Annotated in this window: 108 protein-coding genes, 7 tRNA genes and 1 CRISPR repeat array (2 of these 116 running past the window's edge); of the genes, 53 read left to right on the top strand and 62 right to left on the bottom strand. The window is 34.4% G+C overall.

Annotated elements, in window-relative coordinates; all coding sequences use genetic code 11:
• The 14 genes in view from nuoN to CGEO_RS01030 are tightly spaced (at most 9 nt apart) and all read right to left on the bottom strand, a layout consistent with a single transcriptional unit that may run on beyond the window.
• Positions 1–933 carry the 5' portion of an NADH-quinone oxidoreductase subunit NuoN gene (nuoN, locus tag CGEO_RS01095; RefSeq protein ID WP_075493831.1) on the bottom strand. 555 nt of this gene lie to the left of the window's left edge, so 933 of the gene's 1,488 nt are visible here — the first part of the coding sequence; its start codon is at positions 931–933; the stop codon falls past the left edge of the window.
• A complete protein-coding gene (locus tag CGEO_RS01090) occupies positions 923–2,455 on the bottom strand; it encodes an NADH-quinone oxidoreductase subunit M (RefSeq protein WP_075493833.1) in 1,533 nt (510 codons plus the stop codon). Before CGEO_RS01090 ends, nuoN begins: the two co-directional genes overlap by 11 nt.
• A 9-nt stretch (positions 2,456–2,464) precedes the next feature.
• Complete coding sequence (gene nuoL, locus CGEO_RS01085; protein WP_106380124.1) at positions 2,465–4,297, bottom strand: NADH-quinone oxidoreductase subunit L; 1,833 nt, start codon at positions 4,295–4,297, stop codon at positions 2,465–2,467.
• Positions 4,294–4,602, bottom strand: a complete 309-nt coding sequence (nuoK, locus tag CGEO_RS01080; protein ID WP_075493834.1) for an NADH-quinone oxidoreductase subunit NuoK — start codon at positions 4,600–4,602, stop codon at positions 4,294–4,296. Before nuoK ends, nuoL begins: the two co-directional genes overlap by 4 nt.
• Complete coding sequence (locus tag CGEO_RS01075) at positions 4,599–5,132, bottom strand: NADH-quinone oxidoreductase subunit J (RefSeq protein WP_075493836.1); 534 nt, start codon at positions 5,130–5,132, stop codon at positions 4,599–4,601. The genes nuoK and CGEO_RS01075 overlap by 4 nt, the downstream gene beginning before the upstream one ends.
• Positions 5,129–5,743 carry an NADH-quinone oxidoreductase subunit NuoI gene (gene nuoI / locus CGEO_RS01070; RefSeq protein ID WP_082255627.1) on the bottom strand — a complete coding sequence of 205 codons (615 nt, stop codon included), beginning with the start codon at positions 5,741–5,743 and terminating at the stop codon, positions 5,129–5,131. The genes CGEO_RS01075 and nuoI overlap by 4 nt, the downstream gene beginning before the upstream one ends.
• A 3-nt stretch (positions 5,744–5,746) precedes the next feature.
• Complete coding sequence (gene nuoH / locus CGEO_RS01065) at positions 5,747–6,742, bottom strand: NADH-quinone oxidoreductase subunit NuoH (protein ID WP_075493840.1); 996 nt, start codon at positions 6,740–6,742, stop codon at positions 5,747–5,749.
• A complete protein-coding gene (locus CGEO_RS01060; protein WP_075539878.1) occupies positions 6,739–9,195 on the bottom strand; it encodes an NADH-quinone oxidoreductase subunit G in 2,457 nt (818 codons plus the stop codon). The genes nuoH and CGEO_RS01060 overlap by 4 nt, the downstream gene beginning before the upstream one ends.
• A gap of 1 nt (position 9,196) precedes the next feature.
• On the bottom strand, positions 9,197–9,889 hold the full coding sequence (locus CGEO_RS01055) for a hypothetical protein (protein WP_075493844.1): 693 nt from the start codon (positions 9,887–9,889) through the stop codon (positions 9,197–9,199).
• Positions 9,886–10,116 carry an NADH-ubiquinone oxidoreductase subunit E family protein gene (locus tag CGEO_RS01050; RefSeq protein ID WP_075493846.1) on the bottom strand — a complete coding sequence of 77 codons (231 nt, stop codon included), beginning with the start codon at positions 10,114–10,116 and terminating at the stop codon, positions 9,886–9,888. Before CGEO_RS01050 ends, CGEO_RS01055 begins: the two co-directional genes overlap by 4 nt.
• On the bottom strand, positions 10,113–11,339 hold the full coding sequence (nuoD, locus tag CGEO_RS01045; protein WP_075493848.1) for an NADH dehydrogenase (quinone) subunit D: 1,227 nt from the start codon (positions 11,337–11,339) through the stop codon (positions 10,113–10,115). Before nuoD ends, CGEO_RS01050 begins: the two co-directional genes overlap by 4 nt.
• A gap of 3 nt (positions 11,340–11,342) precedes the next feature.
• Entirely contained in the window at positions 11,343–12,128 is a 786-nt protein-coding gene (locus CGEO_RS01040; RefSeq protein WP_075531325.1) for an NADH-quinone oxidoreductase subunit C, read from the bottom strand.
• Complete coding sequence (locus tag CGEO_RS01035) at positions 12,128–12,637, bottom strand: NuoB/complex I 20 kDa subunit family protein (protein ID WP_075539879.1); 510 nt, start codon at positions 12,635–12,637, stop codon at positions 12,128–12,130. Before CGEO_RS01035 ends, CGEO_RS01040 begins: the two co-directional genes overlap by 1 nt.
• The gene (locus CGEO_RS01030; RefSeq protein ID WP_075493854.1) at positions 12,619–13,008 is read right to left on the bottom strand and encodes an NAD(P)H-quinone oxidoreductase subunit 3; all 390 of its coding nucleotides are present in this window, start codon (positions 13,006–13,008) and stop codon (positions 12,619–12,621) included. The genes CGEO_RS01035 and CGEO_RS01030 overlap by 19 nt, the downstream gene beginning before the upstream one ends.
• 166 nt (positions 13,009–13,174) lie before the next feature.
• Between CGEO_RS01030 and CGEO_RS01025 the strand changes: the two genes are divergently transcribed.
• Positions 13,175–13,789 carry a hypothetical protein gene (locus CGEO_RS01025; protein WP_075493856.1) on the top strand — a complete coding sequence of 205 codons (615 nt, stop codon included), beginning with the start codon at positions 13,175–13,177 and terminating at the stop codon, positions 13,787–13,789.
• Between the two features lie 717 nt (positions 13,790–14,506).
• Here the strand turns inward: CGEO_RS01025 and CGEO_RS01020 are convergent.
• Positions 14,507–15,415: an inositol monophosphatase family protein gene (locus tag CGEO_RS01020; RefSeq protein ID WP_075493858.1), complete on the bottom strand. Its 909-nt coding sequence runs from the start codon at positions 15,413–15,415 to the stop codon at positions 14,507–14,509.
• A 132-nt stretch (positions 15,416–15,547) separates the two neighbouring features.
• On the opposite strand from CGEO_RS01020, the gene CGEO_RS01015 reads away from it, so the two are divergent.
• Entirely contained in the window at positions 15,548–16,555 is a 1,008-nt protein-coding gene (locus CGEO_RS01015) for an AI-2E family transporter (protein WP_075493860.1), read from the top strand.
• Here the strand turns inward: CGEO_RS01015 and CGEO_RS01010 are convergent.
• Positions 16,552–18,114 carry an inorganic phosphate transporter gene (locus CGEO_RS01010; protein ID WP_075539880.1) on the bottom strand — a complete coding sequence of 521 codons (1,563 nt, stop codon included), beginning with the start codon at positions 18,112–18,114 and terminating at the stop codon, positions 16,552–16,554. The two genes, CGEO_RS01015 and CGEO_RS01010, sit on opposite strands and share 4 nt — an antisense overlap.
• A 124-nt stretch (positions 18,115–18,238) precedes the next feature.
• Here CGEO_RS01010 and CGEO_RS01005 point away from each other — a divergent pair, with 124 nt between their 5' ends.
• The gene (locus tag CGEO_RS01005) at positions 18,239–18,994 is read left to right on the top strand and encodes an exodeoxyribonuclease III (protein WP_075539881.1); all 756 of its coding nucleotides are present in this window, start codon (positions 18,239–18,241) and stop codon (positions 18,992–18,994) included.
• A 19-nt stretch (positions 18,995–19,013) separates the two neighbouring features.
• Positions 19,014–19,790, top strand: coding sequence for a carbon-nitrogen family hydrolase (locus CGEO_RS01000; protein WP_075539882.1), 777 nt, complete (start codon positions 19,014–19,016; stop codon positions 19,788–19,790).
• 498 nt (positions 19,791–20,288) lie between these two features.
• Here CGEO_RS01000 and CGEO_RS00995 read toward each other — a convergent pair whose 3' ends face one another.
• Positions 20,289–21,413, bottom strand: a complete 1,125-nt coding sequence (locus CGEO_RS00995) for an NAD(P)/FAD-dependent oxidoreductase (protein ID WP_075531322.1) — start codon at positions 21,411–21,413, stop codon at positions 20,289–20,291.
• A 158-nt stretch (positions 21,414–21,571) separates the two neighbouring features.
• On the opposite strand from CGEO_RS00995, the gene CGEO_RS00990 reads away from it, so the two are divergent.
• The 5 genes from CGEO_RS00990 to CGEO_RS00970 all read left to right on the top strand — a co-directional run bounded on the left by CGEO_RS00990 (position 21,572) and on the right by CGEO_RS00970 (position 22,042).
• Positions 21,572–21,648: transfer RNA gene (locus CGEO_RS00990), tRNA-Pro, on the top strand.
• 5 nt (positions 21,649–21,653) lie between these two features.
• Positions 21,654–21,730, top strand: a tRNA-His gene (locus tag CGEO_RS00985).
• A gap of 12 nt (positions 21,731–21,742) precedes the next feature.
• Positions 21,743–21,819: transfer RNA gene (locus CGEO_RS00980), tRNA-Arg, on the top strand.
• Between the two features lie 9 nt (positions 21,820–21,828).
• Positions 21,829–21,905: transfer RNA gene (locus tag CGEO_RS00975), tRNA-Arg, on the top strand.
• 52 nt (positions 21,906–21,957) lie between these two features.
• Positions 21,958–22,042 (top strand) — tRNA-Leu (locus tag CGEO_RS00970).
• A gap of 675 nt (positions 22,043–22,717) precedes the next feature.
• Here the strand turns inward: CGEO_RS00970 and CGEO_RS00965 are convergent.
• Positions 22,718–23,326, bottom strand: coding sequence for an outer membrane beta-barrel protein (locus tag CGEO_RS00965; protein WP_172658060.1), 609 nt, complete (start codon positions 23,324–23,326; stop codon positions 22,718–22,720).
• Positions 23,327–23,415: 89 nt separating this feature from the next.
• A complete protein-coding gene (locus tag CGEO_RS00960) occupies positions 23,416–24,126 on the bottom strand; it encodes a TerC family protein (protein WP_172658059.1) in 711 nt (236 codons plus the stop codon).
• A 233-nt stretch (positions 24,127–24,359) separates the two neighbouring features.
• Here CGEO_RS00960 and CGEO_RS00955 point away from each other — a divergent pair, with 233 nt between their 5' ends.
• The 6 genes from CGEO_RS00955 to CGEO_RS00930 all read left to right on the top strand — a co-directional run bounded on the left by CGEO_RS00955 (position 24,360) and on the right by CGEO_RS00930 (position 32,057).
• A complete protein-coding gene (locus tag CGEO_RS00955; RefSeq protein ID WP_075539885.1) occupies positions 24,360–26,450 on the top strand; it encodes a TonB-dependent receptor domain-containing protein in 2,091 nt (696 codons plus the stop codon).
• Between the two features lie 153 nt (positions 26,451–26,603).
• A complete protein-coding gene (gene exbB / locus CGEO_RS00950) occupies positions 26,604–27,044 on the top strand; it encodes a TonB-system energizer ExbB (RefSeq protein WP_075493876.1) in 441 nt (146 codons plus the stop codon).
• Positions 27,022–27,414 carry a TonB system transport protein ExbD gene (exbD, locus tag CGEO_RS00945; RefSeq protein ID WP_075531320.1) on the top strand — a complete coding sequence of 131 codons (393 nt, stop codon included), beginning with the start codon at positions 27,022–27,024 and terminating at the stop codon, positions 27,412–27,414. The genes exbB and exbD overlap by 23 nt, the downstream gene beginning before the upstream one ends.
• The gene (locus tag CGEO_RS00940) at positions 27,377–28,168 is read left to right on the top strand and encodes an energy transducer TonB (RefSeq protein ID WP_075539886.1); all 792 of its coding nucleotides are present in this window, start codon (positions 27,377–27,379) and stop codon (positions 28,166–28,168) included. Before exbD ends, CGEO_RS00940 begins: the two co-directional genes overlap by 38 nt.
• A 174-nt stretch (positions 28,169–28,342) precedes the next feature.
• Positions 28,343–29,077 carry a 4Fe-4S dicluster domain-containing protein gene (locus tag CGEO_RS00935; protein ID WP_075493882.1) on the top strand — a complete coding sequence of 245 codons (735 nt, stop codon included), beginning with the start codon at positions 28,343–28,345 and terminating at the stop codon, positions 29,075–29,077.
• A 10-nt stretch (positions 29,078–29,087) separates the two neighbouring features.
• Positions 29,088–32,057, top strand: a complete 2,970-nt coding sequence (locus CGEO_RS00930) for a molybdopterin-dependent oxidoreductase (RefSeq protein WP_075539887.1) — start codon at positions 29,088–29,090, stop codon at positions 32,055–32,057.
• Positions 32,058–32,510: 453 nt separating this feature from the next.
• Here CGEO_RS00930 and CGEO_RS00925 read toward each other — a convergent pair whose 3' ends face one another.
• The 9 genes from CGEO_RS00925 to tig form a co-directional block, all read right to left on the bottom strand.
• Positions 32,511–33,686 (bottom strand): hypothetical protein, encoded by a 1,176-nt coding sequence (locus CGEO_RS00925; RefSeq protein ID WP_172658058.1) that lies wholly within the window; start codon positions 33,684–33,686, stop codon positions 32,511–32,513.
• 95 nt (positions 33,687–33,781) lie between these two features.
• Entirely contained in the window at positions 33,782–34,480 is a 699-nt protein-coding gene (locus tag CGEO_RS00920; protein WP_172658057.1) for a hypothetical protein, read from the bottom strand.
• Positions 34,481–34,600: 120 nt separating this feature from the next.
• Entirely contained in the window at positions 34,601–35,293 is a 693-nt protein-coding gene (locus CGEO_RS00915) for a DNA alkylation repair protein (RefSeq protein ID WP_075539888.1), read from the bottom strand.
• A gap of 1 nt (position 35,294) precedes the next feature.
• The gene (purN, locus tag CGEO_RS00910) at positions 35,295–35,870 is read right to left on the bottom strand and encodes a phosphoribosylglycinamide formyltransferase (RefSeq protein WP_075539889.1); all 576 of its coding nucleotides are present in this window, start codon (positions 35,868–35,870) and stop codon (positions 35,295–35,297) included.
• Positions 35,861–37,258, bottom strand: coding sequence for an NAD(P)H-hydrate dehydratase (locus CGEO_RS00905; protein ID WP_075539890.1), 1,398 nt, complete (start codon positions 37,256–37,258; stop codon positions 35,861–35,863). The genes purN and CGEO_RS00905 overlap by 10 nt, the downstream gene beginning before the upstream one ends.
• 51 nt (positions 37,259–37,309) lie before the next feature.
• Complete coding sequence (locus tag CGEO_RS00900; protein ID WP_075539891.1) at positions 37,310–38,824, bottom strand: YifB family Mg chelatase-like AAA ATPase; 1,515 nt, start codon at positions 38,822–38,824, stop codon at positions 37,310–37,312.
• Complete coding sequence (gene def / locus CGEO_RS00895; protein ID WP_075539892.1) at positions 38,824–39,336, bottom strand: peptide deformylase; 513 nt, start codon at positions 39,334–39,336, stop codon at positions 38,824–38,826. Before def ends, CGEO_RS00900 begins: the two co-directional genes overlap by 1 nt.
• Positions 39,336–39,926, bottom strand: a complete 591-nt coding sequence (gene clpP / locus CGEO_RS00890; RefSeq protein WP_075493901.1) for an ATP-dependent Clp endopeptidase proteolytic subunit ClpP — start codon at positions 39,924–39,926, stop codon at positions 39,336–39,338. Before clpP ends, def begins: the two co-directional genes overlap by 1 nt.
• A complete protein-coding gene (gene tig / locus CGEO_RS00885) occupies positions 39,926–41,236 on the bottom strand; it encodes a trigger factor (RefSeq protein ID WP_075493903.1) in 1,311 nt (436 codons plus the stop codon). The genes clpP and tig overlap by 1 nt, the downstream gene beginning before the upstream one ends.
• A 140-nt stretch (positions 41,237–41,376) precedes the next feature.
• Here tig and folE point away from each other — a divergent pair, with 140 nt between their 5' ends.
• The 3 genes from folE to CGEO_RS00870 all read left to right on the top strand — a co-directional run bounded on the left by folE (position 41,377) and on the right by CGEO_RS00870 (position 44,268).
• Positions 41,377–41,964 carry a GTP cyclohydrolase I FolE gene (gene folE, locus CGEO_RS00880; RefSeq protein WP_075493905.1) on the top strand — a complete coding sequence of 196 codons (588 nt, stop codon included), beginning with the start codon at positions 41,377–41,379 and terminating at the stop codon, positions 41,962–41,964.
• Between the two features lie 103 nt (positions 41,965–42,067).
• On the top strand, positions 42,068–43,261 hold the full coding sequence (locus CGEO_RS00875) for a NifS family cysteine desulfurase (RefSeq protein WP_075539893.1): 1,194 nt from the start codon (positions 42,068–42,070) through the stop codon (positions 43,259–43,261).
• Positions 43,262–43,275: 14 nt separating this feature from the next.
• The gene (locus CGEO_RS00870; RefSeq protein WP_075493909.1) at positions 43,276–44,268 is read left to right on the top strand and encodes an iron-sulfur cluster assembly scaffold protein; all 993 of its coding nucleotides are present in this window, start codon (positions 43,276–43,278) and stop codon (positions 44,266–44,268) included.
• Between the two features lie 1,381 nt (positions 44,269–45,649).
• On the opposite strand, the gene CGEO_RS00865 is transcribed toward CGEO_RS00870, so the two are convergent.
• The 6 genes from CGEO_RS00865 to ccoG form a co-directional block, all read right to left on the bottom strand.
• On the bottom strand, positions 45,650–46,084 hold the full coding sequence (locus tag CGEO_RS00865) for a PepSY-like domain-containing protein (RefSeq protein ID WP_075539894.1): 435 nt from the start codon (positions 46,082–46,084) through the stop codon (positions 45,650–45,652).
• A gap of 179 nt (positions 46,085–46,263) precedes the next feature.
• Positions 46,264–47,715 carry an efflux transporter outer membrane subunit gene (locus tag CGEO_RS00860; protein WP_075531311.1) on the bottom strand — a complete coding sequence of 484 codons (1,452 nt, stop codon included), beginning with the start codon at positions 47,713–47,715 and terminating at the stop codon, positions 46,264–46,266.
• Complete coding sequence (locus CGEO_RS00855) at positions 47,702–50,878, bottom strand: efflux RND transporter permease subunit (RefSeq protein ID WP_075539895.1); 3,177 nt, start codon at positions 50,876–50,878, stop codon at positions 47,702–47,704. Before CGEO_RS00855 ends, CGEO_RS00860 begins: the two co-directional genes overlap by 14 nt.
• Positions 50,878–51,999: an efflux RND transporter periplasmic adaptor subunit gene (locus CGEO_RS00850; protein WP_075539896.1), complete on the bottom strand. Its 1,122-nt coding sequence runs from the start codon at positions 51,997–51,999 to the stop codon at positions 50,878–50,880. Before CGEO_RS00850 ends, CGEO_RS00855 begins: the two co-directional genes overlap by 1 nt.
• A gap of 115 nt (positions 52,000–52,114) precedes the next feature.
• Complete coding sequence (locus CGEO_RS00845) at positions 52,115–52,756, bottom strand: TetR/AcrR family transcriptional regulator (RefSeq protein ID WP_075493919.1); 642 nt, start codon at positions 52,754–52,756, stop codon at positions 52,115–52,117.
• Positions 52,757–52,769: 13 nt separating this feature from the next.
• Entirely contained in the window at positions 52,770–54,167 is a 1,398-nt protein-coding gene (gene ccoG / locus CGEO_RS00840; RefSeq protein ID WP_172658056.1) for a cytochrome c oxidase accessory protein CcoG, read from the bottom strand.
• A gap of 342 nt (positions 54,168–54,509) precedes the next feature.
• Between ccoG and rpsU the strand changes: the two genes are divergently transcribed.
• From rpsU to CGEO_RS00805, 7 genes are all read left to right on the top strand, one after another.
• A complete protein-coding gene (gene rpsU, locus CGEO_RS00835) occupies positions 54,510–54,722 on the top strand; it encodes a 30S ribosomal protein S21 (RefSeq protein WP_075493923.1) in 213 nt (70 codons plus the stop codon).
• 119 nt (positions 54,723–54,841) lie between these two features.
• A complete protein-coding gene (locus tag CGEO_RS00830) occupies positions 54,842–55,492 on the top strand; it encodes a hypothetical protein (RefSeq protein WP_075493925.1) in 651 nt (216 codons plus the stop codon).
• Entirely contained in the window at positions 55,479–56,081 is a 603-nt protein-coding gene (locus tag CGEO_RS00825) for a UPF0323 family lipoprotein (RefSeq protein ID WP_075531308.1), read from the top strand. Before CGEO_RS00830 ends, CGEO_RS00825 begins: the two co-directional genes overlap by 14 nt.
• Before the next feature lies 1 nt (position 56,082).
• Positions 56,083–57,258: a glutathionylspermidine synthase family protein gene (locus CGEO_RS00820; protein ID WP_075539897.1), complete on the top strand. Its 1,176-nt coding sequence runs from the start codon at positions 56,083–56,085 to the stop codon at positions 57,256–57,258.
• A 45-nt stretch (positions 57,259–57,303) separates the two neighbouring features.
• Positions 57,304–58,236 carry a D-2-hydroxyacid dehydrogenase gene (locus CGEO_RS00815; protein ID WP_075540051.1) on the top strand — a complete coding sequence of 311 codons (933 nt, stop codon included), beginning with the start codon at positions 57,304–57,306 and terminating at the stop codon, positions 58,234–58,236.
• Complete coding sequence (locus CGEO_RS00810; RefSeq protein WP_075493931.1) at positions 58,226–58,723, top strand: YajQ family cyclic di-GMP-binding protein; 498 nt, start codon at positions 58,226–58,228, stop codon at positions 58,721–58,723. Before CGEO_RS00815 ends, CGEO_RS00810 begins: the two co-directional genes overlap by 11 nt.
• 83 nt (positions 58,724–58,806) lie before the next feature.
• On the top strand, positions 58,807–60,153 hold the full coding sequence (locus tag CGEO_RS00805; RefSeq protein ID WP_075539898.1) for a coproporphyrinogen III oxidase family protein: 1,347 nt from the start codon (positions 58,807–58,809) through the stop codon (positions 60,151–60,153).
• A gap of 633 nt (positions 60,154–60,786) precedes the next feature.
• On the opposite strand, the gene CGEO_RS10320 is transcribed toward CGEO_RS00805, so the two are convergent.
• The 7 genes from CGEO_RS10320 to CGEO_RS00775 all read right to left on the bottom strand — a co-directional run bounded on the left by CGEO_RS10320 (position 60,787) and on the right by CGEO_RS00775 (position 65,346).
• Positions 60,787–60,912, bottom strand: coding sequence for a helix-turn-helix domain-containing transcriptional regulator (locus tag CGEO_RS10320; protein WP_277995658.1), 126 nt, complete (start codon positions 60,910–60,912; stop codon positions 60,787–60,789).
• 5 nt (positions 60,913–60,917) lie between these two features.
• Positions 60,918–61,064 carry a hypothetical protein gene (locus CGEO_RS10100; RefSeq protein WP_242647934.1) on the bottom strand — a complete coding sequence of 49 codons (147 nt, stop codon included), beginning with the start codon at positions 61,062–61,064 and terminating at the stop codon, positions 60,918–60,920.
• A 239-nt stretch (positions 61,065–61,303) separates the two neighbouring features.
• Positions 61,304–61,912 carry a nitroreductase family protein gene (locus CGEO_RS00795; protein WP_075539899.1) on the bottom strand — a complete coding sequence of 203 codons (609 nt, stop codon included), beginning with the start codon at positions 61,910–61,912 and terminating at the stop codon, positions 61,304–61,306.
• A gap of 174 nt (positions 61,913–62,086) precedes the next feature.
• Complete coding sequence (locus CGEO_RS00790; protein WP_165589831.1) at positions 62,087–62,233, bottom strand: hypothetical protein; 147 nt, start codon at positions 62,231–62,233, stop codon at positions 62,087–62,089.
• A 59-nt stretch (positions 62,234–62,292) separates the two neighbouring features.
• Entirely contained in the window at positions 62,293–64,017 is a 1,725-nt protein-coding gene (locus CGEO_RS00785) for an ATP-binding protein (RefSeq protein WP_075493936.1), read from the bottom strand.
• Positions 64,018–64,026: 9 nt separating this feature from the next.
• Positions 64,027–64,866, bottom strand: coding sequence for a deoxyribonuclease IV (nfo, locus tag CGEO_RS00780; RefSeq protein ID WP_075531304.1), 840 nt, complete (start codon positions 64,864–64,866; stop codon positions 64,027–64,029).
• Between the two features lie 9 nt (positions 64,867–64,875).
• The gene (locus tag CGEO_RS00775; RefSeq protein ID WP_075531303.1) at positions 64,876–65,346 is read right to left on the bottom strand and encodes a hypothetical protein; all 471 of its coding nucleotides are present in this window, start codon (positions 65,344–65,346) and stop codon (positions 64,876–64,878) included.
• A gap of 58 nt (positions 65,347–65,404) precedes the next feature.
• On the opposite strand from CGEO_RS00775, the gene CGEO_RS00770 reads away from it, so the two are divergent.
• The 5 genes from CGEO_RS00770 (at position 65,405) to CGEO_RS00750 (ending at position 69,538) form a co-directional block, all read left to right on the top strand.
• Positions 65,405–65,479 (top strand) — tRNA-Glu (locus CGEO_RS00770).
• Between the two features lie 295 nt (positions 65,480–65,774).
• A complete protein-coding gene (locus CGEO_RS00765; RefSeq protein ID WP_075493942.1) occupies positions 65,775–66,200 on the top strand; it encodes a FecR family protein in 426 nt (141 codons plus the stop codon).
• 10 nt (positions 66,201–66,210) lie between these two features.
• On the top strand, positions 66,211–66,789 hold the full coding sequence (locus CGEO_RS00760; protein ID WP_075493944.1) for an OmpA family protein: 579 nt from the start codon (positions 66,211–66,213) through the stop codon (positions 66,787–66,789).
• Entirely contained in the window at positions 66,790–68,706 is a 1,917-nt protein-coding gene (locus tag CGEO_RS00755) for a CHASE2 domain-containing protein (RefSeq protein WP_075539900.1), read from the top strand.
• Between the two features lie 550 nt (positions 68,707–69,256).
• Positions 69,257–69,538 carry an EexN family lipoprotein gene (locus CGEO_RS00750; protein WP_075539901.1) on the top strand — a complete coding sequence of 94 codons (282 nt, stop codon included), beginning with the start codon at positions 69,257–69,259 and terminating at the stop codon, positions 69,536–69,538.
• A gap of 545 nt (positions 69,539–70,083) precedes the next feature.
• Here CGEO_RS00750 and CGEO_RS00745 read toward each other — a convergent pair.
• Positions 70,084–70,812, bottom strand: a complete 729-nt coding sequence (locus tag CGEO_RS00745) for a class I SAM-dependent methyltransferase (RefSeq protein ID WP_075531300.1) — start codon at positions 70,810–70,812, stop codon at positions 70,084–70,086.
• Positions 70,799–71,149, bottom strand: coding sequence for a Fur family transcriptional regulator (locus CGEO_RS00740; protein ID WP_075493952.1), 351 nt, complete (start codon positions 71,147–71,149; stop codon positions 70,799–70,801). The genes CGEO_RS00745 and CGEO_RS00740 overlap by 14 nt, the downstream gene beginning before the upstream one ends.
• 160 nt (positions 71,150–71,309) lie before the next feature.
• Here CGEO_RS00740 and CGEO_RS00735 point away from each other — a divergent pair, with 160 nt between their 5' ends.
• From CGEO_RS00735 to CGEO_RS00725, 3 genes are read left to right on the top strand one after another with little or no spacing between them, the layout of a single operon-like run.
• Positions 71,310–72,257, top strand: a complete 948-nt coding sequence (locus CGEO_RS00735) for a metal ABC transporter solute-binding protein, Zn/Mn family (protein WP_075539902.1) — start codon at positions 71,310–71,312, stop codon at positions 72,255–72,257.
• A gap of 17 nt (positions 72,258–72,274) precedes the next feature.
• Positions 72,275–73,030 carry a metal ABC transporter ATP-binding protein gene (locus CGEO_RS00730; RefSeq protein ID WP_075539903.1) on the top strand — a complete coding sequence of 252 codons (756 nt, stop codon included), beginning with the start codon at positions 72,275–72,277 and terminating at the stop codon, positions 73,028–73,030.
• On the top strand, positions 73,018–73,824 hold the full coding sequence (locus tag CGEO_RS00725; RefSeq protein WP_075493958.1) for a metal ABC transporter permease: 807 nt from the start codon (positions 73,018–73,020) through the stop codon (positions 73,822–73,824). The genes CGEO_RS00730 and CGEO_RS00725 overlap by 13 nt, the downstream gene beginning before the upstream one ends.
• Here CGEO_RS00725 and CGEO_RS00720 read toward each other — a convergent pair.
• Complete coding sequence (locus CGEO_RS00720; RefSeq protein WP_075539904.1) at positions 73,811–74,722, bottom strand: DMT family transporter; 912 nt, start codon at positions 74,720–74,722, stop codon at positions 73,811–73,813. The two genes, CGEO_RS00725 and CGEO_RS00720, sit on opposite strands and share 14 nt — an antisense overlap.
• A gap of 77 nt (positions 74,723–74,799) precedes the next feature.
• Here CGEO_RS00720 and CGEO_RS00715 point away from each other — a divergent pair, with 77 nt between their 5' ends.
• Positions 74,800–75,351: a manganese efflux pump MntP gene (locus CGEO_RS00715; protein ID WP_075493962.1), complete on the top strand. Its 552-nt coding sequence runs from the start codon at positions 74,800–74,802 to the stop codon at positions 75,349–75,351.
• A gap of 357 nt (positions 75,352–75,708) precedes the next feature.
• Here CGEO_RS00715 and CGEO_RS00710 read toward each other — a convergent pair whose 3' ends face one another.
• From CGEO_RS00710 to rpsT, 4 genes are read right to left on the bottom strand one after another with little or no spacing between them, the layout of a single operon-like run.
• Positions 75,709–75,939 carry a replication/maintenance protein RepL gene (locus tag CGEO_RS00710; RefSeq protein ID WP_242647982.1) on the bottom strand — a complete coding sequence of 77 codons (231 nt, stop codon included), beginning with the start codon at positions 75,937–75,939 and terminating at the stop codon, positions 75,709–75,711.
• Between the two features lie 3 nt (positions 75,940–75,942).
• Entirely contained in the window at positions 75,943–76,770 is an 828-nt protein-coding gene (locus CGEO_RS00705; protein ID WP_075493966.1) for a universal stress protein, read from the bottom strand.
• 58 nt (positions 76,771–76,828) lie between these two features.
• On the bottom strand, positions 76,829–77,899 hold the full coding sequence (gene prfA / locus CGEO_RS00700) for a peptide chain release factor 1 (protein WP_075493968.1): 1,071 nt from the start codon (positions 77,897–77,899) through the stop codon (positions 76,829–76,831).
• Between the two features lie 24 nt (positions 77,900–77,923).
• A complete protein-coding gene (gene rpsT / locus CGEO_RS00695) occupies positions 77,924–78,196 on the bottom strand; it encodes a 30S ribosomal protein S20 (protein ID WP_075493970.1) in 273 nt (90 codons plus the stop codon).
• Positions 78,197–78,356: 160 nt separating this feature from the next.
• On the opposite strand from rpsT, the gene glmM reads away from it, so the two are divergent.
• The 10 genes from glmM (at position 78,357) to CGEO_RS10255 (ending at position 87,642) form a co-directional block, all read left to right on the top strand.
• Positions 78,357–79,697 (top strand): phosphoglucosamine mutase, encoded by a 1,341-nt coding sequence (glmM, locus tag CGEO_RS00690; protein WP_075493972.1) that lies wholly within the window; start codon positions 78,357–78,359, stop codon positions 79,695–79,697.
• Positions 79,690–80,145 carry a signal peptidase II gene (gene lspA, locus CGEO_RS00685; RefSeq protein ID WP_075539906.1) on the top strand — a complete coding sequence of 152 codons (456 nt, stop codon included), beginning with the start codon at positions 79,690–79,692 and terminating at the stop codon, positions 80,143–80,145. Before glmM ends, lspA begins: the two co-directional genes overlap by 8 nt.
• Positions 80,142–80,507 (top strand): NINE protein, encoded by a 366-nt coding sequence (locus CGEO_RS00680; RefSeq protein ID WP_075493974.1) that lies wholly within the window; start codon positions 80,142–80,144, stop codon positions 80,505–80,507. The genes lspA and CGEO_RS00680 overlap by 4 nt, the downstream gene beginning before the upstream one ends.
• Before the next feature lie 136 nt (positions 80,508–80,643).
• On the top strand, positions 80,644–81,840 hold the full coding sequence (nhaA, locus tag CGEO_RS00675) for a Na+/H+ antiporter NhaA (RefSeq protein WP_075539907.1): 1,197 nt from the start codon (positions 80,644–80,646) through the stop codon (positions 81,838–81,840).
• A gap of 70 nt (positions 81,841–81,910) precedes the next feature.
• Positions 81,911–81,986 (top strand) — tRNA-Val (locus tag CGEO_RS00670).
• Positions 81,987–82,241: 255 nt separating this feature from the next.
• Positions 82,242–83,477 (top strand): tyrosine-type recombinase/integrase, encoded by a 1,236-nt coding sequence (locus tag CGEO_RS00665; protein ID WP_075539908.1) that lies wholly within the window; start codon positions 82,242–82,244, stop codon positions 83,475–83,477.
• A 132-nt stretch (positions 83,478–83,609) separates the two neighbouring features.
• The gene (locus CGEO_RS00660; protein WP_075539909.1) at positions 83,610–84,959 is read left to right on the top strand and encodes a hypothetical protein; all 1,350 of its coding nucleotides are present in this window, start codon (positions 83,610–83,612) and stop codon (positions 84,957–84,959) included.
• Between the two features lie 125 nt (positions 84,960–85,084).
• On the top strand, positions 85,085–85,291 hold the full coding sequence (locus CGEO_RS00655) for a hypothetical protein (protein ID WP_075539910.1): 207 nt from the start codon (positions 85,085–85,087) through the stop codon (positions 85,289–85,291).
• A 137-nt stretch (positions 85,292–85,428) separates the two neighbouring features.
• Entirely contained in the window at positions 85,429–87,330 is a 1,902-nt protein-coding gene (locus CGEO_RS00650; protein WP_172658055.1) for a hypothetical protein, read from the top strand.
• A gap of 180 nt (positions 87,331–87,510) precedes the next feature.
• The gene (locus CGEO_RS10255) at positions 87,511–87,642 is read left to right on the top strand and encodes a hypothetical protein (RefSeq protein WP_277995642.1); all 132 of its coding nucleotides are present in this window, start codon (positions 87,511–87,513) and stop codon (positions 87,640–87,642) included.
• A gap of 936 nt (positions 87,643–88,578) precedes the next feature.
• Here the strand turns inward: CGEO_RS10255 and purM are convergent.
• Complete coding sequence (gene purM / locus CGEO_RS00645; RefSeq protein ID WP_075539913.1) at positions 88,579–89,568, bottom strand: phosphoribosylformylglycinamidine cyclo-ligase; 990 nt, start codon at positions 89,566–89,568, stop codon at positions 88,579–88,581.
• 74 nt (positions 89,569–89,642) lie between these two features.
• Between purM and coaE the strand changes: the two genes are divergently transcribed.
• Both coaE and dapF read left to right on the top strand, forming a co-directional pair.
• Complete coding sequence (gene coaE, locus CGEO_RS00640) at positions 89,643–90,254, top strand: dephospho-CoA kinase (RefSeq protein WP_075493979.1); 612 nt, start codon at positions 89,643–89,645, stop codon at positions 90,252–90,254.
• Positions 90,235–90,990, top strand: a complete 756-nt coding sequence (dapF, locus tag CGEO_RS00635) for a diaminopimelate epimerase (protein WP_075539914.1) — start codon at positions 90,235–90,237, stop codon at positions 90,988–90,990. Before coaE ends, dapF begins: the two co-directional genes overlap by 20 nt.
• A 703-nt stretch (positions 90,991–91,693) precedes the next feature.
• Here dapF and rplT read toward each other — a convergent pair.
• The 4 genes from rplT to thrS form a co-directional block, all read right to left on the bottom strand.
• The gene (gene rplT, locus CGEO_RS00630) at positions 91,694–92,047 is read right to left on the bottom strand and encodes a 50S ribosomal protein L20 (protein WP_075494228.1); all 354 of its coding nucleotides are present in this window, start codon (positions 92,045–92,047) and stop codon (positions 91,694–91,696) included.
• 105 nt (positions 92,048–92,152) lie between these two features.
• On the bottom strand, positions 92,153–92,344 hold the full coding sequence (rpmI, locus tag CGEO_RS00625) for a 50S ribosomal protein L35 (protein WP_075494229.1): 192 nt from the start codon (positions 92,342–92,344) through the stop codon (positions 92,153–92,155).
• Positions 92,345–92,439: 95 nt separating this feature from the next.
• Positions 92,440–92,961, bottom strand: a complete 522-nt coding sequence (gene infC, locus CGEO_RS00620) for a translation initiation factor IF-3 (protein ID WP_075539915.1) — start codon at positions 92,959–92,961, stop codon at positions 92,440–92,442.
• Complete coding sequence (thrS, locus tag CGEO_RS00615) at positions 92,958–94,784, bottom strand: threonine--tRNA ligase (RefSeq protein WP_075539916.1); 1,827 nt, start codon at positions 94,782–94,784, stop codon at positions 92,958–92,960. Before thrS ends, infC begins: the two co-directional genes overlap by 4 nt.
• A gap of 1,407 nt (positions 94,785–96,191) precedes the next feature.
• Between thrS and ung the strand changes: the two genes are divergently transcribed.
• The 3 genes from ung to CGEO_RS00600 are packed head-to-tail and all read left to right on the top strand — an operon-like array spanning position 96,192 to position 98,626.
• The gene (ung, locus tag CGEO_RS00610) at positions 96,192–96,896 is read left to right on the top strand and encodes a uracil-DNA glycosylase (protein ID WP_075539918.1); all 705 of its coding nucleotides are present in this window, start codon (positions 96,192–96,194) and stop codon (positions 96,894–96,896) included.
• Between the two features lie 3 nt (positions 96,897–96,899).
• On the top strand, positions 96,900–97,433 hold the full coding sequence (locus CGEO_RS00605; RefSeq protein WP_075539919.1) for an NAD(P)H-dependent oxidoreductase: 534 nt from the start codon (positions 96,900–96,902) through the stop codon (positions 97,431–97,433).
• Between the two features lie 2 nt (positions 97,434–97,435).
• On the top strand, positions 97,436–98,626 hold the full coding sequence (locus CGEO_RS00600; protein ID WP_075539920.1) for a replication-associated recombination protein A: 1,191 nt from the start codon (positions 97,436–97,438) through the stop codon (positions 98,624–98,626).
• An 841-nt stretch (positions 98,627–99,467) separates the two neighbouring features.
• Here the strand turns inward: CGEO_RS00600 and CGEO_RS00595 are convergent.
• The 9 genes from CGEO_RS00595 to rsmA form a co-directional block, all read right to left on the bottom strand.
• The gene (locus CGEO_RS00595; protein WP_075539921.1) at positions 99,468–100,175 is read right to left on the bottom strand and encodes a pirin family protein; all 708 of its coding nucleotides are present in this window, start codon (positions 100,173–100,175) and stop codon (positions 99,468–99,470) included.
• A 110-nt stretch (positions 100,176–100,285) separates the two neighbouring features.
• Positions 100,286–101,772: direct repeats of the CRISPR family, unit length 36 nt; unit sequence GTTTTACTACCATTCAAATTTACACAACTCTCAAAC.
• 96 nt (positions 101,773–101,868) lie between these two features.
• Positions 101,869–102,519 carry a type II-A CRISPR-associated protein Csn2 gene (gene csn2 / locus CGEO_RS00590; protein ID WP_075539922.1) on the bottom strand — a complete coding sequence of 217 codons (651 nt, stop codon included), beginning with the start codon at positions 102,517–102,519 and terminating at the stop codon, positions 101,869–101,871.
• Entirely contained in the window at positions 102,516–102,836 is a 321-nt protein-coding gene (gene cas2 / locus CGEO_RS00585; protein WP_207500895.1) for a CRISPR-associated endonuclease Cas2, read from the bottom strand. Before cas2 ends, csn2 begins: the two co-directional genes overlap by 4 nt.
• A complete protein-coding gene (gene cas1 / locus CGEO_RS00580) occupies positions 102,826–103,698 on the bottom strand; it encodes a type II CRISPR-associated endonuclease Cas1 (protein WP_075494238.1) in 873 nt (290 codons plus the stop codon). The genes cas2 and cas1 overlap by 11 nt, the downstream gene beginning before the upstream one ends.
• On the bottom strand, positions 103,695–107,798 hold the full coding sequence (cas9, locus tag CGEO_RS00575; protein ID WP_075539923.1) for a type II CRISPR RNA-guided endonuclease Cas9: 4,104 nt from the start codon (positions 107,796–107,798) through the stop codon (positions 103,695–103,697). The genes cas1 and cas9 overlap by 4 nt, the downstream gene beginning before the upstream one ends.
• A gap of 245 nt (positions 107,799–108,043) precedes the next feature.
• A complete protein-coding gene (locus tag CGEO_RS00570) occupies positions 108,044–108,805 on the bottom strand; it encodes a pseudouridine synthase (RefSeq protein WP_172658144.1) in 762 nt (253 codons plus the stop codon).
• Positions 108,806–108,816: 11 nt separating this feature from the next.
• Complete coding sequence (locus CGEO_RS00565) at positions 108,817–109,779, bottom strand: KpsF/GutQ family sugar-phosphate isomerase (protein WP_075539924.1); 963 nt, start codon at positions 109,777–109,779, stop codon at positions 108,817–108,819.
• Between the two features lie 10 nt (positions 109,780–109,789).
• The gene (locus CGEO_RS00560; RefSeq protein WP_075494242.1) at positions 109,790–111,835 is read right to left on the bottom strand and encodes a ribonuclease J; all 2,046 of its coding nucleotides are present in this window, start codon (positions 111,833–111,835) and stop codon (positions 109,790–109,792) included.
• On the bottom strand, positions 111,816–112,640 hold the full coding sequence (rsmA, locus tag CGEO_RS00555) for a 16S rRNA (adenine(1518)-N(6)/adenine(1519)-N(6))-dimethyltransferase RsmA (protein WP_075539925.1): 825 nt from the start codon (positions 112,638–112,640) through the stop codon (positions 111,816–111,818). The genes CGEO_RS00560 and rsmA overlap by 20 nt, the downstream gene beginning before the upstream one ends.
• Before the next feature lie 81 nt (positions 112,641–112,721).
• Between rsmA and hisF the strand changes: the two genes are divergently transcribed.
• The 4 genes from hisF to CGEO_RS00535 all read left to right on the top strand — a co-directional run.
• A complete protein-coding gene (gene hisF / locus CGEO_RS00550; protein WP_075539926.1) occupies positions 112,722–113,480 on the top strand; it encodes an imidazole glycerol phosphate synthase subunit HisF in 759 nt (252 codons plus the stop codon).
• Positions 113,477–114,004 carry a nucleoside phosphorylase-I family protein gene (locus CGEO_RS00545; RefSeq protein WP_075494245.1) on the top strand — a complete coding sequence of 176 codons (528 nt, stop codon included), beginning with the start codon at positions 113,477–113,479 and terminating at the stop codon, positions 114,002–114,004. The genes hisF and CGEO_RS00545 overlap by 4 nt, the downstream gene beginning before the upstream one ends.
• Entirely contained in the window at positions 114,001–115,062 is a 1,062-nt protein-coding gene (gene rlmN, locus CGEO_RS00540; RefSeq protein WP_075494246.1) for a dual-specificity RNA methyltransferase RlmN, read from the top strand. Before CGEO_RS00545 ends, rlmN begins: the two co-directional genes overlap by 4 nt.
• 124 nt (positions 115,063–115,186) lie before the next feature.
• Positions 115,187–115,343: the 5' end (the start) of a biotin synthase gene (locus tag CGEO_RS00535; protein ID WP_075494361.1), read on the top strand. Its footprint extends 671 nt past the window's final position; 157 of the gene's 828 nt are visible here — the first part of the coding sequence; it begins with the start codon at positions 115,187–115,189; its stop codon lies off the right edge, out of view.

The following is a 115,343-nucleotide window of genomic DNA, read 5'->3' as shown; positions in this document are numbered from 1 at the left end:
AGAAACTGAGCTAAAAGCGAGCATTCTTTTAACATCTTTTTGCACAAGCGCAGCTACATTTGCTATGCTCATAGTTAAAACCGCTATGACATACAAAACGATTTCAACCCAAAAAACTCCACTCATCATCAAAGCGTTAAAAAGTCTAAGTGCAACAACAAAAGCTGCGACTTTTGGTACTATAGAGATAAATCCAGCAAGAGCTGCATTTGAGCCCTCATATACATCAGTAAGCCACGTATGAAATGGAATGAGTGAAATTTTAAATCCAATCGATGCGATTAGAAGCAGACAAGCCACATACAAACTCATACTCTCTTGTATGCTTGAACCTTTGATAATGCTTGCTATAGCGTGAATTTCAACACTTCCAGTTACTAGATAAAACATCGCTCCACCAAAGGCGAAAAACCCGGCACTAAGCGCACCCATGGTAAAATACTTAAGCGCTGCTTCGACTGCGAAGTTGTTATTTCTTAACGCAATTAACGTGTATAAAGCCAAACTCGAAGTTTCAAGTCCAACAAAAATCAAAATCAAACTATCGCTTGATACCATAAACTGATATCCAGCTATCATAAACAAAAATAGCGCGTAAAACTCTGGTTTTTCATACTCTTCATACTCTTTTGCACAAAGCGCAAGAGCTATAAAAAACGCAGATGCTAAAAGTATAATCAACATCGATAAAATCGCAACTCCATCAACCAACAGAAGGTTAAAAAACCCTCTAAAGCCTCCTGAGTATCCAGATACCAAACCAAAGTCTAACAAAAGTGCTAAAATGCTTATGCTAGTATAAAATTTCTTTGAAAGATTTTTATTTATCACGCTTAGGCATATGATTGCCACGGCAAAGGCGATAAGCAAAGCCATCGGTGCAATTGATGCTAAATTTAGCTTATCTAAATCAAAAACAACTTTATTTAACATCTAAGCTCCTTATGATGTTTGATTTTTCAAGGTAAGTTTTACTATCCATATGCTTGCTTTTTTCATACATCGAACTTATCTCTTGTTTAACGCTTGCGTTTATATCTTTTAAAAGCAAATTTGGATAAACCCCCAAAACTATGGTTAGTATAGCTATCGGAACAATCGCAAAAAGCTCTGTTTTGTTTAAATCTTTTAAATTTCTATTCTCTTCGTTTGTAACAGCACCAAAAAATGTCTTTTTATATAAATTTAAACTATAAATCGCACCCATTATAATGCCAAGTCCACCCAAAAATGCATATATTGGACTTGCTTTAAAAATTCCAATCAAGCTTAAAAACTCGCCCACAAAGCCGATTGTTAGCGGAAGTCCGATTGAGCCAAAAAGCACGATAGCAAACAAAGTCGCATATGTCGGCATAACTTTTGCAAGTCCACCAAAATCTCCTAAAAGCTTTGTATGACGTCTATCATAGATAAAGCCTACTAACATAAAAAGCCCTCCGCTGACGATACCATGACTTAACATCAAAAACACAGCTCCACTCACGCCCTCAACGCTCATAGAAAAAATTCCAAGCATTATAACGCCCATATGCGCGATTGAACTGTATGCGATAACTTGCTTGATATCTTTTTGCGCAAATGCGATGAATGATGTATATACAATCATTATGATTGCTATAACGCACATAAAATCGGCAAAATACACGCTCGCATCTGGAAAAAGCGGCAAAGAAAATCTCACAAAACCATAAGTTCCCATCTTAAGCAAAACCGCAGCTAGTAAAATCGAGCCAATCGTTGGCGCTTGACCGTGAGCGTATGGAAGCCAAGTATGAAATGGAAAGAGCGGAGTTTTAATCGCAAATGCGATTGAAAACGCTAAAAATAGCCAAATTTGGGTATTTAACGGAAGCGATAAATTTCTCCACTCAAGTATGTTAAAGCTATAACTTCCAGTATTTACATAGTAAAAATACGCCATTGAAACTATGCCAACTAGCATTAAAACAGAGCCAAAAAATGTGTATAAAAAGAACTTAACCGCCGCATAAACTCTCTTGCCACTTCCCCAAGAACCGATTATATAAAGCATAGGCAAAAGCGAAAGTTCCCAAAATATATAAAAAATAACAGCATCAAGGCTTAAAAACACGCCCATCATAGTCATTTCTAAAAACAAAATGCTTATAATTAAGTGTTTTAACCTGTCTGTGATAGTTAAACTTATAAGCCCGACAAAAGTCATAAATGCACTCAAAACAACCAAAAATAGGCTGATTCCATCAACTCCTAAAAAGTAGTTTATACCAAATTCTGGTATAAAACTAACCAATTCGCTAAATTTCTCGCCTGCTTTTAAAGAGGCAAATTCCGCCCACACAAAAAGAGTAAGACAAAACTCGATAAAACTTATACTTATAGCATAAGTTTTGATACTTTTTTCATCTATTATAAATGCAAAACAAGCAGCAAGTGCTGGAAAAAATATAACTAAACTTAATAAATGATCCATCTATTCCCCTTAAATCAAAAAAGCCAAAGCTAACATCACAGCAAACCCAACGACCATCCATCTTAACATAAAAGATAAATTTCCACTATTCATCTCATTTGTTATACTGCCTAGTTTAACAAGGCTATAGGCTATCGCATCGACTGACTTATCTATAAAAGCTTCATCCATTTTAGCAAATTGCTGGCTGATTTTATAATATCCTTTTACTAAAAATTTATCATAAAATTGCGGTATAAAATACTGATTTGATAAAATTTTATAAATTTTACTGTTTTCAATACTTGGTTTAAAAATCTCTTTTTTATAAGCAAAAATCGCAAAAATAGTGCTTAGCAAAACACAAACCAAAGTTAGCAAAATAAGCCCTAACGCTACATTATGCTCTATATCCATCTCATAATTTGGCAAAATTTTAGTAACCGCACTGTGAAATTTATGCTCAAAAAAACCGGCTATAATGGCTAAGATTCCAAGTGGAGCTAAGGCTATAAGCATAAAAATTTTGGCTTCGTGTGGGTGGTGTTCGTATTTTGGCTTACCAAAAAAGACAAGCATAATAAGTCTAAAGCTATAAAATGCCGTCATAATCGCACCAACTAATAAAACCGCCCATATCAAGTAGTTACCATCTGCAAATGCCGCTTCAAGAATTTTATCTTTTGAGAAAAATCCAGCAAACGGATAAAACCCAGCCAAAGCAAGCGAAGCGATTATCATTAAAATCGCAGTTGGACGCATAAATTTATAAAGACCACCCATTTTTTTGATATCAAGCTCATCATTCATCGCATGCATTACATTTCCGGCTCCTAAAAACAAAAGCGATTTAAAAAATGCATGTGTTACAAGATGAAAAAGCGCTATCCAGTAAGCTCCAAGACCCGCTGCTACAAACATATATCCAAGTTGTGAAAGAGTTGAATAAGCGATAATTTTTTTCAAATCTTTATGAACTAGTGCCATAGAAGCAGCAAAAACTGCAACAAAAGCACCAAGGTAAGCTATAAATTCACTAACTTGTGGAGCGGCTGAAAATATTTCATTAGCTCTAATCATCAAATAAACTCCAGCCGTTACCATAGTCGCAGCATGAATAAGCGCAGAAACCGGCGTTGGTCCAGCCATAGCATCTGCAAGCCAAGTATGAAACGGAAACTGAGCTGATTTACCCATCGCACCGATAAATAAAAACGCCCCCATCCATGCAACTACAAAGTGAGGTAAATTTGGCACAAGGGCAAAAACATCATCGTATTTTAAAGAGCCGGTGTATTTGTATATCATAAAAATTCCAAGCAACATTCCTAAGTCTGCAACTCTGTTCATGATAAATGCTTCGTTTGCGCACCAGCTAATGCCATCTCTTTCATACCAAAAGCCAATCAAAAGCCAAGAGCAAAGCCCAACACCTTCCCAGCCTATAAATAGTCCAACAAAGTTATCGCTCATCACTAAAACAAGCATTGAAAAGACAAAAAGCCCAAGATAGCTAAAAAATCTATTAAACCCAGCATCATGCTCCATATAGCCGATTGAATAAATATGAACTATGCTTGAAACTATCCCAACAGTTACCATCATAACAGCGCTTACAGTATCGATTATAAGACCATGGTCTAAATTTAAAAACCCAACATAGATAAAATCGCTTAAATACACAACTATATCGCCATCATTCGCAGCTATTTCAAGAAGCGCAAACGAACTAATGGTGCTAAGCACAATCAAAAAACTACAAATCACGCCTATGGCTACTGATTTTTTATACTGAGCGAAAATTCCAGCAAGCAAAGCCGATAAAAGAGGTGCAAAAAGAGCCGTTAAAACAAAAAACATCATCTATCTCTCCTCATATTTATCAAGCTATCAAGCTCAATTGAGCCATTTTTCTTATACCAAAGTATCAAAAGTCCAAGTCCAACAGCAACCTCACTAGCCGCAATCGCTATAATAAACATCGCAAAAACTTGCCCCGTTATATCCATATAATAGTGACTTATCGCTACAAAAGCGACATTTGCAGCATTTAGCAAAATTTCGGTAGAGAAAAAGAGCATGATAAAGTTTTTTCTTTTCATAACTCCAATCAAGCCTAAAACAAACATTATAATAGAAACCGCAAGGTAGTGATTTAACCCTATCATTGAGCATTCTCCTTAGCTAAAGCTTTCTTTTGCATATCTTTATGAGCCAAGATAATACCACATATCATAGCCACTAAGAGCATAACAGCAACTAACTCAAAAACAACCAAGTATTTTGTAAAAACGACTAGTCCTATAAGCTCTGTATTTCCCACGCCTTCTACTATGGCATACTCTGGTTTTAAATTTGTTCCAACAACTGGCGCTAAAATCATCAAGAAAAGCAAAAGCGCTGAAAAAATAGATAAAGAGTAAATTAGCTTGTAAGATTTTGTTTTCTCAGGCACTTCAACTTGAGCATCAAAAAACATCATAGAAAAGGCATATAGCACCATAACAGCGCCTGTGTAAACGATGATTTGAACGATGCCTAGAAACTCAGCATTTAACATAAAGAAAAATCCAGAGACAAAAATCATACCGCCAGCTAAGGCACTCATCGCATAAAGAGTTCTTTTAGAAAAAACGCTAATCGCAAACAAAGATATCGAAGTTATCGCAAAAAAATAAAAGCCCAAAATTTCTATCATTCTTTATCCTTTGACTCTTCTTTTTGTATATAAGATGTTGGAGTAAATTTAACCTTATCGCTACTATCGACTGGCAAACTTCCATAACCCTCAAATTCAACTTGATTTTTAAGCTCATCTTTTTTTGTTAAAAGATCGTTTTTAAAGCCATAGTAGGCTCTTTGCTCGCTTGAAAACTCATAATCCCCGCCATGAACTATAGCAAGCTCTGGACATACATCAGCACAAAGCCCACAGTAAACACAACGTCCAAAATTTATAGAGTAGTTTGAGACTTTTTTTCGCCCATCATCGCCTAAATGCGTATCCATCGCTATACAATTACTAACGCAAATTTTCTCACAAAGCCCACACCCAATACATCTTTCGTTCCCACTTTCAAGCACCCTTAAAAGCTTATGAACGCCTCTATATCTTGCATCTATTTGAACTTTTTCCATAGGATAAAACATCGTGTGATTGCTATCTTTTCTAACCATTTCACGAAAAACAACGCCAAGTCCTATAAAAAGTTCAGGTTTAAAAGTCCTTTTAACAAACCTTTTAAATTTATCCGAAGTTGATACTGGCGGTTTTGTGTTATCTACATTTATATATTTTCCCATACCCATCTCCTAAACTAAAACCAAGCCGGTTATAAATATCATAGCAAGCGATAGTGGCATCAAAACTTTCCAACAAAGCCACATAAGTTGATCTGCTCTTAAGTGAGGCCACGCAGCCCTTGTCCACAAGAAAAAGAAGAAGAAAAAGCTAGCTTTTAAAATCATCATAATCCCACCAGGTATAAACCACATCGAGTTAAACCCACCTAAAAATATAAGCGCCATAAGGATAGAGTAAGTTATGATATTTGCATACTCTGCTATAAAAAATATACCAAATCTCATACCGCTATACACAGTCGTACATCCACCAACTAACTCTGAATCATTTTCAGTAAGACAAAGTGGAGTTCTGTTACACTCTACAAAGCTTGCTATTAAAAAGACTATAAAACAGACTGGCTGAGTCCAGATAAACCAGTTGCCAACACCGCCACTTTGGGCGTTTACAATATCGATAATAGAAAGAGAGCCAACCATCATAACAATCGGAATCAAACTAAGCCCATTGATAACTTCAAAACTGATTAGCTGCAAAACACTTCTCATTGAGCCAAGTAAGCTCCATTTATTGTAGCTTGCAAGACCACCGATAAGCAGTCCATACACACAAGTTGAACTAGCACCTAAAACAAACAAAACGCCAATGCCAATGTCGCTAAGTATAGGATAAACTGTATGTCCAAAAAGCGTAAATTCAGGCAAGAATGGTATCGGAGCCATCGCCGCAAACGCACCAGCTGAAGATATAAAAGGCGCTATCATGAAAATAAATCTATTTGCACCAGCCGGAACGGTATCTTCTTTAGTAAAAAGCTTTATCATATCAGCAACAACTTGTCCAACCCCAGCAGGTCCAACCATCCAAGGTCCAATACGCCTTTGCATATATGCTAAAACCTTTCTTTCAGCATACGTGCCAAGTCCAGCCAAAGTCGCTATGACCGCTAAAATAACTAACGCCTTTATCGCTGTTTCTAAAAGAAAAAATGCAGTATCACTCACGCCTGGCTCCTTTGTATCGTAACGCTACTATATCTTGATGTAAAAAATCCGCTAATATCGATTTTATCATCAAAAAATGGCAAATACGCCCCTTGTATATCCTTATCAAGCTCAACGCTTAAAGCAAGTTCTAACTCATCTTTTTTGATAATGACAACATCGCTATCTTTTAAAGAATTTGCCTCTAAAAACTCTTTTCCAGCATAAAGTTTTGCTGTTTGCATAAGCGCACTTGCACGGTTGCTAAATTTAGAAAACTGCCCGATAGGATTTGCTTTATAGATGATAACCTCATCTAAATTTGGGTTTAAATTCTCTATTTCAAACTCATCATCGCACGCTTCAAAACTCTTGCTTTCTAGCTTATATCCACGGTGGTTTACCCCGCCATTATCGTAGAAATTTTCTAAATCATCAAATTTAATCTTTTTAAAACCCTCACCTAAATTTGGCGTGTAGTCGATAGTGTTTTCAAACTCCAAGCCAAGACATTTTGCTATATCATTTAACTCAAATCCATGATAATCAAGCGCTGGATGAGTTGGCACAACTCTAAGATCTAAGTTTGTAAAAGTTCCTTCTTGCTCATTTAAAGCTGGCGCGTCTAAGTCTGCTTTTAAGCTACTAAAAACAACATCGCCCTTTTCGTTATATCCAAAAGTTTTACCACTTTGCTCTTCGCCAAGTTCGCATATCATCGCAACTCCGAGCGAATTTGTTCTAGGAGGAATTATCAAAACTTTAAACTGAGTATATCGTTGAACTAAACCAGTAAGTTTAGCCAAAGTGCTAGCGTTTTTACTAGTTATAAAATCCTCTCCTATGACTAGAGTAAATTTCTCTTTTTTCTCAAGTAGTTTTTCTAGCGCATCTTCATCTAAATTTAGAGCTTTTGCGTAGGTTGAAAATTTAGCATCGATTAGCTCTTTTTCTTTTACGATAACCTCTTTTTCAACTTCTTCTTCTATCTCTTTTTCTTCGCCGTTTTCATCTTTTATCTTCTTCTTGACAAGCGAAGTTTGTTTAACTTTTTTACTAACTTCAACCTCTTTTTTAGCGTTTTCAAACGCGCTTAAAAGTCTATCTTCTAGCCATTTTGGCAGATTTTTACCAAATTTTTGAAGTATGAAAAGCAGGATTTCTATATCTAAATTTGGCGAGTGGTTGCAACTTAGTAAATTTTTAGAATATCCCTCAACAACCGCGTCTTTTAGGGGATGAAAGTAAATCGCACTTGCTTTATTTATCTTTAAGGCATTGTTTAACTTATAGCCCACATTTGGCGCATCATGGCGCAAGAACGAACCAGCACTAATGATAAAATCAGCCTCTTTTACGCTATCAAAATCGCCATTATAAAGGCTACTTCCAGCAAATTTAGAAAACTCTTTTAAGAAATTTTGATACGCTTTAGCTTCATCATTTATCAAATTTAGCTCAAATTTATCTTTTAAAATCGATAGAATTCTCGCCTCTTCGTTGGTTATAAAACTATTAAATTTGATATTTTTTATCCTGCCACTTTTAAAACCATCAACTATGCGCTCAAGCACGATTCTATCTTTTCTGCTCTCATCTTTGTTAAAGTCATAGCCAAATCTTGCAGCCTTGTTTAACTCGCCAAAATCATAGTCTGAACTTACGCGATAAATTTTGTGCTTTCTGTTTTCGATACTCGTTGGTTTTACATCATAATATATTAGCTCGCAATCGCTTGAATGCGGGTTTGAAGCTGAAATTTTCTTAAGCTCCCACGCGTTTGATCTATACTGAAACCTAGAACCAACCAAAGCGCCAACCGGACAAACCGCCGTACACTCACCACAATCACTACAATCAAGCGAGCCATCAGCACTGTTTGGAGCGATAAGATTTTTTTGAAATTTGTTCCAAACCGCATAAGCCTCTTTTGGCATCGTATCTTTTAAACTTTTCTCAAGCGCATCCCCACCTCTAGGCACGGTTTTAAGGGCATTATCGCCTATTTTATCTTTACATACTGTTATACAACGCTCGCAAACTATACAAAGCGCTGGGTCATAGTGTATCAAACCCCAATCCTGCGCTGGTTTATGCGTATCTTTTATGCTATAAATTTGCTCATCTACACCCATATGATAGACAAAATTTTGAAGCTCACACTCGCCACTTTGATCGCACACTCCACATTCTAGTGGGTGATTTATACAGTAAGTTTGCATGATGGCTTTTCGCTCGCTTGCTATTTGTTCGTTGTCTGTTATGACAACCATTCCATCTTTTGCTTTTGCATTACAGCTATAAACTCTCTTATCATCAGCTTCAACCATGCAAAGCCTACACGCTAAAGTTGGCGAACATCCACTAAGATAGCAAATCGCAGGTATAAAAATCCCATTTCTCCTTGCTATAGCTAAAATATACTCGCCCTCGTTGCATTCGCAAATTTTACCATTTATAGTTATTTTTGCCATATCAAACCTTACTTATCTTTGCTATTTCATAGCTATAGTTTTCTACATTTTCTAGCCCCAAAAACGCGATTGTCCCTTTTAAATTTAAATCCAACTTAAATTTAGCCTCGCACTCTAAATTTGGTGTTTTTATCTTTACGACATCGCCATCGTTTATCTTAGCAACCATGCAAAAATACTTTCCGCCTACAAAATTTCTATCCAAACTATGCTCAAAAACAACAGCGCCATCGTAGTTTTTAAGCTCTTTTAGTTCACTAAATTTACTCTTTTCAAACACGATTTCTTCGCCTTTTAAATTGATCACTTTCATACCAAATTTTCCAACTAAAAAAGCTAAAAAAGCTTTTAAATTTGATGCGTCTGGATGGTATGAGGTTAAATTTTCATCTATTATTAAAAGTTCGCACTCGTCTAAAAACTCGACTATATCCTGCGCTTCTTCTTCGCCAACATTACTTTCGCCACTTAAATATCCAGTATCAAGCCCGCCAAAATACTCATCATCGCTTATTAACTGACAAACCATAGCAAGCACGTATGGCTCGCTTCCGATTTCGCACTTTATGGTTGTATTATTAGATAAATTTTCATCATCAATCGGACTAATAGTAAGAATTTCATCATCTTTGTACTTTTGGCTTAGCCATCTAGCTTGAAAGCTAAGAACTGATGTGAGATTTAAAATTTTCATAAATTTCCTTTTTTGACAACTATAGTCCAATCAACTTGGTTAAATTTCAAAGAATTCATCAACGTTGAATTTAGTCCAGCAACCAAATCGGCGCTTTTTTGCACAGATGAAAAATCCCCTATCTCAAAGATAAATATCATAACTTCTCCGCTTTGCGTATCTCGTATAATCTCGCCCATTCTGGTTAAAAAATTCTCTTTTAAATGTCTTAAATCGTATCTTTTCATCTATCAACCTCGCCAAGTAAGATGTTTGAACTACATATGATAGCCGAAACATCAGCTATATAATGCCCTGGAATCATCTCTTCATAAATTCCACAGTGCCAAAAGCTAGGCGCTCTAATCTTAAGCCTATAAGGTCTGCTCTCGCCAGTAGAATATATATAAAATCCAAGCTCGCCTTTTGATGCCTCTGTAGGCAAGTAAACCTCGCCAACTGGCGGTTTTAACCCTTGTGTTACTAGCACAAAATGTTGCATTAAAGAGTAGTTTTGAGTCATAAGTTGCTCTTTACTAGCGCTTACAAACTCTGGCGCATCGGCTAGAATTTTTGGCTCTGTATCATAGTAAAGTTTAGCGCATTGGCGAAGGATTTTAACGCTCTCTTTCATCTCAGCAACATAGCATTTATAACGCGCGTAGCAATCTCCAGCGCTAGCATATGGCACATCAAAGTCAAGTTCATCATATATTAAATACGGCTCTTCTTTACGCAAATCCCACTGCACACCACTTGCTCTTAACATAACGCCACTACAACCCCAGCTAAGTGCTGTTTCTTTGCTTACAACTCCGACATCTTGCGTTCTCATAAGCCAAATTCTGTTTGTATCAAGCAAGTCTTCATAGTCTTTTATGCCACTTAACATCTTATCGCAAAAGCCCAAAAGCTCACAAAGCCAACCCTCTGGCAAATCAACAAAAACGCCACCTATCTTTATGCTATTGTGCGTAAGTCTTGCTCCACAGTATTTTTCTATCAAGTCAAGCACATACTCTCTTTCTCTAAAGCAATATAAAAACACCGTCATAGCGCCTATATCAAGAGCGTGAGTTGCTAAAAACAAAAGATGTCCAGCAAGGCGGTTTAGCTCTAAGATTATCGTTCTAATCACTTGCGCACGACGCGGCACTTTGATATCACATAGCTTTTCAACAGCTGCGCAAAGCGCGTAGTTACTCATACTAGCAGAGGTATAATCAAGCCTATCTGTAACTGGCAAAAACTCATTATATATCATATTTTCTGCCATTTTTTCAACACCTCTGTGCATATAACCAATACCAGGCATTGCCTTTGTTATCTTCTCTCCATCAACTTCAAGCACAAGTTTTAGCTGACCGTGCGCTGCTGGGTGTTGAGGACCAAAATTTAATATCATTTTTGAATCTATTTTTTGAAACTCTATATTTTCAAAGAAAGGTTTTAGTTTGGTAGGATGTTGCATGTTTTACCTTCTTTTTTTAAGAATTTTAAATTTATCTCTAGTTGCATGCTTAATAAAAGGCACACCACCTTTTTCTTGATACTCTTGCAGATAAGCTTCACTTGGCTCTACTCCGCCATACTCGGTTTCATGGTAAATTCTTGAGAAGTTAAATGTATCTTTGCTGTCTATAAAAGCAGAATCTCTGTTTTCTTCTCCTACGATATCTCTATACTCTCGCCCAAAAATTTTATCCACTTCATACCATTTTGCCGCCTCATCGCCATGAAGTGGGTATGATTTTAAAAGCGGATGTCCATACCAATCATCTGGCATAAGAATTCGTTTTAAATTTGGATGATTTTCTATCCAAACCCCCATCATATCATAAAGCTCCCTTTCAGCCCAATTAGCGCTTTTATACAGCGAAGTAGCACTTTGTAAAAACTCGCCGTTTTTAACAAAGCATTTAACTCTAGCTCTTCTTTTATGTTTTATGCTTAAAAGCTGATAAAAAACCTCTATGCCACCACGTTGATGTATAAAATCAACCCCACTTAGCTCACTAAGTATCTCATAGCCAAATTCTTTTAGCTTTTCTAACGCTTTTAAATTATCATTTTTATCTACAAAAACAACCATTTGGTCAAACTCAACGTATGAGTTTAAAACAAGCCCATCTAAAGCTTTTAAGTCATCTTCGAATTTACTCCCCAAAACATCAAATTTAGGACTTTGTGGAGCTACGTAAAATCTATCTTCATAGTAGTTTTTTGCCGTTGTATCTTTTTTAAATCTATCTCTTCTCATCAAACAACCCTCTTAACTTTTTGTTTTCTTCTAGGAGTTTCTTTACGAATTTTTTTCTGAAGTATCATAAGAGCGTATTGAAGTGTCTCTGGGCGTGGAGCGCAACCTGGCAGATATATATCAACTGGTATAACTCTATCAACCCCTTGAACAGTAGCGTAAGTGTTAAACATACCGCCTGTATTTGCGCAACTTCCCATGCTTATAACCCACTTTGGTTCTGGCATCGCATCGTATAAACGACGTGTAAATTCAGCGTGTTTTTTGGTCAATGTTCCAGCTATTATCATAACTTCGGAGTGTTTTGGACTAGCTCTAAAAATCGTTCCAAACCTATCAAAGTCAAAACGCCCACCACCAGCTGCCATCATCTCCATAGCGCAACATGCAAGCCCATAACTCATCGCCCAAAGCGAGTTACTTCTGCCCCATTGGACTAGTTTATCAACAGTGGTTAAAACCACCGGAAGTCCGTTTTCCTTCGTATAATCTACTTTATGGAATGCCACTCTAATGCTCCTTTGTGCCATGCGTATATAAAACCGATAGATAAAAGCACGATAAACATCACCATCTCGATAAAGCCAAAAATTCCAAGAATTTTGAAATTTACAGCCCATGGAAACATAAAGATGATCTCTACGTCAAAAAGTATAAACAAAACTGCCACCAAATAAAAATATGAGTTGATTCTGTTTGGTTGCTTTACACTTTCTGGACCGCACTCATAAACTGATGATTTTAGTTTTTCATCTCTTTGGTTGGCAAACTTAGCACCCACGATAGATGAGAGTTTTACTGTCAGCCAAAAAATACCAAAACCTAAAATCAGCATAACAAAAGCACCAAAATAAGGATGCTCGAAAGACATATGCGACATATACACCTCGTAAATTTTATCAGATTATACATTATACTTTAAAAATAATTTGATTTTGCTTTAAGATAAAACTTAGCATTTTATCTTAAAATAGGGATAAATTTTACTCTTTTTTAAAAATTTCATAAATTTATGCTAAAATTATCCAATTTTAAAAAGGATTTTTATGAAAAAAATTATATCATTTTTAGCTGTTTTGCTCTTTTTTACTGGTTGCGCAAAAACAGTAGAATACAACAAAAACCTAGAAGTCGCTGGCGTAAATCAAAGTTTAGTTATCAACTCGGCTCTTCAAAAAACATATATTTTTATGGATGCTTTAGCGCTTAAACCCCAAAGTATCGCATCAAGCACAGCTTTAGGCGAAGATGATTTAGAGATAAATGTTGGGGAATTTGTTCAAAATGAGAGTTTGCGGTTTTTCAAAAACTACCTTTCAAACCTTGAAGTCACAAGCAACAAAGAGGTTTTAAGCTCGCCAAATTTGATAATCATGCCTGAGATTCAAAGCTTTAGCTATGGATTTTACAGCTCAGATGGCTTTGATATCGACTCTAAACCGTTTGTAAGCTATGCGTTAAATGTAAAAATTTTTAAAAATGGCAAGCAAATTTATTCTAAAAATATAAGCACAAATGAGCGAAATTATGGCGAAAAAACCTTTTTTGGCATGGGAGATACAAGCTATGCGCAAATCGGGCCGATTTTTCAAAAAGCTATCGCAAACGACTACAACGCCAACGCAACTGATATCATAAACTCGATAAACTCGGCAAAATAAACTCTTATCCAAATTTAGATTTAAATTTGGATAAATTTATCTTAAGGTTATAAAATTTTATAACCTTATTTTATATAAATACTCAATAGTAATTTTACTATTTTTAATAATTATATTTTATTTTAATAGCTAGTGTTTTAAAAATAATTTATTATAAAAACTTAAATTTAAAACAAATTTAAACACTTTTTATCTTTTAAAATAATCAAAACTTTCACAAATATATTAACAAATAATGAGTTTCTGTACTTTTAAAATTATAGTGCTAAAAGAGCTTAAGAGATAAAAAAGCAAACACTACCATGCTTTAAATCTAGAATTTGTTTATCAACTTTAGACTGTTTCCTTGTCAAAAGCATCAGCAAAGTCCAATTTCTCCCAGACAAAAAGCTTAAAATTTATATATCTATTAAATTTAACGATAATATTTTAAAGAATAATTATAAAATTTTATTTCTAAAATCGCAAAGCTTACACTATAAAATTTTACATAAAACATCACGAAAATACTTAAAATTTAACTAATGTTTTTTTGGCAAACGCGCGAATTGTTTTTTGCCTAAAGCGAATTAACGAGCAATCATCTTTAAATTCTCTAAAATAATCAAAAATTTAGTAGCAAAATATATTTAAATTTAGCAAATTGCAGATTATTTTTTAAAACAAACTCACAAAAGTAAATATTTTGCTTTTAAGCACGCAAACTTAAGCTTTTATTTAACCAAACAATGCCTTTTCTAGCGCTTCATCGATATGTGAATTTGTGAAAATATACATCGTATTATGCCCAAATTTACGTACCTTGCCTCGCCCACCAGCTTCATTTAGTATAAGCCAACCAGCGCAAAAGTCCCATTCGTTGATGTTAAATTCAAAGTAAGCATCGCAAAATCCAGCCGCATTAAAACACAAATCAATCGCCGCGCTTCCGCTTCGCCTGATTCCAGAAATTTGGTTTATTATCTTGTTAAAATAGACTAAATTTGGGTTTTCAACTGCGCGATTGTATGGAAATCCAGTTGAGATTATCGCCTTTTTAAGTTCACTTGTTTTTGAAACGTTAATCTTCTCGCCATTTAAAAATGCCCCAGCTCCTTTAATAGCATAAAATTTCATCTTCAAAACTGGCAAAACCACCATTCCAAGCACGGTTTCTTCATTAAATTTAAGCCCAACGCTAATGCAATGAAGCGGATAAGAGTGTATGAAATTTGTCGTGCCATCTATAGGATCAACGACCCAACACCACTTGTTGTTAGCCTCGTTTTGCCCATTTTTGTGCTGCGTGGTTTCAAAATTATCACCGCGTGGTATGTTGTTACAAAACTCGCTTTCTTTAAAATTTTGGCTACCACTTTTGCTAATTTTTTGCTCTTTGCTTTTTTTACACTTCAAAGCTGGTAAACTGCCATGCTCTTCAGTTAGAATTTCGTGAGTTGGGTAGTTTTGGCGGATGAAATTTATTATCATTTCATCTGATTTTTTGTCTATCTGTGTTACAAAATCCACATCGCTACTTTTTGTATTAACACTAAAACCGCTCTTTCTTGAATCAAGCTGAAACTTGCCGACCTCATCTAAAAAACTATCTAAATTTCTTAAAATCTCTTCTAAATTTTCATCCATCAATCAACCTTTTAAGCTAAATTTGCCTTTAAATTTTAAGCTAAATACCTTAAATTTATCGCTACTAAATTATACATTATTTATCTATTTATAAGCGAATTTGGATAAAATTTATCAAAAAAGGACTCACTTTTGAGAATTCACTTCGTTTTTATATCTTTAGCTTCTATCATCATCATTTTAGCTGGTTTAAAGGCCGCTAGTGGCGTTATAGTGCCATTTTTACTAGCTGTTTTTCTAGCAGTTATCGTCTCTCCACTAATTGATATTTTAGAAAAAATTAAAATCCCACGAATCATATCTTTTGTTTTAGTAACGATTTGTTTTTTAGGAATTCTATCGATTTTAGGCTATATTACGATAAATGCGATGGCGGATTTCACAGCTCAACTTCCAGAATTTCAAAGAAATTTTAAGCTCTTGCTTGATGGCTGGATAGAGAAAATCAACTCTTATGATGTCGTTAAAATCGATGCTGGAATGCTCGGTTTTGATCCAAGCAGTATCTTTTCAACCACAAGTTCGTTTTTAAGAAAGACAAGCTCGACTGTTTCGATGTCGTTTTTTATACTTTTGATGGTTGCTTTTATGCTGTTTGAAACTTCGATTATGAAAGAAAAAGTCGCATATTTGCAAAAGCAGAACCCACAAGCTCAAGTCTTTGCTCAAACTTTTGTTTACAACCTAAAAAGATATCTGATGATAAAAAGCATAGCTTCAGCCATGACTGGGCTGATTATCGGGATTGGGCTTTGGTATTTAAATGTTCCTTATGCTACGCTTTGGGGAGTTGTGGCTTTTATTTTAAACTATATACCAACGATTGGTTCGATTGTCGCTGCTGTGCCAACGCTTTTTGTGACACTTTTAACCGGAGATTTTAGCGACTCGTTTTGGGTTCTAGCCATTTATGTAGCGGTGAATACAGCTATTGGGACTATTATCGAGCCACGATTTTTAGGAGAGGGACTTGGACTTTCTACGATAGTGATACTTTTTAGTTTGCTTTTGTGGGGCTATGTTCTTGGGATTGGCGGATTGTTTTTAGCAGTTCCACTTACTATGAGTATACAAATAGCTCTAAATTCTAGCCCTAAGACTAAATTTATAGCTATTCTTTTAAGCAACAAGGTTGATTAAAAAACCAACCTAAATATGATAAACCATATCGCGCTAAGTGCTGCTGATGCAGGTAAAGTTATAATCCATGCTAACGCGATAGGTTTCATCAGTTTCCAGTTGGTCTGTGCATTTGCTATACCGATTCCTAAAATCGCTCCGATTAAGATATGAGTTGAAGATACTGGAAGCCCTAAAACTGAAGCTAGCATAACAACGCTTGCTGCTGAAAGTTCAGCGCTAAAGCCAGATGCTGGATGGATTTTTGTAAGGTGCGTTCCAACTGTTGCGATAACCTCTTTACCGATAAACCAAAGTCCAACTATCAAAGCCACACCAAAAGTTATCATAACGATAGGAGGAATTTGCGCGTGAGCATTTATCTGGCCAGTTGCTAGCGTATCCATAATAGCAGCAAATGGTCCAACTGCGTTTGCTATATCGTTTGAACCATGAGAAAACGCAAATCCAGAAGCTGTGAAAACCTGAAGCCACGAGAACATTAAAAATGTCGATTTTGATAAATCAGAACGCCTTAAAGTCTTAGCGAAAATAAACATCGCCATCCACGTAGTAGCGCTTACCATAGCGATGATTAAGTAGTTATGCAGACTTGAAAGTCCAAGTTGTAAATTTTGCAAACCTTTAAACAAAAGCATACTTGTAATAACTGCTATACCAAGAGCTGCGATTGCTGGTATGCCAAGCTCAAGCGCTTGATGAGATTTTAACTCATCTTTTTGTCTATCAAGCTCATCCATCTTTTTAAAATACTCAGAGTCTAAGTCTGTAGGGTCAAAATTTGGATCTTTCATCGTATAGATATCCCTATTCATCGCCTCTGTGTAGTTTACTTTTTGGATATCGCTGAGAGATTCAAACATATTTTTGTGCTCTTTTTTAAGCTCTTTTTTTCTCTTTTTTAGCTTTTCTATTTTAATTTCAGCGATAGCGTTGTAGTTTAAGATATATTTTTTTATCGCTTTGTATAAAAGATATGATGCAAGACCACCAAGCAAGGGCGAAAGCACCCAAGAAAAGGCTATCGTGCCTATTTTACTCCATTTAACTAGCGAAAAAACAGAAACGCCTGGCAAGTCTAGGATAAAACCTAAAGTCATACTTGAGCCAACTATAGCTCCGATTATCGCGTGAGTTGTGGAAACTGGCCAACCCTTTTTTGTAGCCAAAAGCAGCCACAAAGCAGCCGCTATGAGCGCGCTCATCATTATATATATAAATTCATTTGGAGAAACAGAGAGTTTTTCTAAGTCCACGATACCACTACGAATCGTTGCCGTAACCTCGCCACCAGCCAAAACTGCGCCACTTACTTCAAAAACAGCTGCTATGCAAAGTGCTTGAGTTAAAGTTAGAGTTCCAGCTCCAACGCTAGTTCCAAAAGAGTTCGCGACATCGTTTCCGCCGATGTTAAATGCCATAAAAACGCCAAAAAGTGTAGCAAGTATAAAGATAATTTTGCTAGAAGTACCTATAAATTCAAAGCCCCAAATCATAAAATAGCCCGTAACTGCGATTAGCAGGGCGCCAAAAAACATGCTTAACTTTGAAATTTGCATGAACAACCTTTTTATAGAGTAAATGTTTGCTGATTATATCAACTTTTTGCTAAAATTAAAAGTATAATTAAGAAATATTACATTTAGGAAACATTTTGTATAATCGCCCTAAAAAAGGATAAATTTGAAACTAATTTCATGGAATGTAAATGGATTGCGAGCTGCTGTTAGCAAAGATAGTTTTGCATGGTTAGATAGCGTTAAGCCTGATTTTTTGGGGCTTCAAGAAACAAAAGCAAGTGAAGATAAAATTCCAAGCGAAATTTACTCACTCGGCTTTAAAGAGATAAACATAAACTCAGCCGCTCGCGCTGGATACTCTGGCGTTATGAGTTTAGTAAATTTTGACACTTTATGCACAAAATCGCTCTTTTTTGATGATAATGAAGGGCGAGTTTTAGAGCATCGTTTTGGAAATGTCGTGCTTTTTAACATCTACTTTCCAAACGGTCAAAAAGATGAAGAAAGACTTAGCTATAAGATGAAATTTTATGCTAATTTTTTAGCCTATCTTGATGAGTTAAAAGCCCAAAATTTCGATATTATCATCTGTGGCGATGTAAATACGGCTCATCAAGAAATAGATCTTAAAAACCCAAAAGCTAACGCCAAAACAAGCGGATTTTTGCCAATAGAGCGAGCGTGGATAGATGAACTTTTAAGCCACGGTTTTATCGATACTTTCAGGCAAATTCACGGCGATGAAGTTAAATACTCGTGGTGGAGCTACCGTTTTAAAGCAAGAGAGAAAAATATCGGCTGGAGGATTGATTACTTTTTTATTAGCGAGTCTTTGAAAGATAGGTTAAAAGATGCCTTTATCTTAGATGAAATTTATGGAAGCGATCACTGTCCTGTGGGCATAGAGATAGATTTATAAACCAAATTAAGGAGCTTTTATGAGAGTTGCTTGTATAAATTTCGACTCAAAATTTGAGCAAGTTGATGAAAATTTAGCCAAAGCAAAGCACTTTATAGACTTAGCATCAAAGCAAAAGTGCGATACCGTGGTATTACCAGAGCTTTTTTCAACTGGATTTTTTCCGCAAAATTTGGCTAAATTTGCTGATTTAAATGGAGAAAAAGCTACCTACTTTTTCTCAAATTTAGCTAAAAATTTAAAGATAAACGTCATTGCTGGCTCGATTATAGAGCGCATTGGCGATAAATTTTATAACTCATCTTTTATCTTTTCAAAAGATGGCTCTTGCATGGCAAAATACAGTAAAATTCACCTTTTTTCGCATATGAAAGAAGATGAGTTTTTCCAAAGTGGCGATAAAGTGGTAAATTTTATGCTTGATGGCGTAAAATGTGGCATTATCATCTGCTATGATTTACGTTTTCCAGAGCTTGTTAGAAAGCTAGCGCTTGATGGCGTAAAGGTGCTATTTATCGTATCTGCGTGGCCTTTATCTAGGCTAAAACATCTTGAAATTTTAACCCTTGCAAGAGCGGTTGAAAATCAGATTTTTGTAGTTTTAGCAAACTCTTGCTCCTTTTTTAACAAACTTAAATTTGGTGGAAATTCGATGATAATCGACCCGCTTGGCGAAATTTTAGCAAAAGCTTGTCAAAATGAGTCGATGATAAGTGCAAATTTAGAGTTATCAGCACTTGAAAAAACTCGCCAAAATATCAGCGTTTATAAGGATAGAAAGCCAAATTTATACTAAATTTGTCAGCTTTTAGTGTGTTTAGCTAAATTTTATACTAAACAAATTTGGCTTTATTTTACAGCTAACTTACACTTCACGCAAAATTTAAAACATTTTTTCTAGCAAGTTAGAAAAATAGCTAATTTGTAAAACAAAAATCGCCCAAGTTAGCCCAGAAAAAGTATGGATTTAGCAGCAAAAACTTTTGATTCTTATCTGATTGAAATAAAAAATACTTATTTTTTGCCCATCAAAAAGCTAGAATTTAGCACAATGGATTAAATTTAGCTTATACTGACTTTAAGCGACCAGCTTAAAAGTTTTTATCTATTTGCAAAACGTGGATTTTAAGATTAGCCCTTTAAAATTTGCACATTTTCTAGCAAAAACATAAATTTAAAAAGCTAGAGTAGTGAAAAGCTTTTCATCTAACAAAACCGCGCAAGTTTTTGGGATTAAACCTTACAAAAATATTTTTTCAACCAAAACGCATATGCAGTTAAGCAAAACCGTTTCTTATCTACCAAAAATCGCGCCAACTCCCTCAAGCTCTACATCCCATTTTTTCTCAGTCAGCCACTTCATAAAAACAGCAAATTTCCCACTTATATTTTGTCCAAAAATGTTTCCAACAGCCCGCTCTTTGCCTATCGAACAAATCAAACCTTTGTTTTGATAACTAAATTTTGGCGCATTTTTGCCATCAATTAGCAAATTTATATTTTTCCCAAGATACGCGCCCATTTGGCAAGCGATTTGTGCAGTCGGCGCGAACTCTTTAAATTTCGCCACGTCGCCGATAGCGTAGATGTTATCTTTAAATTTTAGGTTTTCATCGACTAAAAGTCTAGCTCTGTGATTTTTAAATTTGCTGTTGTCAACCACGCTATTTCCACGAATTCCTGCAACCCAAACAACCACATCGGCGTTTAAAACACGCTCATTTTCTAACAAAATTCCAGCTTTAGTTCTTTTTACAACCTTTGAATTCTCTAACACCAAAACGCCTAAATTTTGCAAAATTTCACTAGCTTTTTTATGCAGTTTTTCATCATACATCGGCAAAATTTGCGGCAAAGCCTCAACAAGCGTAATTTTTACCTTTTTAAAGTCAAATTTATCTTTTGCATACTTTGCACCCTCACGCGCCAAAGCTCCAGCAAATTCCACTCCACTAAGCCCGCCACCGCATATCACTATGTCTAAATTCTCTCTTTTTTTATCTGCTAATTCATCAAATTTAGAATAAATTTCATTTTTTAGCTCAAGCGATTTTGCATAAGTTGTTATCTCACGCGAATTTTCCATGCCATCACAGCCAAAAGTCTCTTTTTCAAAGCCAAGCGCGATGATAAGGTAGTCAAACTCAAATTTAGCATCTTTGGTAAAAACTGTATTTTCTTCGATTTTAGCAACTTCATCAACTACAAAATTTACTCTTTTATCGATAACTTTTTTGATATCAAAAAGCGCTTCTTTATCGCATTCTCCAGCTGCAACTTTGTGTAAAAGTGCGGTGTGGTAGTGGAATTGATTAGCGTTTATAAGCGTTATTTGCGCCTTTTTAAAAATCTCATCTGGCAAATTTTTTATAAAAGACAGCCCAGCATACCCGCCACCAAGTACTAAAATTTTTATCATTTAATCCCTTGAAATTTATATTTTTACATTATAGTATATTTTCTAAATCTTGTAAAATGTTCCGATTTTAAAAAATTTGATTTATTTTGTAAATTTTATTGACTTTTTGAAAATTTTACTATATAATACGCTTTCATTTTAAAAAATGAGTCCAGGTTCGGGGCGTAGCGCAGTCTGGTAGCGCACTTGGTTTGGGACCAAGGGGCCGAAGGTTCGAATCCTTTCGCCCCGACCATTATGGTGGGTGTAGCTCAGTTGGTTAGAGCATCAGATTGTGGTCCTGAGGGTCGTGGGTTCGATTCCCATCACTCACCCCATTTCGGTTTGTTGCGTTCGTAGCTCAATTGGATAGAGCAACAGACTTCGGATCTGTAGGTTGAAGGTTCGACTCCTTTCGAGCGTACCATTTTTTTGAGCGTCCATAGCTCAGCTGGATAGAGCAACGCCCTTCTAAGGCGTAGGCCAGAGGTTCGAATCCTCTTGGGCGTACCATTTTTGGTTTATTTAAGGTTTTTTTAGATAAACTTTCATTGTTTATACACGTGCGGATGTGGTGAAATTGGCAGACACGCCAGACTTAGGATCTGGTGCTTTACGGCGTGAAGGTTCAAGTCCTTTCATCCGCACCATCTTTTTTATAAACTTTCAATCATTTTAAATTTACATCACAATTTATTCGGTATTTATATCTTTTTAATTTACCGTATTTGTTTAAAAGTCTTGCTAAATTAAAATTTTACCAACCAAACAACATTTAAGTCTTATGATAATTGCGTAGTTGTAGTAAAATAAATATAATTTTGCTAAATACAATTTTATAGTATTTGGCGCAAAAACAACTATGTTTTACACAAAAATCTTTTATTATATTTAATAGATTTGAGATATTGCATTTTTACTATTAAAAAACTAAAATGGGCGATTTAAAATATTTTGATTACAAAACTTTTTTAATTTAACTTTAAATTCTGTAAAAGTTAAATTAAACAAACTATATTTTTAGATAAAAGCAACGAGTAAATAAATTTAGAGTCATTCAAACTTTAAATTTATAAAAACTTCTCGTGCTGCGCAAAAGTGCTGTTTTAAAATGCATTTGTGATTACGAGCAGTTTTGCATAAATTTTAAAATTTAATTTGGTATTTTAATATATTTGAAAGATATTCTTATATACATATTATAGAGCAGTGCCGAATATATCTACACTTTTATATATACAAAAGTAAATTTTTGCTTTTAGCCACGTACTATATCATCACATATTATAATCGTTAAGTTTGCCCCGCAAAAGCGGAGCTTTAAACTAAAATTTGTAATTATATCCTATATATGGTCCATGGTTACTCTCATCTACATCAATATTACCATTTGATATAGAATCATAGTTAGCTTTATCATAGCGATATCCAAGCTCAAGCTCGTTGTTTGCATTTACACTATAAATTCCACCAACTTTTGCACCATAGATAAACCCACCAACCCTATCGGTTTCTGAATAACTATTTGCACCAAAGTTAAGATCTGCTTTAAGATCTAAAAGCGAGTATCCAGCGTATACTCCAGCTAAAAATTTAAAGTTATTTCCAACTTTTGGAGTTAAATCTGCGCCAACTAAAAAGTTGTGTCTTTTCCACTCTAATTTCGAATCATAAGGACCATTTGCTAGTACTCCGCTTTCACTAATACTACCTTTTAATCCATACTCATATGCGCCATAAACTCTAAATTTATCAAAGTCATATCCGCCTTTTATACCCAAGCTCGCCCTTTTATCGTCTATACTGCCAACGCTATCTGCATCTAACTTTGATTTAGAATATCCACCATAAACTCCAAAAAACGGGCTTTGAGCAAATGCTGAAGAACCTAGCATAATGGCAACTAATGCTGATTTTACAAGTAAATTTTTCATTTACACTCCTTTAAAAATGTAAATGCAATTTTACCCCCCCCCCCTATTAAAATTAACTTAATTTTAATAAAAAGAGGGAAATTTAATAATTATTTCTTATTTCTCATGCTGATATTTATCATCTCTACTGCCAACGAGAACGCCATCGCAAAGTAAATATATCCTTTTGGTATGTGCATTCCAAAGCCCTCACCTATAAGCGAAACTCCGATGAGTATCAAAAATGCCAAAGCTAGAATTTTTATCGTTGGGTTGTTATCGACAAAGCGGCTTATCGCCCCGCTAGCAAACATCATCACGCCAACAGCTGCTATGACTGCGATTATCATTATATCGATGTGTTCTGCCATGCCAACTGCGGTGATTACACTATCAAGTGAGAAAACGATATCAAGAATAGAAATTTGAATGATAACGCTAGTAAAACTAACTTTTTTTATCTCTTTTCCCTCTTTTTCGCTTTCTCCTGCTACGTTGTGGTGAATTTCAAGCGTTGATTTTGCTAGCAAAAACAATCCACCAAATATCAAAATCAAGTCCCTACCAGAAATTTCCATACCAAAAACACTAAAAAGCGGCGCGGTAAGTTTCATTATCCAAAAGAGGCTTAAAAGTAGCAAAATTCTACTAACCATCGCAAAGCCAAGCCCTAAAAGTCTGGCTCTATCTCGTTGCTCTTGCGGGAGTTTTCCACACAAAATCGCTATAAATATGATGTTATCGATACCCAAAACTATCTCAAGCCCGATAAGAGTAAAAAGGCTTATCCAAGCTTCTGGGGAGGCTAACCATTCAAACATAAACTTCCTTTAAATAAAATTTAACAATATTATCAAAATTTGCTTTATTACTTTCTTTAACTATTTTTATATTCTTGTTTTTTAATATTATAACAAATTTATATACTTTATAAATATATTGATAATTAATATTATTTTAAGTAAATGCTTGATAAACTTCTTCTCTATTTTATAATAGTGATAACATTTATCGTTATTATAATAAATTTAAATTTATACTTTTAAGGAATTTCATGGGTAAAAGATACCTTAGCGTTTGCGCATCTGTTTTTTTACTATCTACATCGCTTATAGCCGATGAGAAGGTGAATTTAGACACTATCGAAGTAAGCTCAAGCTCGATTGGTTATAACAACGTTGATGCTTATAAAATTTCAACCAGAAATGCCGAAATGGCAAGAGATATACTTCGCGATATCCCAGGAGTTTACATCGGCGGAACAAACAGTTTTAACCAAAAAATTTATATGCGTGGAGTAAACGATCGTGGTCTAAACATCACAATCGATGGCGCAAGACAAAGAGGAAATGTCTTTCATCACGGCGCAGACTTGGTTTTAGATACTGATTTGCTCAAAAAAATCGATGTCTCAACAGGCGTAAACAGTGTCGTTGCAAATTCTGGCGCACTTGGCGGAAGTGTTGCTTTTAAAACAGTTGATGCAAGCGATTTGCTTGAAGATGGACAAGTTTTTGGCGGTAAAGTAAAAACTGGTTTTAACTCTAACGATGATAGAATCTCTTCAAGCCTAGCACTATATGGCAAAATCTCAGACACACTTGAGTTACTTGGATATGTAAAATATAGCGATTATAACTATGGCGAAGATGGGCATGGAAACGATATCGCCGGAAAAGGTCACGATGTAAGTTATCTTTTTAAAGCTGGATATAGCTTTGGCGATAGCCATAAGATTACTCTAAGCACGGAGCATAACGAGTACAAAGGGCTTTATCCATTTAGACCTGAATTTGGCGGAACTGCGTTTGTTGATACAGGCAAAATCAAAGCTGGAGAGAGAAATCAAGCCCTACTTCCTCAAAAGATGCAACGCGACACGCACAGACTAAACTACACCTACAACCCAAACGAATTTGTTGATTTGGATTTAAACTTATACTACACAGATCACTCTATAGTGCGCTCAAAACTTCCTAGCCTTGAGATGGCAAAAAAAGCAGGAAAAGCCTCTTTGATGGATGGTGGCGTTAAAACTTATGGCTCAACTTTAATAAATACAACCAAACTTGATCAAGGGGATTTAAAGCACACTTTAAGATATGGTTTAGAAGTTTATAAATCAATCAGCTATCTTGACTCAAGCGTTGGACTAAGCGTTAAAGGCGACAAAATAGTTCAAAAACCAAACAAAACAGTAGGCGATGATAAAGCCACAAGCTACTCTGTATTTTTAGAAGATAGCATGAAAATCGGCGCTCTTACGATGACTCCAGGCGTTAGGTTTGATTACTATAAACTAGATACAATGGGCGAATGGCCAAACCGCGCGAGTTATGACTTTAGCGAAGTTAGTCCAGCATTTGCGCTTGATTATCAGTTCCAAAACGGCATTGGACTTTTTGGTAGCTACTCAAAAGTTTTCCGCGGTCCAGATCCGATAGAGTCAATCAGACTAAGCGAAAACACAGCTAAAACTTATAAAAAATCAGATGCCTTAAAACCTGAAACTGGCGATGCTTATGAAGTTGGCGCAAGATATAGCACTGAATTTGGCGCTGGTCATACACTAAATTTCTTAGCTAAATACTTCTACACTGATTATGATAACTTGATAAACGAATACGCATCTCCATCAGGAGTTGGCGGCACAACAAGAGTAAATGCAGGCTCTGCAAAAGTCGATGGAGTAGAACTTGCCACTAGAGGACAGTTTGGAAATTTAGGTCTTGGAGCAAGCTATACTCACTCAAAAACCAAATATGAGCAAACAGCGACTCCAGCACAAGCAGGACAAGCGATATATGGCGGAATTTTAGGATATAGCGATAGTGGCGATAAATATACATTTAACGCTGATTACTATATTGACGCGGCTGATGTTTTAATAGGCTATAATATGATTTTCTTTAACTCAAAAACAGATAAAAAATCAGGTTATAAAAAGCCAGCTTACGCAGTTCATGATGTGTATGCTACATGGATGCCAAGTGGGAGCTTAAAAGGTTTAGAGCTAAATGCAGGAGTTTATAACATTTTTGATAAAGCGTATTATTCGCACTCTCAAAGAAGTTTTGGAGCAACTTCGGCAAATGACTGGGAACCAGGCAGAAGCGTAAGAGCTAGTATAAGTTATAAATTTTAAAATAAGCCCAAATTTGGGCTTATTTTTAAGCAAAATTATCTGTTTAAAGCGTGTTTTTGGCTATAATTTTGCTTTTTTTGAAATTTGATAGTTTTTATCTATTTTAGAAAATACATTTTCTAAAATAGATGCAAATTTAAACAAAGGTTAAGAATGGATTTTTTACGGGATAATGTTGAGAGTTTGATTATCATTATTTTGGGTTTTATGAGCTTTATCGTGGTCGTTTACACCATTGAAAGGCTATACTTTTACGCAAAAATTAAGATAGAAAATTATCAAAGCGAAGAGGAACTTGAAGTGCTTTTAACAAAGAATTTAACCACTCTTTACATCATCTACTCAAACGCCCCATACATCGGGCTTTTAGGCACTGTAGCTGGCATTATGATAACTTTTTATGATATGGGAATGGCTGGAGGCGGAGTTGATGCAAAATCGATAATGATAGGTATGTCACTAGCGCTTAAAGCTACGGCAGCTGGGCTTTTAGTGGCTATTCCAACTCTAATGATTTATAACGCATTTTCAAGAAAAGTTGAAGTTATACTAGCTAAATTTAGGATAGAGCATGAAAAAAAGCTCAAAGCTTAAAAAAGATGGATTAAATGTCGTTCCTTTTATCGACATTATGCTAGTTTTGCTTTGTATTGTGCTTAGCATTTCAACCTTTATAGCGCAAGGAAAAATCGCAGTCGAACTTCCACAAAGCCAAAGCGGGATAAGAGAAGCGCCAAAAGATGCGTTAAATATAGTGATAGACGAACAAAGCCAAATTTATCTAAATGATAAACTAGTAAGCCAAGAGGACTTTAACAAAGAGATAAATGCACTTGATGCAAAAACTCTTGTTGTTTTAAGAAGCGACAAAGAGGCTAAATTTGAGAGTTTTGTTAAGGTCATAGATGCATTAAAGATGAAAAAGCATGAAAATTTCGCAATCGCAACGCAAATTAGAGAATAATGGCTTAGCCTTAGGGCTAGTGATTAGTATAGCACTTCATGGGGCTTTGGCGGCTGGACTTTATGGACATTTTAATACCACAAAACCACAGGCTTTAAATTTAACAAGAATTTCTCTTGATGTATTTAACGTAGGTGGAGGTCAATCAGACCTTGCTCCAGCGCAAGAAAGCGTCGTAGAAGAGATTATAGAAGAAGAGCCTTTAGTAGAAGAAAAACCGCTAGAACCGATAGTTGAAAAACCGATTATCGAAGATAAAATCGTCGAAGAGGTGGTTAAAAAACCAGAACCAAAACCAAAAAAAGAGAAGCCAAAAAAGAAAAAAACAGAGAAGAAAAAAGAAAAAAAAGATGATACTAAAAAAGATGATGTCGCTAAAACTGGCGGAAATAACGCGCTAAGTGCAAGCACAAACTCTATCGCATCAAGCGCTATGACAAGCACGACTCCAACACAAAATTTAAGTGCAAGCGAGAAAGAAAACATAGGAGCTCAAATTCAAGCCATCATCGCAGCATACGCTAAAAAGCACTATCCGCACAAAGCAAGAATCACTAAAAAGCGAGGAACGGTAAAAGTATCGTTCATCATCGATAAAGATGGCGCAGTTAGCGATGTTAGGATAACCGATTCGAGTGGGCATGAGATACTAGATGAAGCTGCTATCAAATTTATCCATAAAACCAAACACAAATTTCCAAAACCAAGCGTGAAAACGACATTTGACACGCCGATTAAATTTACGCTGATTTAGGAAGGATTTTCCTAAATTTAGCTAAATTTTGAAATTTATCAAATTTATTCTGCATTACACCCTTATTTCACATTTATAATAACACTTAAATTTACACAAATTTTACGCTAATTATATAAAGTTTTAATGTTATAAATTATATTTTATCAAATATCGCCACAAAAAGGAGAAAAAATGCAAGAAATTTCGCAAGATAAAAGGCGCGAATTTATCAAAAAATGCGGTTTAGTTTTTGCCTCAACCGTTTCATTGCAAGCTAGTCCAAACGTTTTTACAAATAGCAAAACCCCAAGATATGGTATGGTTGTAGACTTAAGTAGATGTGTAGGATGTCAGTCTTGCACGGCAAGTTGTAGCATGGAAAATGACGTTCCAATAGCACAGTTTAGAACTATTGTTTCAGAGTATGAAGCTAAAGACGATAAAGGCAATGGCGTTATCGCTTCACTTCCTCGCCTTTGCAACCATTGTCAAAAACCAGCTTGTATTGATGTTTGCCCAACTGGTGCAAGCTATCAAAGACAAAATGGCATAGTCAAAGTTGATACCCAAGCTTGCATTAGTTGCGCTCTTTGCGTTGAAGCCTGTCCATATCACGCTAGATTTTTAAACAAAGAGAACTTAACTGCTGATAAATGCACATTGTGCGATCATAGACTTCGCGATGGGCTGTTGCCAGCTTGCGTTGAGAGCTGTGTTGGTGCAAGCAGGATTGTTGGAGATTTACACGATGAAAACTCACAAATTCGTAAATTTTTACAAACACATAAAACTATGGTGCTTTATAGTCCAAAAGATACAAACCCACAAGTTTTTTACCATGGAATCAGCCAAATTCTAGCCAAAAATGAAGAGAGTCAAGAGTATAAAAGAGTGATTCACTGGAGTGAAGAGCTCTATGTTTTTTAAAGGAAAGACAATGAAAAGAAGAAATTTTATAAAAACTGTGGCTTTAGGCGCTCTTGCCTCACCAGCATTAGCCACGCAACCACAAGATGACTATAAAGCACAAGGGACTCCACACGAACCAGAATTTAAAATAGTAAATGGTAAAGTATTTAAAACACCAAATCAAGATGTTGTTTTAAGTATGTGTCATGGATGCACGACAAAATGTGGGATTAGAGTTAGGCTTGATAATGGTAAAATCGTAAGGTGCGCTGGAAATCCATATCACCCATTAGCAAATTTTCATCACCAAGACTACGACACACCACTAAGCGTTGCATATGCAAATTTAGCACAAAACCAAGAACTTCGCTCAACTGTATGCAGTCGTGGAGCTTCTCTTTCAAAGATGGCAGAGTCAAACATCCGCATACTATCGCCTCTTAAACGAGTTGGCAAACGAGGAGAGGGAAAATGGCAAAAGATAAGCTTTGAGCAACTTATAAAAGAAGTTGTTGAGGGCGGAAATCTCTTTGGCGAGGGACATGTAGATGGACTCAGAGCTATTTTTAGCGATGAATTAATAGATAAAGAAAACCCAGAGTATGGAAGCAAACGAAACCAGCTGCTATGTTATTATCTTTATGATGGGCGCTCTGATATAGTCGATAGGTTTATGAAAAAGTCATTTGGTACTGTAAATTACTACTCGCATGGCGGAATTTGCGGTGGTGGTTTTAGAGTCGGCGGTAAAATCGCCTTTGGAACGAAAGGCTTTATGCATGCAAAGCCAGACTATGAAAATGCTAAATTTAACCTCTTTTGGGGAACAGCGCCATCAAATGGCGGAAACCCCTTCCAACGACAAGCAAAAATGTTATCAAATGCAAGAAGCGATAACGATGAGTACTCTTATGCTGTGATTGATCCAAGTGTCACAAACGCAGTTAAATTCGCATCAAGTAAAAAAGGCAGATGGATACCTATAAAATCAGGGACTGATTTAGCTCTTTGTATGGCGATTATAAGGTGGATTATAGAAAATGAACGTTATGCTAAAAACTACTTAGAACAACCAAATTTAGCACAAGCCAAGCTATCAGGCGAAATCCATCACTCAAACGCAACTCATCTAGTTATCGTACAAAAAGACCATCCAGACTATGGCAAATTTGCCCGCGTCGATGGAGAAGCTTTGGTATGCTCTAAAAGTGGCAAAATTCAAAGCCATCTTATAAACGAACCAGCAAAGCTATTTTTTGATGATAAGATAGATTTAAATGGCGAAGAAGTCGGCGTAAAAAGCTCTATGCAACTCTTGAAAGAGTCAGCTTTTGAAAAAAGCTTAAAAGAGTATAGTAAAATTTGTGGCGTGAGCCAAAAAGATATCGTTTGGCTTGGGGAAAATTTCACAAAAAATGGCAAGAAAGTAAACGCAAGTGTGCATGGCGGCATGATGAGTACTCAAGCTGCGATGAGTACTTACTCGATTTTTATCTTAAATACACTTTTAGGAACTTATGGTTATAAAGGTGGCTCGATTATGGCGCAAGGCGGGATTCATAACTATTTAAGCGGAAGATATGAGTTAGCTAGTTTTGAAGGTGCTAAAAAAGCAAGTGGGATAAATTTATCAAGAAGTGGCGCATACTATGAAAATTCATCGGAATTTAAACGCAAAGTAAAAGCAGGACTCAACCCATATCCAGCAACCCAACCTTGGTATCCACTCTCAATGCCTTTAATCAACGAAGCATTAAATTCAAGCGCATTTGGATATCCGTACAAAGCAAAAGTCTTTATAAACTATATGACAAATGTTGTTTACAATCAAGCAGGAGCAAACAGCTCTGTTGTAAATGCGATAAAAGATAGTAAAAATTTGCCACTTTTTATAGCAATTGATGCTTTTATGAATGAAACCAACGCTTATAGCGACTACATAGTTCCAGATGGTGTAAATTTAGAAAACTGGGCATTGCCAAACGATCATTGGGGCATACTAACCAAAGCTTCTACTATCCGCTATCCAGCGCTAAAAGCTAGACAAGATAGAGATAAAAACGGTGAGCTTATCTGTGTGGAGCATTTTTTCATACAAGTTGCTAAAGAGCTAGGACTTGCTGGTTTTGGAAAAAATGGCTTTAAAGATAAAGATGGCAAAATTTATCCACTTAATAAAAAAGAGCAATTTTACGCCGCGTCTTTGGCAAATTTAGCCTTTGATGGCAATGGAGTTAGCGATATAACAAAAGAAGATGAAAAGCTTGCGCCTATCCAAAATGCCTTAAACGAACTCAAACCATATCTTAAAAAAGATGAAATCAAAAAAGTAGCCAAAGTCCTATCAAGAGGAGGTCGTTTTGATGATATGAAATTTGCTTATCAAGATGAAGTTATTGCTAAACCTTTTTCTACAGCAACCGCAGCATCAATCTACTATGAGCCACTTGGCTCACACAAACACTCCATAACTGGAGAATTTATGAGTGGAACTCCAAAATATATGCCTCAAACTTTTAGCGATGCAACTCCTATAGAAAAGATTTATCCAGCAAAAGAGTGGAAGTATAAGCTAAGCACACGCAAATCAAACATCCAGCACTACTATACTTCGATAATCGAAAAGTTAAAAGCTATCCATCCGCACAACTATGTCCGAATCGCACAAGATATCGGCGAAAAAGAGAGTATAAAAACTGGCGATTTAGTCAAAGTCGTAACGCCAAATGGCGAGCAAACTGGCGTGGCATTTGTAACAAATGGTGTTGTAAATGGCGAAATTTCAATCGAACATGGCTATGGACACGATGAGTTTGGCGCACGAGCTCATTATATCGATGGTGTTAAATCACTTGAGTTAAGTTCAAGCAAAGATGGGATAAATCACAACAAACTAGGTTTGCTTGATCCAACAAGAAATGGCAAATTTACTCTTGGCGACTTTTATGTAGGCACTTGCGCAAGGCAGGCGTTGCCAGCTAAGATTTATAAAGTCTAAATCGGCTATAAATTTAATGGTAAATTTAGTAACTGTTTTGCTAAATTTACCGTTTTATATATATAATTTTTAATCTACTTTTTAACTGCATTTAATTTGACACTTTGATTTTGTTTTTTCGCTTCAAGTTGATGATTTGGTTAGTGAATTACACTTTATTTTAATAATAATTTCCAAAAATTTATACATTTTTCTTTAAGTATCGTATAAATAAGCACCTTGTGTTTTGTTTAAATTTACAGGTAGAATATTTTAAATTTATACTACGGCGCATTATATAAATATATTTTATAAAAATAAAGAGCGCAGCATTTAGCTTATTTATATAAATTTATACTTTATAAGTGTAGGTAAATTACCTTTCTAGCGGTTTTAAATTTAATTATTTTGTGTTGAATTTGAGAATTTTCGATTTGTCTATTTTGTAATTATTTTAAGCCACAATCTTTAAATTTAAGAAGTCTCAGACTCAATAGTTACTCTTTGTTTTCCTCGTTCTTGTCTTGAGTATCTTTCATTAATTTCATCTGCTTTTCTTTCCAGTGCTTGATAAAGCTTGGAGTTGGAATGAATAGCTGAACGGATTTCTCCTCTTCTTCCTCTTCCTCTATCGTTGCGTTCCTGACTATCACGTTGTCTGGTATCATCTTTTACCCCTTTTTCAACTTTTTGAATATTATTGTTATAAGTATCTTTAAAGATTAACTCACTATCTATTTTAGTTTGTCTTAACTCTTTAATATCTAGATTATACTTACTATTTCTTAACAAATCTCTTAACTCATAATTAAAATTGCTATAATCTTTACCACTATCTCTTATAACATTTACTGTTTTACCATCTCCACTAGTGGTTATATAATACCCCATCTCCCCATCTTCTGTAGCAAAGGTATCTCCTATGGCTTTATTAATATTTTCTAAATCCTCATAAGTTACAGGGTTGTTGAAAACTACTTTTACAGCATTCTTGTCTGAAGATTTAGCATTAGGAACAACTTTACTCTTACCTATACCATCTTGATTTAGTATTCCACCTAAGTAACTAGCATAAGCATTTACTCTATCGTCAAAACTTTCACTATCTTTAGTATTTTTAACACTTACTTCAAAGTTAGGGTTGTTTTGTACGACTCCATCATCTCCTACCCATTGACCTTTACCATAACCATTAAAACTTACATCAAGACCTAATTCACTAGCTAAGGCTTTAGCTTCGTTTGAATTAATTACTTCATTAACAAATTCTTTTGTATATGTATCTTTAGCTCTAGAATCACTTTTTAAAGAATCATACACATCATTTACACTTCCATCACTATTACTAGGTATTGCTTCTATAGATAAATTTATCTTTTCAACTTTAGTACCTACAGGTTTAACGTTTTGTTTAGTTTTAACTGGAGCATTTTCTTCTACTTTAACTCCTCCTTTAGGAGCATTCTTATCTTTTGGAGTAGTTTTTTTAGAAAAGATATTATAACCTTTGCTTGATAGTCTAGGTTTTCCATATTTCTTTTCTAAAGCTTGTTGAACTACTCCTTCTCCACTTTTGTTATAAGATGTGTTAGCTCTGTCTGTATTATCCATGATGACACTTCCACCAGCTTCTATAACTTTACTAGCCATATCTATAGTATCCTCTAGCGCTTGAGGACTTGCTTTTCCTCCACCATTGACACTAGCAAAGGCTACAGTATCTTCATTAGGGACTATCTCATCATTTACTGGTATATGAGCATATCTTGCATCATCAGCATAGTTAGCAGTTGAGCTACCATCTCTGCCATAATTTTAGCTCTTTTACTAAACTTAGTACTTACACCACCGATACTCATACCTAACTTTGTAAGTATATTTAACATCTTACCGTAGATATTTTCACTTTTTATACCACTATTAACTAAGTTTTTAACTATCTCAATACCTTCACTACTCTTAGCTATTGCTAGTTTATTAGTAGAGTTATTAGTAGTTGTTACTTCGTTTAAGTCTATAACCTTTGCTTTATCGTTTTCATCGAGTTTAGAATGTAGTTCTTTATCTATATTAGATATTTCAACTAAGGCAGATGTAGAGTTGTCTGTGTATTGTGAAGATTGAGTCTGAACGTTCTCAGACTCCGTAGTTACTCTTTGTTTTCCTCGTTCTTGTCTTGAGTATCTTTCATTAATTTCATCTGCTTTTCTTTCCAGTGCTTGATAAAGCTTGGAGTTGGAATGAATAGCTGAACGGATTTCTCCTCTTCTTCCCACATCTCTGGAGTCAAGTCGTCGTGCATCGGTATGTCGTCTGTTTGTTTCATTAGTATCTCCTTCTATTTTTTTAATATTAGTATTATAGCTTTCTTTACCTATTAATTCGCTTGCTATTTTAATATGATATAAATTTTTTATATCTAAATTATATCTACTATTTTTCAATACTTACTTTTACCATAACAATTAAAGTAATTTTAGATTTTAAAGCGCAACCGCCAACCAAACGAAATTTAAAAGTGCCAAATATAGTAAATTTATTTTATTTTTCACCATTTGTTGTGTTTAAATTTGCTTTTTCAAACCCTTTAGCTCTAGTTTGTCTTCTTGGCTAACTCGGTAGCTTTCACAAATTTTTTGAATAGATTTTTTAAGGATAAATGGCTCGTTTAAACGCGATGTTAAAAAACTATAAGTTAAATCTCGCTCTTTTATAAAACACTCACAAAGCGCCCATGCAATCGCCATTTTAACATAATACGCCTCGTTTTTATTTGCCATAATCGTATCAAAAAATTTAGGCAAATTCTCTTTATTTATAAAATTTTTTAAAAACATTACGTAGTAATATCTCGCTTCAAACTCGTGTTTTGAGTTAGCAAACTGCTCGCAAAAGTTAAGCCAAATTTTAAAATCAGATTTAACTTTTACCGCAAAACAATCGCAAATCGCCCAGTTTGAAATACTACGCACAAATTCCTCGCTTAAATTTAGCTTCTTTTCTAGCTCAAATTTAGCCAAATTTATAACAAATCCTAAAAATACAGCCTCTTCATGAAATTGCGGTTTAAAAGTGTGTGCGAATTTTTCTATCTCATCTAAGCTGTTTTTAACAAACTCGCGTGCCAAAGTCCTAAGAATAGGCGTTCTAACGCCTAAGCAGCTAGCATTTGGTATAAGATTTTGACTAAATTTCTGATAGTTTTCTTCAGAAAATGAATGCAATGTTGATACTATTTCGTTGGTTAAATTTTCCATTTTATTTGGTTAGTAAATTTATCACAGTTTCTGGTAAAAGTTCATGTTCTATAGCGTGAATTTTATCTTCCCACGCTTCAAAACTCATATTTTTACTTCGCTCAAATGTGCGTTGAGCAATAATTTTACCACCATCTAGCTCAGCACTGACCCAGTGAACACTCACGCCACCAACTTGCATATCGCTGTTAAAACTCTCTTCTATCGCATGAGCTCCTTTAAAAAGCGGCAAAATCGATGGATGCAGGTTAATCGCCCCAATCTCTTGAGTAAAAACTGGAGTTAAAATTCTCATAAATCCAGCCAGAACTACTAAATCAACATCATATTTTTTAATCTCACTAACCAAAACAGCGTCAAATTCTTCTCTGTTAGTAAAATTTTTGTTATCGATTATAACAGTTTCAAGCCCAAATTTACGAGCCCTTTGTATGCCAAAAGCATCTTTTTTGTTACAAACTGTTAGCACGCATTCAAGTTTTGTGTTAGCAAAAGTTTTACCATGAACTTTTTGAAGTATAGCTTCAAGGTTTGAGCCACTTCCACTAAACAAAATTGCAAATTTTTTTATAGACATTTTATCTCCTCTATCAAATCAAACGGCGTTAGTGCATATGAGTTTTTACTAAATTTAGCTCCAGCAAAACCATGAGCCAAAGTACCGCTAATAGCAGCTTCAAGCGGGCTATACCCTTGAGCTAAAAGCCCAGCGATAACTCCAGCTAACACATCTCCACTTCCACCTTTTGCTAAAGTTGGCGAGCCTTCGCTCATAACATATAGCTTGCCATTTTGTGCGATGATGGTGTTTGCACCTTTTAAAACAAGAACATTTTTAAATTTCTGACTCCAAATTTTGGCTAGCTCAAAGCGGTTTTTTTGCACATCACTAACACTAACATTTTCTATGTTAGTTAAATTTAGCAAACTTGCAAACTCTTTTGGGTGCGGTGTGATAACTAAATTTTCGTTATTTGCGAGCAGTTTTATAACCTCTTTTTTATAGCACAAATCCGCATCTATAACACAAATTTTATCTGTTAGTTCATCTAAATTTAGCTTTTTATCGCCTAGCCCACATCCAGCGATTACGACTTTAGCACTGTTTAAAGAGCTTTTATACATTAAGATCGGACTTAAATTTGCAATTTCTTTATCACTAACCAAACTAACAAGTCCCGAACCTATCGCACTGGCACTAAGTCCTGCTATCTGCGCTGCTCCACTCATATCTCCAACCATAACAAAAGTATGTCCAAACTCTCCTTTGTTAGTGTTAGCTTTATTTCTAAATGGTAGTTTTAAATCGCTTTTTTCAAGAAGTTTAACATCGCTTCCTCTCTCAAATTTATCTCTACTAACACCTAAATTCGCAACCTTTATCTTGCCTACAAAATCCTTTGCTTCATCTAAAAAAAGCCCTAGTTTTAGCCCACCCATCGTAAGTGTAGTATCAGCTTTAAAAGCATTTTGATTTATTTGACCAAACTGGTTTATCCCGCTTGGGATATCAACTGCGATTTTAAGAGCGTTTTTAGCATTTAGCATATCTATCAACGCACAAATTTCATCACTCATCTGCCGTTTTAGCCCACTTCCAAAAATGCCATCTATAATGCACTCAAACTCGCCTAATTTATCCAAATCACCATCAAAATCTTCTATCAAATTTACGCCAACTTTTTTAGCCACACTTAATTGATATTTACTCATCACGCCTTGTGTTTTACTAACTAACAAAGCATAACACTCATAGTCTCCAGCTAACTTTCTAAGCGCACAAATTGCGTCAGCGCCGTTGTTTCCACTACCACAAACCGCTAACACACGCACGCCTTTTGTTAGTTTTCTAACCTCAAGTTCGATTGCACTGGCTGCATTTTCCATCAAAATAGCTTCACTTAGCCCAAACTCATCGCTACATCTTTTATCTAGTTCGTTGGTGTTTAAATATAAATTACGCATTTTTACTCCATTTTACCGCATTTTGCAATCTTGCTAATTTAGCTTAATCTTCTACTCGCTTCTTACTCTAAAACTAAGACTTTCTAAAATATGAGCTTTTTCTATCATTTCTGAGTTAGCCAAATCAGCGATAGTTCGAGCAACTTTTAGCGTTTTATTTATCCCTCGTTGCGAGAGGTTAAAACGCGATATAGCTTGATTTAACACATCTTTTGCTTGCACGCTTAAAACACAAATTCGTTCAATCTCAGAGCCCTCTAGCTTGCCATTTAGCTCGCTTTGTCCTCGCTCTTTTTGAGTTGTAAAAACTCTTAAAACATCATTATACATATCTTTGCTACAAAGCGTGCTTTTGTCATCTTGTCTTACCTCATCCATCGCCACATAGATATCAATCCTATCAAGAAGAGGCAAAGAAATGGCACTTTTGTATCTATTTATCTGAACTTGCGAGCATATGCAGTTACCATTTTTACTAAAAAGATTTCCACACGGACAAGGATTAAGTGCAGCTACAAATATAAATTTAGTCTCATACTCTGTTTTTGAATTTACCCTTGAGATAAGAATTTTGTTATCTTCTAGTGGCTCTCTAAGGCTTTCTAAAATTTGCTTACCAAAGTGCGGAAACTCATCAAAAAACAGCTCACCGCCATTTGCTAGTGCTACCTCTCCGATACGAGCCGTGTGCGAACCGCCACCAAAAATCGAACTTCTTGTTGAAGTGTGATGTGGACTACGAAATGCACGCAGTGCGCTAAAATCGACATTTTTGTTATTTAAGGACTCATAAGCAGCCGCTAGCATGACTTCAGACTCGCTTTGTGGTGGCAAAATGTAGCGAAGCCTTTTAGCACACATACTTTTGCCACATCCTGGGCTTCCTTCAAAGATGATATTATGCATTCCACAAGCTGCGATCAAACACGCTCTTTTGGCTCTTTCTTGACCTTTTATATCGCTAAAATCAAGTTCGAAGTTAAAATTTGGAACATAGTTTTTACCGCCTATTTCGATAGTCTTTTCAAAAAGCGGATGAGTTGCATTTACTAAACAAGTTTTTGCAAATTCCTCATCTATAAAAAATCGTATCGCTTCATCTAAACTTGATATCGCATAAACTTCAAAATTTGGTATCATCGCCGCTTTTAACGCGATATCTTTTGGCACTAATACTTTTGCTTTTTTAACTTTGTTGCTTAAAAAAAGCAAAATTGAAAAAAGCGAATTTGTGCTTTTTGCCTCGCCATTAAGTCCAAGCTCGGCAAATACGTAAAAACTCTCATCAAATTCGTGCTTTTGAAGTGCGATTAACAAAGCGATTGATAAATCAAAATGACTTCCGCTTTTTGGCAAGTCTGATGGCGAGAGATTTATAACTATTTTTTGTGGTGGAAAGCTAAAATTTAAAGATAAAAGAGCCGCTTTTACGCGACTCTCACTCTCTTTTATAGTTGTGTTTGCAAGTCCAACTATACTAAATCCAGGAAGTCCTCTCATGAAAATCGACTCCACTCTCACAACTCTTAAAACATCGGTAAAAGTGGCGCAGTTTAAGGACTTCATTAAATTTTTCTTTTTATTTTTTTATACTCTTTGTCGAATTTTTTGCGTTTGCTATAGCCGATTTTCTCTATGAAAAGATGTCCGTTTAAATGATCCATCTCGTGCTGGATACAAACTGCTAAAAGCTCGCTAGCATCAAGCGTTTTAGCTTCGCCAAAGCGATCTTGATACTCTAGTTTGATATCTTTTGCTCTTGTTACATCTTCGTAAAACTCAGGCACAGACAAGCAACCTTCTTGATAGATTATCTCGCCATCTTTGTGCGTTATTTTAGGATTTATTATCTCAAGCAAGTCGGCTTTATCTTGAACTTCTTCATCATTTACTAAATTTATTATAAGAGCTCGAACTGGCTTACCAACTTGAATGGCGGCTAGTCCGATACCCTTTTTAGCTATCATTGTCTCATACATATCATCTAAAAAGCTATGAAGCTCTTTATTAAATTCCACAACTTCTTTTGAAGTTTCAAAAAGCTTCTTGTTTGGATATGTTAAAACTTCTAAGACCATTACTTAAAGCTCTTTTCTAAAACTTTGTCGATAAGTCCGTATTTCATCGCTTCATCGGCACTCATAAAAAAGTCTCTATCTGTGTCTTTTTCTATTTTTGCTACTTTTTGACCAGTGTTTTTAGCTAAAATTTTATTCAAAGACTCTTTGATACGCAAAATTTCTTTTGCTTGAATTTCTATCTCAGTTGCTTGACCTTGCGCTCCGCCAAGTGGTTGGTGTATCATAATCCTAGCATTTGGCAAAGCATATCTTTTGCCTTTTTCACCACAACTTAGTAAAAACGCACCCATAGAAGCAGCTTGTCCGATACAAATCGTGCTAACATCTGGTTTTATATAATTCATCGTATCATAAATGCTAAATCCACTCGTTACCACGCCACCTGGGCTGTTTATATAAAGATAGATATCTTTATCTGGATCTTCTGCTTCTAAAAACAGAAGTTGCGCCACAATCGCGCTTGCCACATCATCATTTATCTCGCCACTTAACATGATAATGCGATCTTTTAAAAGACGAGAGTAGATATCATAACTTCTCTCGCCCCGACTAGATTTTTCAACCACATAGGGTATGTAAAAGCTCATTACTCGCCTTTTTCTTCTTTTTTATTTTTGCTAAATAAATCGTTAAATAGCTTCTCTTCTATAAGCGCCATTTTAACAGCTGGTAAAACGCCTCTGTTTCTATAGTCTTCAAGATGAGCTTTTGGATCTACGCCATATCTATAAGCTTCAAAGTAAATCGCTTGAACAACCTCTTGATCGCTTACTACAACATTTCTAACCTTTGCTAACTCATCAACGATAAATGTTAATTTTACGCTTTTCTCAGCATCGGCTCTATAGCTCTCTCTTTTAGCTGTTAGCGCATCTTTGTCTTCTCTAAATTTAGCCATATCTTCGGCACTAAAACCATTCCATGCGTTTCTAAACTGAAAGTCTATCTCTTGCTCTACAATTGACTTTGGAAGGTCAAAATTTATCTTTTCGACTACTGCATCTACAAATTTAGGTTTTAACTCTTCGTTTAGTAGTTTTTGGAATTTATCTTCTCTGATTTGAGTTTTTAATCTCTCTTCAAGTTTTTCTTTGCTTGCATCTTCTTCGCCTGGCATCATCTTTTTAATAGTTTCATCATCTAGCTCTTTTGCTACGACTTTGCCTTGAATTTCATGAAGTTTGACTTTAAAAATAGCGTCTTTTCCAGCTAAATTTGGTGCTTGATACTCTGCTGGGAATTTAACATTTATATCTTTTTCCTCGCCAACTTTTAAGCCAACCATTCCATCTTCAAAGCCTGGGATAAATTGATTTGAGCCGATTTCTAGCACAAAACCTTCTGCTTTGCCACCTTCAAAGGCAACACCATCAACAAAGCCCTCAAAGTCAAATTTGGCAAAATCACCTTTTTCTAAAACATCTTTTTCTATCTTTTCAAGCGGAGCTATCATAGTTAAGAATTCTTCAATCTTAGCTTCAATCTCTTTTTTCGTAACTCTTGGAGTTGCATACTCGCTAATGGCTTCTTCATATCCGCTAACATCGATTGTAGGTTTAAAAGATAGCTCTAGCTCGGCATCGATTCCGTTCTCGTTCTCTTCAAATTTAGAAAAACCTGGATCTCCTAAAAGCTCATCTGGTTTTTTGCCTAACTCATTTAGCGCTTTATCAATTGCCTCTTTAAAAAGCTCTTGTTTTGCATCGCCCTCAAGCTCTTTTCCATATCTTTTTAAAACTACAGCTACAGGAACTTTACCCTGTCTAAAACCATCAACCTTAACCTGCTTTGCAGCTTTTTGCGCTAATTTATTTACTCTTTCTTCTATGCTTTTTGCATCAATCTTTGCTTCTGCGATCGCATTAGCTGAATTTACAAGTTTTGAAGTAACTTCCATTATATTCCTTTACATTTTTTGAAAAATTGTCTGATAATATACCAAAATTTACCTTATTTTTCATATAAATTTAAAAAATTTATAACCTTAAAAGAGAATTTAGTGTAAAATGTCAAGTTAAAACTTAATAGGAAATAAATATGGATAAAGACTTAAAACAAGAAAATTTTGAAAAATCAGTTAAAAATATGCTTGAACTTTTAGGCGAAGACCCAAACCGCGAAGGACTTTTAAAGACTCCAAATCGTGTTTTTAAAGCGTATGAGTTTATGACTAGCGGATACTCTCAAGATCCAAAAATCGTGCTAAATGATGCTCTTTTTGAAAGTAGCAACAACGAGATGGTTTTGATAAAAGATATAGAATTTTATAGCCTTTGTGAACATCACCTTTTACCCATCATCGGTAGAGCGCACGTTGCTTATATCCCAAATGGCAAGGTTGTAGGGCTTTCTAAAATACCTCGTATGGTAAATATCTTCGCTCGTCGTCTTCAAATTCAAGAGCAGATGACTGAGCAAATCGCTCAAGCCATTCAAGAAGTAATTAAGCCTAAAGGCGTTGGCGTTGTGCTTCAAGCACGTCATATGTGTGTGGAAATGAGAGGAGTAGAAAAAATCAACTCAACCACGACAACTTCGGCTTTAAGAGGTAGTTTTATATCGGATTCTAGGACTAGAAAAGAGTTTTTTTCGCTTATAAATTCGCCTCGTGATTCGAGATTTTAAATTTAGTTGTTAAGAAATTTTAAAGCTAAAATTTAACTTATTTGATGTATTATTCCAAAAGAGATAAAAATTATCCTAATTAAAAAAGAGGAAAAACTAAAGAATGAAAAGAGTTTATTTAGACAACAACGCAACGACTATGGTAGACCCGCAAGCTTACGAGCTTATGCTACCATATTTTTGCGAAAAATATGGCAACCCAAACTCGCTGCACGACTTTGGAAGCGAAACTCATCCAGCACTTCGCAAGGCGATGGATCAACTATATGCTGGAATTGGTGCTGATGATATGGACGATATCATCGTTACATCGTGTGCTACGGAGAGTAACAACTGGGTTTTAAAAGGCATTTATTTTGATAAAATCGTTACTGGCGAAAAAGACCACATTATCACAACTTCAGTTGAGCATCCAGCAATCGGTGCTACCTGTAGCTTTTTAGAAAGTCTTGGCGTTCGAATAACAAAACTCGATGTAAATAGCGAAGGCTTAATCAATCCAGATGATTTAAGAAATGCCATAGATGATAAAACCGCTCTTGTTAGCATCATGTGGGCAAATAACGAAACTGGCGCGATTTTCCCTATAAAAGAGTTAGTTCAAATCGCTCACGAAAGAGGCGTTTTGTTCCATACAGATGGCGTTCAAGCAGTTGGCAAGATAAAGGTAGATGTTAAAGATGCTGGCGTAGATTTTATGAGTTTTTCAGCACATAAATTTCATGGACCAAAGGGAATTGGCGGACTTTTTATAAAAAATAGCCAAAAACTTACAAGCTTGCTTCACGGAGGCGAGCATATGGGCGGTAGAAGAAGTGGCACGCTAAACGTTCCTTACATCGTTGCTATGGGCGAGGCTTTAGAAATCGCTAATAAATTTATAGATTTTGAAAATATCCATGTAAAAAGACTTCGTGATAAGCTTGAAGATGCACTTTTAGAGATTCCAGATGTTACAGTCGTTGGGAAACGAGAACATAGAGTTCCAAACACGATTTTAGCTTCGATAAAAGGCGTTGAGGGTGAGGCTATGCTATGGGATTTAAACAAAGCAGGAATCGCAGCTTCGACTGGTTCAGCTTGTGCGTCTGAAACGCTAGAAAGCAACCCGATTATGGAAGCAATCGGCGCCGATAAAGAGCTTGCTCATACCGCGCTTAGACTATCTCTTTCTAGATTTAATACCGAAGAAGAGATTGATTACGCAATTGAACATATCAAAAAAGCAACTCAAAGACTAAGAGCGATTTCTAGCACTTTTGCTTATGCACCACAGTGGCATAAGAGTGGATTATAAAAAAAGGATAAAAAATGGCAAAAAATACATTAATCGGTGGCTCAATTTGGGATGAGTATTCACAAAAAGTTCAAGATAGAATGAACAACCCAAAATTTATGGGCGAGATAACCGAAGAAGAGGCAAAAGAAAAAGGCTGTAAGCTTATCATAGCTGACTTTGGCGCTGAGAGTTGTGGCGATGCTGTTAGGTTGTATTGGGCTGTAGATGAAAAAACAGACATTATAAAAGATGCTAAATTTAGAAGTTTTGGTTGCGGCACCGCAATCGCAAGTAGCGATACTATGGCTGAACTTTGTATCGGAAAAACTGTTGATGAAGCTGTTAAGATAACAAATATCGATGTTGAAAAAGCTATGCGTGACAACCCCGAAACTCCAGCTGTCCCACCACAGAAAATGCACTGCTCGGTTATGGCATATGATGTTATAAAAGCTGCAGCAGCTCAGTATAAAGGCATAGATCCAGAGCATTTTGAAGATGAGATTATCGTGTGCGAATGCGCAAGAGTAAGCCTTGGAACGATAAAAGAAGTTATCCGCTTGAATGACTTAAAAACAGTCGAAGAGATAACTCAATACACAAAAGCCGGTGCGTTTTGTAAAAGCTGCATTAAGCCTGGCGGACATGAAAAAAGAGAGTATTATCTAGTAGATATCTTAGCTGAAACTAGAGCTGAGATGGAGCGCGAAAAACTAACTGCGATAGCAAATGCAAAAACAAGCGATTTGGGCGCTGATATGAGCTTTGAAGAGTTAAATACTATCGGTCAGTTTAAAGCAGTCGAACAGCTGATGGATACAGACATCCGCCCGATGCTTGCGATGGATGGCGGAAATCTTGACATCATCGATATAAGAAAAGATGATGATGGGAAAATCGACATCTACATCAGATATCTTGGCGCTTGTAGTGGTTGCGCAAGTGGCGCTAGTGGCACGCTCTTTGCGATAGAGGCTGTTTTAAAAGAAAATTTAAGCCAAAACATAAGAGTAATGCCTATATAATTTAAATTATCTCTGATAATCCTAGGTTGCAAAATCTAGGATTTTATCAAATTTACTTAGCTATTTATTTTTAATATTTCTATAAGTATCTTTTAAATTTTAAGAGCGATATCACAGCTTAAAAGCTCGTTAATATTTTTATTTTTATACTTTTAAATTTGATATTTTGGCTGTAGCTTTTCTATTTTTTAATTTGACTAAATTTATTAAAATACCTCACGCGATTTTATAATTTTAGTATTTTTATAGCATTTTTAAATTCTAAAAACTATTATAAATGTAAAATTTAACTCTAAATTTATTTAAGAAATTTTGTTGTATTTAGGCTGTTTTGATAGTTTAAATACAGGCTAAATTTATATATTTTGATTATAAATTTGTCTTTTGTAGACTATTTAATTTATTCTAAATAAATTAAAACTAATAAATTATTATTTTATATTATAAAATTTTTACTTTAAAATGGTTAAAAATTTATAGTCTTTTTCTTAAATTCATTTTATCATGATCTCTTATTTAAGAATTTAAACTTGTCATTTTAAAAGTAAATTTATCTTTATTTTAGATTGAATTTATTGTTAAATTTCTTTAAATTTTACTTATATTTTTACTACTATGAATTTTATAAAGATTTTTAAGAGCAATTTTCAAAAAGATTTATATTTACTAGCAACCTTGCAATGTTTTAAAAAATCAAACAGGATTTTTATATCAAAAATTTATCTCTTATATACTTGCCATCCAACCTCTCCTGCAACTTTATATAAAAGCTATTAAGTTTTATCTTATTTTATCTATAACTTTCTAACTTTGAAGAGTTATGTTAATTCTATTGGCTATGTTTTAAAATTTTTTAAGTTTTATCGCTTAAATTATTATAAAAACCGTTTTATTTTAGTAGTTAATTTAAAATTTTTACTTTTTTTGAAAGTTTCATAAATTTTAGTTGTAAAAAGTGGTGAATTTTATCATTTAAATATATTGTCTTTGCCATTTTCCTACTACGCGCTATAAACTTATTTAAAGCAAAAATATAAATTGGTATATCATATATAGAAACTATATATTTAAATTTAATTACTAATAAAATTTACTAAATTTTTATAAGGTTGCTGAATTCAAATTTTTAAGTTTAGTATAAAATAATTTTGATTTAAAATCCAGCTTATAAGCAATGACAAAAAAGATTAAAATATTCATAACGCAGTTTTAAAAAATGGAATTTAGAGTTTAAATTTTCATTTCTTTTAATTTTTAAAAAGTTAATATAGATAAAAATTCCAGCAAAAAACGCTAGAATTTTTAAGTTTATAGAGTGATTTTTATATCTTATTTTAATATAAAGCAATATTTTATAATACAATTTTATAAAATATCAAATTTATCTATCTACTTTTAAAATATTTCCATCTTTATCAAAGTCTATTTCAATGCCATTATCTAGCTCTACTTCTATCTTATCATCGATATCGATATCGACAATCTCGCTCTTTGGAAACTCTTTTTTAACGTAGTCTTTTGCAGTTTGAGGAAGTTTAGCTAAATTTTGGCTTAAATTTTTACCGCCATAACCTCTTCCGTATATATCTACGACTTGATTATCGCTTCCAAAATCTATCTTAACACCATTTTTTAAGATAATTTTAATTTCGCCACTATTTTTATCTTTTAAGGCTTGAACTATCTTTGTGTCTGGAAAATTTTTATCTACATAAACCTTGATATCTTTTGGAATTTGACTATTTGAAATCGGTCTTTTTGAGCCAGCATGTAGACTTAAGGCTAAAAACAGAGCTATGATTAGAGTTTTTTTCATCTTATCTCCTTTTAAATTTTTGTGATTATATCTTAAAAATCTTAAAATTTTATATTTTAAATATCAAATTTTATTAACTAAATTTATAAATTTAACTAAAAATAAGTTTTGATTTAAAATATAAATGAAAATTTACAAATAGAGAAAATATAAAAATTTAAGAGCCAAAGCTCTTAAATTTAATCAGCAAACGGAGAGACCGAAGTCGTTGGAAGCACGGTTTTATCGGAGCTGATAAGCTCTTTTGTAGCATTATCATCTAAGTTAAATCCCCCGCCAAGTGCTTTATAAACCTCAACCACGCTATTTGCGACATCAAAGTCAGCCGACGCAAGGCTAAGCTTTGAGCTTAGAAGTTGGCGCTGCGCGTCTAGTAACTCAAGATGATCGCTGTATCCTGCGCTATATCGTTGGTTTGCTAGGTCGTAAACTTTTTGGCTTGAATTAACCAAATTTTTCATGCTATTTTGTTTAGTGATAGAATTTTCTCTGCTTACAAGAGCGTTTCTTACTTCACCAAAGGCATTTTTTAAAGTTTTATCATAGTTTATAAAGCTTGCGTTTTGCTCTAGATTTGCTATCTCAACGCCACGAGCAGTCCTTCCAAAGTCAAGCAAAGGCCCAACAAGCGAGCCTCCGGCGCTCCAGTTACTGCTAGTTTGAGTAATCAACCTATCAAACTCTAAACTCGCATATCCAAAAAGCCCTGTTAAAGAGATTTTTGGGAAGTAGTTTGCTCTAGCAACTCCAACTAAGAAATTTGTCGCTTTTAGTTTCTCTAGCGCGCTTGCAACATCTGCTCTATGAAGTAGCAAATCAGATGGCACACCACTTGGCACATCTGGGATGTTAGATATACTATTTTTGTTAGTTAGTATATCTTTATATAAAATTTCATCATAGCTTTTGCCAGTTAGTATCGCTAATGCGGTGTTTGTACTTGATAGTTGGTTTTGAACATTTACAAGCTGGCTTTTTGCGCTATCAACTTGAGCTTGGGCTTGATGATAAGTTATCGAGCCGATAACTCCAGCGTTTAGCTGATTTTGTCTAAACTCAAGTGTATTTTCATAGCTTGCTAAAGTATCTTTTAAAATGCCCTCTTGTTCTTTTAAAAACAAAAGTCTAAAATACGTGCTAGCGATGCTGCTTGCGATACTAAGACGCGCTGCGTTATAGTCATATTTACTAGCCATATACATGGATTTTTTAGCCTCTACACCATTTCTAACTCGCCCCCAAAGATCAAGCTCATAGTTTAAATTTAGCCCTATATTATAGCTTGCTTGCGAATTTAAATCAGGTGCTAAAGGCGTGTTGTTTGCTCTAGTTGCGCTACCTTGATAGCCAACATTTGGCAAGTAATCAAGCTTGCTAAGCCCTAAATTTACTCTAGCTAACTCGATGTTATTAAGTGCTAAAGCCAAATCAGAGTTGTAGCTTAACCCATCGCTTACTAGCTTATTTAAGGCTGTATCGTTAAAATCTTTCCACCACATATCATTTAAATTTGTCGTTTGATATGTTGCTTTGTATGTTGTATCTTTTAGCGGGGTAGCTGGTTTAAAAGAACATCCCGCAAAAACAAAAGCAAGCAAAACTGCGCTTAAAACTCTTTTATTTACTCTCATCAGCTACTCCTTGTGTGCTAGCGTTTGTAGCTTTTTCTATCTTTTTCTTACCAAATTTAGTATCTAACCACACGTTAAAACTCTCAAGCAAGTAGAAAAACAACGGCACGAAAAATATCGCTATAGTAGAAGCTGCTATCATACCGCCAACAACTCCAGTTCCTAGAGCATGCCTACTTGCTGCTCCAGCACCACTACTTATAATCATCGGAAAAACTCCAAGCGTAAATGCTAAAGATGTCATAACAATCGGTCTGAATCTTAACTTAGCAGCATTAATGCTTGATTCAAATATACTTTTTCCAGCCATATGTTCTGACATAGCAAATTCCACTATCAAAATGGCGTTTTTAGCCGCAAGTCCGATTAAGAGTAAAAGTCCGATTTGAAAATATATATCATTATCCAAGCCTCTTCCCCAAGTAGCAACTAACGAGCCAAGCACTGAAAACGGAACAGCCGTTAAAACCGCTGCTGGCATTAGCCATCTTTCATATTGAGCCGCTAAAATCAAATAAACAAAAACAAGCCCAAAGATAAACGCAGTAGTTCCAGTGCCACTTGATGCAACTTCTTGATAAGCAGAGCCTGTCCAGCCTATAACATAGTCGTTTGGATAAAGCTCGTTAAAGACTTCACTAATAGCCTTAATCGCTTCTCCTGAAGTAAAGCCCGGTTTTGGCTCGCCAAGTACTTTTGCTGCTGGAAAACCATTAAATCTATCGACATTATCTGGACCAAGAGATCTAGTTAGCGTAACAAGTGAATTCAGCGGTATCATATCGCCGTTGTTGCTTCTTACAAATATATTTCTAAAATCCTCTTGTGAGTTTCTAAATTCACTCTCCGCTCTTAGTTTTACTTTAAAAGTTTTTCCCAAAAGGTTAAAGTCATTTACATAATACCCACCAATTGTTGAATTTATAGTTGCAAAAATATCAGCTATATTTACATTATACATCTTAACTTTTTCACGATTTAGCGTTAAATCATACTGCGGAAAAGTCGTATCAAGAGTCGTTCTAACTAGCTGAAGCTCTGGTCTTTGGTTTGCAGCTACTACCACTTTATGCATATCTTCTTCGATCTCTTTATAGCTTTTACCGGTTGTGTTTTGTGCAAAAAGTTCAAAACCACCAGTCATAGAAAGTCCATTTATCGGAGGCGGATTAACAACAAAGCTTAACGCATCTCTGTTTGAAAAATACTCTTTATTTAACTTATCAGCAAGTGCGAACGAGCTTTGATCAGCACTTTTTCTCTCATCCCAAGGAGTTAGACCTATAAACATAATAGATGCATTTTCTCTTAAAGTTCCAGCCAAAAGATCATATCCAGCCATAATCGTGCCACGATCTATTGTATTGTCTTTTGCTGCTATGTTATATAAATCTATAGTTGCTTTTGATGTTCTATCTATAGTAGAAGCTGGCGGAAGCTGGTTGATAACCATAACAGCGCCCTTGTCTTCGTTTGGAACTAGACCGCTAGGAATCACTTTCATCAACCCATAAATAGAAAAAATCATAATAGCAACGATAAATAAAGATGGTATAATATGCCTTAAAACCTTTGCTACTCCAGCTGAGAAAATGCTCGTACTCCAGTCAAAAAACTCATTAAATTTTTGTATAAATTTAAATGGTTTTTCTCTTTTCTTTTGCAACAAAACTCCACAAAGTGCGGGAGTTAGCGTCAATGCCACAAGTCCAGAAAGCACAACTGAAACAACGATAGTCAGCGCAAACTGCTTTTGGATAATCCCAACAAAGCCTTCCATAAATGAAACCGGTATAAAAACCGCACTTAAAACCAAAACAATAGAAACAATCGGAGCAAAAATTTCTCCCATCGCCTTATCTGTCGCCTCTTTTACGCTAAGTTCTGGCTCTTCTTCTAAGATACGCTCAACGTTTTCTATAACGATAATCGCATCATCAACGACAATTCCAATGGCTAAAATCAGGGCAAAGAGCGTGATTAAATTTATCGAAAAGCCCATTATCAAAAGTCCAGCAAAAGTTCCTAAGATAGAAACAGGAACTGCAAGCATAGGTATGATTGTCGCTCTTAAATTTCCTAAAAATAGATACATAACTATCATGACAAGTATCATCGCTTCAACAAAGGTTTTAACAACCTCAGCTATGGAAACTTGAACGAAAGTTGTAGTATCATATGATACTTCATATGTTAGCGTGCCTGGGAATTTTTTAGAAAGCTCTTCTATCTTTTGGCTAACTGCTTTAGCGGTTGCAAGAGCGTTTGCGTCGTTTTGCGTCATGATTAAAACTGGCGCCATAGGAGTCCCGTTTAAGTATCCATCAAAAACGTAATTTTCAGCATCAAGGCTTATATCAGCGACATCTTTGAGCTTAAGCATTGAGCCTCTATCATCACTTCTTAAGATGATATTTTCAAACTCTTTAACACTGCTTAAACGCCCCTCTGGCTTTATAGCATATACATAAGGGTTGTTTGTTTTCATAGGCTGTTCGCCTATCTTACCGGCTGCATACTGGCTGTTTTGCTCTCTAATAGCAGCTATGACTTCTGTTATTGTCATATTATACTGTCTAAGTAAGTCTGGCTTTATCCAAATTCGCATAGAGTAGTCTTTGTTTCCTATCAAAACCGCCTCGCCAACGCCTGGAACTCTTTTTAGTTCATCAAGGATATTTATAGATACATAGTTGTTTAAATCAACTATATTCATACTATTGCCTGGGTCGTAAAAGCTGATAACCTCAAGGATATTTGAACTTCTCTCATGCGCGTTTACACCGATTCTTTTAACCTCTTCTGGCAAAAGTGCTTCGGCTGCTCTAATACGGTTATTGACATTTACAAGTGCTTCTTGCGGATCTGTTCCTATTTTAAAATACACGCTCAAACTCATCTCGCCAGATGAACTAGAGGTGGATTTCATATATATCATATTTTCAACACCATTAATCGCATCTTCAAGCGGAGTTGAAACCGTATCAGCTATAGTTTGAGCATCTGCGCCACTATATGATGCACTAACTGAAATTTGAGGAGGCGTAAGCTGTGGATACTCTTCAACAGGCAAAACCCTCATAGAAATCATACCCGCTATTACGATTATAATCGATATAACCGAAGCAAAAACAGGTCTGTGTATAAAAAATTTAGCAAACATTATTTTCCTGCCTCAACGACTGGAGCGCCAAGCCTTATTTTTTTGAAATTATCTATGATGATTTTATCGCCTTGATTTAAGCCTTTTGAAACAACAGCAAACTCGCTATCTTGATAGACGATAGTAATCGGCGCTTTTGTTACTTTTGAATCTTTTATGATATAGACAAATGGGCTTGTTAAATCCTGCATAATCGCGATTTGCGGTATCTTAAATCCATCTTTTTGATAAAGTCCATTCATCGTAACGGTTGCGAAATTTCCTGGCATAAGCTCGCTATTTTCGTTACTAAATTCAGCCTTAGCATCGACTGAGCCGGTTTTGTCATTTATCACTTTATCTATAAAAGTTACTGTTCCATTATACTCGCTATTGCCAACTTTTAGCGTAGCTAATGCGTTTTTTTGCACCCACTCTTTATCTTGAGTTTTTTGATTGATATTTAACGCATCAACATCGGCAATAGCAAATTTTGCATAGATCGGGTTAAGTTTTGTTAGTCGAACTAAATTTGGGTTTTGCATACTAACGTAAGCTCCAACATCTTGCAAGTTATCTCCTAAAACTCCATCAAATGGCGCTGTTACAACTGTGTAGTTTAGATCAATATTTGCATTATTTAAAGAAGCTTGGGCTGATTTGATTTGAGCTTGGGCTGATTTAAAGCTTGCTACTGCGTTGTCATATTCTTGTTGGCTAATTGAATTTGATGCTTTTAGCTTTTTGGCTCTGTTAAAATCAAGTCTAGCTTTGTCTAAATTTGCATTTGATAGAGCTAAATTTGCAGCTGCGATCTCTGCTACTGCTTGATATTTATCTGGATCGATTAAAAAAAGTTTATCTCCAGTTTTTACCATATCTCCTGATTTAAAATACTGTTTTAAAAGCGTTCCAGAAACCTTAGCAACCACATTTACATCTTGGTTGCTTACAACTTGAGCAGGGTATGAAAAGCTTACTGGCACATTCTCTTTTTTAGCTTCAAATACTCCAACTTTAGCCGGTGGCATTTGGGTTGCTGCTTTGTTAGAGCTACTATCATTTTTGCTCCATGGCATATTACATCCTGTTATAAACAGCAAACAAGACGCAAAAATTAACATTTTTTTAAATTGCTTCATCTAGTAAATTTCCTCTATAGTTTAAAATTTTAAAAGTATTTTGTAATTGTGATTACAAACAAGATGTAGATTATATCTTTAAAATTTTAATTTGTCAAACAAATTTTATCCTAATTTATCCTAAAATTCCATTTAAAAATATACTAATCGACCTTTGGATATGCTCTTTTTTATCTTTTTTACTACACTCGATTTTTTTATCAAAAAGGATGTATTCAAAAAAATATGGCTCTTTTATGATATATGTAAAAAACATCGCAAAATTTTTAAGCTCTTTGTCTGAAAATTTGCTCATTTGCTCATTTTTTTTGAAAAAATTAACCAAACGAATATTTACCGAAAGTATCGCTTCTTCGTAAAAAAGTTTGCCAACGATATACTCCTTATCATCATCTTTTCTAAAGCCTTCGCTAAGTATTAGTTTGTGAAAAAGCAAAGATTTTTTGCTAAAAATGGAAGAAAGATAAAAATCAGCAAATTCATATAAAAACTCTTCTAAGCTTAAATTTGCATTTAAATTTATCTTTTTATCCATATTTGCGCTCAGTTTTGAAACGCCATTTGTTATAATAGCCTTAAAAAGTCCCTCTTTGTTTTCGAAATACTTATATATCGTAGAAAGAGAACCTCCGCTCTTTTCTACAAGATCGCTTAAACTTGTGTTTTGATACCCTTTTTCTAAAAAAAGCTCAAGTCCAGCCGATAAAATTTTTTCATATCTATCTAACGCCTTTTTACTACTTGGTTTTGGTAGCATTTAGCTCCTTTTTTTAATGTTGCATCCGTTTTTGCTCTATAACAGTGCTTTTTTGATAGACAAAAATTGTATCTCGTTTTACATTAATTTTCTCTTTATCATCTTTAGCATATGCAGTGATAACTATCGGTAAAATGGTGTCTTTTCTATCGTTATTTGCAAGCTGTTTTTCTGTATAAAGAGTAACTACAAGCTTTCTTTTTTCACCTTTTGAAACTTTGATTTCTTGTTTTGGTCTTTTGATTTTTATATCTGGATTATCTATATTAAAGTAATATGCGTGATTTTTGTTATCAGTATTTTCGATTAAAAAGATATAGCTATTTTCAACCATCATTTTTTCATGATTTAAATTTATCTCATAAAGGCTAGAATCTCTGTTTATATTAAGCAACATATGCTCTTTTTTTGTTGTCATAAAGGCTAAAGCTATCGCAACTATCAAAAGAACAACAACATAACCAACGGTTCTAAATCTTGCAAATTTGATTTTATTTCCACTTTCTATAGCGTTTTCACTAGTCCAGTTTATGAGTGATTTCTTGCCTAATTTACCCATCACTTTAGCACACGCATCAGAACATTCCAAGCAGTTTATGCACTCAAGTTGCATTCCGCGTCTTATGTCAATGTGAGTTGGGCAAACATGCACGCAAGCCTCACAACCGATACATTCATCATCTTTTCCAAGAGGTTTTTTGCCTATTTTAACGTGATGTTCATCATAAATTTTACCGCCACGTTTTTCATCATAGATAACCTGAACAGTATCGTTATCAAACATAACTGACTGAACTCTTGCGTATGGGCAGACATAAATACAAAAATTTTCTTTTATAAAAACAACATCTAAAAATATAAAAATCGCAAAACAAAGAACCAGTCCTATCAAAAATAGATGCTCGCTTGGATTTTGAATATAGTTAAAAAAATCCTCAGGCGGGATAAAAAACCATATTAAATTTGAAGCTATAACTAGCGATAAAACCGCCCAAATCAACATCGCAACCACTTCTAAAGCAAATTTACCTTTTGGTTTTATCTGTTTGTTTGCTATATTTTTTCTAATTCCAAGAAGTTTAGTTTGGATTAAATCTCTATAAATAGTCCTCATAATCGTCTGTGGACAACTCCAGCCACACCAAATTCTACCACCCAAAGTCGTAATAAAAAATATAAACAAAAAGCCAAATATCAGAACAAATGGCATCAAAAAAAGCTCTTGAGTAGAAAAAGATGTAAAAAACAGATGAAGCTGCTGTTTGTCAAAACTTAGCAAAAACAGGTGGTTTCCGCCTATTCTGATAAAAGGAGCGATTAACGCAAATAGCGTTATTAAGGCAAAAACTATATATCTTTTGTGCGAATATGACTGGCTACAGGTCGTGCAATTAGAAGCTTTTTCAGACATTATAAACTCCTTAGAAACTTTTTTGTTTCATTTTAAATTTTTATATTATGATTATATCGCTTATAAAATTAAATTTATGTTAATTGTGCCAATATTAATATATTAAAATATTCTAAATTTATATATTTTTATTTTATAGTTGAGAGTATTATCAATTTAAATGAAATTTGATATAAGAAAAATCTTAAATTTAAAGCAAAAATTCTCTGCTGTTTTAAATTTTAACGCTATAACAAAAAACCTAAATTTGCGTAAATTCTAGTGCTTTTAGCTAAATTTGAATTTATATATTTTTTTAGCTATAATCAAATCTCAAATTTTTTATGAAAGGTGGTGAGGATCGTGCCAGGAATTAAGGTACATCCAAACGAGTCTTTTGACGAAGCATACAGAAAGTTTAAAAAACAAACTGATAGAAATCTAGTCGTAACTGAATCTAGAGCTAGAAGATTTTTTGAACCTAACACTGAAATTCGCAAAAAACAGAAAATTTCAGCTCGTAAAAAAATGCTTAAACGTCTATATATGCTTAGACGTTACGAGTCAAGACTCTAGCCCGAAAACACTAACTAACAGCTTGTTAGTTAGTGTTTTTTACTACTTAAACTCCATTTTATGATATTTTTAGACTAAATTTGTATAATAACTAACACAAATATTTGGAGGTTAGTTATATGCAAAAATTATGCGTTGCCGACGCCGCTTCAAAACTTGGAATTTCTAAAGAAGCTGTTTATAACAGAATTCGCAGAAACACTATCCAAAGCGTTGAAGAAGATGGCATTAGATATGTCATCTTAGAAGATGAAAAAGACAACACTACTTTCAAACCTCAGCCTAAGCAAACCGCATTATCTAGCTTAAAAGATAACAACAAGGGCGAATTTGTCAAATACCTAATCAACGAAATCGAATACCTAAAACTAAAAAATAAAAGCCTTCAAGAAGACAAAGAGAAGCTCTTTAGAGAGAAAGAGGATATTTTAATCTCTTCTAAAAATGAGATAAAAGCGATGTATCAAGAAAGAGATGAGAAGCTTCAGTATTTTTTAACTCTGCTTGAAAAGCCGCTTCTTGCAAGAACAGATCAAATCGAAGCTAAAGCTATCGATGTTAGTTCTGTTAGTAGTGATGAAAATTTTGTTAGTTTGAAAGAATTTTTAGATAGTTTATATGTAAAAAAGAAAAAAAGAAAAATTATTAAAAAAACTCTTGTAAAAAATGCTTATGAAAATCCAGATATAAAAATCATAGGCGGAATGCTTTTTGTCAACAGAAATTTAGATATAGATATTTTAAGTGAGGATGAAAATGAAGAGGATTAAAAAGATAGCAAAACAGACCTTAGCTGGTGGTTTTGGTCTTATTTTAGCTGGTGGATTAGCAGGTTGTGGCTCAAACAATAATAACGGGCAAACTATCGAGCAAAACCAAGCAGCAGGCGCTTTTGTCGTTATAGAAGAGACTGCACCCGGCAAATACAAGGTTTTAGAGGAATTTCCTAGCAAGGAAACAAGGATAGTTTTAAGAAAACTTGATGGAAGCGAGAAAGTTTTAAGTAAAGAAGAGATGGATGCTTTAATGGCGGAAGAAAGCGCTAAAATAGATGCTGGAACATCAAATTTAACCAAAGAAAACGCTCAAATTTCAAGTGGTGGCATGGGCTTAGGAGAAGCTATTTTAGCAAGTGCGGCTGGAGCTATAATAGGAAGTTGGATAGGAAGCAAACTTTTTAACAACCCAGCATACCAAAGCCAAAGACAAAACGCTTATAAAAATCCATCAGCTTATTCAAGAAGTGTAAATAGCTTTAATCAAGCAAAAGCTACAAACGCCTCTGGTTCGAAGTCTGGAAAAGGCGGATTTTTTGGTGGCGGAAGCAAGAGTTCAGGCTCAAGTTCGGTTGGTGGTTGATATGTTTTTAAAAAAAGTAACACCATTAACTAAGCAGTATTTAGAAGAAATCGGCTTTGAGTGGCACACAGATGCAGATAAAACAAACTATGTCTCAGATGAGATTTTAGAAATTTCACAAGATGATGCCAAAGCCTACTATGACGCTGCTAACGAGCTTTATGATATGTTTGTAGCAGCCGCACAACACGTTATAGATAACAACCTTTTTCACGAGCTTGGAATTCCATTTAACTTAGTAGACTTGATAAAAGATAGCTGGGAAAATGATGTGCATTGGCACCTTTATGGACGTTTTGATTTAGCTGGCGGAGTTGATGGTAAACCTATCAAACTTATTGAGTTTAATGCCGATACCCCTACTTCAGTTTTTGAAACCGCTATCGTTCAATGGGCGCTTTTAAAACAAAATGGCATGGATGAAAACAGCCAGTTCAACGATCTTTTCGACGCGTTAGTAGAAAATTTCAAACGACTTATAACTCTTGATGACTCAACGCAAGATTTTGAAAAACTCTATAATGGCTGGAAAATTCTCTTTAGCTCCATTGCAGGAAACAAAGAAGATGAAACCACAACTAGATTTTTACAAGCTGCGGCAAACGAAGCTGGTTTTAACACTGAGTTTGCTTATGTCGATGAAGTCGTTTTTAGCGATGAAGATGGCATTTTTTATAACGATGAAAACTATGAATTTTGGTTTAAGCTTATCCCGTGGGAGCAAATCGCAGTCGATGAGGGCGAGCTTGCTATGATACTTAAAAACATCATCCAAAACCAGCGCGCTATCATCTTAAATCCAGCCTACACGCTACTTTTTCAAAGCAAAGGCATTTTAAAAGTGCTGTGGGATTTATATCCAAACCATCCACTTTTACTAGAAAGCTCTTATGAGCCGCTTATTGGCAAAAAGATGGTTAAAAAGCCATTTTTAGGGCGAGAAGGCGCAAACGTAGCCATTTATGATGAAAATGGCAAAAAGATTTTAGAAGAAGATGGCGAGTATGCAAACAACAAATTTCTTTATCAAGAATTTTATGAATTTAACAAAGACAAAGCTGGCAACTCTTACCAAGCTGGCGTATTTTTCGCCTATGAAGCTTGCGCGTTGGGATATAGAAAAGGTGGCGAAATTTTAGGAAATTTTGCTAAATTTGTAGCGCATTATATACGCTAAATTTATAAACTAACAAAAAAGGAAAAAGCGATGAAAGAAAAAGCTATAAAAATAGTATGCTTAGATGCAGATACTTTGGGATTTGATGCGGATTTAAACGAATTTGCTAAATTTGGAGAGTTTGTTAGCTATCCAAAAACAGCCGCTAACCAAACAATAGAAAGGTTAAAAGATGCCGATGTCGTTATCTCTAACAAGGTTTTAATAACAGATGATGTTATGGCTAACACTAACTTAAAACTCATCTGTGTTAGTGCAACCGGAGTTAACAACATCGATGTAGAAGCTGCCAAAAAAAGGGGTATTCCAGTTAAAAATGTCGCTGGCTACTCTACTAACAGTGTAGCACAACAAGCCTTTGCTGGACTTTTGATGTTAGCTAACAACATGGAGTATTACACTTCATATGTTAGTAGCGGCGAGTGGGTAAAAAGTGAGATTTTTACAAATTTAGATAGAGTTATCACTGAATTAAACGGTAAAAAATTTGGTATCATTGGACTTGGCACGATAGGAAAAAGCGTGGCAAATATCGCTAAAGCCTTTGGTTGTGATGTGGTTTACTACTCAACAAGTGGGAAAAATAATAACAACGAGTTTAAAAGCGTTAGTTTAGATGAGCTTTTAACACAGTGCGATATCATCTCAATCCACGCTCCACTTAATGAAAATACTAAAAATTTAATCGCCAAACCACAGCTTGATAAACTAAAATCTAGCACTATTTTGATGAATTTTGGTCGCGGTGGTATAGTCGATGAAACTGCACTTGCAAACGCTATTGATGAGCGTGGTATAAAAGCGGTTATTGACGTGCTAGAAAAAGAGCCGATGATAGCAAATCACCCATTTTTAACTGTTAAAAACAGACAAAATTTAATCCTAACACCACACGTTGCATGGGCTAGCAAAGAGGCAAGACAAACGCTTATAAAAATGGTTGTAAAAAACATAGAGGAGTTTATAAATGGCAAGTGAGCATAGCTTTGATATAAGCGCAAGTGTCGATATGATGGAGGTAAAAAACGCTCTTGAAACATCTAAAAAAGAGGTTGCGGCAAGGTATGATTTTAAAGGTTTAAGTGCTGAGATTTCACTAAATGAAAAGGAAAAAACCATAACCCTTTTAAGCACAAGTGACAACAAAATCGATGCTATGAAAGATATAGTTATATCTAAACTTATCAAACGCGAAATTCCAGCAAATGCGATAAGTGAACTTAAACGCGAAAGCGCAAGCGGTTCTAACGTAAAAGCCACTCTTAAGCTTAACGACACACTTGATAGCGATAATGCCAAAAAAATCACAAAAGCGATAAAAGATAGCAAGATAAAAGTCAATGCCCAAATTCGTGGCGAAGAGGTGCGAGTCACCTCTAAATCAATTGATGATTTGCAAAGTGTGATTAAGCTAGTTAAGGAGCTAAATTTGGAACTTCCTATCAGTTTTAGAAATCTAAAATAGCTTTTGCTTCAACTAAATTTAATGATGTTATGCTAAACTTAGCAGATTATTTTAGTTTTTTTTCATAAAAAGGTTTTAAGGATATGCAATACTTTCAAAATTTAGCGCAAAATTTCGCACTCAGTTACGCGCATAACAAGATGGAAAATTCGCTATATAAAAGTCTAAATATCGACATTATAGATAAAAATATAGACAAAATTCCAGATAAAAACAAAAAGTATATGCTCTATGCTCATGTGCCATTTTGCCATGTGTTTTGTCCTTACTGCTCGTTTCACAAATACCACTATAACGAAGATGCTTGCAAAAAATACTTCGTAAACTTAAGAGAAGAGATGTGCCAGATAAAAGAAGCTGGTTATGACTTTTCTTCGATGTATGTGGGTGGCGGCACAACTTTGATAGATGAAGATGAACTTTTAAAAACCTTAGAACTTGCTAAAAAGTTATTTAGCATAACAGACATTTCATGCGAAACCGATCCAAACCACATCACGCCTCAAAAACTCTCCCTTTTTAAAGGATATATCGACAGAATAAGCGTTGGCGTTCAAAGCTTTGATGATGAAATTTTGCGAAAAGTTGCAAGATATGATAAATTTGGTTCGCAAAAACAGCTAGTAGAAAAGCTTTCAAGTGCGATTGGAATTTTGCCAACTACGAGCCTTGATTTGATTTTTAACTTTCCATTTCAGACAAAAGAGCAGCTAGTAACTGATATAAATTTAGCCAAAAGCCTCTCTCCTGAACAAATTACATTTTATCCGCTTATGAAATCCCCTCTTACGCGCGATGCTATCGCAAAAAGTCTTGGCGTAAGCAGCCAAAACAACGAGCAAGAGTTTTATGCCATCTTGCGAGATGAGTTTAAAACATACAACGCAAACAACGCTTGGGCGTTTTCAAAACAAAAGTCAAATTTAGTCGATGAATATGTCGGCTCAAACCACGAATATGTCGGTATCGGAAGTGGTGCGTTTAGCTTTTTAGATGGAAGGCTTTTGATAAATGCTTTTAACTTAGAAGAATATGGCAGTCGCATAAACGCGCGAAAAAGCCCAGTTATCGCGACTTGTGATTTCACACGAAACGAAAGACTTAAATATATCTTTTTAACCGAACTTTTTGATGGGGCAGTCGATATCGCTAAATTTAACAAAGCAAATAATGCAAATCTGAAAAAAGAGCTGTTTATGGAGATAAGCTTGCTTCGCCTTGTCAATGCGATTTATGAAGAAGATGGGCGTATTAAGCCAACTGAGTTTGGAAGCTATATTTGCGTAGTTTTGATGAAGGACTTTTATACTGGTATGGATAAAGTTCGCGCCGCCTTTAAAGATGATGCTAAAATCAAATCAAGCAAAAAACTTCGAGTTATGGAAGACGAGCCAACTTTAGTGCAAAATTTAGAGGTAAAAAGCTCATAAATAACCAAATTTGGATGGCTTTCTGTGGCTAGAAATTTTTAAAATACTACTAAATTTGCAATGCTTATTTTTATTCAGACATTATTTATTTAAATATATTTTTATATTTTATATGACAAAATTTGACACATAAAAGTTTTAAACTAAATTTATTATTTTACTACTTCATAATTTTCACTACGCGCAATGCCAAATCCGCTAAATATTTTAAATTTAACGTTCGAGTGTGAATTGTGTTTAAATAAGCATATTTTAATATAAGCTAAATTTAGTGTAATTTTCTACAAAGTTATAAAATTTTTATAAAACTGCTTTTGTTTTTAGCACTTATTTTTCTATTTTGTTAAACTACTTTATAAATTTATTTAAAAGTTATGTTAGTCGCGAAAGCAAATACAACCTAAATTTTGTAGCTCAAATCGCGCTTTCGCACCAAATTTTCTAGTTATTGAAGCGCTTAATTTACACACCAAAACCACTCATCGCCGGCGTTATAAGTGGCTTGAATGGCAAATTTAATATTATGCCTTCTAATCTGGCGTTAAATTTAGCAGCAAATCTCACAAGCTTTATTTAAGGATTTTATCTTTGTTTTTGGCATTTTATTTTAGTAATTTTCGCGTTTTATAATGTTTAGTTGCAACCAAAATTCATACCCAAAGCCCTTATAACCTTAAGTATGCTTTCAAATCTCGGTTTTGAGTTTGGCTTAAACATCTTGTAAAAGCTATCTTTGTTTAAATTTGCTTTTTTAGCCACATCATCTATATTTTGGCTTTTAGCGATGACAACAACGCTTGTTTAAACTCTTCTAAATCTCCAGCCGCTAAAGCTTTGTTTAAATACTCTTTTATAAATTTCTCGTTGCAGATACAATCAGTTATATTAAAATCACCAAATTCTACTTTCATTTATATTTTTCCTGTCTTTTGTATATGGCTTATGCGTTGATTACCGCCACTTTGTAAAACACCGCTATAAAATGGCAAAATAATTACTTTTTTACACTATAAAGCCAAATGACTATATAAGTAGATTCAATGCTTTTATCTATGACAAATTTAGCAAAATCACTTCAAATCAAAGCCTATAAATATCTAAATTTTATCGCTAAATTAACCTTTAAAGCGCGAAAGCAAATTTGGGCATTCTACCTTTTCCATACCAAAATATCTTCAAGCGATTGCCTGATTTTAGGAGTTGGTACATCATCACTTAGTCCAAGTGCCACGACGATACAAGGCTTAAACTGCTCTTTTAAATTTACAAATTTAACCAACTTTTCATAATCAAACGCACCGATAATGCAGCTTTTTACATCAAAAGACTCAGCAATATTAACTAAATTTGCAAGCGCCATGTAGCACTGCAAACTCGCGTATTGTTTTAGCTCGGCTTGACTTAGCAAATCTGTTTTCAAGGCTACATTTTTTATGTATTTTTGCGTTTTTTGCTCATCTTTTTTCTTTGAAGTTATAATGCGAGTTAGATACTCATCTTTACTTTGCAAATCCGTCCTTGCAAGTATAATCACAGCGTGAGAACACCCGCTAACTTGGGGTTGGTTGTTGCAAATACTTCCTAACTCTTTTAACAACTCGCCACTTACAACTACAAATTTCCATGGCTCTAAAGCCTGCGAACTTGGAGTTAAACGAGTTAAATTTATAATCTCACGCACGACTTCATCGGCTATTTTTTCATCTTTAAAATTTCTACAAGAGTAGCGATTTTGCATTATCTCTTTCATACTTTGCATTTTTTCTCCTTTATTTCTTAAAATTTCGTCTATTTTTTCAGTACCCATTTTAGCGGTATTTTGCCTAGAAAATAGTAAATTTTAACCATTTTCGCCATTTTGATTTTGCCCTCTTACAAAGATTTCAAACAAATTGGCAAACTGAGTTTTATAAACATCATCTTAGTTAAGTTTTTACAACCAAATCATGATGAGATTTATCTTTTCAAACTCTTTTTTAAAGCCAAATTCTTCTGGTAAACTTAACAAAATTTCATGATAAATTTCGCCCAAACGTGCGCACGTCTTTCTTTGCGTTTTGCTTCGCGAAAAACTTAACAAGTTACCTAAATTTTCGCATTTCAGCAAAACATTTTTACATTAACCAAACCATTTTATTTTTATAAAAGCCCTACTTTTTTATCATCGCCAAATGAACTTATAAGCTCTCTTTTTATCTCTTCTTCAAAATCTTTTAGTGTGAAAATTTCATCATCTCTAACCGCGACTTTAAGCGCTGTGTTTTTAAGCACTAGCACGATTTGCGCTCCACTTAACTCAAATTTAGCCAACTCTTCTATACTAAAACTGCTCTCAAAACTAATACTTTCTGGCATCACTCTTCGCCAAATCGCAAGTCTTTCATCATAATTTGGCTTCTTAAACTCGATTTTAAAATCAAATCTTCTTGAAAATGCACTATCTAAGCTTTGCAAAAAATTCGTTGTCGCTATCAAAACACCTTGAAAATTTTCAATCTGCTCTAAAAAGATATTTTGCATCTGGTTATGCATCTTTTCAACGCTATTTGCGCCACTTTCAAGCCTGCTTGAAAGAAACTGATCTGCTTCATTTAACAAAAGTACCGGCTGTGTTTTGCTAGTTTCGCAAATCATCTTATAAGTATCAAAAATTTTGCGAACATTTTGCTCACTTTCGCCAACGTATTTTGATAAAATTTTAGAACAATCAAAGCTGATAACCTGCTTTTTAAGACTCTTTGCAAGGCTGATTGCACTCATTGTTTTTCCAGTTCCAGCAGGTCCATAAAAGATGATTTTCGCATCAATCCCACGCCTTGTTTTAATCCCCCAATTGTTAAGCTTTGCGATGACTTTTTTATCAAGCTGCTTTAAAATCGAGTCTAACACCTCTTTTATCTTTGGGTTTAAAACAACATCGTTTATATCGGTTTGCGGCTCGATTAGCTCAAAAATTTCGCTATCTTTTACCATGCTTTCGACAAGCAGTTTTTTACTTTTTTTATCATTTTTTTGCGGATGCATAATGCTTTGCAAAATCTCTTCATTTATAAAATAACTCTTTGTTATCCCGCCAAGCGTTCCTAAAACCTCATCATAATCCACAAGCCCACTAGTAAGTAAATTTGAACCCTCTTCAAGCAAAGCTCGGTTTTTTATACGCTCGATGTCGCTACGACTTACCATTCCAACAAGCATATTTGTATCTCTAAGGCTGTCATACTCGCCAGAATACTCCTCTTTTAAAAGTGCGAGAAATATCACTTTTTCTCTCTCATCTAGCGAATTTGCTTTAAAAATTTGCTCAACCGTTATGGGAATTTTGCTAAGTTTTACTCGCTCTCTTATCGTGTCGGTTAGTTCTGAAATTTTAGCATCGATTTTGGCTTGATTTTCTAAGCTTGAGCTGTTAAATCTCTTTTGATAAAACTCAACTAGCAAAAACTGATCTTGCAGATACTCAAGATGATCGCTGTATTCGGTTATGTTTGGTAGTTTTGTATCGACTATGCCGTTTTCTAAAATGCTTAAAAAAAGCTCACTAAGCTCGACTTCAGCGTGTAAAAGCGATAGTTTACTACCTTTTAAATTTTTAACATTTTCAGTTTTAAAGATATTTACATTTTTGCTAATATATCCTGAATCTAGCAAATTTTTAATCTCATCAAGATGTTTTAAATACTCATAACCATCTTCACCAAAAACCGCTCCTAGCACGGTATATACGCTGTTTGATGATATCCCATCTATATAAGATTGAGTTAAAAACTTCAGCACTTTTGCCTCATTTATACCAACATCAAGCAAAGTGTAAATTTCAGAACTCTCCACATCATTTTTTAAAAAATCAACTATGTATTTCAACTTTTTCCTTTAAATCATACTTCTTAAAAGCGCTATTTCTTCCGCCCAAATGCTCTCATCAATCGTTTCTAAAACCAGCGGAATCTCATCGATATTCCTATCTTGCATGATGTTTTTAAACGCTTCAAGCCCCAAAGTTCCAGCTCCAAGGCTTTCATGACGATCTTTTTTCACTCCAAGCTTATTTTTAGAGTCATTTAGATGCATTGCGCTTAAAAATTTATATCCAACTATCTTATCAAACTCAGCCATAGTCTTTTCATACGCCGTTTTACTTCTTATATCATATCCGCCAGCAAAAAAATGGCAAGTATCGATACAAACGCCGATTCTTTCTTTATCTACGCTATGTTTTATCAAAAAGCCAAGATGTTCAAGCTTATAACCTAAATTTGAACCCTGCCCGGCTGTATTTTCTACCACGAGTTTTACACCAGAGCTGTTTAAAAGTGTGAAATTTAGGCACTCACTGATATTTTTCAAACACTCCTCTTCGCTAATTTGTTTTAAATGCGAGCCTGGATGGAAATTCAACATCACAAGCCCTAGCGCCGATACTCGCTCCACCTCATCTAAAAAAGCATCTAAACTTTTTTGCCTAAGTGCTTTGTCTGGATGACCTAAATTTATAAGATAACTATCGTGCGGCAAGATATGCTCTTTTTTGATATTTACATCGGCTAAATTCGCGCTAAATTCATCAATCTGACTTTTCTCAAGCGCTTTTGCGCTCCACTGTCGTTGGTTTTTTACAAAAAGCGCAAACGCATCTGCGCCTATCTTTTTAGCATTTAATGGCGCGTTTTGCACGCCTCCGCTTGCACTTACATGAGCTCCAATCCTCTTCATCAAACCCTTTCAGTCTATATCTTTTAATATAATTTTTATATCATTTTTATCTTTAAAAAATAGCTCTTTACCACAAACTTTATAGCTTAAATTTCTTAAATTTTGCTCAAATCCGCATTCTGTTTTGACCAAATTCTTACCATTATATATCGGTTTTTTTCTTAAAATTTCATCAAAAAATCCACGATAATGCTCTTTTGTAAAAAAATCTTTGTTAAAAGCTAACTCATCTTTACAAGCATTATTCATACAAATTCTATCTTTAACCACGATTTCAAGGACACTAACGCCACTACTATAAATTTGCAAATGCACGCTATTTTTATACACTCGTAAGAAACCAGCATCGCTTAACTTCACCATAGGCGAAATCACAGTAAAGCTCACAGCTTGTGGAATTTGTGGCTCTTTTTGCATACAACCTGATAAAAAAATAGAGATAATCAGCGTTATTATAAATTTATATTTAAAATTTTTCATTTTTAAGTTATCCTTAAGCTTATTTAAAGTATAATCACATTTCATTCAAAAACATAGTGGCCCCTTCGTCTAGTGGTTAGGACATCGCCCTTTCACGGCGGTAACACGAGTTCGAGTCTCGTAGGGGTCACCAAACTTCTTAATCACAAAAACTTAAAATATCATTCAAATATTTATAAAATTTTTTATTTTTCTAACTTTTTTTATTTAAATTTATATTTTAAAAAACGTGATTATACCTTATCTTTACTTAGAACAAACTATTTTAAACAGCTCTTTCTTGCAAGCCATAAACGATATATAAAAAATAAAATTTATATAAATTAAAAATAATATTTGTTTAACAAATCTTAACACGATTTAACCCTTTAAGAATCATCTTGTAAATTTATGTTATAATTTTGAAAGATTGCACTAAAGGATAATCGATGAAAAAGATATTTTCTATCTTGCTTTTAATGGCAACTTTTGCTTTTTCAGCAGATGATATCGCGATAATTAAGATGATAGAAGGCTCTCCGCAAGCAAAAAGAGGAGAAAAAGTAATCTCTTTAAATATTGGCGATAAATTAAAAAACAACGATATTATCATCACAAATTCAAGCTCAAAAATCGGCGTTATTTTTAACGATGGAAGCAGTCTAACAATAGGCGAATCAAGCTTTTTAAATATCGAAAAATTCGAATTTAAGCCTATAGAAGATATATATAAATTTAGCCTAAAGCTAGACAAAGGAAAAGCGCTATTTCAATCAGGCAAAATCGGCGAGCTATCTCCAGATAACTTTTCTTTAAAAGTACCAGATGGCATCATAGGAATTCGTGGGACTAAATTCTTAGTCAAACTCAACTAAGGAGGATGATATGGAAGCTTTTATAGCCATGGTTATAGCTATATTTGGTATAAATTTAAGCGTTGATAAGAGCGAAATTTTATTACTTGATAGCAATAAAACTTCCGCGATTGTCGTAAATTCAAAAGACAAAACGCAAATTTTGCAAACTCCAAATTCATACATCGAGTTATCAAACATAGAGGCATTTGCAAGCGATAAAAAGGTTTTAAGCCAAGACGAAGTGGATAAAAAATACGGCAACTTAATACGCTCAAGCATCGCTCCAGCAAAATCATATCTTATATATTTTACAGACGGCACAGAACTTACAGCCAAATCAGCTTCAAAGTTAGATGAGATAAAACAAGCCATAAAAGACGCTGCACCTTGCGAAGTCTCTGTTATAGGACATACCGATACGTATGGAAGCGATGAACTAAACACGAAAGTATCTCGTCAAAGAGCGCAATTTGTAGCTAGCCTTTTAAGTGGATTAAAGATAGATAAGCTTGATGTCACATCTTTTGGCGAGAAAAATCTCTTAGTAAAAACGCCAGATGAAGTCAAAGAGCCAAAAAACCGAAGAGTTGAGATACAGATACGATAAATGAGAAAAAATATCAAATTTGTCTTTTTACTAGCCATTATCTTTGCCTCTAGTTATCTTATATATATTAGTGGATTTTTGCCGCTGGTTGATTATAAAATTTTTGACTTGATTAATGGCAAAAACGATGAAAACAACGGGCATTCCAACTCTGTTGTGATAGTTCAAATCGATGAAAAAAGCCTTAAAGAATTTGGACAGTGGCCATGGAACAGAATCTTAGTAGCAAAACTCGTTCAAGAAATTTTGCTTTCAAGACCGGCGGTTTTAGGCATTGATATCATATTTTCAGAAAAAGACAGAACATCTTTAAACGAGATTAAAAAATTTTATGATAACGGGCTAAATGCAACGATAAATTTAGATAACATTCCTCAAACCCTGCTTGATAATGATAAAATTCTAGCCTCATCACTATCAAGAGGTAAAAGTGTTCTGCCTATTTTTATCTCGCCTGTTAGCGTTGGAGATGAATTTTTAACAAAAACATATCTAAAAACAGATGAAAATTTCACTCAAATTCCAAAAGCTACAAATTTTCTTGGAAATTACGAGATGCTAAACGACGCCGCGTCCGCGCTTGGATTTATAAATTCCAAAAGTGATAATGATGGCATTTTAAGACAAAATAGCTCGTTTTTATACTATCGCGACAAGCTAGTGCCATCGTTGAGTATGGCTATGCTTATGCAAGTAGACCCAAAACTTAGCCTTAAAAAAAGCGCTCTTGGGCTTGAAGTAGAGTTTTTAGGCAAAAAAGCAAAGCTAAATGAAAACGCAAAGTCTCTTAGCAAAGTCCACTCAAGCTCGGATTTTACTAAAATTTCAGCAAGCGACATACTACTAGCAAATGTCGATAAAAGCGAATTTACTGGCAAATTTGTTCTGCTTGGTGCCACGGCTACTGGGCTTTATGATCAATTTATCAGCACTAAAGGCGAGATTGTGCCGGGAATTTTTTTCCACGCTTCGTTTTTAGAAAATTTTCTTACCGGCAACTTAATCACTCAACCAAATTTATATAAAAATTTAAGCTTTTACACTAGTTTGTTTTTGCTTGTTTTTATGGTTTTTTTGATATCAAAATATGATTATTTATACTCATTTATCCTATTTATCCTGCTTTCGGTTTTAGCCATCGTCTTAGCTTTAGCTTTTCTTAAATATAACATTTATATATCGCTAGGATATTTTTTACTGCCGTTTGTGTTTATCTTTTTAAATATATCTTTGATTGTCGCGTTTTTAACATACCTAGATAAAAAAGAATTTATAAAAGAGCTTGAGTCCGCTCACAGCGCTACAATCGATAGTATGGTAAGCGTGATAGAAGGCAAAGACGTAGAAACTGGCACGCACATCGTAAGATCAAAAGAGTATGTAAAACTGCTCGCACAGTATCTGTATAAACAAGGTTTTCATCTTGATAAGCTAAATCCAAAATTTATAGAAATTCTCTACCGCGCAACGCCACTTCATGACATCGGCAAAGTCGCAATCCCAGATAAAATTTTAAACAAAAGCTCAAATTTAGATGAACAAGAGTGGGAAGTGATGAAAAAACACACAGTTTATGGTAAAGAAATCATCGAAAAAGCCATCAGCTCATCAAACGCGACAAATGAGTTTTTACTAGCTGCGATAAACATCGCCTACACACATCACGAAAGATGGGATGGACAAGGCTATCCGCGCGGCTTAAAAGGCGATGAAATCCCGATAGAAGGGCGACTGATGGCACTAGCTGATGTTTATGATGCGTTGATTTCTAAAAGGCACTATAAAGAGGCTTTTAGCTACGAAAAAGCGGAAGATTTTATCGTGAAAAACAAAGGCTCGCATTTTGATCCTATGGTTGTCGATGCTTTTGTAGCGCTTAAGAAAGAATTTAAAAAAGTCGCTTTAAAAGAGAAATAAATTTGGCTAAATTCACTTAATTTAAACTATAGCTTTTTAAATTTAGCCAAAAAACAGGCTCGTTAAATGGCTATAAATAATGATTTTACTTATAAATTTTGTTTATTAAAGCTTTTATATTTTACCAAAAATGTTACTTAGAAATTTATACAAATCGCATTTTTCAGTGCAATTCATCGGCTTAGCGATTTTTGTGATTTAGCCTGAATTTCACCTGCTTTGGCTTATAAATTTATATTAACTAAGTTAAATTTATAATTTTTTAAAATTTTGATAGTTTTTAGTAACTTTTTTGCAATTTTTAATATATAATAACAGATATATTTTTACAAAGGAGGATATAAAATAATGCTTAATTTAAGCAAATTTTTAGCCAAATGTTTCGGGGGGGGGGCATTCTTAAAACCTCTTAAAAAACTCGCTTCACAAATAAAGCTTTTTTCTCACGCTTTATTATTTACACTCATTTTATTTTCTAAATACACTTTCGCTATTTTCGAACTTGATAAAGAAAATAACAAATATCAATTTTAACAAACAGGAGTTGTCGATGAAAAATGTAATCATAGCTAGTTTAGCAGTTGGAGTAGTTTTGTTTCTTAGCGGTTGTGGCGAGGAGCCAAAAACGGTTGAGTATTTTATGCAACACCCAGATGAAGCAGATAAAATAGCTTTTGGTAAATGTCAGCAACAAGGAAGTTTATCAAAAAATGAAATTCAAGAATGCAACAACGCAGGCGATGCAATTGGAAAATTAATGGTTAAAAAATCAAACGAAGCTTTGAAAAAGAGTCAAGATGAAATCAAAGAAACATTAGAAAAAAACAAATAAAAGCTTTAAAAATATCAATACAAAATAGCGCTAAATTTAATCAAAGCTAAAATTCCATCGGCGTAGCAGTCTTAAACTTTTAAATTTGCTTCGCCGATAAAGCTTTATCTTGTTTTGATTTGCTTGAAAATATTTTTGTAGCTTTTAGACTATTTAAGCACCGTTTTAATTTAAAAGCCAAGTCTAAAATGAAATTGATTTTTAAATTCCAAACTGATTTGCTAAATTATTAAAAGACACTTTAAAAAACCTCAACCGCATTTAAATCAAACAGCGATTTAAATCCAGCAAAAATGCTTTTGTATCTAAATCTTAGTATTTTACTATATTATCAACCAAATCTAGCCAAAATTTTAAATTTCTCTTAAAACAACAAAAATAGTTTAAAATTTATAACAAATTTATCGTCAAACTCGGTTATCAAAAACTATAAATTTAACAACACGAAAGTAAAATATATGATAAAATTTTCAATCCACCCACAACACCACATAACATCAAAGCCAAAATCACAGCAAATTAACGTTTTATCGCAATTTTTAAATTTAAAAAACCAAAACCCTCATCTGTGAGATAATCTCATCTTTTACCACGCCATTGTCACACTGCTTTTCAAGCATAGCTCTAATCTCGATTTTATCATATTCAAAGCCATTTATTTGCAAATGCCAAAGCACATTTTCATACGCCTCATCAAAAGTGCGACAAGCGACTCGTTTCTCATCTAAAATTTCTGTTTTATACGCGATATTTTTATCTTCAAGATAGTTTTTTAAAGTTTTTGTTACATTTTCCCAGCCACTTTTACCAAATTTAGCAAAAAACGGCTCAAGCATAGATGAGTGGCGCGGTTTTTCCCAGTTTAGATAGATTCGCTTCGTGGCTAGGCTTATAAATTTTTTAAAATCAACCTCATTTTTAAGCGCTGGACTCATCGTTAAAAACGCGATATCAAAGCTCTCATCAGTGCAAAACTCATCAAAATTTGCGTGTATTGTTCTAATGTTTTTTATCTCAAACTCATTAGCTTTTTTTGCTAATTCTTCTAGCATTCCAGATGAGCCATCAACTCCTAAAACGCTTTTGCAAATTCCAGCCAAAAAAAGCGAGTAAACGCCCGTTCCACAACCGATATCAACGAGAGTTTTATCTTTAAATTCAATACCAAATTTAGCCAAAATTTCAAAAAATTCCTTTTGAAAAGGACTTAAATTTCCATCAAATTTATTATATTTTTTAGACTTTTTATCCCACGCGCTGTTATAAACATTCATCGCAAGTTCCCTTTACAACAACGCTTTTTATATGCTTTTTATCTAAATTTGGCATAGAAATTTCCTCCATTTTATGGCATTTTTCGCAGACAAAATACGCCTTTGCGTGATGAGCTAACTCATAGTAGTTTTTTCTGTTATTCTCACTAGAAATCACAATGCCTTTTTCTTCAAAAAGCGCTAGGTTTCGATAAACTGTCGTTTTGTTCGCGCTTGTAAGCTGGACTAACTCATCATAGCTAATAGGCTTTTGCGCGCTAGTTAAAATCTCCATTAACCGCTCTCTAAATGCCGTGAAAGCTATGCCCTGCTCTTCTAAAAAATCTTTAAAATTCATCTTTGCTTCCATCTTATTTTTTTATTTATCATATCAAATTAAAAGTCATCATTTGGTTAAATTTTTCTAATTATAGTCTAAATTTTATCAAATTTGCTTAAGTTGCAACTAAGTTGCATTAGATTATACTTTTAGCCATAATTTAACTTTAGGAGAGAAGATGAAAAAAACTATTTTCACACTTTTATTGGCTGCTTTGGCACTTTATGCAAAGCCAGTTGTAACTACAACTATACTGCCTACGAAATTTTTTGTTCAGCAGATAGCTGGTGATACTTTAGAAGTAGATGCACTTGTTGAAGCAGGCGCTGATCCCCACACTTACGAGCCAAAACCATCACAAATGAAAAATGTAGAAAAAAGCGACCTACACTTTGCAGTTGGACTTGAATTTGATGAAATTTGGTTGCCAAAACTACAAAAACAGTTTCCAAATTTAGTCGTTATCAACACTCAAGATGGTATCACAAAAATACCTATGGCAGCACATCATCATCACGATGAAGAGCATGCAGATCATGACCACGAAGCAGATCACGAACATCATGAGCATGCAGACCATGATGGCGAGCATGAGCATCACGAACATCACGAGCACGAAGGACATCACCATCACGAAGGTATGCTTGACCCACACGTTTGGTTAGATCCACAACTTGTAAAAATTCAAGTTCAAAACATAACAAACGCACTTGTTAAAAAATATCCAGAAAATAAAGCTTTATATGAGCAAAATTCTGCTAAATTTATAAGTAAACTTGATGAGTTTGATAAGAGCACAAAAGATAAGCTAAAAGATATCAAAAATCGTAAATTTATGGTCTATCATCCATCTTGGGGATACTTTGCAAAACGATATGATTTAGTTCAAATTCCGGTTGAGATAGAGGGAAAAGAGCCTAAACCAGCAGATTTGAAAGAGCTAATTCACGAAGCAAAAGAGGAGAAAATCTCTGTTATTTTTATAGCTCCTCAGTTTTCTAAAAAAGCAGCCAAAACTGTCGCAAAAGAAAGTGGCGCTGTTGTTGTCGAGATAAATCAACTTCCAGAAAACTGGCTTGCTGAGATGCAAAAAACTGTTGATGTGTTTGCAAAATATCTTAAATAAGATAAATTAGGAGCTTTATGAGCGAAATTTCAGTAGAAAATTTAAACTTTGGTTATGATGAGAATCTTGTCTTAAAAGATATAAATTTTGAGTATAAAAAAAGTGATTTTTTATCTATCATAGGTCCAAATGGTGGCGGAAAAAGTACGCTTTTAAAGTTGCTTTTAGGAATTTTAACGCCACATTCTGGAAGCATTAAAGTTTATGGCAAAAACCCTACTGAAATTTCCTCATCTCTTGGATATGTACCTCAACATATCCCTTTAAATTTAAGCTTTCCCATTAGCGTGCTAGAAGTCGTTTTAATGGGTCAAATCGGCAAAAAACTCTTTGGATTTTACGATAAAGCTGACAAAGAAAAAGCCATGAACGCCCTTGAGTTAGTTGGTATGCAAGAGTTTAAAAATCGCCGAATAAGTGCGCTAAGTGGCGGACAAAGACAGCGAATTTACATCGCAAGAGCGCTATGCAGTGACGCAAAAATTCTACTTCTTGATGAACCAACAGCTAGTATTGATGTAAGAGGACAAGCTGAAATTTACGAACTTTTAAAAGAATTAAATTTCAAAGGAACTGGCGTTATAATGATAAGCCACGATACAAATATCGCCATAAATTTTGCTACTAAAATAGCATATATAAACAAAACTTTAGTTATGCATGATATCGATAACAGAAAAAAAGATGACTTTTTATCCCACTTTTTAAAAGAACACAACTCCCATTTTTGCGATGTTGAGCTAGTTTTAAAGGAGTGTTCATGCAAGAAATGATGAGTTTAACTTTTATGCAAAATGCCTTTTTAGGAGGGATTTTAGTAAGCGTTGCTTGTGGAGTTGTGGGTTCACTGGTTGTTATAAATCGTATGACTTTTATAGCTGGAGGCGTGGCGCATGGTGCGTATGGCGGGATTGGACTTGCGTTTTACTTTGGTTTTGCACCACTTTTAGGAGCGAGCGTTTTTTCTATATTTTTAGCACTTTTAGTAGCATTTATAACGCTAAAAGATAAGGATAGATTTGACTCGGTAATCGGTGCAATTTGGGCGTTTGGTATGGCTCTTGGTATTATTTTGATAGATTTAACACCAGGGTATAATGTAGACTTGATGAGCTATCTTTTTGGCTCGATTTTAGCTATAAACTCACAAACGCTAACTTATATTTTTAGTTCAGATGTTGCATTTATCTTGCTAGTTTTGCTATTTTATAGGCAATTTAGCGCTATTAGTTTTGATAGTGAGTTTGCGAAACTTCGTGGAGTAAATTCAACTTTGTTTTACTACACTTTAGTCGTGATGATGGCGTTTTGCGTGGTGGCGACCATACAGGTTGTTGGGCTGATTTTAGTAATCGCGCTTATGACGATACCACCTTATATCGCTGAAATTTTCTCTAAAAAACTTGGTTCTATGATGTTTTTCTCATCTTTGATTTCTGCTATTTTTTGCACTCTTGGACTTATTTTAAGCTATAAATTTAACCTAACAAGCGGCGCAAGTATCATTATAGTAGCCTCGGTTGTATTTTTTACTGTGGTTGCTTTAAAGCGTTTTAGACGCCATTAGAGCGTTTTTCTAGCCAAATTCCACCAACTTCGCTAATGACAATGCCAAGTAGTATAAGCCCTGCTCCACAAATTTGTACTAAGCTTAAAATCTCTCCGCCAACAAAATACCCTATCACGCCCGCACTTACTGGCTCAAGAGTGAAAATCAAAGCTGTCTTTGCTGGCGTTGTATGTTGTTGCGCTAAAGTCTGAACAAAAAATGCAAAAACCGTAGCAAGAAGTGCTGTTAAAACCACAGCAAACAAAAGTTCACTATCAAACCAAATTTCAATCCCTCCAAATAAATTTAGAGAATTTGGGCTTTTTTCACCAAACAAAATAGCCGATATAAGCGATAAAATCCCAACAGTTGCAAACTGCACAACAACCATCGCATAAAGGTTGCAAAGATGAACAAATTTCCCAGTAAATGCGATATGAAGCGCATATGAAAGTGCACAAATCACAGTTAAAATCTCGCCTAAATTTAGTCCAACATCACTTGCGCCACTTAAAAAATACAACCCAACAAGCGCTAAAATAGCTCCCATAAAAGTCGTAAACCTAACCCTCATCCCAAGAAATGCAAACATCAAAAACGGCACCATAACGACATTTAGCCCAGTTATAAAAGCAACTGTCGAACTTAGCGTAAACTTTAGCGCATAGGTTTGAAAGCCAAATCCAGCAAATAAAAAAATGCCGAGCAAAACGCCAAATTTAAACGAGTTTTTATCAAATTTAAGCCCAAATTTTAAAGCTATAAAATACATCACAACACTAGCTAAAGCAAATCTAAAAAATAAAAAACTAAAGACATTTATCTCATTTACCGCACTTTGCACCGGTAAAAAAGTAACTCCCCAGCTGATTGCAACGACTATTAGAGCGATATCTGCGATAAAACTTTTTGACATTTTAACCTCTTTGAAAAGTTATAATTTTAGCGAAAGTCTTTTTAAGATATAATCAAATTTTGTAAAAAGGTAAAATGATGGAAATTTTTCTTATAGCTTTTGCACTTTCTATGGATAGCGTGGCGCTTTCTATGGCAAATGGTGCGAAGTGTTTAAATTTTAAAATTTATCAAATTTTAAAAATCTCTTTTTTCTATGCTTTTTTTCAAGCGATTATGCCGTTGATTGGCTATTTTTTAGGCTCGAGTTTTACTGAATTTATCAGCGAAATAGATCATTTTATAGCTTTTTTTATCCTTGTTTTTTTAGGATTTAAGATGATAAAAGACTCTAGGAATTTAGACTCAGAGTGTGGTTTAAATCTAACTAACAAAGAGCTTGTTATCGGTGCAATCGCCACGAGTATCGATGCAATGGCAGTTGGCGTGACTTTTGCTTTTGAAGAGATTAACATAGTTAGTGCGGCGTTAGTTATAGGAGCAACTTGTTTTGTGCTATGTGTGATGGCCTGTTTTATCGGCAAAAAACTAGGCGAAGCACTAGAAAGCAAAGCTCTTGTTTTAGGCGGGGTTATACTTATATTGATTGGGTTTAAAATTCTAATAACACATCTTGGTTTGCTTGGCTAAATTTGAAATATTTTAAATTTAATTTTGCTATTTTAATTTACGTTTTGAAACATTTAAAGCAAAGATTTTTATTTTGTGATAAATATAGATTTTAAGAAACTTAGGAAATTTAATCTGCTTTTTACGATATTTTAAATGGTAAAATTTATAAACTAACATCAAAAATTCTATCTTGTATTTTAAAAATCTACTTAGATAAATTTAAAAAGTTAGTTAAATTTATATAAAATAAATATTATTTTACAATCTTTGTAAAAGATACGACTTGTTTTATAAATCTTAGCAAATAATTCGCCAAACTTGCCTTTTATAAATTTAGCCAAAAACGCGGTCGTATCATAAAAAACAAACTTTGCACTAAAAACGGTTAAATTTATAAACTCCGTTTTTAATACGACTTATGATATTTTTATCCTTTAAAATTTTAAGCGTGTTTATAACAGTTGGTTTGCTAAGCGCTAACTGAACGCAAATTTCACTAACAGTTAGTGTTACAAAGCCGTTTTTATCGCACTTGGCACACAAAAACTCAATAACACTAACCTTTTTTTCTCCTAAAATCTGTTTGTAAACTTTAAGCGAATCCAACACCTAGTCCACAACCAAAACTGGAACAAGAGCATTTTTTACGATATTTTTTGAAGTGCTACCAAAGATAAAACTAGCAAACATTCCTTTGCTAAAAGCTCCAGTTGCCAAACTATCAATATTATTTGCTCTTCGGTATTTGATAATACTTTCAGTAACATCGCCACTTAGAGTGATAAATTCAGCACTTTTACCATCTAAAATTTCTCTAGCAGTTTGTAAAATTTGAGATGCTTTTTCTTCATTATCATTTACAGTTGCTATGTGATACTTTAAATCTAAGCCAAAAATCCCACTATCTTTTATAAACTCTAAAGCCTTAATCGAATCCTCTTTCCCATCAAAAGCGAGTAAAACTGAGCCGACTTTGCTAAATTCTTTGTTTACAAAAAGGATTGGATGTTCAAGTTCTCTTGTTAAAGTCGTGATATTTTCTTCTACCTCTTTGCTCTCTTCACAAATCGCCATTACAAAAGTATCCACATCTTTATAATTTAGCAAAATATCGATAAAATCGCCCTTTTGTAAATCAGTCGTAGAGCTTACGCCTTGCTCATCTGCTATTTTTTTGGCAGCTTGTAAAACCTGCTCGCCCTCTTTTAACTCTTCATCGGTTGCTTTTTTCTCATCTAGCTCATAAATCATATCGCTATTTTCGCCAACAACCAAACCACCAGCAGCTAAGCCTAAGAAATTTGGCACGATAATTGGGATATTTATGACATATAAGAATACAACTTCTGAATTTAGATTTTTCGCAATATCTAAACCATACTGACAAACCGCGTTATTTAGGGAGTTATTACTTAGATATACAACAACTTTTTTCATATAGCCCTCCTATTTTCATTTATAGGGGTATTATATAATATTTAAGTTAAAATAAAATTTATTCCAGTCCAGAACTGCTTATAGCATCGGATTGAGCGTGTGTGATTAAAGGATCGATTATCTCATCAAAAAGCCCGCCAGCCATAATCGCATCTAAGCGGTATAGTGTTAAGTTTATACGATGATCTGAGATTCTGTTTTGCGGATAGTTATATGTGCGAATTCGCCCACTTCTGTCGCCTGTGCCAACTTGATCTTTTCGCTCACTTCGCTCTTTTTCTAATCGCTCTTGCTCTTGCATATCAAAAAGTCGAGCTTTTAGAACTTTCATCGCCGCATCTTTGTTTTTATGTTGCGATTTTCCATCTTGGTTTGTTACAACTAGTCCGGTTGGGATATGGGTTATACGAACTGCTGAATCAGTCGTATTAACAGACTGCCCACCATGACCAGAACTTCTCATAACATCGATTTTAAGGTCATTTTGGTTGATTTGTATATCACTATCTTGCACTTCTGGCATAACAGCAACCGTTATAGCGCTTGTATGAACTCTGCCTTGCGACTCTGTTTCTGGAACTCGTTGAACGCGGTGAGTTCCGCCTTCAAATTTAAGCCTTGAGTAAGCTCCACTTCCTTTTACAAGCATGATAACTTCTTTAAAGCCACCTGCACTACCCTCGCTTTGAGAAACGATTTCTACTTTGTAGCCTCTAAGTTCAGCATATCTTAAATATGCCTCAAAAAGATCGCCAGCAAAAAGTGCAGCCTCATCGCCACCAGTTCCAGCGCGAATTTCTAAAAATATATTTTTATCATCATTTGGATCTTTTGGGATAAGCAGAATTTTTATCTCATCTTCAAGTTCGATTTTTCTAGTTTCTAAGCTTTTTAGCTCATCTTTTGCAAGTTCGGCAAGTTCGGCATCTTCTAAGAGAATTTTGTTCTCTTCAATACTATTTAAAACACTTAAATACTCTAAAGATGCGTGATTTATCTCTTCAAGCGAGCTTTGTTCTTTTGAGAGTTTAGTCATCTTTTCTATGTCGCTGACAATGCTTGGATCACTTAGCAACTCTGAAATTTCAGAGTACCTATCTAAAAATGGTTTTAATTTGTCAGCCAACATAGTTTATAAATTATTCGTTTTAAATTATTCAGCTATAGTTAGTGAATTTACTAATTTTGCCAAACGGCTAACGCGACGACCTGCTGTCTCTTTTTTCAAAATACCTTTACTTACAAAGCTATGAATGCTTTTGTTAGCAACTTTAAATGCAGAATTTGCAGCCTCTACATCTTTTGCCTCAACAGCTTCTCTTACCGCTCTAGTTATATTTTTAAGTCTTGTGCGATAAAATCTGTTTCTCTCAGTTTTTTTAATGGTCTGTCTTGCTCTTTTAGCAGCAGATTTATGATTTGCCATAATACGCCTTTGTTTAATATAGATTAAGATGTGGATTATACAGTGAATTCTTTTAAAAAAAGCTTAATTTAAGTATATTTTAAAATCCAAATTTAATTTAAGATTTTATTTGTTAAATTACGATAAAATACCTGAATTTATTATAAAAAAGGTTGAAATTATGAAGTATTTTGGGACTGATGGCGTTCGCGGAATGGCCGGAAAAGACCTAACTGCTGAGCTTGCTATGCGTATTGCAATGGCTGCTGGAATTTACTTTAGAAAAAGCTCAGTTACAAATATGATTTTGGTTGGAAAAGATACAAGAAGAAGTGGTTATATGATAGAAACAGCCATTGTTGCTGGACTTACATCAATTGGCTATAATGTCCGCCAAATAGGCCCTATGCCAACTCCTGCGGTTGCGTTTTTGACTGAAGATATGAGATGTGATGCTGGTATTATGATTTCAGCTTCGCACAATGCTTACTATGATAATGGGATTAAATTTTTTGATCATCAAGGATTTAAGCTTGATGAAACAGAAGAGGCAAAAATCGAACAAATTTTGCACAACGAAGAGTTGATTGCCGAAGCTAGAAAGCAGATGATGGAAATCGGTGCTGCAAAAAGAGTTGATGATGTGATAGGAAGATACATCGTGCATATTAAAAATTCATTCCCAAAAAATGAGAACTTGCACGGCTTACGAGTTGTTTTAGACGTCGCAAATGGCGCTAGTTACAAGGTTGCTCCAACAGTTTTTAAAGAGCTTGGCGCTGAAGTTTTTGTGATAAATAACGAACCAAACGGCAAAAACATAAACGATGGTTGTGGCGCGCTGTATCCGCAAAATTTGGCTAATGAAGTAAAACGCTTGCGAGCCGATGTTGGCTTTGGTTTTGATGGAGATGCCGATAGAGTCGTGGTTGTCGATGAAGATGGACAAGTTATAAATGGCGATGCTTTGATTGGAATTTTAGCGATTTATCTTAAGAAAAACTCAATGCTTTCACAAAACAAAGTCATAGCAACAGTTATGAGTAACGCAGCCCTTGATGATATGCTAAAACAGCATGAAATCGAGCTTTTGCGAAGTGGTGTTGGTGATAAATTTGTTCTTGAAATGATGAAAGAGCAAAATATAAATTTTGGTGGCGAGCAAAGTGGGCATATTATCTTTGGCGATTACGCAAAAACTGGCGATGGTATAACAAGTGCGCTTCAATTTAGCGCTTGTATGTTGCAAGAGAAAAAAAGAGCAAGCCAACTTAGCTCGATGTTTAAACCATATCCTCAAATTCTAAAAAATTTAAAAATCACAGAGAAAAAAGACTTGGCAAAATTAGCCGGTTTAAAAGAACTTGAAGCTTCGCTAAACGCCGATGGAATCCGCTCTTTGTTTAGATACTCTGGCACCGAAAAAGTCATAAGACTTTTGCTTGAGGGCAAAAAGAAACTTTTGGTTGAAAAACGGATGCAAGAGGTTGAAGACTTCTTTTTAAAAGCTTTAAATGGGTAAATTTTGGATTAAATTTGCTGCTATTTTTGTAGCGGTTTTTGCTGTAGATCAAATCATAAAATTTGTTTTTTTAAACGGTTTTAGATGGGATGGGGAATTTTTTTCTCTTATTTTAACCTTTAATAAAGGCGTGGCATTTTCGATGTTTGCCTTTTTAGATGAGTGGCTAAAAATTTTACAACTAGTGCTTATCATCGCACTTTTTATCTATCTAGTCTATCAAAAAGAGCTTTTGCACGAACATTGGGTGGCGTTTGCACTTTTGCTTGGTGCAGGAAGTTCAAATTTGCTTGATAGATTTATCCATAGTGGCGTGGTTGATTATGTTTTTTGGCATAAGTGGTTTGAGTTTGCTGTGTTTAACTTCGCTGATGTGATGATAAATTTAGCCGTCGCGATAATCTTTATACAAATTTTAATTGAATATAAAAGGAAAAAAGCAAAATGAGAAGAAATATGCTGATAGCTTACTTACTTTGGTTTTTCTTAGGTAGTTTTGGCGCGCATAGAATTTACTGTGGTAAATTTATAAGTGGGCTTTTTATGCTTATGTTATTTTGGGTTGGAAGTGCGACTGCATGGTTTATCATAGGCTGGTTTTTCTTAGCTATCTGGGGAATTTGGTGGCTTTTTGATGTATTTTTAACCGCAAATATGGTAAATGACATCAACGATGAATATAACATAGAAGATGAAATTTCATACAGCAACAAGATAAAAAATATCGAGGCGCTCTATGAACTTTATCAAAAAGGTGCCATATCTAAGGCTGAATACGAAACAAGAAAAGATATCTTGATGAGAAAATAATTTAGGATATTTTTAAAAATAATGTTACACTTTGTTATATTTAAAAATAAATTTCACTAAAAATGGCTATTTTCTTGAAATTTAATTTTTGCTATATTACAATAAAAAGTTATGCAACAAATAAAAAGGATTTACATTGACCAAATTTTTAAAGAAAATAATAGCTATAGAAAGCAGCGCTGGTATTTTACTTCTTTTATCGGCTGTTTTTGCACTGATATTTCAAAATTTAAGCTTTTTAAGCGGCATTTACAACTGGTTTTTACATCTTCACATTACCATTGGATTTGGCAGTGTTAAGCTAGACGAACCGCTTCATTTTTGGGTTAATGATGCTTTGATGGCGATATTTTTCTTTCTAATTGGACTTGAACTAAAACGAGAGATGGTCGAAGGTCAGCTAAAACACTTCTCACAAGTCTTTTTACCGAGCTTTGCCGCAGTTGGTGGGGTTCTTTTTCCTGCTATAATTTTTGCTGCTATTAACTGGGGAGATCCAGAAGCCATACGAGGTTGGGCGATACCAACAGCAACCGATATCGCTTTTGCGGTTGGAGTTTTGGCACTTCTTGGTAGAAGAGTTCCATCAAGTCTTAAAATTTTTGTCTTAACTCTTGCGATTATGGATGATTTATGTGCGATTATAATCATAGCACTTTTTTACTCAAGCACTCTAAATTTAACGTTTTTAGCGCTTGCAGCTTTAGTTGTTGCGCTACTGATAATCATAAACAGACTAGGAGTTAGCACTCAAATTCCTTATGTGATACTTAGTTTGATCTTGTGGGTTTTTGTCCTAAATTCTGGTATCCACGCTACTATCGCTGGAGTTGTGGCTGGATTTACGATACCTTTATATACCAAAAACGGCTCGATGTTAAAAGATATGGAGCACGCTCTTGCTACTTCTGTAAATTTTCTTATTTTACCACTTTTTGCTTTTGTAAATGCTGGCGTAAATTTACATGGACTAAATGCAAACTACTTGCTAGGAAGCGTGCCGGTTGGTATATTTTTAGGGCTATTTCTTGGCAAGCAAATCGGTATATTTTTATTTAGCTATCTTGCTGTCAAGCTTAAATTTGCTTATCTTCCAGAGCATTCTAACTGGAAACAACTCTACGCGATAGCCATTATATGCGGTATCGGCTTTACTATGAGCTTGTTTGTTGATAACTTGGCATATGGACAGCACTCAATGGAGTTGTATCATGGAACAGATAAATTAGCTATTCTTTTTGGCTCGTTTGTTTCTGGTATCGTTGGATACTTTGTGGCTAAAGCGGTTGGAAATAACAAAGATGGAAGCCCAAAAAATCTTATTAAAAAATAAAATATAACTAAATTTGGTCGGTTAAAGACCAAATTTAAATTTATTATGGTATAATCGCAGTTCTTTATTTGGTCCCGTAGCTCAGTTGGTAGAGCACTACCTTGACATGGTAGTGGTCGATGGTTCGAGTCCATTCGGGACCACCACTATATTTCATATATCCCCCATCTCAATGCTTCTTATGAATCTTACTAAACTCGGTTAAATGGTTCTTTGTCGCTAAAAAATTCAAATTCTTTCACTCTGTGCGAAGAAATTTAATTTTTCAAATTTTTATCAAAATTTGAGACTAAATGGGACTGAATTTGGGACTAAATTATTTTTAGTCCCATTAACTTTTTGAAAAGCGTGCCAATCGTTATAATTAATTACATACCTAAAAAACAAAAAAAGGATATGTAGTGGTTTTTAATGTTAACATTATTCAAAAAATTACGGAGCGTACGGGCTTTAAAGCCCAGCCGGACGCGGTTATTTCTAATTTCGAACTCCCTATCGGCTACAATTCCCTTTATAAGGAAGTTCTGGCCCCAAATTTGCAAATTCGCATAAAGAAAAATAAAAAGCGCGGCAAGCGTTATACAAAAACGTTTTACTATCGTCATAAAGACAAGTTGACCAAATTGGGGGAATTCCCCGAACTAAAATTTAAAACTGCATTAAAAGCTGTCGAACTACTTAAAAATGATTCTCCAAAAGTCGAGCAAACCACCTTAAAATCGGCATTTGAGCGATATAAAATACAACTATGTGGCAATTTAAAACCCGCTACGATGGCAAAAAACGAAAAATTATTTAGGGCTTTAACAAGTCTTCACAATAAATCACTAAAAAGTCTTAAAAAATCCGATTTTATCGGTATTTGCACGCGATACCATATTCAAGAAAAATTCACGACGGCAGAGCAAATTTTTAATCTATCTCGTTCTGTTTTGAATTTCTCCGCAGCCAGCGGTTTATTGAATGACAACCCCTTGGTTAATGTGAGATTTAAACAAATTTTTTCTGTTAAATTGGGGGAATATGGCTATTTATCCCCCGATGACCCAACCTCGTTGTCACATTTAATTAGATATATTTTCAAATATAACAACACAAAATCAGTTCGTAATGCCCTTGTTTTGGGACTTTTAACGGGATTAAGAAGTCAAAATGTAAGAGAATTGAAAAAAGAGCAATTGAAAAAAAACGAAAATGGGTATTATTTGGAATTCAGCGCAAATCAAACAAAATCAAACCGAAATGAACGGTTGGGGATTCCATCTCGACTTGCAGAATGGCTACTGAAATTCGACTTCCAAAACGACCTGTTTTTTCCGGGGGTCAGGGGCGGGATTTTAAGCGATTCGACCCTCAGCAAGGCACTTCAACCCTACTCGAATATGCAATTTCACGAGGGTTCAAGGTTCGTTTTTCATTCGCTGCGAAAAGTTTTGTCAAGTTTTTGCGGGAAAGAGCTAGGTTTAAATTCGAGACTAGCAATCGAGAAGTGCCTATTTCACGACATTTCCTCGACACTTGGAAGCTCGACGCACGGCACATATGATAAAAGCACATATGAAAATGACACTCGAAAAGTACTTGAATTTTGGCTTGATTATATTTGTAAAATTGGAGAAATCGATGTGTTGGCTTAATTTAAGAGCAACCCCCGATGGTGTGTTAAGATGGGGGTTACAAAACAATGTTTTATTAAAAAACTATTGTAATTATACTCTAGTTAGCTTATTTTGTATTTATAATTTTAAGTCCCATTCAAGGGGGTTCGAATGTTAAAAACAACTCGCCAACCCCCTTATTTTCGGTATCTTAAAGCAAAAAAGAAAGAACAGGAAAGAAAAATAAGCAAAATTTGGGATGAGTATCGACTTAAAAAAACCGATGATTTTGATGTCTTTATGGGGGAGCAGGTTAGACGTGTATCATATACGCAAAATTTCGACTTAAATAAAATGCTCGAAAACGCCATCTACAGGGAGTTTGAAGATGAAAACGGCATATTTACAGTCCAACCTAAAGGTAAACAAAAAATTAACGATAACTTGTTTTTACAGATAAATGAAAATAGAAATTTATGCAAAAACCTCGAAGTTAGCGCGATAACATTGTGTCTGAACGCCCAAGAAATCGGCATTGAAACAAAAGCCTACAACACCAAAGCAAGACAATATTATCGAATTCTCAACAATCAAGAAATTGCCAAAAAGCTCATAAACCACTTGCAAATCACGATTTCAAGGGGTTTAAAGAAGTATCGAACGTGGACGACATATGTTTTGGAGCGCCACTATGATGGCACTCCGCACATTCACGCAACGTTATTTTGTTCTTCATTTGAAAAATCAAAAATTCTGAAGATTTTAACCGCCCGATACCCCAAAAATGGGGCTGTTGGGGAGGTTTGCAACCCCGACTACCTTCTCAAGGTTACATCGAAAACCGATGAGGGCAAAATTTTTAATACAGCTAAAATCTATGGAGTTCAAGCCGATAAAAAGCTTTATTACATCACACACAATGTGGGGAATTCGACTAGTTGGCTTCAAATTTGTAAAAAGCTTCAAGAATTTTTTGCAGAGCAACTTGAGTCAAAAAAACGCCAAATTCAAAATAGAAAACTCAAACGTATAAAACCCGCACAAGCCCCTAAAAATCGAGAGTTTGTGATAAATAAAACAGTTCTAGTCCCATATGTTCCAGCGCCTAAAAAAACAAGAAAGAGAGAAATCGATAAAATAAATATGCAAGTTAGGTTTAAGGGCGGTCGATATCATTTTAATTACAAATTTTCAAGAAAAATAACAATAAATCAACTAAATAAATTCAAAACCGAGTTGAAAAAACAAGCTAAGAATTTAACAAAAAAAGAAGATGTTAAACAAGTAATTGAAGAATTAAAAGCTAAGTTCAAACTAAATCAAAAAAGAGTCAAAAAAGCCCCTAAAATCAAGCAAGAACCCGTAACTTATACTGTTGCAACTAGCCCATATTTTGAACAGCCAGAAGAGCCAAAAACAATCAAAAAACCACAAAAAGAACCGCCGAAAACAGGATTGTTTGATGGGCAAGCAATAGAAAGAAAATCCATAATCGCTGACCGCGATTATGGGGGTATTTAGGGCTGTTGGCACCTTGTGCCAACAGGCTTTCTTTTCTACTGCTATGCTTATTTGGAATTAGTAAATTTTTTTACTATAATTAATGTAAGTAAGTAATACAAATTACATAAAAAGGAGCAAAAAAAATGAGAACAAATGTTAAAAAAATTTACAACTTATTATCGAAGATTCAAGAAGCCGAAAAAGCCGAATTGAAGGCAAAATTTGCGTTAGAAAAAATCCAAAAAAACTTGGAGCAACTGGATGCGGAATTGGGCATTTTAATCGTCCAAAACCCCTCAAAAATGGTTGAAAATACTAGCACACCTGTTACCCAATCGTCATCGTTTTGAGAGCCCTTGTGGCTCTTAAAACCTCATCCCCGTTAGCTCTGCTAACGTTTAATGAGCCCATTAAACAATACTACCGCAGGTGGTATTGAAATGGGTTTTTTTAGCCACACAAGGGGGCAAAAAAAGGAGTTAAAAAAATGGCTAATAGAAAATCAAGCGGAAACATTCAAAAAGCCCTTATTTTGTGTTTTGAACACCTTTTTCGCGAGGGATTTTTGGCGAAAACTGTGTACAAGGAGAGGTTGTCCTTGAACGAGTATTCAACCGACTCAAAAACTGCCCGAAAACAATGGAAAAAATGGCAAGAAGAATCCCGCGAAAAATACAAAAAACGAGTCGGACGTTATCCGAAATGGTCTAGCGAAAATACATTGCAGGAAATGGTTGTAAATTTGGACGAGAACTGTAACCTTGAAACGTTGCAAAAAATAGCGGAAACTGTGGAGAAAACGATGGGATATCGGTGCCTCGCGATGGCGGTTCACAGGGACGAGGGCTACTACGATTCAGAGGGCAAATTTCATACAAATTTCCACGGACACTTGGTGTTTTTTTCAGTCGATGAAAATGGAATGCAACTAACGAGGGAAAATTTTCGCCACCCCCAAAAAATGCGTGACCTGCAGACCCAAATAGCCGAGATTACGGGCTTGGAACGGGGCGAAATTGGCTCAAAACGTAAACGTTTGGAACACAAACAATACAAAATACACATAAAAGCACAAGAAGAAGCCGTAAAGCCCCTAAAAATCGAGATAAAAGCCCTAAAAAATGAACTTGAACGGCTAAAAAATCGACCAAAAATTCAGGCAAATTACAAGGAAGATTTGCAAAAAATAGAACTTGAGTTGAACGCTAAAGACCGACAGTGGAGAGATTTATTTGCCTACGGCTGTTCGATTGGGAATTCTGATTTGTACAAAAATCAAATAGACTCAATAAAAGCCGAAATTCAGAACCTAAAAGCTAAAAAAGTAGAAATAGAAAACAAAATTCAAACACAAGAAATTGAAGAAGCAAACCAAAATTACAATGTATATGTAGAAAAAATAGAAGTTCGAGCCGAAAACAAAGCCCAAAACGCCCTAAAATCGGCAGTTTGGAGCAATTTTAAAACTGCCCTCGAGGAAATGAAAAAAGAGGGGGTTGATTATCAGTCTTACACTAAAATTTCCGATAAATTTAATTCAAAACTCAAAATGCTCGAAAACACCGATATATTGGGGCTTGATGAAAAAGAACTCGATAAATTTATCAATCAGATAACGGATATAAACGCCATAAAAAACAACGTTTTAATGGAGCTTGGCGATGAATTCAGTCAAAAAAAATGGGGCGATAGTGAGCTTGAAAGTGCCTTAAAATCGAGCCTTTGGAACTCCATTTTTATTGCGGGTGCTTTGGTTCAGAGTATTGGCACGTTGTTATCTCGAACATCAAAAGAGCATAAACGAGCAAAAAACGAGCTTTTAGATGAAATCCACGACCTCAAAGCCCAAAAAGTCGAGAAATCGAATAAAAACGATGAAATTTTAAAAGCCAAAGTCGATAAACTCGAGTCCGAAAACTCAATGTATAAAATTTCAACTTTGAATTTATTAAACGAAAACAGCGAGTTAAAAGCCCAAAACAAGGAGTTAAAAGCCACTCAAACCCCTCAAAATTCAACCACAACCGAACTCGAAATCGAAAACGATAAACTAAAAAACAGGGTAAAAATTGTGGAAATTCACTCCTTAAAAATGACGTTAAAAGCCCACGTGGCGGGGGTTCGAGAGCAATTGAGGGAAGCTGGCGCCCAACGCGAACATTATGCTCATTTAGAACAACTAAATAAAGATTCTGTCGCCAAAATCGATGGTTTGAAAAATAAGGATATTGATTTAAATTTAATAAAAGACGCTTATGATTTAATCCCAACGTGGATTAGCACTCAATCAATTCTAAATTCCCCCGCTGCGAAAGCTGAAATTGAAAAAAAGAAGCAACAACAGTTGAAAAACAATCAAAATTCAAAGGGTTTTGGTTTTGGGGTATAAAACCCCCTCCCCCTGTCCCTCCCCTTAAAATGGGGGCTAGACAGTAAAAACATCGAACCACTTGATATTAATAATAACCCCCCCCCTAGAGAGAAAAAGAATGTTTTTTCTTTTTTTGCGTTTGCTTTTTTTTGCTGGTGCGAGATTAATTCATCGCGGCTGGTGTGTCAAGGGTTGCCGGTGCAACCGGCAATCCACGAGCGAAGCGACGCCCTTGACTCGCCTTGCCGTGATGAATTACCATTAATCGCACCAAAAAAAGGCGAACAAAAAAAACTGCACCCCCTTAAAAAGAATTTGCATTTTAATTAAAAATTTGATATCATTGTCTTAGAAAATTTTATGGTGTGTTAAATTATAGCTTTAAGCTTAAACGCTTAATCGGCTCAATTTTTAAGCCGTTTTTGTTTAAGTTTCACGAATTTTCACACGTTTTTTAATATGTTTTAACACTGTTTTTTAAGATTTCTAGTCCCACCTATAAAATATGGGACTAAAAGGTTGAGAACAACGATATATCAATGTTTAATAGTGTTTTGGGAGTCCATTCGGGGCCACCATAAATCATTTTTCTCACTTATTTTAACCTACTTTTCAATTCTTATTAGTTCAATCAAAAGCCCATACTATCGTTATTTCAGTGCTTTATAATTCTTTTTAATTCCGATTTTATACTTTTACCTTAGTTATTACTTAAACGATGATGATGTAGCAAATTTGGTTCAAATTTCATTATTTTTTATATTATTTTTGTAATATAAATTTATTACTTCTTGAAAAAACCTCAAATTTATTTGTATTTAACGAAAAGATTTGAAAAAATAGACTTAAAAAATATTATGAATCAACACGAAGTTTGAAAATATATCACAAGAGAGTCAAACAGACTATAAAACCGAGCCAAAGCATTTGTTAAGCTATATAAATTTAGATAGTTTTGAACTAAAAATAACACAATCGCAAGAAAAAATAACCAAGCTTTATTATCAAATCATACTAAATATAAAACAGCCACAAACTACTATTTCAAGCAAGCAAAATAGTCATCAAATCAAGCTCAGGCTTAAACTCATAAAAAATTTCAAAAACGATAACTTTGCGCCAACAAAGCAAGCAACTTTTTATAAACTAATCAAAAATTGCCCAATAAATAAAAATTTTAAATATTTAGTCACCAAAACTTACGCAATTAAATTTCTAAAATTGCCTTCAAGGTTTAAAATAAAAAACCTTGAAGATTAAAAAACACTATATAAATTTAACGCATTTTTCTCCGCGAACAACCTCGCCGATGATGTATCCATCGCAGTTTTCAAGAACTGTATCAACGTTTGCTCTACTTACTACTAAAACCATTCCAACACCCATGTTAAATGTCCTAAACATCTCATCTTTTTCTACATATTTAGACATATATTTAAACACTTCTGGCGAATTTATGGCCTTTAATCTAACATTTGCTTGCAAACCATCTGGTAAAACGCGCGGTAAATTCTCAGTAATCCCACCACCTGTTATATGCGCCATCGCATTTATACACGGCTTAAGGCGCAAAAACTCATCTACATAAATTCTAGTTGGCGCAAGCAAAACGTCTATTAAATTCTTCCCATCGATTTGCTCGCTAAAATCAAGTTGAAGCTTCTCAAAAAAAAGCTTTCTAACAAGCGAGTAACCATTTGAGTGAATTCCGCTACTTGGAAGCGCTATTAAAACGTCATCTTCTTTTACAAATTTAGTTCTATCTATATCTTCAACCTCAGCCATTCCAACAGCAAAACCAGCTAAGTCAAAGTCATCTTTTTGATACAACCCTGGCATCTCGGCAGTCTCGCCTCCAATTAGCGCGCAACGAGCCTGTTTACAACCTTCGCTTATACCTTTTACAACATCTTTTGCTTCATTTACATCAAGTTTTGCAGTCGCGTAGTAGTCTAAGAAAAACAGCGGAGTAGCGAAGTTGCAGATAAGATCATTTACACACATCGCAACCAAATCTATGCCGATAGTGTCAAATTTCTTTGAGTCAATAGCAAGTCTAAGCTTCGTGCCAACTCCATCAGTAGCGCCCAAAAGTGCAGGGTTTTTAAATCCACTTGGAAGTTTAAAAGCTCCAGAAAACGAGCCAATGCCACCTAAAACATTGTCATTAAATGTCGATTTTACAAACGGTTTAATCGCCTCAACAAACGAATTTCCAGCATCGATATCGACACCTGCATCTTTGTAGCTTATCATAAATTTATCCTTTAAAAATTTTGCATTAAATTTTAGCTAAATTTTGATAAAATACCACTAAATATGGAGCAAATATGCAAAAATACAACTTCGGGATAGTTATAACTGGTAGTATCGGTAGCGGAAAAAGCACGGTTTGTGAGCTTTTAAAACAGCACGGGTTTTGCGTTATAGATGCCGATAGGATAAATCATGAAATTTTAAACTCATCATCTAAACAAATCGCTGAAATCTTTGGTGATGAGTTTATCAAAGATGGCACAGTCGATAGAAAAAAGCTTGGTGCACTAGTTTTTAACGATAAAATTGCGCTTGAAAAGCTAGAGAATTTTTTACACCCAAAAATCAAAGAGCAGATTTTAGCCCTGGCAAGTAAACTCGAAGCGGAAAAAAAGCCATATTTTGTCGATATCCCACTGTTTTTTGAAAGACAAAGTTATGAGCAGTTTGATAAAGTGTTAGTAGTTTACGCGCCACAAACTACGCTAATTTCAAGAGTTATGAAGCGAAATTTACTAACAAAAGAAGCCGTGTTAGCAAGGCTAAATTTACAACTTGACATTGAAAAAAAACGAACTTTAGCAAATTTCATCATCGATAATAGTGCTGATTTAGAGGCTTTGAAGGTCGAGGTTGAGAAATTTTTACATAAGATAAAGGAAATTTATGCAGATATCAAAATATAGTGCCAGCGGCAATGATTTTGCCATTTTTGTTAGTCTTGTTAGTCAAAACAGAAGCGAGTTAGCTCGTAAAATTTGTGATAGATTTTATGGAATCGGTGCAGATGGGCTTATAGTGATACTTCCTGATAGCAAAAATGACTTTAAATGGGAGTTTTATAACAGCGATGGAAGCTTTGCGGCGATGTGTGGAAATGGCTCAAGAGCGGCTTGCATGTTTGCATATGAAAATGGTCTAGCAAAGAAAAATATGAAATTTTTAAGTGGCGCAGGCGTGATAAGCGGAGAAATTTGCGCTCTAGAAAACAAAACTGCAGCGGTCGAAGTTGAACTAACAAACGTAAAAGAGTTAGCAAAAAGTTTTAACGAAAGCTCGCACGAATGGTATTTTTACGATACTGGCGTGCCTCATCTTGTTAGCTTTGTTAGCGATGTTAGTGAGTTTGACTTAGACTTGGCGCGAGCAATGAGAGAGAAATACAACGCGAATGTAAATTTTGCTCAAATTTACAAAGATAAAGTTTTAGTAAGAACTTATGAAAGAGGCGTTGAAGATGAGACAAAGGCTTGCGGAACTGGTATGGCGGCTTGTTTTTATGCTGGATTAGTTCATAAAAATTTAGGAAATCAAATCTTTTATCCAAAAAGTGGTGAAAAAATTGAGTTTAAATTTAAAGATGATAAAATTTACTTCAAAGGCGATGTAAAACATACTTTTGACGCCGTTTTTTATGAGTAAGTTTATCTTGCATTTTTGCTAGGACTTTTGTTTTGAAAATTCGTATTTTTTGGGATTTGAAACGTGGTTAGTCCATGGTGAAAGCTATTTTTAGCTAAATGTAGATATAAGCTTGGCATAAGGATTTTATGAAAACAGATTAAATTTACTCAGTTTTGGCTGTGCTAAATTTTGTATTAGTGTAAAAAGTTTTGAAGTTGGTTTTAATAGGCTAATCCATCTTATATATTTTCTTTGCTAAGCAAATTTTACTTTTAAATTTATAGCGTAAACTTTTACAAAAAGTTGGTAAAGTTTTGAAGTTTAGCAGTATTATAAATTCTGCTTTAAAATGCAAAACATATCTTATACATGTTATTTTTATGAATATCTTTAATAAACTGCTTAAGATACATAAAAATTTATGCAAAATATATAAATTACATGTAACACAAATATACCAAATTATAAGCAGTTTTGCAGCCGTATAATAAGAGCATACTACAGATAAATTTGCAGATAAAAAATAGAAACATTAAAAAAGACTTAAAATAGTATCATTGCAATGACATTATTTAAGAGAAAAGCTTAATAAACATAGCCTTAGCGAGCTACATAAATCTCTAAATATTAGCTTTGCTTTTGATAAATTTGTTCTTAAAAGTAGAAAAATAAAATTGATTATTTTAAAAAGTAAAAATTTAAGGGCAAGTTCGCCCTTAAATTATAAAGCTGCTTTAGCTTGTTTTGCTACAACGCTAAATGCTTCTGGGTCGTTCATAGCCATATCAGCTAGAACTTTTCTATCTAATTCGATACCAGCTTTTTTAAGACCATTCATAAATCTTGAATAGCTAATCTCGTTTAATCTGCATGCCGCATTGATTCTTATAATCCAAAGTCTTCTAAAGTCTCGCTTTTTGTTACGTCTATCTCTGTATGCATAACATAAACTTCTCTCTAATTGCTCTTTAGCTTTTCTAAAGTGTTTGCGTCTTCCGCTATAAAAGCCTCTTGCTAACTTTAGAACTTTTTTATGACGTCTTCTTCTAACTACGCCTGTTTTTACTCTTGCCATGTTTATCCTTTCACAAAATGGCGCCCTCGCGGGTCTTGCCCTTAAACTTTACAAATTTAGGGGAGTTTGAATGACTTTTGTCAAAAACTTCTAACTTGTGCGTTGTTACACAGCAAGCATTTTTTTCACAGCTGCAACATTTGTCGCGTCTACATACTGAGATTGTCTAAGATCTCTTTTGCGTTTGCTAGACATTTTTGTCAAGATATGGCTTCTAAAAGCAGAGCCTCTTTTTATCTTGTTTTTGCCTACTTTAAAACGCTTAGCTGCACCGCGAACGCTCTTCATCTTTGGCATGCTAATCCTTTAAAAATTTAGAATGAAAGCTGATTATATCTAATATAATCTTATATCTACTTAAATTTAGGTAAAAATTTGCTTTTCAAACTTAGCTATTGGTTTCTTTTAGGAAGCACAAGCATATTTACATATCTTCCTTCAAAGGCTGGCTCTTTATCTTTATCTCCGATATCGCTAACGCTTAGATAAATTTTATTAAGCAATTCCACTCCGACTTCTGGGCTACTCATCTCTCGCCCTCGTAAAAATACGCGGAATTTCACATGCTTGCCATCTTGTAAAAATTCTCTTGCGTGTTTTACTTTGTAGCTGATGTCATTTTGTGCGATTTTAGCTGAGAGTTTTATCTCTTTAACTTCGATAACTTTTTGCTTTTTCTTCGCTTCTTTTTGCTTTTTTTCTTGCTGATAACGGAATTTGCCATAGTCCATCACTTTACAAACTGGTGGTTTTGCATCTGGAGCTATAAGCACCAAATCAAGCCCTAGTTTACTTGCAATTTTTAAAGCTTCTTCACGAGAAATAATCCCAAAAACCTCACCATCATCGCCTATACATCTGACTTCGCTAGCGCGAATGTCTTCGTTTAAATATACATCTTTTTCTTTGCTCAAAAATTTACCTCTTTCAATTTTTGTTGTGTTAAGTCTAAAAACTCGTCCAATCCAAGCTGCGACTGGGTTCTAGCTCTTCTATCTCTAAGAGCAACTGTTTTGTTTTCTACTTCACTATCACCTATTACCAAAATCATCGGCACGCGCGCTTTTTCTGCTGTGCGAATGCGTTTGTTTAGGCTTTCGTTTTTACTATAAATTTCACTATCTATTTCTAAATTTCTTAGTTTTGTCTGAATTTCTTTTGCATATTTTTCATGACTTTCGCTAATTGGCACAACCACAACTTGCGTTGGCGCGATGAAAAATGGAAGCTCGCCGGCTGTGTGTTCGATTAAAATTCCAATAAATCTTTCAAAACTTCCTAAAATCGCACGATGTAGCATTACAGGACGTTGTTTTTCGTTGTTTTCATCGATATATCCAAGCTCAAATCGCTCTGGTAAGTTAAAATCAACCTGTACAGTTCCGCACTGCCATTTTCGTTTTAGCGCATCTGTGATTTTGATGTCGATTTTTGGACCATAAAATGCTCCACCACCCTCATCTATGCCGTATTTGAATCCATTTTCATCAAGCGCTTCTTTAAGTGCGTTTGTAGCCACTGCCCATACGTTTTCATCGCCGATTGCTTTATCTGGGCGAGTTGAAATCTCCATTTCATACTCAAAGCCAAAATTTTTCATGATATTATCAACGAAACTTAAAATTTCAAGAACGTTTTCTTTGATTTGGCTTGGCATACAGAAAATATGCGCATCATCTTGAGTAAATTCACGAACCCTAAAAAGCCCGTGCATAACGCCACTTTTTTCGTGTCTATGAACGACGCCGTATTCAAAAAATTTAAGTGGTAAATCACGATATGAACGAAGTTCGCTTTGATAAACCTTGATATGACCAACACAGTTCATCGGCTTAATGCCGTATTCTTGCTCATCTATGTTAGTAAAATACATATTTTCTTTGTAGTTTGTATAGTGACCGCTGATTTTCCATGCGTCTGCTTTTAGAATTTCTGGACCACGAACCGGCTCGTAACCACGGCGTCTGTGAACTACAAAAAGAATTTTTTCTATTTTACTTCGCATTCTAGCACCATTTGGTAACCAAATCGGAAGTCCAGCTCCAATCTCATCATCAAACGTAAAAAGCTTCATCTCGTTGCCAAGTTTGCGGTGATCACGCTTTTTAGCCTCTTCGATAATGCGGATATGTTCAAGCAAACTTGCCTTATCGGCGTAAGCTGTACCATAAATTCTTGTTAGCATTTCACGGTTTTCATCACCGCCAAGATACGCTCCAGCCACTCTAGTTAGCTTAAAAAATCTTAAAAATTTAGTATTTGGCACGTGCGGTCCACGGCAAATATCTTCAAAATTTCCTTGCGAATAAATGCTGACTTCGCCTTCTGGTATGCGTTTTAACACCTCTTGTTTAAGATCATCATTTTTAAATTTAGCCAACACTTCGGCTTTTGTCGAGCAAGTTTTAGTGATGTCAAGTTTGGCATCAACTAGCTCTTTCATCTTTTTTTCTATCGTTTCTAAGTCGTTTTCGCCTAGTTTTTCGCCATTTTCTTTTGTAACTCTAAAATCATAGTAAAACCCATCTTCTATCGCAGGTCCTACGAAAAATTTTGCTCCTGGATAAAGTGCCGTAATCGCCTCTGCCATAAGGTGAGCGCAAGAGTGACGAATCACTTCAAGAGCATCTTTGCTGTTATCATAAAGTATCTCACTAGCTCCGGCATCGCGGGAAGCATCATAACTTTGAGTGTCGATGATGACACCATCTTTTTTGTATGCGATAATATCGCTCATTTTTCTTTTCCTTTTTTACCAATTTGTCTTTTTTACAATAAAAGAACCATCTAACATTTTAGCCTATTATAATTTAAGATTTACTTAAGATATCGTTTTTAAAGCGTTTAATTGGGATATTTTTACTAAATTTAGTATATGTGTAAATTTAAAAATAGCTTAGAAATACTTACTTTTTCTCTACAAGAATCAAAATAAATTTGGCGATTAGAAAATAAAGCGTTGTAAATTTCGATAATGCATGTTTGCTTTTATAACTTTTTTCTAAATATTTTAATATTTAAAATATAGTAAATTTAGAATTGATTTAAAAATTTAGCATCAAAAAGCGACTAAATTTAATACAGATAATATTTATTTAGTTATGAAAATTAAATATATTATAATAAATAATTATTAATTAGCAAACTAACTAACACTAACAAAACTTATATGTTAGTAAGAAATTTGGCAAATTTAGAGTGTTTTTAAAACAAACGGCTAACAAAAAAGCTAACTTCTAACAAAATTTAGCTTAAATTTAAATGTCACAAGATGATTTTGACAGACTCATAAGCCTACTTATTGATATGAGTAACACAGATGGATAAGGAGTTTATAAACTCACTACCTATTAAAGAGATAAACGCTATAGGCGAAGTTGTATCCAAACTAGCGAGTTTTGATGAAAAAAACTAAGAGAGGGCATAGCAATAATAGGCTATGCCCTGCATTTTAGTTATAGTGATATTTTATCGATGAGATTTAACGAGTTTGTAGATTACTACGAGATTGCAAAGAAGCTTTTAGAGTATAAAATTTAGGCTACTAAAAGCAAAAACAGAGGCAGAAAAAATGCCAACACGCTAACAAAAGATGCCACAACAATCAAATTATGATTTTTTAAAAATGGCTTTATATCTAAATATTTGCACTGTAATCTAACTAAATATCCATAAAAATCAGAGTATTTTAAGATATGGTATTTTTTAGGTTCACTTTTTAGTGTTTTAAAAATATAATAGTGTGTATAAAAATATCCAACGAGTCCTAAAAAGCTAATAAATAACAAAATCCAAACCACAACCTACCCTTTACATTGTATTTTAAAAGCTAAATCTAAGTTATTATAACATAAAAAAAGGCAAATTTATGGCAAAACAACCATATTAGAGCGCTTTTACTTTGTTTTAGACTGTTTTTGGCAAAGTGTGCATAGCCTTAGTAAAAGACTAAAAGTGAGTAAATTTGCTTACTTCATGAGAAGTTTTTACTCAAGCTTTTTTTATATACTATCACTAAATATATAAAAAAATTTCTAACCAAATTCAACTTTTCGTTTTAAAATTTCAAAAGATTAAAAAGTTTTAAGGTTGTTTTGTTTGAAACTCAAATTTTGGTATAATTTGCATAAATTTAAGGATAAAAATGCAAGTAAATTTAGACAACGTACAAATAGAAAATGGCTGGAAAAAAGCGCTAAAAGAGGAATTTTTAAGCCCATACTTTGCAAATATCAAAGAGAATTTACTCCAAGCCAAAAAAACCGAAACAGTCTATCCACCATCAAATTTGATTTTTAACGCTTTTAATCTCACGCCGTTTGATAGCGTTAAAGTTGTGATTTTAGGGCAAGATCCTTACCATGGTGCAAATCAAGCCATGGGGCTTAGTTTTTCTGTTCCAAAAGGTGTAAGAACTCCGCCAAGTCTAGTAAATATTTATAAAGAAATCGAGGCTGATTTGGGTATAAAAGAGCCAAATAGCGGGGATTTGAGCTACTGGGCAAAGCAAGGAGTTTTACTTTTAAACGCGACTTTAAGTGTGGCTGCAAACAGAGCAAATTCTCACTCAAATTTTGGTTGGCAAACCTTCACAGACGCAGCCATAAAAGTGCTAAATTTAGATAAAAGTGGCATTGTTTTTATGCTCTGGGGAAATAACGCAAAGGCAAAAGCAGCTCTCATTGACTGCGAGAAACATCTTGTTTTAACAGCAGCTCATCCAAGCCCACTTGCTCGTGGGGCGTTTTTTGGATGTAGGCATTTTAGCCAATGCAACGAGTATCTAAAAAAACAGAGCAAAAGCCCTATAGACTGGGATTTGAATAATTTTAAAGAACAACAAGGATAAAAAATGAAAACGTTGATTGTATTTTCACATCAGTATTTTAAAACTTCACGCACTAACAAGGCGATGTTAGAGGCGGTTAAGGGCTTAGAGGGCGTTGAAGTTAGAAATTTAGACCAAATTTATGGCTCAGACATCTTTAAAATCGATATTAAAAAAGAGCAAGAATTTCTAAATCAAGCTCAAAATATCATCTTTCAGTTTCCACTTTTTTGGTATAGCACACCGCCGATGTTGCGCGCTTATCAAGATGAAGTTTTTGCCTATGGATACGCATATGGCGATAACGCAGCCGCACTGAAAGATAAAAACTTTTATATAGCAACAAGTAGCGAAAGCTCCAAAGATGACTTTAGCGAAAATGGGGTAAATAAATTTAGTCTTGAAACCTATCTTTTGCCACTCATTCGCACTGCTAGTTTTACAAAAATGAAATTTAAAGGCGTTTTTACAAGTTACAGCGCCTTTAGCGCAAGCGATGAAGAGGTGGCAGAATTTGCTAGAAAATACCGCGAATTTATCCTAAATTTAGGCAAATAAATATGAATTTAGCACTGAAATTTCGCCCAAAAACACTAGAAGAAATTTGCGGACAAGCTCATATCGTGGGTGAAAATTCAGCATTTTATAAACTAATCAAGCAAAAAGAAGTCCCACACTCGATGTTTTTTGGTCCAGCAGGAACTGGCAAAACCACACTAGCTAGAGCAGTCGCAAACGAGCTAGAAATGGACTTTTATGAGCTTGATGGAAGTAGTTTAAAAGTAGATGATATAAGAAAAATTTTAGATCGTCATAAAGGTGGGCTTATAAAACCGCTTATATTTATCGATGAAGTTCATCGCCTCTCAAAAACTCAGCAAGAGGTGCTTTTAATCCCGATGGAAAACTATCAAGCCGTTATCATCGGCGCAAGCACTGAAAATCCATACTTTGTTTTAAGTAGCGGAATTCGTTCGCGTTCTATGCTTTTTGAGTTTTACTCACTAACTAACAACGACTTGTTAGCACTGTTAGAAAGAGTGCAAAAAGAGTGTGATTTCACCATAGAAAATGAGGCTAAAAAATACCTTATAAGCTCGAGTGGTGGGGATGCACGCGCGATGCTTAATTTGCTTGATTTTGCTCTTAAAATAGAAACTAACATATCGCTAACAACGCTTAAAAGCCTGCGTCCATACGCGCTAAAAGATGGAGTTAGTAGCGATGATACGCATTATGACCTTGCTTCAGCGATGATAAAAAGCCTAAGAGGAAGCGATATCGATGCTGCGCTTTACTACATCGCAAGGCTGGTTGATGGTGGCGAAAGTGCGGATTTTATCGCAAGAAGGCTTGTGATATTTGCTAGCGAAGATATAGGAAATGCAAATCCAAATGCGCTAAATTTAGCCACTTCAACGCTAAATGCAGTTAGCAAAATCGGCTATCCAGAAGCTAGACTTATCTTAGCGCAATGTACGGTTTACCTTGCAAGCTCACCAAAAAGCAACTCAAGCTACAAGGCGATAAATCAAGCGTTAGAGTATGTAAAAAACAACGAAAAATTAGCCGTGCCAAAATACCTCATCAACAACTCGCCGCAGATAAAAAACTATCTTTATCCGCACGATTTTGGCGGCTGGGTAGAGCAAAAATACTTAGAAAAGCCACTTAAATTTTATGAAAGTAGCGGAATCGGCTTTGAAAAAACACTAAATTTATGGCTAGAAAAAATCAAAGAAAAGTCGTAAAAACAGCAAAATTTTATACAAATTTAAACTAAATTTAGCAAGATAAGCTGCGAAAACACCGTGCAAAATTGCTTCTAATATCGATAAATTTAGCAAAATACCAATTCTAAAAGAACATAATTTTACAAAATATAATAAAAATTTAAAAATATCAGGTAAAGCCACCCATTTTTTATCTTAATTTAAATTGAAAATTTACATTTTAGTCACTTAGGTTTGGCTAAGAATCTATTTAAATGTATTTTATAAAGCTAATTATATATTTATTTTGATTAAATTTTTTAATATAAAGCACGTATAAGAACCTCACTTTGTCTACGGATTTACATATAAATTTGGCAGCTTAAGTGCCGATTTTGAAATTCAACAATAAAATTATGGTAAAAAGCAAAACAATTATAAAATTTTTATTTTTCTTCTAATTTTCGCTCACAAATGCTTGTGTGCTGCAAAACTTTATGAGCTTAAAGACTTTGAACTATATAACCGCAAAGCTTGCCAAATTTTAAAGCGTTAAAAACAATTTAATTTTTGAATTTATAAAAGCTAAGCAAAGCGATAAAATATTTTTAGTTGAATGTAAATACAAAACCATTTTACTGATAAATTTATAAAATGCAAAGTTTGATTTTAAAATTAGCTTAGAAAATTATCTAAAACTTTAAACCCAATTTGCGCCAAAACCACCTTTGAATATTCTAATTTAACACTTTGCAGTATTATAAAATTTACTTAAGAACTTATGCAAAAATTTGGAAAATATTTTTTAACCATAAGCTTATGAATTGCGGTACCGCAAAAGTATCTTTTTGAAAATTTTAAAAAGATACTTTATCTAAATTTAACCCTTTTTCATCTCGATAACTAAAAAGTGTGATTTTTCTAAAGCTGTGATTTTAAGGCTCTCTTTGGTGCTTTCAAGCCCATCTTGCGCGGCTAGCTCAAACTCATTTATGAGCGCTTTTCCTTCTATTAAAACAAGATAAGCTTGGCGATTTTTAGCTACTTTAAACTCCACGCTAACGCCTTTATCAAGCTCGCTAACATAAAAATTAGCATCTTGATTTATACGAATAGGCGCTAAAGATGAGCCGTTTGCTTTAGATGATACTATGGGTAAAAGCTTGTTGTGGCGCAGCGATGAGTCAAATTTCTGATCGCCATAGTTTGGTTTATGCCCTTTTTTATCAGGGAAAATCCAAATTTGAAGCAGTCTTAAAACCTCATCTGAGTTGTTATACTCACTATGAGTTATGCCAACTCCAGCACTTAGATACTGCACATCTCCTCGCCCGAGCGAGCGCTCGTTTCCCATGCTGTCTTTGTGAGTAAGAGTGCCATTTATGACATAAGTTATGATTTCCATATCTTCGTGCGGATGCGTTCCAAATCCGCTTTTTGGGGCTATCGTGTCATCATTTATCACGCGAAGTACGCCAAAATGTATGTTTTGTGGGTTATAATACTGCGCAAAAGAGAAGTGAAACTTGCTTTGTAGCCAACCAAGGTTGCTTGAACCCAAATTTAAATGGTCAATTTTTCTTAACATTTTTATCCTTTTTGATGATTGTATATCAAAATGGTTAATAAATTTTATTACTTATATTTGCATTAAATAACTCTCGAACCCTTTTTTCATCACACATAAATAAAGAGTTTGTTTTACTACCATTCAAATTTACACAACTCTCAAACTCAGCATCTGCTTTATCTAGTATAGCTCTTGTTTTACTACCATTCAAATTTACACAACTCTCAAACAAACTTTCCTTTATTTGATTAACGCTCGGAGTTTTTTACTACCATTCAAATTTACACAACTCTCAAACTTTGGCGGAATCACATAATAACTATACTTTAGTTTTACTACCATTCAAATTTACACAACTCTCAAACTAGTAAAAATAGCATAAATGGAGAGTGGGAGTTTTACTACCATTCAAATTTACACAACTCTCAAACTAGTAAAAATAGCATAAATGGAGAGTGGGAGTTTTACTACCATTCAAATTTACACAACTCTCAAACTGTCCTTATCGGGTTAGCTACAGCTTCTATAGTTTTACTACCATTCAAATTTACACAACTCTCAAACCTGTTAAATAGTTTGTAATAATTAAGCTTGGTTTTACTACCATTCAAATTTACACAACTCTCAAACAGAGCCTGTCGGTCAAGAGTTTGATACAAGTTTTACTACCATTCAAATTTACACAACTCTCAAACAATGTGTTACAAGAACTAAGACTTTTATCTGTTTTACTACCATTCAAATTTACACAACTCTCAAACTACCTTTGCAATGCCCATTTGATAACACATGTTTTACTACCATTCAAATTTACACAACTCTCAAACATAGGGATACACCAAGATATTATCAAGAGCGTTTTACTACCATTCAAATTTACACAACTCTCAAACTAAAAGGCGACAGGGGCAAGGATTATCTAGTTTTACTACCATTCAAATTTACACAACTCTCAAACCTACTGTGTTTGCTACAAACTCATCAAACCGTTTTACTACCATTCAAATTTACACAACTCTCAAACATTATCATTGCCCACTATTTTGTCAAATAAGTTTTACTACCATTCAAATTTACACAACTCTCAAACTCTACAAAATCATAGATTTTTAAAGATTTGTTTTACTACCATTCAAATTTACACAACTCTCAAACAAGCTAAAATTTCTCCAGTTCGCATACCTGGTTTTACTACCATTCAAATTTACACAACTCTCAAACAGTCTGGATTTTTTGATGAGTGCGGTTAAGTTTTACTACCATTCAAATTTACACAACTCTCAAACCAAGATTGCTTGCTACATTACCTGCTTTGTGTTTTACTACCATTCAAATTTACACAACTCTCAAACCCAGTTGAAAAATCAGCAGGTAAAAAAGAGTTTTACTACCATTCAAATTTACACAACTCTCAAACGGTATTGTTACTTTTTCTAATTCGGTTTTGGTTTTACTACCATTCAAATTTACACAACTCTCAAACCGTTAATTCTGCTTCTGTTGATTTGGCACTGTTTTACTACCATTCAAATTTACACAACTCTCAAACCCATATTTATGCCTTTTATTGTCATATTTAGTTTTACTACCATTCAAATTTACACAACTCTCAAACCTCAAATCAAGAGTTTAGTAGACACAACCCTACTTAAATTATGATAGCAAACTATTAATTTTAACCATATTGACATAAAATTAATCTAAAACTATTTTAATTTCTAATCTCACAAAAATCCTTATCTATGATAACTATGTTTTCACACTCTAATCTTTCTTGATAAAATGGCTCTACTAAAAGTACATTAAATTGCCGCAAAATTATCTCATCGTATAGAAGCAACACTTCATCTTTGGTCAAAAAAGTTTTTAATCCAAAAAATACAAAAAGCTTAGTTTGTAAAAAATCGCGCTCTAAAATCATCAAATCTAAGATTTGCTCAAGCAAATTATCGCTTTTTATTATTTTAATATTTAAAGATTTTAAAACCGCTTCGATCTCAATATCATCATAACCTATAGGAAAGTCAACATTGCTTACAATCTTACTTGCAAATCGATTTAAAGCCATTAAAATTTCATGGCTTTCTTGATATAAATCCTTCAAAACCATCTCTTTTATAAATGAAAAAATCGCATTTATTATCTTTCTTTGAGATATTTCAAGTGATATTAAATCTGTATTTATGCTTATAAATTTTTCGCTAGAATACTCTTTATCATCGTCACTTAAAATGAAATTTTCATTTTGCATAAAGTCTTGTAAAATTTCTCTTAAAAACTTAGGATTTTCTATATATAAAAGCTGAATTTTAGATGGTTCAATGATTATTGGTTTGCTTAAATTTCTGTGAGCTAACTTCATAACAAAACTATCCTATCGGTGCTATCTATATGTTCTTTACCTTTATCTCCTATGATTATATCCATTTTAGAAAACTGCTTTTCAGTAACACTGAGCAACATTATCAGTCCATCTGATGGAGCGTGTGATTTAACTTTTTGACTAAGCAAGTATGAGCTACTATGGTTTAAAACAAGTTTACAATAAACAGATTCTTGCAGCATATAAAAACCATTTTTAAGTAGAAATTTACGAAATTTTGCATAAGCGTTTAACTCTTTTTTTGTAGTTGTTGGCAAATCAAAAAATACCATAACTCTCATAAATCTAAAACTCATCGTAAATTTCTAATAAATTTTCATCGTCATTGTTTAAAGCTTCAAAAATGCTTTTAGTGTAAATACTAATTGCATTTGGTAAAAAATGCTCTTTTTTAGCTATAAAAACTTTTTTATTAAAGATGGTTAGTACTTTTATTTTTTCATCTTTAGCAAAGTTGTTTGAAGCCAAATTCAACACTATCTCATCAACAATGGGGCGAAAAATTTCCATCAAATCGCTAGCTAAATTAAATGGGTTAAAACGATTGTCATGAAAAAGTCCTAACTGGGTTATATAACCATTTGCTGATATTTCTTTGTTAAAACTTGAAAGTAAAAGAGAGTATCCATAGTTTAGAGCCGAATTTGTAGGGTTATCATCATCTCTTGAGAATTTTATACCAAATAGTGCATTAAAATAAACTTTGGCAGCATGTCCTTCTCTGTTGGTTGTATCATTTAATATAAGTTCGCTTATATACCCTTGAAGTAAATTTGCCTCTTTTTCAAAGCCAAGTTTTTCTAATAATGCCTTTTGTTTTATTATCTTAAATTTAACAATCTTTGTCCAAACAAGCTCTTTAATATCTTTATTCCAAGTGATTTGCTCTTTGATTTTAAGGCTTGAATCATGGCTTCCATAATAACTCATAAGCTCACTTGATGGATTATGCTTTTCATCACAAAATATCACTTTTATCTTTTTTTTCATAAATTCATTTAAAAGAGCCGTCGTAAGCGAAACAGCTGTCGAATCGATGATAACGGTTGCTATTTCATTTATAGCAACTTTTGAAATTTCATCTTTTCTTACAACCATAAAGCCAAATTTTAAATCAAGCTTTGCTACTCCGCTTACACATACAACTCGCCAACTCATAGCTTATGTAAATCCGTTTTTTTAGCATATAAACCTGTGACTGAACTTTGAACTAGAGTGTAAGTGCTATTTTCTTTAAAAACAAGATCAAATGTGTTTTTACCCAAATTTTTACCTCCGATTCCGCCTGATTTACTAATTTTTTCAGCTATATCGCTAAAATCAACACCCTGATCGCACGAACCAAAGATTTTAATAATTTTATATAAAGTTATGCATTTTTTAGACATTGAAAAACTTAAAAATAGATCTCTTTTTTCTTTCATAAGAACATCTTGTTTTCCGCCAGGCTTATTTTTATATATACTGTTTTCTAACTTATTTATAAATGTGTCATATAGATTATTTAAATGATTATCATTCATTATGTCTTTGCCAATTTTAGTATTTTTAAAACGATCGTTTAATATAAATAATATATTGTCGGCTTCTAGCATAGCAGCTTTAACTTCATCTTTTTTATTGTTTTCTTGAAAAAATTCTATTTTCTTAGATAAATCGCTTAATTCTTTTTGTTTTTGAGACAACCAGTCATAAAGTTTTACTATATTTTTTACAACTTGTGTGCTTGTTTGATCAAGTTTTAGTTGTGCCGCACCACGCACACCAGTAAGCCCTCTTAAAAGTATCGGATAACCATTGTATACTATCAAGGAATTATATGGAATCTTGCTAAATAAAATTTTCGGGTTTTTTAATTTTAATACATCATTACAATACTCTAATAACTTCGCTTTATCATCTTTTATTTCTTTGCTTAAATATATCGGAACTCCCATTATTTCTTTTATAATTTTTCCGTTAAAATGCTCAACAAGAAACATATGAGCATACTGTGTACCCTTGTATCCACCATATCTTACAGTATCTAAAAGTCGTTTATCGCTTGATTTTAACGCTAGTAGATTTGCGGAAGCTTTGCTTGGTTGTTGGTTAAAAAACTCTCCTTTGTTTTCAAAAGTCCTATAAGTAATAAGCGGGCTTTGTTTTTTCATGGTTTTTTGAACTGTTTCTATGCTATGTTTTTTATCCCAGCCAAAATTTCCTCCTCTTGCTATGTCTTTTTCTAACATTTTCTCTATTTTTAAGTTGTAATGTTCACCTTTTTTATAGTATTCTTTTACATAATTACGCGGATTTTTAGTAAATTTGATGTTATATACATTTCCTATAACGATATTTAGATAAGCATCATTTGCATGATGAAAGTCGTTTAGCTCTCTTATTTTTAGCATATCAAACTGTTGTCTAAATTCGCTAACGATACCAGCTTTCACATAAACAATATCGCTATTTGCATAGACATTTTTTAATATTTGTGTTAATGCCTTTGTGCTTTGTCTTGTTTCTACAAGTTGCCTTGCTATAAAGTCCCCGAGCTCATCATCGCTTAAATGGGTTTTTCTAGTTAAATTGGTATATTTTATCTCGCTCATTAGGTCTTTATCTTTTAAAACTTTCCAAAATGTTTGCATTTTACTTTGAATTTCACTTGAAACAGGAAATTCATCTGTTTTTTTAGCATTATTAGTTTTACTCGTTAAGACTAGATTATCAAAACTATCATCTTTTTTAAGACTTCTTGGAATAACATGGTCTATATCATAGATATTTTGATCAAATAACTTCTCAAATGGTATTTTCTCACCAGTGTAAATATCAACACCTAGTTGCAGATAATAAAGATATAGTTTTTTAGAATTTAAATTCGATTCACCTTCAAGCTTTGTTTTTATATCTTTAAAATTTGTTAAAAATGTTGAAATTTCATTATTTTTTATACTTTTATAAAGCTCCAACACTTTGTCTTTTCTAGCCTGAGTTCGCTTCTTTTCACCCTCTTCTCTAGCCATTTCTACAAAAATTTTCTTAGGCTCTCGCCCCATAACTGATATTAACTCGTTTATAACTTTAAACGCTTGCCAAATTTGGCGCTTAACTGATGGGCTTACATAAAGTGTATCAACGTTTTGAAAATTTAAATTTATATCTTCTTTAAAGCCATCATTATGTTTATTAATTTGTTCGATAAAAGTATATCTATCGCTTAAAAGCTCCATTAGATTGTCATTTGTATCCCAAAGCATCTCGATAATGCTTTTTCCATTATGCTTAATACTCGTTAGCAATCTTTTGCTAAGACGCCCAAAACCACTATAGCGAAGCTTACTAAGTTTTTCTAGCTCATCTTCACTAAGATCTGGTGCAATTGTTATGATTTGTTTTTTCAACATCGCATTGTCGTAACCAAACAAAGAAATGCTTTTTATAATATCCTCTTTTTGGTCATATCTTAGACGATTTGATATCTTTTCGAAGTCTATAAAAACAGCTAAATTTGATGTTAGGCTATCATCAATACCTGAAATTTCATCATTTTTGTCAATAATAGAGTTGTTTATAAGAAACTTTTTAATGGCTGTTTTCTTGATATTTTTTTGTTTTAACAATAGCTCATTATAAATTTTTTGTTTTGTTTCTACGCTAACTGCAGTGCCGTTAATTTTGAGCTTATTTATAAGGTTTAAAACACTGTATTTAGTGTATAAAAGCGAATTTTTAGCCAACACTTTTTCACCTTTTAAATAACTGCACTCATTTATCATCTTTTCTATAAAATTAGCTGCACTTTTATTCAAATCAACAACATCGTTAAAATTCCAAGGAAAAATTCGCTCATCCTTTAGCTTTTCTATCCAAGCATTTCCGCCTTTATCTTTGTGAAAGTTATTTAAAGGCCCTACGTAAAAAGGTATACGAAATTTAAAAATAGAGATGATTTTATCTTTGATTTCTTTTAGAAATGGATAATACTGGCTTTGATTATCGATGATTTTGATTAGTTCTGCTAAATGAATTTGGTGTGGGATAATAGAGTTTTTATCAACAAGTCGCGGTAAAAAATCATCATTATCAATGCTATCCAAAATTTCTTTAGCGTTGTTTATATTTTTAAGCTTTGTTTTTAAAAAAGCGTAAAATTTATCTTTAGTGCAACCTTTTTGTTTTTCCTTATGTTTTTTGCTATTCCAACAAGATACATAAGCAGGATAATTATCTAGACCTATATCCTTAAAAATAGCGTTGTAGCTATTGTTTATTTGATTTTTAACTATATTTTTTAATGTTTTTAAATCATTTTTATGCTTTTGATATATACTCACTTTTGAAGCTGAAATATTTTTAAACCCAAGCATTATCTCTTCAAGCAAGAAATAATCATGAATTTTTTTGGCAATTTCTATAAAATATGTAGTTTCCTCAAATTTACTAGTCATATCTAGTAATTTTTCTTCATAGTCTTCTTTTGAAAAGTTAATTTTATATTCATTATCTTTTTCTACTTTATATTCTAAAAAAAATGGTTTTAAATTTGCTTCATAACCTAAAAATAGTTTTATCAAAATAGACTTGCCATCTTTTGAATTTATTGTATCGCTTGAAATTTTAATGCTGTTTTTAAGCTCTTCTTCTTTTTGTTTTTTTCTTAAGTTTTTATCTAGCATTATGCTTTTAAATTCAGAAGTAAATTCTAGTTTTGTATGAAAAGCATCTTGTAAATAAGCTTTTAACTCATCTAAAATTACATCTATATCTTCGCCAAAACCAGCCTTATCGCCATCGAATAAAAAATGCCCACGCTTTTTTACGATATGAGAAAGCGCTAAAAATATAAGTCTAATGTCAAATTTATCATTTTGATTAAATAATGCATTCCTTAAATGATAAATACTTGGATATCTCTTATGATACTCTTTATCGGTAAAATTTACATCGTTAAAAAGAGTGTTTGGTTGTTGATCGCTCTTATCATCTATAAAAAATTTACTATCTTTTAATCTATCAAAAAATTTATCATCTATCTTCGAAATTTCTTCTTCAAATAAACTCGTAAGTAGAGAAAGACGCCATTTACTTCTTTCTAATCGTCTTCTTTGTGAGCGAAAAGTTCGTCTTTCAGCCGCTGTTTTTGCCTCGTCAAACAGACGAACTCCCCACAAATCTTTACCTTTTGCTCTTAAAAGATTATAACGCTCATCGCTTAACGCCCAACCAACAGAGCTAGAACCCATGTCCAGACCCAAATAATAATCTTTCATAACAAATTCCTTCTTTAATAAATATAAAAATAAGTTTATTTTAACATTTTTCACTGTCGTTAAGGTTAAAATTATGAAATATCAGTATAATTTTGGTGCATAAGTTTTATTACCATTCAAATTTACACAACAAGTTCAAATAAACATTTATGCAAATCACCCTTTTGTGGGTAAGCATTGTGCTTATATTTAGCCGTTTTATACGGCTAAATTTTCTTTTAACTAACAAATTTTTAAGCTGTTTGTTAGTAATACACCTTATTTTGTTTTAAAAAGTCTCTTAAGTCTTCATACTCATTTGGCTCTAGATATCGCCATTTGCCATCTTTTAGCATTCCTAAATCAACCCTGCCAAAACTAACTCGTTTTAAGTCCATCACTTCAAGATCAAAGTATCCAAAAAAGCGCCTTAATTCGCGGTTTTTGCCCTCATTTATGATAACTTTTAGCTTTGTATACCCGCCACTACTTCCAAGTATAGAATAAGCCAAAAATGGCTTAAATTCCATCGATTTTATCTGTGTTTTTGCATGAGCGCCCTTTGTCGCATCGCTTGCGAAAAAGCCCTCTCTCATCGCAGCTATGACCTCTTCTGTGATTTCGCCTTTGACTTTTAGATAATACATTCTTTCGATATCACTTTCCATCAAAGCCGTCGCGATTGCAGGTGCATCAGTTAGTAGCAAAAGCCCTTCACTTGCATAATCCAAGCGCCCAATACTAACAAATTTAGAAAACCCATCTGGCAAGTTATCATATATCGTTTTTCGTCCACGATCATCTTTTTTGGTTACTAACTCGCCTTTTTGTTTGTTATAGATTATTACCGTAAAATCTTTTTTAAGCTTGACAAAACGCCCGCTTATACGGACTTTATCGCCCTCACCCACCTCAACGAAATCACTAACAACACGCCCATTTATACTAACTTTGCCCTCTTTTATTAGTTCATCAGCCTCGCGGCGAGAGTAGTTTGTGTTGTGTGAAATAAATTTGTTTAGTCTCATTTTTTGCATTTTTAAATTCCTAATGTGCTTAAATCATGTATATGCAGCGTCCCAATCGGCTTTTTATCTTCATCAGTTACGACTAGCATTTGAATTCTATACTCTTCTATGATTTCTAGTGCTTTTGAGGCTAAAATTCCTGCATTATCAATTGTTTTTGGATTTTTCGTAGCGTAGTTTATCGCCTTATCGTTGATATCAAATTTATCATTCATCAACGCTCTTCTTAAATCACCATCGCTTAAAATCGCCACTAACTTTGCATTGTTATCTACTAACAAAACATTTCCAAGTTTACCGTGCGTCATCGAATTTATCGCTATTTTAAGACTAACATCATCACTAACTATAGGCAAGTCGTTAGTCCGCATTATATCACTAACTTTTAGAAAAAGTCTTTTCCCAAGACTTCCGCCTGGATGAAAATTTGCAAAATCTTCAGCTTTAAAATTTCTCATCTTCATCAAACAAATCGCTAACGCATCGCCAAGTGCAAGTGTTAGCGTAGTAGAAACAGTAGGTGCTGCACCTATAGGACATGCCTCTTTTATAATATCTAAGCTTATAAATCCATCGCTAAATTTAGCTAATGAGCTGTTTGGGTTTTTGCTCATGGCTATGATTTTAACACCATAACGTTTGATGTGAGGTAGTATTTTTACCACCTCTTCACTCTCTCCACTAAAGCTAATCGCGATTATAATATCATCTTTTCCAACCATTCCAAGATCGCCATGAAGCGCTTCTGTAGGATGTAAAAAAAAGCTTGAAGTACCAGTGCTTGCTAGCGTTGCTGCGATTTTAGCGCCGATGTGTCCGCTTTTACCAACGCCAGTTATAACGACTTTTCCCTTGCAGTTATATAACAAATTCAGCGCATTTTCAAAGCTCTTGTCAAGCAAATTTATATGTCTTAAAAGCTCCTCGCCCTCTAGTCTTAAAACTTCGCGTGCAGTTTCTAAAATTTCACTCATATTTTGCCTTTTACATTAGATAAATAATCGGAACGATTGTAGGATACTTCTTGATTTTTCTAAAGATATGCTTTCTAACAGCCTGTCTTATCTGGCTTTCTAGCGCTCTTTGATCTCGTAAAAGCTCGGTTTTTAAATTTGCTAAAAACTGTATCAAAACACTTTCCATATCTTTAGCAAGCTCTTTTTGCTCTCTTTCAGATACCAAGCCATAGCTTACAACGCGAGTTTTTATCAGATGTTTATCGCTTTGATCGATTTGAGCTATTATCATGACAACACCTGCGTCTGCTAAATTTTGGCGATGTTTTACAATATCATCAGAAATTTGCTTATTTATCTGATTATCTATAAAAACTTTGCCTGTTTTTATCGTTTTTACCCGTTTCATATAAGCATAACAGACCTCAACTTGATCGCCATCGCTCATAAGATAGATATTTTTCTCATCAACCCCACAACTAACTGCCGTTTCTTTGTGTTTTACGATGTGGTTATACTCGCCATGAACTGGTAAAAAATACTTAGGTTTTGTTAGGCGAATCATCAGTTTTTGCTCTTCTTGTGCGGCGTGTCCACTAACATGAATCTCACTAAAATCTTGATAAGCCACACTCGCACCACTTCTTAAAAGATAGTTTAGAACAACCGAAACGCTACTTTCATTTCCAGGTATAGCTTTTGCTGAGATGATGATTTGATCTGTTGGTTTGATTTTGATGTATTTATGCTCATCTGTTGCCATGCGATAAAGCGCGCTCATAGTTTCACCTTGAGAGCCTGTTGTAACGATTAAAACCTCATTATCTGGATACTTTCCGACCTCATCAGCATCGATAAAAATCTCTTTTTTAAGATCTACATATCCAAGTTCAATAGCTGTTGCTAAATTTCGCTCCATACTTCGCCCGATAACGCAAACTTTCCTGCCATATTTTATACCACGCTCGATAGCTTGATAAACCCTGTGGATGTTTGAGCTAAATGTGCTCATTATCACCCTGCCCTTTGAGTTAGAAAAAATTCCATCGAAAGTTTTTCCAACACTACTTTCAGTCTTTGTCATACCTTCACGGTGTGAGTTTGTGCTATCGCTCATCAAAAGCAAAACGCCTTTTTCGCCATACTCTGCCAAACGCCCGATATCGGTTGGATAGCCATCGATTGGGGTGTGGTCGATTTTAAAATCGCCAGTGTGTATGATAGTTCCAGCTTTTGTAGTTATAGCAAGTGCCGAAGCATCGATGATTGAGTGTGTGATGTGGATAAACTCAACATCAAAGTCTCCGATAGTATAAATTTTACGCTTTTCAACTGGATGGAAAAAGCTTCTTTGCGCCTTTAGTCCATGCTCTTCAAATTTATTTGAAATCATACCTAAAGGTAGTGGAGTTGCATAAATCGGGTAGTTAAATTCTTTGAAAAAATACGGCAAAGCACCGATGTGATCTTCATGCGCGTGAGTTATGATAATGCCTTTGATTTTGTCTTTTATCTTTCTTACATAGTCAAAATCAGGGATTAAAATATCTACTCCAAGCATACTCTCGCTTGGAAAGCTCATACCAACATCTACGATAATCGCGCTTGTGCTTGTCTCAAACACAGTCATATTTCCGCCGATTTCTCCAAGCCCACCAAGCGGAGTTATGCGGACTTTTTCGCTACTGCCTTTTGCATATTTTAGCGGATTTAAGCGTAGCTCATGGACTGCTTTGTTAGCAACAATCGTCTTTTGAATCGCCTCTTGCCACGGCTCGTTGCCGTTTAGACACTGAGGGACTTTGCTCTTTCTTTTTCGTTTTTTGTTTTGCGAAGAATTTGCTTTTTCATCTTGCGTTTTTGGCTGAGCGTTTTTGGCTGAATTTTGCTTAGCGTGAGGCTTTTTTGAAGCTGGTTTTTCGCTAGTTTGCGCGCCATCTTCTTTTTTATCGCTTGTGGCTGCTTGTTTTTGAAGGTTTTTTCGATGCCTTGCGTGTCTGTTTTCTTTTTTTAAATTTGTCTCTCGACTGACTACATTTTCGTTGTTTGAGTTGTTACTCTCGTTGTTTTCCATTTCCTGCCTTTAAAAAATTAAAAATTTTTATAAATAAGGCGTTGTTAAGCTGATGTGCTCTTAAATTTTTATCTAAATTTAGCTTGTCAAAAGCTTCATTTACTAAAGACTTATCAAATTTACTCGAGAGATTTTTTGCCAAAGTTTTTCGTGGAGATACAAAGCAAATTTTTAAAAAATCTTTAAATTCCACATACTCTTTTTTATCCGCAAATGGCGAATTTTCACAAAAAAGACTATCTTTTTTCTCAAGTTTTATGACAGATGAAACTACTTTAGGAGGCGGATTAAACGCTTGCGGTAAGACATCAAAAAGGCTCTTGCACTCGCCTTGTAAATTTCCAAGCACAGACAAGGCGCTAAATTCTCTCTCACCACCAAGTGCGCAGAATTTATCAGCGACCTCTTTTTGTATCATGATGACAAAGCCCTCACAAAGCTCATCATCAATCGCGTCTAGTATAATCCTCGTTGCTACATAGTATGGTAAATTTGCAACTAAAAAGTATCTTTTTTTGCTTAAACCACTCTTTTGCCACGTATCAACAACATCTCCAAGATGGAGTTTCAATCTGTTTTTTTGTATATCTTGACTAAATTTATCTAATAAAATTTTATAAAGATCTACATCAATTTCATAACTTTCAACCTCTGAAATTTTTAATAATTCAGCGGTTAAATCACCTAAGCCAGGCCCAATTTCAACGATGTTATACACACCTTTGGGAATCGCTTGGATGATTTTACTAAGCACGCTTTTATCGATAAGAAAATTTTGTCCGAACTGTTTTTTAGCTTTAATCATCGCACCATTATAGCTAAAAATACTTATAAAGTTATTAGATTAAGTTTTTTTCGTTAAAATAGCGGTAAAAAAGGAGATTTTGTGGATAAATTTGCTAAAAGAATCATCCCTTGTCTTGATGTAAATAACGCAAAAGTTGTAAAAGGTATAAATTTTGTGAATTTACAAGATGTTGGCGATCCTGTTGAAACTGCCAAAAGATACAACGATGAGGGTGCGGATGAGCTTTGTTTTTTAGATATCACAGCTTCGCACGAAAAGCGAAAAACCATAGTTGATGTTGTAGAAAAAGTCGCAAAAGAGCTTTTTATCCCTCTAACTGTTGGTGGCGGAATTCGAACCCTTGATGATATTTCGGCTCTTCTAAACGTTGGATGTGATAAAATCAGCATAAACTCGGCTGCTATCGCTAATCCTGATTTGATAACCAAAGCTGCGGCTAAATTTGGCTCTCAGTGCATAGTTGTGGCGATTGATGCTAAAAAAGTTGGTGAAAATTACCATGTTTTTATAAATGGCGGCAGAGTTGATACCGGGCTTGATGCGCTTGAGTGGGCAAAAGAGCTTGAATGTAGAGGTTGTGGTGAGATTTTACTAACTTCTATGGATAAAGACGGCACAAAAAGCGGTTATGATCTAAACATCACAAGCAAAATGAGTAAAATGCTAAATATCCCAATCATAGCAAGTGGTGGCGCTGGAAATATGGCGCATATAAAAGATGCTTTCACACATGGCGCAGACGCGGCTTTGGCAGCTTCGATTTTTCACTTTGGCGAGATAAAAATATCAGATTTAAAAAAATATCTTTTAGAAAATGGTATCGGAGTTAGAATTTGATAGTTTGTGCTGGAGAAGTTGAAAGCTTTAAATTTGCTACTCCTGTTGGAATCGGACTTATCGATAGTGCTATAAATTTAACAAATTTGCTTACAGAAAAGCTACCAAAAGAGTTGATTTTCGTTGGAACTGCTGGGCTTTATAAAGATGGAGAAATTTTAAAAATTTATGAGAGCAGCTCTTGCGTTCAGCATGAAATTTCAAATTTAGATAAGAAATCTTACTCGCCGATTATGGCTAGATTAACCACTGATGTTTCACGTGAAACAATCATCGCAAACTCCTCCAACTTCATAACTACAGACAAAATTTCAGCCTATAAATTTGCAAATTTGGGCTATTTTTTAGAAAATATGGAGTTTTACTCTATTTTACGCGTTGCGAATTTTTTTAAAATTCCAGCTTACGGAATTTTTTGCAGCACGAATTTTTGTGATGAGTTCGCTCATATAGATTTTCTTAAAAATCACAAAAATGCCAAAATTTTAATTGAAGAATATGTTAAGAAAAAAGGAATTATTTGAAAAATTTACTTGATTATCTACAATCCGAACTCAAAGAATTTATCGAGCCTAAATTTAGAGCTAAACAAATTTATGAGTGGATTTATAAAAAAAATGCTAAAAGTTTTGATGATATGTCAAACTTGCCAAAAGAACTTCGCGAAAATTTAAAGCAAAACTACTACATCGACCCGCTTAAAAAACTCAAATCCGAGCAAAGCAAAGATGGAAGCATAAAGTATCTTTTTGAACTAAAAGATGGAAAAACCATAGAAACAGTATTGCTTCCAATGAAAAGCGAAACTGTCGATGAAGATGGTAAAATCACCCAACACGCGCGCTATACAGTCTGTGTTAGCTCACAAGTGGGATGTAAAATCGGCTGTGCGTTTTGCCTAACAGCAAAAGGTGGATTTGTGCGAAATTTAAGCGCTGGCGAAATCGTTGCACAAGTTTTATACTTAAAAAATGAAAACAATATCCCGTATGAAAGACGTGTAAATGTCGTATATATGGGCATGGGTGAGCCACTTAATAATCTTGAAAATGTCGCAAAAGCGGTAAAAATTTTCACAGATAATGACGGACTTGCCATAAGCCCACGCCGCCAAACAATCTCAACAAGTGGACTTAGTTCGCAGATAAAAAAACTTGGCGAGATGAATTTAGGAGTGCTTTTAGCTATCTCGCTTCATGCGGTAAATGATGAACTTAGAGATAAATTAATGCCGATTAACCGTGCTTATGATATCGCTTCGGTAATGGATGCTGTGCGAAATTTCCCTATCGATATGCGAAAACGCGTGATGTTTGAATATTTGATGATGGATGGCGTGAATGACCATTTAAGTGATGCAAAAACCCTTGTTAAGCTACTTCATGGGATAAAAGCGAAGGTAAATTTAATATATTTTAACCCACATGAAGGAAGCGAATTTAAACGCCCTAGCCCAGAAAATATGGTAAAATTCCAAGATTATGTCTGCGCTCATGGCGTAACTTGCACGATTCGCCAAAGCAAGGGGCTTGATATCAGTGCAGCGTGTGGACAATTAAAAGAAAGGAGCAGAGTTGAGTGAGGTTGATCTGTTTGAAATAGGATTTTTGATTATCGTGGTGGTTGTTGCTATCGGCGGAATGCTTAAAGTTATTATGTCTGAAAAAGACAATGAAGAAAAATAGGAATGTGTAGTGAAAAAAATTATGTTATGTGCTATTAGTAATATCTCAAGTGGAAATTGTGGTGAAGACTGTAAATTTTGCACCCAAAGTGTAAAAAATGACGCCGTTGTCGATACATATAAGCAAAAAGATATCGCTCAAATCGTAAAAGAGGCAAAAATCGCTAAAGCAAATCACG

Origin of the sequence: Campylobacter geochelonis (assembly GCF_013201685.1) — a bacterium.
In the GTDB taxonomy this organism is placed as follows: Bacteria; Campylobacterota; Campylobacteria; order Campylobacterales; family Campylobacteraceae; genus Campylobacter_B; species Campylobacter_B geochelonis.
The sequence above is the reverse complement of the archived record's forward strand: the minus strand, read 5'-3'. Positions and strand labels throughout refer to the sequence as shown.

Bases quoted from the DNA above. Each gene is read 5' to 3' on its own strand.
- CGEO_RS00960 (WP_172658059.1), bottom strand. From the start codon at position 24,126: ATGTTTGAATGGTTAGCCTCCCCAGAAGCTTGGATAAGCCTTTTTACT.
- rpsT (WP_075493970.1), bottom strand. From the start codon at position 78,196: ATGGCAAATCATAAATCTGCTGCTAAAAGAGCAAGACAGACCATTAAA.
- lspA (WP_075539906.1), top strand. From the start codon at position 79,690: ATGGGTAAATTTTGGATTAAATTTGCTGCTATTTTTGTAGCGGTTTTT.
- CGEO_RS00935 (WP_075493882.1), top strand. From the start codon at position 28,343: ATGCAAGAAATTTCGCAAGATAAAAGGCGCGAATTTATCAAAAAATGC.
- CGEO_RS01025 (WP_075493856.1), top strand. From the start codon at position 13,175: ATGAAAAAAATTATATCATTTTTAGCTGTTTTGCTCTTTTTTACTGGT.
- CGEO_RS00855 (WP_075539895.1), bottom strand. From the start codon at position 50,878: ATGTTTGCTAAATTTTTTATACACAGACCTGTTTTTGCTTCGGTTATA.
- nuoI (WP_082255627.1), bottom strand. From the start codon at position 5,743: ATGGGTATGGGAAAATATATAAATGTAGATAACACAAAACCGCCAGTA.
- CGEO_RS00915 (WP_075539888.1), bottom strand. From the start codon at position 35,293: ATGGAAAATTTAACCAACGAAATAGTATCAACATTGCATTCATTTTCT.
- CGEO_RS00600 (WP_075539920.1), top strand. From the start codon at position 97,436: ATGAATTTAGCACTGAAATTTCGCCCAAAAACACTAGAAGAAATTTGC.
- CGEO_RS00595 (WP_075539921.1), bottom strand. From the start codon at position 100,175: ATGTTAAGAAAAATTGACCATTTAAATTTGGGTTCAAGCAACCTTGGT.
- CGEO_RS00760 (WP_075493944.1), top strand. From the start codon at position 66,211: ATGGAAGCTTTTATAGCCATGGTTATAGCTATATTTGGTATAAATTTA.
- CGEO_RS01055 (WP_075493844.1), bottom strand. From the start codon at position 9,889: ATGAAAATTTTAAATCTCACATCAGTTCTTAGCTTTCAAGCTAGATGG.
- CGEO_RS00660 (WP_075539909.1), top strand. From the start codon at position 83,610: ATGTTAAAAACAACTCGCCAACCCCCTTATTTTCGGTATCTTAAAGCA.
- CGEO_RS00755 (WP_075539900.1), top strand. From the start codon at position 66,790: ATGAGAAAAAATATCAAATTTGTCTTTTTACTAGCCATTATCTTTGCC.
- exbD (WP_075531320.1), top strand. From the start codon at position 27,022: ATGAAAAAAAGCTCAAAGCTTAAAAAAGATGGATTAAATGTCGTTCCT.
- CGEO_RS00560 (WP_075494242.1), bottom strand. From the start codon at position 111,835: ATGGAAAACAACGAGAGTAACAACTCAAACAACGAAAATGTAGTCAGT.
- CGEO_RS00825 (WP_075531308.1), top strand. From the start codon at position 55,479: ATGAAGAGGATTAAAAAGATAGCAAAACAGACCTTAGCTGGTGGTTTT.
- def (WP_075539892.1), bottom strand. From the start codon at position 39,336: ATGGTCTTAGAAGTTTTAACATATCCAAACAAGAAGCTTTTTGAAACT.
- clpP (WP_075493901.1), bottom strand. From the start codon at position 39,926: ATGAGCTTTTACATACCCTATGTGGTTGAAAAATCTAGTCGGGGCGAG.
- CGEO_RS00680 (WP_075493974.1), top strand. From the start codon at position 80,142: ATGAGAAGAAATATGCTGATAGCTTACTTACTTTGGTTTTTCTTAGGT.
- CGEO_RS00860 (WP_075531311.1), bottom strand. From the start codon at position 47,715: ATGAGAGTAAATAAAAGAGTTTTAAGCGCAGTTTTGCTTGCTTTTGTT.
- CGEO_RS00745 (WP_075531300.1), bottom strand. From the start codon at position 70,812: ATGAATGTTTATAACAGCGCGTGGGATAAAAAGTCTAAAAAATATAAT.
- CGEO_RS00875 (WP_075539893.1), top strand. From the start codon at position 42,068: ATGAAAAGAGTTTATTTAGACAACAACGCAACGACTATGGTAGACCCG.
- CGEO_RS00925 (WP_172658058.1), bottom strand. From the start codon at position 33,686: ATGGCTAGTAAAGTTATAGAAGCTGGTGGAAGTGTCATCATGGATAAT.
- cas9 (WP_075539923.1), bottom strand. From the start codon at position 107,798: ATGAAAGATTATTATTTGGGTCTGGACATGGGTTCTAGCTCTGTTGGT.
- purN (WP_075539889.1), bottom strand. From the start codon at position 35,870: ATGTCTATAAAAAAATTTGCAATTTTGTTTAGTGGAAGTGGCTCAAAC.
- CGEO_RS01060 (WP_075539878.1), bottom strand. From the start codon at position 9,195: ATGGCAAAAATAACTATAAATGGTAAAATTTGCGAATGCAACGAGGGC.
- coaE (WP_075493979.1), top strand. From the start codon at position 89,643: ATGCAAAAATACAACTTCGGGATAGTTATAACTGGTAGTATCGGTAGC.
- CGEO_RS00865 (WP_075539894.1), bottom strand. From the start codon at position 46,084: ATGAAAAAAACTCTAATCATAGCTCTGTTTTTAGCCTTAAGTCTACAT.
- CGEO_RS00705 (WP_075493966.1), bottom strand. From the start codon at position 76,770: ATGAAAAAAGTTGTTGTATATCTAAGTAATAACTCCCTAAATAACGCG.
- CGEO_RS01090 (WP_075493833.1), bottom strand. From the start codon at position 2,455: ATGGATCATTTATTAAGTTTAGTTATATTTTTTCCAGCACTTGCTGCT.
- nfo (WP_075531304.1), bottom strand. From the start codon at position 64,866: ATGAAGAGGATTGGAGCTCATGTAAGTGCAAGCGGAGGCGTGCAAAAC.
- CGEO_RS00720 (WP_075539904.1), bottom strand. From the start codon at position 74,722: ATGTCAAAAAGTTTTATCGCAGATATCGCTCTAATAGTCGTTGCAATC.
- CGEO_RS00805 (WP_075539898.1), top strand. From the start codon at position 58,807: ATGCAATACTTTCAAAATTTAGCGCAAAATTTCGCACTCAGTTACGCG.
- rplT (WP_075494228.1), bottom strand. From the start codon at position 92,047: ATGGCAAGAGTAAAAACAGGCGTAGTTAGAAGAAGACGTCATAAAAAA.
- dapF (WP_075539914.1), top strand. From the start codon at position 90,235: ATGCAGATATCAAAATATAGTGCCAGCGGCAATGATTTTGCCATTTTT.
- nuoK (WP_075493834.1), bottom strand. From the start codon at position 4,602: ATGATAGGGTTAAATCACTACCTTGCGGTTTCTATTATAATGTTTGTT.
- CGEO_RS00605 (WP_075539919.1), top strand. From the start codon at position 96,900: ATGAAAACGTTGATTGTATTTTCACATCAGTATTTTAAAACTTCACGC.
- CGEO_RS01075 (WP_075493836.1), bottom strand. From the start codon at position 5,132: ATGATAGAAATTTTGGGCTTTTATTTTTTTGCGATAACTTCGATATCT.
- CGEO_RS00850 (WP_075539896.1), bottom strand. From the start codon at position 51,999: ATGAAGCAATTTAAAAAAATGTTAATTTTTGCGTCTTGTTTGCTGTTT.
- CGEO_RS00845 (WP_075493919.1), bottom strand. From the start codon at position 52,756: ATGCTACCAAAACCAAGTAGTAAAAAGGCGTTAGATAGATATGAAAAA.
- rsmA (WP_075539925.1), bottom strand. From the start codon at position 112,640: ATGATTAAAGCTAAAAAACAGTTCGGACAAAATTTTCTTATCGATAAA.
- folE (WP_075493905.1), top strand. From the start codon at position 41,377: ATGGATAAAGACTTAAAACAAGAAAATTTTGAAAAATCAGTTAAAAAT.
- CGEO_RS00955 (WP_075539885.1), top strand. From the start codon at position 24,360: ATGGGTAAAAGATACCTTAGCGTTTGCGCATCTGTTTTTTTACTATCT.
- glmM (WP_075493972.1), top strand. From the start codon at position 78,357: ATGAAGTATTTTGGGACTGATGGCGTTCGCGGAATGGCCGGAAAAGAC.
- CGEO_RS00905 (WP_075539890.1), bottom strand. From the start codon at position 37,258: ATGCGTAATTTATATTTAAACACCAACGAACTAGATAAAAGATGTAGC.
- cas1 (WP_075494238.1), bottom strand. From the start codon at position 103,698: ATGAGTTGGCGAGTTGTATGTGTAAGCGGAGTAGCAAAGCTTGATTTA.
- CGEO_RS00930 (WP_075539887.1), top strand. From the start codon at position 29,088: ATGAAAAGAAGAAATTTTATAAAAACTGTGGCTTTAGGCGCTCTTGCC.
- CGEO_RS00750 (WP_075539901.1), top strand. From the start codon at position 69,257: ATGAAAAATGTAATCATAGCTAGTTTAGCAGTTGGAGTAGTTTTGTTT.
- cas2 (WP_207500895.1), bottom strand. From the start codon at position 102,836: ATGAGTTTTAGATTTATGAGAGTTATGGTATTTTTTGATTTGCCAACA.
- CGEO_RS01010 (WP_075539880.1), bottom strand. From the start codon at position 18,114: ATGCAAATTTCAAAGTTAAGCATGTTTTTTGGCGCCCTGCTAATCGCA.
- CGEO_RS00810 (WP_075493931.1), top strand. From the start codon at position 58,226: ATGGCAAGTGAGCATAGCTTTGATATAAGCGCAAGTGTCGATATGATG.
- CGEO_RS01030 (WP_075493854.1), bottom strand. From the start codon at position 13,008: ATGTCGCATATGTCTTTCGAGCATCCTTATTTTGGTGCTTTTGTTATG.
- purM (WP_075539913.1), bottom strand. From the start codon at position 89,568: ATGATAAGCTACAAAGATGCAGGTGTCGATATCGATGCTGGAAATTCG.
- CGEO_RS00650 (WP_172658055.1), top strand. From the start codon at position 85,429: ATGGCTAATAGAAAATCAAGCGGAAACATTCAAAAAGCCCTTATTTTG.
- CGEO_RS00570 (WP_172658144.1), bottom strand. From the start codon at position 108,805: ATGAGACTAAACAAATTTATTTCACACAACACAAACTACTCTCGCCGC.
- CGEO_RS00730 (WP_075539903.1), top strand. From the start codon at position 72,275: ATGAGCGAAATTTCAGTAGAAAATTTAAACTTTGGTTATGATGAGAAT.
- CGEO_RS00565 (WP_075539924.1), bottom strand. From the start codon at position 109,779: ATGAGTGAAATTTTAGAAACTGCACGCGAAGTTTTAAGACTAGAGGGC.
- CGEO_RS00715 (WP_075493962.1), top strand. From the start codon at position 74,800: ATGGAAATTTTTCTTATAGCTTTTGCACTTTCTATGGATAGCGTGGCG.
- CGEO_RS00965 (WP_172658060.1), bottom strand. From the start codon at position 23,326: ATGAAAAATTTACTTGTAAAATCAGCATTAGTTGCCATTATGCTAGGT.
- exbB (WP_075493876.1), top strand. From the start codon at position 26,604: ATGGATTTTTTACGGGATAATGTTGAGAGTTTGATTATCATTATTTTG.
- CGEO_RS00735 (WP_075539902.1), top strand. From the start codon at position 71,310: ATGAAAAAAACTATTTTCACACTTTTATTGGCTGCTTTGGCACTTTAT.
- CGEO_RS00940 (WP_075539886.1), top strand. From the start codon at position 27,377: ATGAAAATTTCGCAATCGCAACGCAAATTAGAGAATAATGGCTTAGCC.
- ccoG (WP_172658056.1), bottom strand. From the start codon at position 54,167: ATGTCTGAAAAAGCTTCTAATTGCACGACCTGTAGCCAGTCATATTCG.
- CGEO_RS01040 (WP_075531325.1), bottom strand. From the start codon at position 12,128: ATGAGAAGAGATAGATTTAAAAAAGATACAACGGCAAAAAACTACTAT.
- CGEO_RS00900 (WP_075539891.1), bottom strand. From the start codon at position 38,824: ATGAAGTCCTTAAACTGCGCCACTTTTACCGATGTTTTAAGAGTTGTG.
- tig (WP_075493903.1), bottom strand. From the start codon at position 41,236: ATGGAAGTTACTTCAAAACTTGTAAATTCAGCTAATGCGATCGCAGAA.
- ung (WP_075539918.1), top strand. From the start codon at position 96,192: ATGCAAGTAAATTTAGACAACGTACAAATAGAAAATGGCTGGAAAAAA.
- thrS (WP_075539916.1), bottom strand. From the start codon at position 94,784: ATGAGCGATATTATCGCATACAAAAAAGATGGTGTCATCATCGACACT.
- nuoD (WP_075493848.1), bottom strand. From the start codon at position 11,339: ATGCAACATCCTACCAAACTAAAACCTTTCTTTGAAAATATAGAGTTT.
- CGEO_RS10100 (WP_242647934.1), bottom strand. From the start codon at position 61,064: ATGAAAGTAGAATTTGGTGATTTTAATATAACTGATTGTATCTGCAAC.
- CGEO_RS00655 (WP_075539910.1), top strand. From the start codon at position 85,085: ATGAGAACAAATGTTAAAAAAATTTACAACTTATTATCGAAGATTCAA.
- CGEO_RS00995 (WP_075531322.1), bottom strand. From the start codon at position 21,413: ATGATAAAAATTTTAGTACTTGGTGGCGGGTATGCTGGGCTGTCTTTT.
- prfA (WP_075493968.1), bottom strand. From the start codon at position 77,899: ATGTTGGCTGACAAATTAAAACCATTTTTAGATAGGTACTCTGAAATT.
- CGEO_RS00795 (WP_075539899.1), bottom strand. From the start codon at position 61,912: ATGCAAAGTATGAAAGAGATAATGCAAAATCGCTACTCTTGTAGAAAT.
- CGEO_RS00725 (WP_075493958.1), top strand. From the start codon at position 73,018: ATGCAAGAAATGATGAGTTTAACTTTTATGCAAAATGCCTTTTTAGGA.
- CGEO_RS01020 (WP_075493858.1), bottom strand. From the start codon at position 15,415: ATGGATGAAAATTTAGAAGAGATTTTAAGAAATTTAGATAGTTTTTTA.
- CGEO_RS00830 (WP_075493925.1), top strand. From the start codon at position 54,842: ATGCAAAAATTATGCGTTGCCGACGCCGCTTCAAAACTTGGAATTTCT.
- CGEO_RS00820 (WP_075539897.1), top strand. From the start codon at position 56,083: ATGTTTTTAAAAAAAGTAACACCATTAACTAAGCAGTATTTAGAAGAA.
- CGEO_RS00740 (WP_075493952.1), bottom strand. From the start codon at position 71,149: ATGAATTTTAAAGATTTTTTAGAAGAGCAGGGCATAGCTTTCACGGCA.
- CGEO_RS00765 (WP_075493942.1), top strand. From the start codon at position 65,775: ATGAAAAAGATATTTTCTATCTTGCTTTTAATGGCAACTTTTGCTTTT.
- CGEO_RS01000 (WP_075539882.1), top strand. From the start codon at position 19,014: ATGAGAGTTGCTTGTATAAATTTCGACTCAAAATTTGAGCAAGTTGAT.
- csn2 (WP_075539922.1), bottom strand. From the start codon at position 102,519: ATGAAGTTAGCTCACAGAAATTTAAGCAAACCAATAATCATTGAACCA.
- CGEO_RS00870 (WP_075493909.1), top strand. From the start codon at position 43,276: ATGGCAAAAAATACATTAATCGGTGGCTCAATTTGGGATGAGTATTCA.
- nuoL (WP_106380124.1), bottom strand. From the start codon at position 4,297: ATGATGTTTTTTGTTTTAACGGCTCTTTTTGCACCTCTTTTATCGGCT.
- CGEO_RS01050 (WP_075493846.1), bottom strand. From the start codon at position 10,116: ATGAAAAGATACGATTTAAGACATTTAAAAGAGAATTTTTTAACCAGA.
- CGEO_RS00775 (WP_075531303.1), bottom strand. From the start codon at position 65,346: ATGAAAAATTTTAAATATAAATTTATAATAACGCTGATTATCTCTATT.
- rpmI (WP_075494229.1), bottom strand. From the start codon at position 92,344: ATGCCAAAGATGAAGAGCGTTCGCGGTGCAGCTAAGCGTTTTAAAGTA.